Annotated in this window: 113 protein-coding genes, 2 tRNA genes and 5 pseudogenes (2 of these 120 cut by a window edge); 80 read left to right on the top strand and 40 right to left on the bottom strand. The window is 60.1% G+C overall.

The genetic code is table 11. The features are described 5' to 3' along the window. From hutU to hutC, 3 genes are all read right to left on the bottom strand, one after another. Positions 1–428: the beginning of a urocanate hydratase gene (hutU, locus tag REH34_RS17705; protein WP_311968626.1), read on the bottom strand. 1,255 nt of this gene lie to the left of the window's left edge; only the first 428 of its 1,683 coding nucleotides appear in the window; its start codon is at positions 426–428; the stop codon falls past the left edge of the window. 327 nt (positions 429–755) lie between these two features. Then, positions 756–1,343, bottom strand: a complete 588-nt coding sequence (locus tag REH34_RS17700; RefSeq protein WP_226504163.1) for a HutD family protein — start codon at positions 1,341–1,343, stop codon at positions 756–758. Further along, positions 1,340–2,050 carry a histidine utilization repressor gene (gene hutC / locus REH34_RS17695; RefSeq protein WP_226504456.1) on the bottom strand — a complete coding sequence of 237 codons (711 nt, stop codon included), beginning with the start codon at positions 2,048–2,050 and terminating at the stop codon, positions 1,340–1,342. Before hutC ends, REH34_RS17700 begins: the two co-directional genes overlap by 4 nt. Positions 2,051–2,189: 139 nt before the next feature. Here hutC and REH34_RS17690 point away from each other — a divergent pair, with 139 nt between their 5' ends. Continuing rightward, entirely contained in the window at positions 2,190–3,554 is a 1,365-nt protein-coding gene (locus REH34_RS17690; RefSeq protein ID WP_311968625.1) for a formimidoylglutamate deiminase, read from the top strand. A 46-nt stretch (positions 3,555–3,600) separates the two neighbouring features. Here REH34_RS17690 and REH34_RS17685 read toward each other — a convergent pair whose 3' ends face one another. Further along, positions 3,601–4,185 carry a lipocalin family protein gene (locus tag REH34_RS17685; RefSeq protein WP_409373149.1) on the bottom strand — a complete coding sequence of 195 codons (585 nt, stop codon included), beginning with the start codon at positions 4,183–4,185 and terminating at the stop codon, positions 3,601–3,603. Further along, positions 4,182–4,436 carry an outer membrane protein assembly factor BamE gene (locus REH34_RS17680; RefSeq protein WP_226504162.1) on the bottom strand — a complete coding sequence of 85 codons (255 nt, stop codon included), beginning with the start codon at positions 4,434–4,436 and terminating at the stop codon, positions 4,182–4,184. The genes REH34_RS17685 and REH34_RS17680 overlap by 4 nt, the downstream gene beginning before the upstream one ends. Positions 4,437–4,778: 342 nt before the next feature. Between REH34_RS17680 and REH34_RS30235 the strand changes: the two are divergent. Further along, positions 4,779–5,816, top strand: a pseudogene (locus REH34_RS30235) (cache domain-containing protein); the annotation flags it as partial. Positions 5,817–5,906: 90 nt separating this feature from the next. After that, on the top strand, positions 5,907–6,671 hold the full coding sequence (locus REH34_RS30230) for a methyl-accepting chemotaxis protein (RefSeq protein ID WP_409373332.1): 765 nt from the start codon (positions 5,907–5,909) through the stop codon (positions 6,669–6,671). A 52-nt stretch (positions 6,672–6,723) separates the two neighbouring features. Here REH34_RS30230 and REH34_RS17670 read toward each other — a convergent pair whose 3' ends face one another. From REH34_RS17670 to REH34_RS17655, 4 genes are all read right to left on the bottom strand, one after another. Beyond that, positions 6,724–7,737 carry a class 1 fructose-bisphosphatase gene (locus REH34_RS17670; RefSeq protein ID WP_226504160.1) on the bottom strand — a complete coding sequence of 338 codons (1,014 nt, stop codon included), beginning with the start codon at positions 7,735–7,737 and terminating at the stop codon, positions 6,724–6,726. Between the two features lie 142 nt (positions 7,738–7,879). Beyond that, the gene (locus REH34_RS17665) at positions 7,880–9,253 is read right to left on the bottom strand and encodes a DUF3999 domain-containing protein (RefSeq protein ID WP_311968623.1); all 1,374 of its coding nucleotides are present in this window, start codon (positions 9,251–9,253) and stop codon (positions 7,880–7,882) included. 8 nt (positions 9,254–9,261) lie between these two features. Next, a complete protein-coding gene (locus tag REH34_RS17660; RefSeq protein WP_311968622.1) occupies positions 9,262–12,483 on the bottom strand; it encodes a DUF2339 domain-containing protein in 3,222 nt (1,073 codons plus the stop codon). A gap of 172 nt (positions 12,484–12,655) precedes the next feature. After that, the gene (locus tag REH34_RS17655; RefSeq protein ID WP_311968621.1) at positions 12,656–15,106 is read right to left on the bottom strand and encodes a glycogen/starch/alpha-glucan phosphorylase; all 2,451 of its coding nucleotides are present in this window, start codon (positions 15,104–15,106) and stop codon (positions 12,656–12,658) included. A gap of 199 nt (positions 15,107–15,305) precedes the next feature. Here REH34_RS17655 and REH34_RS17650 point away from each other — a divergent pair, with 199 nt between their 5' ends. After that, positions 15,306–15,716 carry a YkgJ family cysteine cluster protein gene (locus REH34_RS17650; protein ID WP_226504156.1) on the top strand — a complete coding sequence of 137 codons (411 nt, stop codon included), beginning with the start codon at positions 15,306–15,308 and terminating at the stop codon, positions 15,714–15,716. Positions 15,717–15,925: 209 nt separating this feature from the next. Here REH34_RS17650 and REH34_RS17645 read toward each other — a convergent pair whose 3' ends face one another. Then, positions 15,926–16,612: a GntR family transcriptional regulator gene (locus tag REH34_RS17645; protein ID WP_311968620.1), complete on the bottom strand. Its 687-nt coding sequence runs from the start codon at positions 16,610–16,612 to the stop codon at positions 15,926–15,928. Positions 16,613–16,922: 310 nt separating this feature from the next. Here REH34_RS17645 and REH34_RS17640 point away from each other — a divergent pair, with 310 nt between their 5' ends. The 3 genes from REH34_RS17640 (at position 16,923) to REH34_RS17630 (ending at position 20,397) form a co-directional block, all read left to right on the top strand. Further along, entirely contained in the window at positions 16,923–17,600 is a 678-nt protein-coding gene (locus tag REH34_RS17640) for a DUF2848 domain-containing protein (protein WP_311968619.1), read from the top strand. Positions 17,601–17,606: 6 nt separating this feature from the next. Continuing rightward, positions 17,607–18,947 (top strand): amidase, encoded by a 1,341-nt coding sequence (locus REH34_RS17635; RefSeq protein ID WP_311968618.1) that lies wholly within the window; start codon positions 17,607–17,609, stop codon positions 18,945–18,947. Between the two features lie 118 nt (positions 18,948–19,065). After that, positions 19,066–20,397, top strand: coding sequence for an MFS transporter (locus tag REH34_RS17630; RefSeq protein WP_311968617.1), 1,332 nt, complete (start codon positions 19,066–19,068; stop codon positions 20,395–20,397). A gap of 168 nt (positions 20,398–20,565) precedes the next feature. Here the strand turns inward: REH34_RS17630 and typA are convergent, their stop codons facing one another. Both typA and thiI read right to left on the bottom strand, forming a co-directional pair. Beyond that, entirely contained in the window at positions 20,566–22,386 is a 1,821-nt protein-coding gene (gene typA, locus REH34_RS17625) for a translational GTPase TypA (protein ID WP_226504151.1), read from the bottom strand. 135 nt (positions 22,387–22,521) lie between these two features. Further along, a complete protein-coding gene (gene thiI, locus REH34_RS17620; RefSeq protein WP_226504150.1) occupies positions 22,522–23,976 on the bottom strand; it encodes a tRNA uracil 4-sulfurtransferase ThiI in 1,455 nt (484 codons plus the stop codon). Positions 23,977–24,307: 331 nt separating this feature from the next. Between thiI and glnA the strand changes: the two genes are divergently transcribed. From glnA to ntrC, 7 genes are all read left to right on the top strand, one after another. Then, positions 24,308–25,714 (top strand): glutamate--ammonia ligase, encoded by a 1,407-nt coding sequence (glnA, locus tag REH34_RS17615; protein WP_226504149.1) that lies wholly within the window; start codon positions 24,308–24,310, stop codon positions 25,712–25,714. A gap of 157 nt (positions 25,715–25,871) precedes the next feature. Further along, on the top strand, positions 25,872–26,423 hold the full coding sequence (locus REH34_RS17610; RefSeq protein ID WP_311968616.1) for a chorismate mutase: 552 nt from the start codon (positions 25,872–25,874) through the stop codon (positions 26,421–26,423). Positions 26,424–26,520: 97 nt separating this feature from the next. Then, complete coding sequence (locus REH34_RS17605; protein ID WP_226504147.1) at positions 26,521–27,057, top strand: DUF4124 domain-containing protein; 537 nt, start codon at positions 26,521–26,523, stop codon at positions 27,055–27,057. Further along, positions 27,054–27,722, top strand: a complete 669-nt coding sequence (locus REH34_RS17600; protein ID WP_311968615.1) for a DUF4124 domain-containing protein — start codon at positions 27,054–27,056, stop codon at positions 27,720–27,722. The genes REH34_RS17605 and REH34_RS17600 overlap by 4 nt, the downstream gene beginning before the upstream one ends. Positions 27,723–27,845: 123 nt before the next feature. Continuing rightward, positions 27,846–28,277 carry a cupin domain-containing protein gene (locus REH34_RS17595; protein ID WP_409373148.1) on the top strand — a complete coding sequence of 144 codons (432 nt, stop codon included), beginning with the start codon at positions 27,846–27,848 and terminating at the stop codon, positions 28,275–28,277. Between the two features lie 344 nt (positions 28,278–28,621). Further along, complete coding sequence (glnL, locus tag REH34_RS17590; RefSeq protein WP_226504145.1) at positions 28,622–29,707, top strand: nitrogen regulation protein NR(II); 1,086 nt, start codon at positions 28,622–28,624, stop codon at positions 29,705–29,707. Then, entirely contained in the window at positions 29,704–31,140 is a 1,437-nt protein-coding gene (ntrC, locus tag REH34_RS17585) for a nitrogen regulation protein NR(I) (RefSeq protein WP_226504144.1), read from the top strand. The genes glnL and ntrC overlap by 4 nt, the downstream gene beginning before the upstream one ends. 936 nt (positions 31,141–32,076) lie before the next feature. Here ntrC and REH34_RS17580 read toward each other — a convergent pair. Next, positions 32,077–32,529 (bottom strand): hypothetical protein, encoded by a 453-nt coding sequence (locus REH34_RS17580; RefSeq protein ID WP_311968614.1) that lies wholly within the window; start codon positions 32,527–32,529, stop codon positions 32,077–32,079. On the opposite strand from REH34_RS17580, the gene trmL reads away from it, so the two are divergent. Continuing rightward, positions 32,528–32,983, top strand: coding sequence for a tRNA (uridine(34)/cytosine(34)/5-carboxymethylaminomethyluridine(34)-2'-O)-methyltransferase TrmL (trmL, locus tag REH34_RS17575; protein WP_311968613.1), 456 nt, complete (start codon positions 32,528–32,530; stop codon positions 32,981–32,983). The two genes, REH34_RS17580 and trmL, sit on opposite strands and share 2 nt — an antisense overlap. 171 nt (positions 32,984–33,154) lie before the next feature. Here trmL and secB read toward each other — a convergent pair whose 3' ends face one another. Genes secB through REH34_RS17560 form a run of 3 tightly spaced genes read right to left on the bottom strand, consistent with a single transcriptional unit; the run spans position 33,155 to position 34,354 of the window. After that, a complete protein-coding gene (gene secB, locus REH34_RS17570; RefSeq protein WP_226504141.1) occupies positions 33,155–33,643 on the bottom strand; it encodes a protein-export chaperone SecB in 489 nt (162 codons plus the stop codon). A 41-nt stretch (positions 33,644–33,684) separates the two neighbouring features. Then, a complete protein-coding gene (gene grxC / locus REH34_RS17565) occupies positions 33,685–33,939 on the bottom strand; it encodes a glutaredoxin 3 (RefSeq protein ID WP_226504140.1) in 255 nt (84 codons plus the stop codon). Position 33,940: 1 nt separating this feature from the next. Beyond that, positions 33,941–34,354: a rhodanese-like domain-containing protein gene (locus REH34_RS17560; RefSeq protein ID WP_226504139.1), complete on the bottom strand. Its 414-nt coding sequence runs from the start codon at positions 34,352–34,354 to the stop codon at positions 33,941–33,943. A 326-nt stretch (positions 34,355–34,680) separates the two neighbouring features. Here REH34_RS17560 and gpmI point away from each other — a divergent pair, with 326 nt between their 5' ends. From gpmI to REH34_RS17540, 4 genes and pseudogenes are all read left to right on the top strand, one after another. Beyond that, positions 34,681–36,216, top strand: coding sequence for a 2,3-bisphosphoglycerate-independent phosphoglycerate mutase (gpmI, locus tag REH34_RS17555; protein WP_311968612.1), 1,536 nt, complete (start codon positions 34,681–34,683; stop codon positions 36,214–36,216). Positions 36,217–36,438: 222 nt separating this feature from the next. Then, positions 36,439–37,752: a murein hydrolase activator EnvC gene (locus REH34_RS17550; protein WP_311968611.1), complete on the top strand. Its 1,314-nt coding sequence runs from the start codon at positions 36,439–36,441 to the stop codon at positions 37,750–37,752. Between the two features lie 91 nt (positions 37,753–37,843). Next, on the top strand, positions 37,844–39,226 hold the full coding sequence (locus REH34_RS17545) for a S41 family peptidase (RefSeq protein ID WP_226504136.1): 1,383 nt from the start codon (positions 37,844–37,846) through the stop codon (positions 39,224–39,226). Positions 39,227–39,228: 2 nt separating this feature from the next. Beyond that, positions 39,229–39,984: pseudogene (locus REH34_RS17540) on the top strand (divergent polysaccharide deacetylase family protein); the annotation flags it as partial. A gap of 324 nt (positions 39,985–40,308) precedes the next feature. Here REH34_RS17540 and REH34_RS17535 read toward each other — a convergent pair. From REH34_RS17535 to REH34_RS17505, 7 genes are all read right to left on the bottom strand, one after another. Then, a complete protein-coding gene (locus tag REH34_RS17535) occupies positions 40,309–41,055 on the bottom strand; it encodes an ABC transporter substrate-binding protein (RefSeq protein ID WP_311968610.1) in 747 nt (248 codons plus the stop codon). 221 nt (positions 41,056–41,276) lie between these two features. Next, positions 41,277–42,047 carry an imidazole glycerol phosphate synthase subunit HisF gene (gene hisF / locus REH34_RS17530; RefSeq protein ID WP_226504134.1) on the bottom strand — a complete coding sequence of 257 codons (771 nt, stop codon included), beginning with the start codon at positions 42,045–42,047 and terminating at the stop codon, positions 41,277–41,279. A 120-nt stretch (positions 42,048–42,167) separates the two neighbouring features. After that, positions 42,168–42,917, bottom strand: coding sequence for a 1-(5-phosphoribosyl)-5-[(5-phosphoribosylamino)methylideneamino]imidazole-4-carboxamide isomerase (gene hisA / locus REH34_RS17525; RefSeq protein ID WP_311968609.1), 750 nt, complete (start codon positions 42,915–42,917; stop codon positions 42,168–42,170). Positions 42,918–43,030: 113 nt separating this feature from the next. Continuing rightward, positions 43,031–43,291: a DUF2164 domain-containing protein gene (locus REH34_RS17520; protein ID WP_226504132.1), complete on the bottom strand. Its 261-nt coding sequence runs from the start codon at positions 43,289–43,291 to the stop codon at positions 43,031–43,033. Next, entirely contained in the window at positions 43,292–43,930 is a 639-nt protein-coding gene (hisH, locus tag REH34_RS17515) for an imidazole glycerol phosphate synthase subunit HisH (RefSeq protein ID WP_226504131.1), read from the bottom strand. It abuts the gene before it with no gap. Next, positions 43,930–44,523 carry an imidazoleglycerol-phosphate dehydratase HisB gene (hisB, locus tag REH34_RS17510; RefSeq protein WP_062379429.1) on the bottom strand — a complete coding sequence of 198 codons (594 nt, stop codon included), beginning with the start codon at positions 44,521–44,523 and terminating at the stop codon, positions 43,930–43,932. The genes hisH and hisB overlap by 1 nt, the downstream gene beginning before the upstream one ends. A 195-nt stretch (positions 44,524–44,718) precedes the next feature. After that, a complete protein-coding gene (locus REH34_RS17505; RefSeq protein WP_226504130.1) occupies positions 44,719–46,374 on the bottom strand; it encodes an OFA family MFS transporter in 1,656 nt (551 codons plus the stop codon). A gap of 306 nt (positions 46,375–46,680) precedes the next feature. Here REH34_RS17505 and REH34_RS17500 point away from each other — a divergent pair, with 306 nt between their 5' ends. From REH34_RS17500 to REH34_RS17475, 6 genes are all read left to right on the top strand, one after another. Continuing rightward, positions 46,681–48,897, top strand: coding sequence for an AsmA family protein (locus tag REH34_RS17500; RefSeq protein WP_311968608.1), 2,217 nt, complete (start codon positions 46,681–46,683; stop codon positions 48,895–48,897). Positions 48,898–48,938: 41 nt separating this feature from the next. Beyond that, positions 48,939–50,003, top strand: a complete 1,065-nt coding sequence (gene mutY / locus REH34_RS17495; protein ID WP_226504452.1) for an A/G-specific adenine glycosylase — start codon at positions 48,939–48,941, stop codon at positions 50,001–50,003. Beyond that, on the top strand, positions 50,000–50,272 hold the full coding sequence (locus REH34_RS17490; RefSeq protein WP_311968607.1) for an oxidative damage protection protein: 273 nt from the start codon (positions 50,000–50,002) through the stop codon (positions 50,270–50,272). Before mutY ends, REH34_RS17490 begins: the two co-directional genes overlap by 4 nt. Before the next feature lie 91 nt (positions 50,273–50,363). Then, positions 50,364–50,439 (top strand) — tRNA-Phe (locus tag REH34_RS17485). Positions 50,440–50,831: 392 nt separating this feature from the next. After that, positions 50,832–52,154, top strand: coding sequence for a hypothetical protein (locus tag REH34_RS17480; protein ID WP_226504127.1), 1,323 nt, complete (start codon positions 50,832–50,834; stop codon positions 52,152–52,154). Positions 52,155–52,187: 33 nt separating this feature from the next. Continuing rightward, on the top strand, positions 52,188–54,074 hold the full coding sequence (locus REH34_RS17475; RefSeq protein ID WP_311968606.1) for an acyltransferase family protein: 1,887 nt from the start codon (positions 52,188–52,190) through the stop codon (positions 54,072–54,074). Between the two features lie 136 nt (positions 54,075–54,210). On the opposite strand, the gene gabP is transcribed toward REH34_RS17475, so the two are convergent. Beyond that, a complete protein-coding gene (gene gabP, locus REH34_RS17470) occupies positions 54,211–55,620 on the bottom strand; it encodes a GABA permease (protein ID WP_311968605.1) in 1,410 nt (469 codons plus the stop codon). Positions 55,621–56,062: 442 nt separating this feature from the next. On the opposite strand from gabP, the gene REH34_RS17465 reads away from it, so the two are divergent. The 6 genes and pseudogenes from REH34_RS17465 (at position 56,063) to REH34_RS17440 (ending at position 62,012) form a co-directional block, all read left to right on the top strand. Next, a complete protein-coding gene (locus REH34_RS17465) occupies positions 56,063–56,848 on the top strand; it encodes a transporter substrate-binding domain-containing protein (RefSeq protein WP_226504124.1) in 786 nt (261 codons plus the stop codon). Positions 56,849–56,857: 9 nt separating this feature from the next. After that, on the top strand, positions 56,858–58,075 hold the full coding sequence (locus REH34_RS17460; RefSeq protein WP_311968604.1) for a methyltransferase: 1,218 nt from the start codon (positions 56,858–56,860) through the stop codon (positions 58,073–58,075). Between the two features lie 267 nt (positions 58,076–58,342). Next, positions 58,343–58,418: transfer RNA gene (locus REH34_RS17455), tRNA-Thr, on the top strand. Between the two features lie 827 nt (positions 58,419–59,245). Then, positions 59,246–60,120: pseudogene (locus tag REH34_RS17450) on the top strand (phage antirepressor N-terminal domain-containing protein). 492 nt (positions 60,121–60,612) lie between these two features. Beyond that, positions 60,613–60,822 carry a hypothetical protein gene (locus tag REH34_RS17445; protein WP_311968603.1) on the top strand — a complete coding sequence of 70 codons (210 nt, stop codon included), beginning with the start codon at positions 60,613–60,615 and terminating at the stop codon, positions 60,820–60,822. 149 nt (positions 60,823–60,971) lie between these two features. Next, entirely contained in the window at positions 60,972–62,012 is a 1,041-nt protein-coding gene (locus REH34_RS17440; RefSeq protein WP_311968602.1) for a DNA cytosine methyltransferase, read from the top strand. Here the strand turns inward: REH34_RS17440 and REH34_RS17435 are convergent. Continuing rightward, entirely contained in the window at positions 61,966–62,403 is a 438-nt protein-coding gene (locus REH34_RS17435) for a DNA mismatch endonuclease Vsr (protein WP_311968601.1), read from the bottom strand. The two genes, REH34_RS17440 and REH34_RS17435, sit on opposite strands and share 47 nt — an antisense overlap. Positions 62,404–62,486: 83 nt before the next feature. On the opposite strand from REH34_RS17435, the gene REH34_RS17430 reads away from it, so the two are divergent. Further along, complete coding sequence (locus tag REH34_RS17430; RefSeq protein WP_311968600.1) at positions 62,487–64,508, top strand: ATP-binding protein; 2,022 nt, start codon at positions 62,487–62,489, stop codon at positions 64,506–64,508. Positions 64,509–64,558: 50 nt separating this feature from the next. Here the strand turns inward: REH34_RS17430 and REH34_RS17425 are convergent, their stop codons facing one another. Continuing rightward, positions 64,559–65,626 carry a phage portal protein gene (locus REH34_RS17425; RefSeq protein ID WP_311968599.1) on the bottom strand — a complete coding sequence of 356 codons (1,068 nt, stop codon included), beginning with the start codon at positions 65,624–65,626 and terminating at the stop codon, positions 64,559–64,561. Next, positions 65,626–67,386, bottom strand: coding sequence for a terminase ATPase subunit family protein (locus REH34_RS17420; RefSeq protein WP_311968598.1), 1,761 nt, complete (start codon positions 67,384–67,386; stop codon positions 65,626–65,628). The genes REH34_RS17425 and REH34_RS17420 overlap by 1 nt, the downstream gene beginning before the upstream one ends. 156 nt (positions 67,387–67,542) lie before the next feature. Between REH34_RS17420 and REH34_RS17415 the strand changes: the two genes are divergently transcribed. The 26 genes and pseudogenes from REH34_RS17415 (at position 67,543) to REH34_RS17290 (ending at position 85,908) form a co-directional block, all read left to right on the top strand. Beyond that, positions 67,543–68,385, top strand: a complete 843-nt coding sequence (locus REH34_RS17415) for a GPO family capsid scaffolding protein (protein WP_311968597.1) — start codon at positions 67,543–67,545, stop codon at positions 68,383–68,385. A 40-nt stretch (positions 68,386–68,425) separates the two neighbouring features. After that, positions 68,426–69,430, top strand: coding sequence for a phage major capsid protein, P2 family (locus REH34_RS17410; protein WP_311968596.1), 1,005 nt, complete (start codon positions 68,426–68,428; stop codon positions 69,428–69,430). Positions 69,431–69,433: 3 nt separating this feature from the next. Then, the gene (locus REH34_RS17405; RefSeq protein ID WP_311968595.1) at positions 69,434–70,138 is read left to right on the top strand and encodes a terminase endonuclease subunit; all 705 of its coding nucleotides are present in this window, start codon (positions 69,434–69,436) and stop codon (positions 70,136–70,138) included. Between the two features lie 109 nt (positions 70,139–70,247). Continuing rightward, a complete protein-coding gene (locus tag REH34_RS17400) occupies positions 70,248–70,712 on the top strand; it encodes a head completion/stabilization protein (RefSeq protein WP_311968594.1) in 465 nt (154 codons plus the stop codon). Then, positions 70,712–70,921, top strand: a complete 210-nt coding sequence (locus REH34_RS17395) for a tail protein X (RefSeq protein WP_311968593.1) — start codon at positions 70,712–70,714, stop codon at positions 70,919–70,921. Before REH34_RS17400 ends, REH34_RS17395 begins: the two co-directional genes overlap by 1 nt. A gap of 69 nt (positions 70,922–70,990) precedes the next feature. After that, entirely contained in the window at positions 70,991–71,305 is a 315-nt protein-coding gene (locus REH34_RS17390; protein WP_311968592.1) for a phage holin, lambda family, read from the top strand. Continuing rightward, positions 71,302–72,141, top strand: a complete 840-nt coding sequence (locus tag REH34_RS17385) for an N-acetylmuramidase family protein (protein ID WP_311968591.1) — start codon at positions 71,302–71,304, stop codon at positions 72,139–72,141. The genes REH34_RS17390 and REH34_RS17385 overlap by 4 nt, the downstream gene beginning before the upstream one ends. After that, positions 72,138–72,344: a hypothetical protein gene (locus REH34_RS17380; protein WP_311968590.1), complete on the top strand. Its 207-nt coding sequence runs from the start codon at positions 72,138–72,140 to the stop codon at positions 72,342–72,344. The genes REH34_RS17385 and REH34_RS17380 overlap by 4 nt, the downstream gene beginning before the upstream one ends. Further along, a pseudogene (locus REH34_RS17375) lies at positions 72,341–72,703 on the top strand (LysB family phage lysis regulatory protein); the annotation flags it as partial. The gene REH34_RS17380 and the pseudogene REH34_RS17375, both read left to right, overlap by 4 nt. Continuing rightward, positions 72,627–72,893, top strand: a complete 267-nt coding sequence (gene lysC, locus REH34_RS17370) for an Rz1-like lysis system protein LysC (RefSeq protein ID WP_311968589.1) — start codon at positions 72,627–72,629, stop codon at positions 72,891–72,893. The pseudogene REH34_RS17375 and the gene lysC, both read left to right, overlap by 77 nt. Then, complete coding sequence (locus tag REH34_RS17365) at positions 72,890–73,372, top strand: phage tail protein (RefSeq protein ID WP_311968588.1); 483 nt, start codon at positions 72,890–72,892, stop codon at positions 73,370–73,372. Before lysC ends, REH34_RS17365 begins: the two co-directional genes overlap by 4 nt. After that, positions 73,369–73,824, top strand: coding sequence for a phage virion morphogenesis protein (locus tag REH34_RS17360; RefSeq protein WP_311968587.1), 456 nt, complete (start codon positions 73,369–73,371; stop codon positions 73,822–73,824). The genes REH34_RS17365 and REH34_RS17360 overlap by 4 nt, the downstream gene beginning before the upstream one ends. A gap of 38 nt (positions 73,825–73,862) precedes the next feature. Next, positions 73,863–74,444, top strand: a complete 582-nt coding sequence (locus REH34_RS17355) for a phage baseplate assembly protein V (protein WP_311968586.1) — start codon at positions 73,863–73,865, stop codon at positions 74,442–74,444. Further along, positions 74,441–74,794: a GPW/gp25 family protein gene (locus REH34_RS17350; protein ID WP_311968585.1), complete on the top strand. Its 354-nt coding sequence runs from the start codon at positions 74,441–74,443 to the stop codon at positions 74,792–74,794. Before REH34_RS17355 ends, REH34_RS17350 begins: the two co-directional genes overlap by 4 nt. Further along, complete coding sequence (locus REH34_RS17345) at positions 74,791–75,705, top strand: baseplate J/gp47 family protein (protein ID WP_311968584.1); 915 nt, start codon at positions 74,791–74,793, stop codon at positions 75,703–75,705. The genes REH34_RS17350 and REH34_RS17345 overlap by 4 nt, the downstream gene beginning before the upstream one ends. Continuing rightward, entirely contained in the window at positions 75,702–76,313 is a 612-nt protein-coding gene (locus REH34_RS17340) for a phage tail protein I (protein ID WP_311968583.1), read from the top strand. Before REH34_RS17345 ends, REH34_RS17340 begins: the two co-directional genes overlap by 4 nt. Further along, the gene (locus REH34_RS17335; protein WP_311968582.1) at positions 76,310–78,292 is read left to right on the top strand and encodes a phage tail protein; all 1,983 of its coding nucleotides are present in this window, start codon (positions 76,310–76,312) and stop codon (positions 78,290–78,292) included. Before REH34_RS17340 ends, REH34_RS17335 begins: the two co-directional genes overlap by 4 nt. An 11-nt stretch (positions 78,293–78,303) precedes the next feature. Then, positions 78,304–78,861: a DUF4376 domain-containing protein gene (locus REH34_RS17330; RefSeq protein ID WP_311968581.1), complete on the top strand. Its 558-nt coding sequence runs from the start codon at positions 78,304–78,306 to the stop codon at positions 78,859–78,861. Next, positions 78,858–79,232, top strand: coding sequence for a DUF1353 domain-containing protein (locus REH34_RS17325; RefSeq protein ID WP_311968580.1), 375 nt, complete (start codon positions 78,858–78,860; stop codon positions 79,230–79,232). The genes REH34_RS17330 and REH34_RS17325 overlap by 4 nt, the downstream gene beginning before the upstream one ends. A 149-nt stretch (positions 79,233–79,381) precedes the next feature. Continuing rightward, positions 79,382–80,554, top strand: coding sequence for a phage tail sheath protein (locus REH34_RS17320; protein WP_311968579.1), 1,173 nt, complete (start codon positions 79,382–79,384; stop codon positions 80,552–80,554). Positions 80,555–80,602: 48 nt separating this feature from the next. Beyond that, positions 80,603–81,118: a phage major tail tube protein gene (locus REH34_RS17315; protein WP_311968578.1), complete on the top strand. Its 516-nt coding sequence runs from the start codon at positions 80,603–80,605 to the stop codon at positions 81,116–81,118. A 63-nt stretch (positions 81,119–81,181) separates the two neighbouring features. Continuing rightward, on the top strand, positions 81,182–81,493 hold the full coding sequence (locus REH34_RS17310; RefSeq protein WP_311968577.1) for a phage tail assembly protein: 312 nt from the start codon (positions 81,182–81,184) through the stop codon (positions 81,491–81,493). A gap of 8 nt (positions 81,494–81,501) precedes the next feature. Continuing rightward, the gene (locus tag REH34_RS17305) at positions 81,502–81,621 is read left to right on the top strand and encodes a GpE family phage tail protein (protein WP_311968576.1); all 120 of its coding nucleotides are present in this window, start codon (positions 81,502–81,504) and stop codon (positions 81,619–81,621) included. Beyond that, positions 81,614–84,202: a phage tail tape measure protein gene (locus REH34_RS17300; protein ID WP_311968575.1), complete on the top strand. Its 2,589-nt coding sequence runs from the start codon at positions 81,614–81,616 to the stop codon at positions 84,200–84,202. Before REH34_RS17305 ends, REH34_RS17300 begins: the two co-directional genes overlap by 8 nt. 6 nt (positions 84,203–84,208) lie before the next feature. Next, a complete protein-coding gene (locus REH34_RS17295) occupies positions 84,209–84,649 on the top strand; it encodes a phage tail protein (protein ID WP_311968574.1) in 441 nt (146 codons plus the stop codon). Then, positions 84,646–85,908, top strand: a complete 1,263-nt coding sequence (locus tag REH34_RS17290; protein ID WP_311968573.1) for a phage late control D family protein — start codon at positions 84,646–84,648, stop codon at positions 85,906–85,908. The genes REH34_RS17295 and REH34_RS17290 overlap by 4 nt, the downstream gene beginning before the upstream one ends. A gap of 10 nt (positions 85,909–85,918) precedes the next feature. On the opposite strand, the gene REH34_RS17285 is transcribed toward REH34_RS17290, so the two are convergent. The 3 genes from REH34_RS17285 to REH34_RS17275 all read right to left on the bottom strand — a co-directional run bounded on the left by REH34_RS17285 (position 85,919) and on the right by REH34_RS17275 (position 87,100). Beyond that, positions 85,919–86,392 carry a DUF2511 domain-containing protein gene (locus tag REH34_RS17285; RefSeq protein ID WP_311968572.1) on the bottom strand — a complete coding sequence of 158 codons (474 nt, stop codon included), beginning with the start codon at positions 86,390–86,392 and terminating at the stop codon, positions 85,919–85,921. Further along, positions 86,358–86,627: a hypothetical protein gene (locus REH34_RS17280; RefSeq protein WP_311968571.1), complete on the bottom strand. Its 270-nt coding sequence runs from the start codon at positions 86,625–86,627 to the stop codon at positions 86,358–86,360. Before REH34_RS17280 ends, REH34_RS17285 begins: the two co-directional genes overlap by 35 nt. A gap of 116 nt (positions 86,628–86,743) precedes the next feature. Next, the gene (locus REH34_RS17275; protein WP_311968570.1) at positions 86,744–87,100 is read right to left on the bottom strand and encodes a helix-turn-helix transcriptional regulator; all 357 of its coding nucleotides are present in this window, start codon (positions 87,098–87,100) and stop codon (positions 86,744–86,746) included. Positions 87,101–87,203: 103 nt separating this feature from the next. Here REH34_RS17275 and REH34_RS17270 point away from each other — a divergent pair, with 103 nt between their 5' ends. The 19 genes and pseudogenes from REH34_RS17270 to REH34_RS17180 all read left to right on the top strand — a co-directional run bounded on the left by REH34_RS17270 (position 87,204) and on the right by REH34_RS17180 (position 102,194). Further along, a complete protein-coding gene (locus REH34_RS17270) occupies positions 87,204–87,404 on the top strand; it encodes a DNA-binding protein (RefSeq protein ID WP_311972110.1) in 201 nt (66 codons plus the stop codon). 29 nt (positions 87,405–87,433) lie between these two features. Further along, the gene (locus tag REH34_RS17265) at positions 87,434–87,898 is read left to right on the top strand and encodes a YmfL family putative regulatory protein (RefSeq protein WP_311972108.1); all 465 of its coding nucleotides are present in this window, start codon (positions 87,434–87,436) and stop codon (positions 87,896–87,898) included. Positions 87,899–87,988: 90 nt separating this feature from the next. Next, positions 87,989–88,270: an ogr/Delta-like zinc finger family protein gene (locus REH34_RS17260; RefSeq protein ID WP_311968569.1), complete on the top strand. Its 282-nt coding sequence runs from the start codon at positions 87,989–87,991 to the stop codon at positions 88,268–88,270. A 44-nt stretch (positions 88,271–88,314) separates the two neighbouring features. After that, complete coding sequence (locus REH34_RS17255) at positions 88,315–88,638, top strand: hypothetical protein (protein WP_311968568.1); 324 nt, start codon at positions 88,315–88,317, stop codon at positions 88,636–88,638. Between the two features lie 66 nt (positions 88,639–88,704). Then, a complete protein-coding gene (locus REH34_RS17250) occupies positions 88,705–88,938 on the top strand; it encodes a hypothetical protein (RefSeq protein WP_311968567.1) in 234 nt (77 codons plus the stop codon). A gap of 2 nt (positions 88,939–88,940) precedes the next feature. Further along, positions 88,941–91,763 (top strand): toprim domain-containing protein, encoded by a 2,823-nt coding sequence (locus REH34_RS17245; protein WP_311968566.1) that lies wholly within the window; start codon positions 88,941–88,943, stop codon positions 91,761–91,763. A gap of 40 nt (positions 91,764–91,803) precedes the next feature. Then, complete coding sequence (locus tag REH34_RS17240) at positions 91,804–91,941, top strand: hypothetical protein (RefSeq protein WP_311968565.1); 138 nt, start codon at positions 91,804–91,806, stop codon at positions 91,939–91,941. Between the two features lie 14 nt (positions 91,942–91,955). Continuing rightward, entirely contained in the window at positions 91,956–92,273 is a 318-nt protein-coding gene (locus REH34_RS17235) for a hypothetical protein (RefSeq protein WP_311968564.1), read from the top strand. Positions 92,274–92,334: 61 nt separating this feature from the next. Next, positions 92,335–92,820 carry a DUF2528 family protein gene (locus REH34_RS17230; RefSeq protein ID WP_311968563.1) on the top strand — a complete coding sequence of 162 codons (486 nt, stop codon included), beginning with the start codon at positions 92,335–92,337 and terminating at the stop codon, positions 92,818–92,820. Beyond that, positions 92,817–93,512 carry an HNH endonuclease signature motif containing protein gene (locus REH34_RS17225; protein WP_311968562.1) on the top strand — a complete coding sequence of 232 codons (696 nt, stop codon included), beginning with the start codon at positions 92,817–92,819 and terminating at the stop codon, positions 93,510–93,512. The genes REH34_RS17230 and REH34_RS17225 overlap by 4 nt, the downstream gene beginning before the upstream one ends. Continuing rightward, complete coding sequence (locus REH34_RS17220) at positions 93,502–93,741, top strand: hypothetical protein (RefSeq protein WP_311968561.1); 240 nt, start codon at positions 93,502–93,504, stop codon at positions 93,739–93,741. The genes REH34_RS17225 and REH34_RS17220 overlap by 11 nt, the downstream gene beginning before the upstream one ends. Further along, positions 93,738–94,379 carry a Lar family restriction alleviation protein gene (locus REH34_RS17215; protein ID WP_311968560.1) on the top strand — a complete coding sequence of 214 codons (642 nt, stop codon included), beginning with the start codon at positions 93,738–93,740 and terminating at the stop codon, positions 94,377–94,379. Before REH34_RS17220 ends, REH34_RS17215 begins: the two co-directional genes overlap by 4 nt. 62 nt (positions 94,380–94,441) lie before the next feature. Further along, entirely contained in the window at positions 94,442–94,654 is a 213-nt protein-coding gene (locus tag REH34_RS17210; RefSeq protein WP_311968559.1) for a DUF4224 domain-containing protein, read from the top strand. Then, positions 94,651–95,796 carry an integrase gene (gene xerC, locus REH34_RS17205; protein WP_311968558.1) on the top strand — a complete coding sequence of 382 codons (1,146 nt, stop codon included), beginning with the start codon at positions 94,651–94,653 and terminating at the stop codon, positions 95,794–95,796. Before REH34_RS17210 ends, xerC begins: the two co-directional genes overlap by 4 nt. Positions 95,797–96,115: 319 nt before the next feature. Continuing rightward, entirely contained in the window at positions 96,116–97,435 is a 1,320-nt protein-coding gene (locus tag REH34_RS17200) for an integrase arm-type DNA-binding domain-containing protein (RefSeq protein ID WP_311968557.1), read from the top strand. Between the two features lie 927 nt (positions 97,436–98,362). Beyond that, positions 98,363–99,343, top strand: a complete 981-nt coding sequence (locus tag REH34_RS17195) for an integrase domain-containing protein (protein WP_311968556.1) — start codon at positions 98,363–98,365, stop codon at positions 99,341–99,343. Then, positions 99,340–99,615 (top strand): annotated as a pseudogene (locus REH34_RS17190) (hypothetical protein). Before REH34_RS17195 ends, REH34_RS17190 begins: the two are co-directional and overlap by 4 nt. A 355-nt stretch (positions 99,616–99,970) precedes the next feature. After that, positions 99,971–101,107: a hypothetical protein gene (locus REH34_RS17185; RefSeq protein WP_311968555.1), complete on the top strand. Its 1,137-nt coding sequence runs from the start codon at positions 99,971–99,973 to the stop codon at positions 101,105–101,107. A gap of 31 nt (positions 101,108–101,138) precedes the next feature. Next, on the top strand, positions 101,139–102,194 hold the full coding sequence (locus tag REH34_RS17180) for a DUF3800 domain-containing protein (RefSeq protein WP_311968554.1): 1,056 nt from the start codon (positions 101,139–101,141) through the stop codon (positions 102,192–102,194). 165 nt (positions 102,195–102,359) lie between these two features. Here the strand turns inward: REH34_RS17180 and REH34_RS17175 are convergent, their stop codons facing one another. The 3 genes from REH34_RS17175 to REH34_RS17165 all read right to left on the bottom strand — a co-directional run bounded on the left by REH34_RS17175 (position 102,360) and on the right by REH34_RS17165 (position 105,508). Then, a complete protein-coding gene (locus REH34_RS17175; protein WP_311968553.1) occupies positions 102,360–103,076 on the bottom strand; it encodes a hypothetical protein in 717 nt (238 codons plus the stop codon). A gap of 109 nt (positions 103,077–103,185) precedes the next feature. After that, the gene (locus tag REH34_RS17170) at positions 103,186–104,418 is read right to left on the bottom strand and encodes a hypothetical protein (RefSeq protein WP_311968552.1); all 1,233 of its coding nucleotides are present in this window, start codon (positions 104,416–104,418) and stop codon (positions 103,186–103,188) included. 919 nt (positions 104,419–105,337) lie between these two features. After that, a complete protein-coding gene (locus REH34_RS17165) occupies positions 105,338–105,508 on the bottom strand; it encodes a type II toxin-antitoxin system RelB/DinJ family antitoxin (protein ID WP_311968551.1) in 171 nt (56 codons plus the stop codon). Positions 105,509–105,732: 224 nt separating this feature from the next. Between REH34_RS17165 and REH34_RS17160 the strand changes: the two genes are divergently transcribed. Next, the gene (locus REH34_RS17160; protein ID WP_311968550.1) at positions 105,733–106,041 is read left to right on the top strand and encodes a DUF1484 family protein; all 309 of its coding nucleotides are present in this window, start codon (positions 105,733–105,735) and stop codon (positions 106,039–106,041) included. A gap of 233 nt (positions 106,042–106,274) precedes the next feature. Continuing rightward, the gene (locus REH34_RS17155; protein WP_226504112.1) at positions 106,275–107,042 is read left to right on the top strand and encodes an EAL domain-containing protein; all 768 of its coding nucleotides are present in this window, start codon (positions 106,275–106,277) and stop codon (positions 107,040–107,042) included. Here the strand turns inward: REH34_RS17155 and REH34_RS17150 are convergent. Then, positions 107,039–107,914: a LysR substrate-binding domain-containing protein gene (locus REH34_RS17150; RefSeq protein ID WP_311968549.1), complete on the bottom strand. Its 876-nt coding sequence runs from the start codon at positions 107,912–107,914 to the stop codon at positions 107,039–107,041. The genes REH34_RS17155 and REH34_RS17150 overlap by 4 nt on opposite strands. A 111-nt stretch (positions 107,915–108,025) precedes the next feature. On the opposite strand from REH34_RS17150, the gene REH34_RS17145 reads away from it, so the two are divergent. Beyond that, complete coding sequence (locus tag REH34_RS17145) at positions 108,026–108,451, top strand: PACE efflux transporter (RefSeq protein WP_311968548.1); 426 nt, start codon at positions 108,026–108,028, stop codon at positions 108,449–108,451. Between the two features lie 6 nt (positions 108,452–108,457). Here the strand turns inward: REH34_RS17145 and REH34_RS17140 are convergent, their stop codons facing one another. From REH34_RS17140 to REH34_RS17115, 6 genes are all read right to left on the bottom strand, one after another. After that, positions 108,458–108,901, bottom strand: a complete 444-nt coding sequence (locus REH34_RS17140) for a DUF3828 domain-containing protein (protein WP_226504109.1) — start codon at positions 108,899–108,901, stop codon at positions 108,458–108,460. A 246-nt stretch (positions 108,902–109,147) separates the two neighbouring features. Continuing rightward, positions 109,148–109,375, bottom strand: a complete 228-nt coding sequence (locus REH34_RS17135; protein WP_311968547.1) for a co-regulatory protein PtrA N-terminal domain-containing protein — start codon at positions 109,373–109,375, stop codon at positions 109,148–109,150. 259 nt (positions 109,376–109,634) lie between these two features. Beyond that, positions 109,635–110,912, bottom strand: coding sequence for an OprD family porin (locus REH34_RS17130; RefSeq protein WP_226504107.1), 1,278 nt, complete (start codon positions 110,910–110,912; stop codon positions 109,635–109,637). A gap of 306 nt (positions 110,913–111,218) precedes the next feature. After that, positions 111,219–111,422 (bottom strand): hypothetical protein, encoded by a 204-nt coding sequence (locus REH34_RS17125; RefSeq protein ID WP_226504106.1) that lies wholly within the window; start codon positions 111,420–111,422, stop codon positions 111,219–111,221. A 184-nt stretch (positions 111,423–111,606) separates the two neighbouring features. Next, positions 111,607–112,713 carry an agmatine deiminase gene (gene aguA / locus REH34_RS17120; protein ID WP_226504105.1) on the bottom strand — a complete coding sequence of 369 codons (1,107 nt, stop codon included), beginning with the start codon at positions 112,711–112,713 and terminating at the stop codon, positions 111,607–111,609. A 164-nt stretch (positions 112,714–112,877) separates the two neighbouring features. Continuing rightward, a protein-coding gene (locus tag REH34_RS17115) for an aminotransferase (RefSeq protein ID WP_311968546.1) crosses the window boundary here: on the bottom strand, positions 112,878–112,977 show its final stretch. It continues 2,834 nt past the right edge of the window; only the last 100 of its 2,934 coding nucleotides appear in the window; its start codon lies off the right edge, out of view; its stop codon occupies positions 112,878–112,880.

The raw sequence follows: 112,977 nt of genomic DNA, 5'->3' as shown, positions 1-112,977 counted from the left end.
ATGTAGATCCAACTGCCGGCGGTCATCTGGCCGTACATGGCCAGGCCCTTGGCATCCAGTTCGTTGAAGTGTTCCCAGTTGGCCCAGTGCGGCACCAGGTTGGAGTTGGCGATCAGTACCCGCGGTGCGTTGGTGTGGGTCTTGAACACGCCGACCGGCTTGCCGGATTGCACCAGCAGGGTCTCGTCGTCATTCAGATGGGTGAGGCTCTCGACGATCTTGTCGTAGCACTCCCAGTTGCGCGCCGCCCGCCCGATGCCGCCGTACACCACCAGCTCCTTGGGGTTTTCAGCCACTTGCGGGTCGAGATTGTTCATCAGCATGCGTAGCGGCGCTTCGGTCAGCCAGCTCTTGGCGGTCAGCGTGGTACCGCGTGCAGCACGGATTTCGACATCGCGAAAACGGGTGGGGCGTTGGGCGTCGGACATGGTGGGCTCCTGCAATTCGAGGGACACATATTTACTTGTATGTACAAGCATATGCAATTGAATTGCCAAGTTTGGATTTTCTGCGCGCGGCGCAGCAGAACCGGGGCTTGGAGAGCGTAGACGGGATTACGGGTGAGCGTTACCGGAGGATGAATACGCCCCAGGATGAGGCGTTGGGTAACATGTTGGGGCATTGGAAACTGGGTTGATTGTACCGGGGTCTTCGCGGGCAAGCGTTGCTCCCACAATGGATCGCCGCAGACCTGTGGGAGCAGGGCTTGCCCGCGAAGACGCCATCATTGCCCATGCAAATTCAGCAGGCAGAACTCAAACCGCAGTCAACTCGATCACACAGCAACGCCCCGCCAGTCCTACCTTCACCAGTTGGCCCTGAATACTCAGTTGCACACTGTCATAGATCCCCAACATCTGCGCCCCATGCCCGGCGATTCGCACTTGCAGGTCGTCGCATGCGCTGAACACCAGCGCCGTATCCGCCGAAGTGAACAGTGTCGCCGGCAGGATGCCGTCGAACCACTGCAACCGCGCCCTGAAGCGCTGCGGCGAATAGATCAGATTGAAATCGCGGATCGTCCCGCCCAGCAGCTCGCTGGACACCTCGCTGTCGCCACTGAACGCAAACGCATCGAAAGGCAGCAACGGGCGACTGTCCTTGCCATCGACGCGCAAGACCATGCCATCGCCCTGCAGCACGGTGATGATCCGCTGGTAGCCGGCAAAGCGCGAAAAATCCCCCGAAGCGCTGATATCGGCGATCGACACCCGCCAGCCGAAACCGTCGAGCGCGGCACCCGCGGCGGCATCGTCGCGGGCGATTTCTTCGGTGCTGCCGCCGCCGTTCTTCCATGGCATGCGCGGATAGTGAGTGGCGCGCAGGATCTTCAAGTCGCTCATTTGCTGAAACGCCCCTCCAGGCGATGACGCGAGCCGGGGTGGATCAAGCGTGCGGCCGTGACGGCCTGGCGCCCCGACCAGGTACGCCGGCGGATCATCAGGCACGGCTCACTGGCCGGAATCTGCAGCAGCTCGCATTCCTGCGGCTCGGCGAGAATCGCCTCGACCACGTGCTCGCCCTCGGTCAGGGGCGCCACCGCATTGAGATAGGCGTAAGGGGTCTGCACGAGGAAATCTTGCTGCAGATAGTTCGGCGCCACCAGGGCGTTGACGTAGCGGTCTTCGATCTGCACAGCGATGTCGTTCTCGTAATGCACGATGATCGAGTGAAAGACCCGCTGCCCTTCACGCAAATCCAGCGCCAAGGCACGCTCGGCACCGGCGGCCTCTTCGTTGAGCAACACCACTTTGCAACTGTGACGATGGCCGCGGGCTGCGATCTCGTCGGCGATGTTGTGCACTTCGAACAGCGCTGACTGGCTCTTCGGCTCGGCAACGAAGGTGCCTACACCCTGCATGCGCACCAGCAGGCCGTCGGCGGTCATCTCGCGCAGAGCGCGGTTGATGGTCATGCGGCTGAAGCCCAACTGGGTGACCAGTTCGCTCTCCGACGGCACGCGGTGATGCGGCGGCCAGGTGCCATTCTGGATCTGCTGGGTGATCATGTGTTTGACCCGCGCGTACAACGGTGCGGGACTGTCGCCCATCTGCGAGGCCAGGTTGGGAACGGCGGGTGGAGTCGGCACAAGAAATCCCTGCTCAGTGAATGTGCGTAGCTTGCCGGAGTTTACCGAGCAGGCAAAGGTCTGTATATGTATAGACAAATACCCCGATGAGCGCCTGACCATGCCGGTTTACTTCGCCGAACGTGCCCTTTTGCCTGACGGCTGGGCGAGCAATGTCCGCTTGCAAGTCGACACCCAAGGCGTGTTGAGCACGGTGCAGGCCGATGCCAGCGCAGAGGGCGCACAGCGCTTGCGCGGGCCGCTGCTGGCGGGCATGCCCAACCTGCACTCCCATGCCTTTCAGCGCGCCATGGCCGGGCTGGCGGAAGTGGCGGGCAACCCCAACGACAGCTTCTGGACCTGGCGCGATTTGATGTATCGCCTGGTCGGGCAGATCAGCCCCGAGCAACTGGGCGTGATCGCGCGGCAGCTGTACATCGAGATGCTCAAGGCGGGCTATACCAGCGTCGCCGAGTTTCACTATGTGCATCACGACACCGATGGCCGCCCCTATGCCGACCCCACCGAGCTGGCCGGGCGCATCAGCCAGGCCGCCAGCGCCGCCGGGATCGGCCTGACCTTGCTGCCGGTGCTGTACAGCCACTCCGGCTTCGGCGGCCAGACACCCAACGACGGCCAACGGCGCTTCATCAACAATACCGAGCAGTACCTGAGCCTGCAGCAACGCTTGGCGCCCTTGCTGGCGCAGCAGCCGGCACAAACCCTCGGGCTGTGCTTTCACTCCTTGCGCGCGGTAACGCCGCAGCAGATCGAACAGGTGCTGGCAGCCAGCGACAAACAGTGCCCGGTGCACATCCACATCGCCGAGCAACAGAAGGAAGTCGACGACTGCCTGGCCTGGAGTGGGCGCCGACCGCTGCAGTGGCTGTACGAGAACGTCGCCGTCGATCCACGCTGGTGCCTGGTGCATGCCACCCACGCCGATGCCGGCGAAGTCAGCCAGATGGCGCGCAGCGGCGCCGTTGCGGGGCTATGCCTGACCACCGAGGCCAACCTGGGCGACGGCATCTTCCCGGCCGTGGACTACCTGGCCCAAGGCGGGCGCATGGGTATCGGCTCGGACAGCCACGTGTCGTTGAGCGTGGTCGAGGAGTTGCGCTGGCTGGAGTACGGGCAGCGCTTGCGCGATCAGCGACGTAATCGCCTGTATGGCGCACAGCAACCGATGGTCGGCCGCACACTGTACGACGCGGCGCTCAAGGGTGGCGCTCAGGCGATGGGGCAGCCTGTCGGTGCCCTGGCACCGGGGCATCGGGCCGACTGGCTGGTGCTGGATGGCGACGATCCTTACCTGGCCACCGCCAGCGGGGATGGCGTGCTCAACCGCTGGCTGTTCGCCGGCGGTGATCGCCAGGTACGGGATGTGATGGTCAACGGCCGCTGGGTGGTGCAGGACGGTCGGCATGCCGACGAGGCCGAGAGCAGCCGGGCGTTCGTCAAGGTGCTGCGCGAGTTGTTGGGGTGAACATCCCACTGTAGCGAGGGGCTTGCCCCCTCGCCACAAGGACGATTCAAGGCTTGCTGGCAATATCCTTGTCCGCCGTACGCCAGATCAGCCGAGTGGTGTCATACCCCTGCTGCTGCGCCTTGGCCAGCAGCTCTTCGCGCACGTGCTCGGACACCGTCGGCGTACGCGACAGCAGCCACAGATACTTGCGATCCGGGTTGCCGACCACTGCGGTCTTGTAGCCGTCGCCCACGTACAGCACCCAGTAATCGCCCTTGGCGACGCCCGGCAGCAGCTTCGAGAACCAGTTATCGAACACGACCCACAGCTTGTCGGTCTTGCCCGGCACTTGCGGCGACGCGGTGCCGGTCGCCTCCTCCCATTCGCCCGAAGCCGTCCGACAACGGTTCACGACGCCAACGTTGCCATCGGCCTTGAGGCTGTAATGCGCTTCGGACTGCGCGCAGTTACGCTGAAAGAACATCGGCAGGCGCGCGATCTCGTACCAGGTGCCCTGATAGCGCTTGAGGTCGAGATTGCCCACGGTATGAGGCTGCAGGTCGGTAGTAGCGGTGTGCGCGCAACCGGCCATGAGCAAGACGGTCAGCGCAGCCAAGGCCGCAGAGCACATCAGCGTCAAACGTTTCATTTCAAGCCCTGCCCCGAATAGATCACTACTTTGTCACCGGCATACTGAACACTGATAAAGGCGTCCTTGTTGCCCCAGGTGCAGCTGGACATGCCCAGTGCACCCGAGCAATCGGTGGCAGTGCCGAGCAACTGTTCGACCTCGGCCTTGCTCATGCCGGCGTGAATCTTCGAGTAATTCTCCTGATTGATCTTGTTGCAGGCCGTCAACAACACGCACAACGACAACAGCGCGAGGGAACGCAAGGACATGGGTAGTGCTCCTGGACAGGGACGATCGCCGAGCGATCAGACTGCTGGTTAGAAGAGCAAAGTATGACCGGGTTCCGGCGTGGTGCGGGTTTCTTTGTGGGACGGGCCTCTGAATCATCGCGAGCCGGGCCGGCCTCTTCGGGCAAGCCTTGCTCCCACAGGGTTGGCAGTTCTTGAGTCGTACACCTGTGGGAGCAAGGCTTGCCCGCGAAGAGGCCAGCGGCCACACCGTTGGGCGACTGACTGCCCAGTCCGATTAATCTTTTGCCCAACGCCGCCGACATCCCGTGCACGGTGTCCGTCCGAGAGACACTTCCGAACAAAACCCTTGCGATTGCACCCATGACCAGAACCCTGAAATTCAGCCACAAAATCCTCATCGCCGCGGCGTTGATCGTTGCCTTGGCATTTGCCGGTTTCATCCTGTTCAACGACTACCGGCAACGCCAGACCCTGCACGCCAACACCGAGTCGTCGATGCAAGAGCTCGGCACCTTGACCACCAGCAACATCCAGACCTGGCTCGAAAGCCGCATTCAGTTGCTGCAGTCCATGGGCCAGCAGGTCGCGGTCGATGGCAACAGTAGCGACAGCCTCAAGCGCATCGTCGGCCTGCCCGCCTATGCCAGCAACTTCCAGCTCAGCTACTTCGGCGGCCAGGATGGCGTGATGTTCTCGGTGCCGGCGGGCAATCGTCCGGCCGACTACGACCCGCGCGCCCGTGGCTGGTACAAGGCCGCCAGCGCTGCCCAACAGACCGTGGTGACCGAACCCTACATCGCTGCCTCGTCGGGCAAGCTGGTAGTCACCATCGCCTCGCCGGTCCAGCACAATGGCGCCTTCCTCGGCGTCGCCGGCGCGGACATCGACCTGACCAGCATCAGCGACATCATCAACTCGCTGAACTTCAATGGTCACGGCCACGCGTTCATCGTCAGCAGTGCCGGCAAGATCCTCGTCCATCCGGACGCCAAGCTGGTGCTCAAGTCCTTGGCCGACGCCTACCCCAACGGCGCCCCCGTGATCAGCACCGGGCTCAAGGAAGTGCAGGCCGACGGCAAGACGCAGTTCATCTCCTTCACGCCGGTCAAGGGCATCCCCTCGGCCAACTGGTACGTGGCGCTGGTACTGGACCGCGACGCCGCCTACTCGATGCTCAGCGATTTTCGCACTTCAGCGTTGGTGGCGACTGTGATCGCCATGGTGATCATCATCGCCCTGCTGGGGCTGCTGATCCGCGTGTTGATGGAACCCCTGCACGTGATGGGCCGCGCCATGCATGACATCGCCGAGGGCCAGGGCGACCTGACCAAGCGCCTGACCATCCACGCCCAGGACGAGTTCGGCACCTTGGGGACCTCGTTCAACCGCTTTGTCGAGCGTATCCATGAATCGATCCGCGAGGTGTCGTCGGCCACCGTGCAGGTCGGCGAAGTCGCGCTACGGGTAGTGAGCGCGTCCAACGCCTCGATGAGCAACTCCGACCAGCAGGCCAACCGCACCAACAGCGTGGCTGCGGCAATCAACGAACTCGGCGCCGCCGCTCAGGAAATCGCGCAAAATGCCGCGCTGGCCTCCCAGCACTCCAGTGATGCGCGCACCCTGGCCACCGAAGGGCAACAGGTGGTCGACAAGACCATCGCGGTGATGGGCCAGCTGTCCAACCGCATCAGCGCTTCGTGCGCCAACATCGAGACACTGAACGCCAGCACCGTGAACATCGGCCAGATTCTCGAAGTGATCAGCGGGATCTCCCAGCAAACCAACCTGCTGGCCCTCAACGCAGCCATCGAGGCCGCCCGAGCCGGTGAAGCCGGGCGCGGCTTTGCCGTGGTGGCCGACGAGGTACGCAATCTGGCGCACCGCACTCAGGATTCGGCGCAGCAGGTGCAAAAGATCATCGAAGAGTTGCAAGTGGGCGCGCGCGAAGCGGTGGGCACCATGAACGAGAGCCAGGTGCAGAGCGAACAGAGCATGACCATCGCCAACCAGGCCGGCGAACGGTTGGGCAGCGTGACGCAACGCATTGGGGAAATCGACGGGATGAATCAGTCGGTGGCCACGGCGACCGAGGAGCAGACCGCGGTGGTGGAGGCGATCAACGTCGACATTACCGAGATCAATACCCTGAACCAGGAAGGTGTGGAAAACCTGCAGTCGACGCTGCGGGCGTGCAATGACCTGGAAAGCCAGGTCACGCGCTTGAAGCATCTGGTGGGCAGCTTCAGGATCTGAAGCAACCTCCCTGTAGCGAGTGGGCGAGCCCCCCTCGCTACAGGGGTATCGCTTAACCTGCTTTGTGGTAACTGGTCACACGCTCGACTTCTTCCTTAGAGCCCAGGTACACCGCCACGCGCTGGTGCAGACCTTCAGGCTGGATATCGAGAATGCGCCGGTGGCCGTCAGTGGACGCGCCGCCGGCCTGCTCGACCAGGAACGACATCGGGTTGGCTTCGTACATCAAGCGCAGCTTGCCCGGTTTGGACGGCTCGCGGCTGTCGCGCGGGTACATGAACAAGCCACCGCGGGTCAGGATGCGGTGCACGTCGGCGACCATCGCGGCCACCCAGCGCATGTTGTAGTTCTTTTTCAGCGGCCCTTCTTCGCCTGCCAGCAATTCGTCGACATAACGCTGCACCGGCGCTTCCCAATGGCGCTGGTTCGACGAGTTGATGGCGAACTCCTGAGTGGACTCGGGAATGGTGATGTCTTCGTGAGTGAGCACGAAGCTGCCCATCTCGCGGTCCAGAGTGAAGCCCTTGACGCCATTGCCCAGCGTCAGCACCAGCATGGTCTGCGGGCCGTAGATCGCGTAACCGGCGGCGACCTGCTCGGTACCCGGCTGCAGGAAGGCCTTTTCGTTGAGGGCTTCGTTCTGGCTCAGGTATTCGTTGGGGCAACGCAGCACCGAGAAAATGGTGCCGACCGGAGCGTTGATGTCGATGTTCGACGAGCCGTCCAGCGGGTCGAACACCAGCAGGTACGCGCCCTTCGGGTATTTGCCCGGGATCTGGTAGGCGTTGTCCATTTCTTCGGACGCCATACCGGCCAGGTGACCGCCCCATTCGTTGGCTTCGAGCAGGATGTCGTTGGACAGCACGTCCAGCTTCTTCTGCACTTCGCCCTGGACGTTTTCAGTGCCCATGCTGCCCAGCACACCACCCAGCGCGCCCTTGGACACGGCGTGGCTGATTTCCTTGCAAGCACGCGCCACCACTTCGATCAGGAAGCGCAGATCGGCAGGGGTATTGTTGCTGCGGGTCTGCTCAATCAAATAGCGACTTAAAGTAACGCGGGACATGGAAGGCTCCGGTGGGTAGGGGTGAAAAACTCGCGCAGTTTACACTGGTGCGCCAAACGCACGCGAGCCGTCGAGAAGGGATACGGCAATGAGACCGGTTACGGGGTGCAAGGTTCACCGGTCACAGCAGTTGTAGTACGTCCTACGACGGCTTTGCAAGCAAGCTGCGGGCCATGGCTGCCAGCATCGCGACGCCCAGCAGCAGCACGGCGATCAGCGCGATCCGTTTCCAGTCGGTTGCAGGCGCTGGCGCCACATCGTTGCCGCCGGCGATCATCGGCGTACCTGCCAGCCGCGCCACGCCCAACTCGCTCAGGGGCTTGGGGTTGGCCGCCAGCAGGATGTTCAACGGCAGACTGGCCGGTTGCGCCAGAGCATTGCCGATCGCCAGGGTAAAGGGCGCCTTGCCCCGTGCCAGGAATACCACTTCGGTGGCGCGCACGGCCACCCTCAGCGTCGGCGTCTCAGTGCCCAGGCCGCCTCCGCGCTCGTCGACCTTGATCTGCACCTCGCGCAACGGCTCACCCGCCATCGGCATTTCGTCCTCGACGCTCTCCTGCGCGCCCTGGCTGAGGCGATAGAACAACCCCGAGCGCAACCGCCGCCAAGGCTCTGTCGGCCCACCGCGCCCCGACACCACCACCGGCGCCAGCGTGTTGGGTTGCACCAGATCCAGCTTCAGCCGTTCCACCGCCAGTTGCGCCGGCAGCCGCCACACATACTCGCCCGTCTGGCCCGTGGCGCTACCTGCCAGCGGCGCGCTCCAATTGAGGGCGGGCGCCAGTGCGCGGACCTCGCTGCTGAGCACCTGCACCACGCTAAGCGTCGGCGCAGTGACCGGGCTCTGCCACAGCAGCCGCAAATAACGCGCCTGGCGCCCCGGCAAGGTCACCTCGTGCTGCTCGACGCGCTCGTTGGCGAACGACAACCGCGCTACCTGACCCTCACCCCAGGGCTGCCAATGCTGCAGATCGTCACTGGCCTCGATACTGAAACGCTGAAAGCCATCCTGCTCGTCCGCCCAGTTCAGGGCCAGACGCGTGAGGGGCTGGGCGATGGCGCTGGTGTCGATCAGCCAACCGCGTAGTACCTGCTTGCCCGCATCTGCCGGCTTGGCCGAGAGCACATCGACCACAGCGCCAGCCTGGCCCAGCTGCACCTTGACGCTAGGGGCGCTGCCGAGCGCCTCGCGGCTGTCGTAGAGAGGAAACCACTGCACGGTGTTTTCCTGGGAGCGCGATTGCGCCGTCGGCTGCTGGCGGAACAGCGCAAAGGCCTGCGGCTCGCCGCCCGCATCGAAAACACGCAGGTCTTCGGTGTCGGACCGCCGCGCACTGAGCTGCAGCGCCAAGGGTAATTCAAGCCGGTACCAAGGCCCCTCGCCACTGAGGCCGAGCGGCACCTGCACGCTGAAATCAGCCGCCTTGGGGCTGTCCTGGCCCACATCCGCAACGGCTTGCAGGCTCATCCAGGCTGCCATCAGGCCGCCCATCAGCCTCCACCACTTCACGCCCATGCCTGCACTCAATTTTGCTGCCCCTTGTGTGCACTCTCACGCGTGACTGGCGGCGCAAAATAACCGATCACCAACAGCAGAGCGCCTACGCCGATAAACGAAATGATCCGCGCCAGGCCGCCCTGGTTGCCCAGCTCGACCAGGAACAATTTGGCCACCACCACGGCGATCAATGCGGCACCGACTAGCCAGATACTGCGCCGCTGCCGTCGCGAGCCATGGACCATCAGCGCGAGCGCGATCACCGTCCACAGAATCGACAGCGCAGCCTGCGCGCGCATCGACTCCAGCAGCGCAGAGGCATCGTAGGGCACCCCGGCCCAATGGTGCACGGCGCGCATGACAGCCGCAGTGGCGAAGGCAAATGCCGAGGCACCCAGCAACCACTGCCAGCGCGGTGCCAAGCGTTGCTGCGCTTGCCCCGCGCGGCTCCAGCGCAGCAGCGCCAGCAACGCAAACAGCAGTGCCAACTCCAGCGGATTGATGATCGGCACATACGGCAACGGTCGCGCCGCGCCATCGCTGAACAGGTTGGCCAGCCAGAACCACACCAGCAGCACCGCGGCCACGGGCCAGGCCGCCAGCCAGCGATAGGTGCGCGGCAACGCCGAAACCGGCCATGGCCATGGGCGCTGCGCCGCCATCGCCAGCAGATACAGGCTCGGCGCCAACGCCCAGCCCAACCAGCGCCAGGCATTGTGTTGATCGGCAAGCACCAGCAGCGCCCCGCGCATTTGCAACGCCACTACCACGATCAGCACCCAGCAACCGAGCACATGGGCGCCCTGCTCGGCCCAGCCGCGCAATAAAGGCTGCAAACGCCGCAAGCTGAAAAAATGCGCCCCGAATACCAACACCCAGACCACCAGCCCCAACATCCCGGTAACGAGGGGGCTTGCCCCCGATGACGACACCCCGTCGACTGCCAGGTAAAGGGCCGCCACCGGCATCAACACCAGACACACATGCGCCAACGCCGGCCAACGCAAGCGCGGCGCCAGCACCGCGCCCAAGGCCACGCTCAGCGCGAGGACCACCAGCGTCAGCGCGCTCTGCCACCAGACCGGCGCAGTGCGCAGGATCTCGCTGCTGAACCCCAGCCACCACCACAGCGCCCCCCAGGCCAGCAGACCGTGGCGCACTCGACGCCAGTCGACGTTGCCAGCCAGTGCCTGGCGATGGACCGCCCAGGCCGCCAGCATCGCGGCCAGTGCCAGGCTCGACGCCGCCCAGAAATCCCCTCGGGCGAACGGTGCCGAGCCATCACTGATCACATCCCCCCACAGGCCTTGGCCGAACAACAGCAACAGGCCGCCGGCAAACATCTGGATCAGGCATCCGCACAGCAATACGCTACCTGTGGCGTAAACGAGGGTGCGTGGGCTGGCATTCGCGGGCAGAGCAAGCTCCCACTGGCTTGTGGAGGGCAGCGGGATTTGGCGCTGCGCCAGATGCAGGGCTGCCAATACCGTCAGCAGGCCGCTGAACGCCCATCCGACCACAGTGCCCTGATAGTCGAAGCTCAACGGCGAGATCAGATAGATAAAGCCCAGCCCCATACAGGCCCACAGGGGCAGAGCGTAACGCTCCCCGTTGCGCACCTGCCCGTCGGCCGCGCGGTGCAAGCGATAGAAATTGAACAGCAGTGCACAACCCAGCAGAAGCGCGCCCAGCACCGAACCGTCGAACAGGCTTCGCCCGCCGAAATCCAGGGTCAGCAAATAGGCGATGGTCGCGCCCAATTGCAGCAACATCGCGAAGCAGCGCATCGACAAACGCTGCTGACGCAAGCCCAACCACAACAGCCCGCCGCCTTCCACCGCCCAAGCCGCAGAGGTCCAGGTGTTATCCACCGCCAAGGGAATGGCCAGGCTGGCGAAGATCACGCCGATCGCCAGGCAGGTGTCGATCAACAGCCGCAGCGTCACGCCGTCACGACGACGCAGGACCCAAGCCAGGCCGAGGTACAAGGCGCCCAGGGCCAAGGCGCTGAATGCGATCGCCAGGTCGAAGTCCTTGACCAATACGCATTGCAAGCCGAATGCGGCCAAGGGCGGCCCGAACAACAGGCTGCCATCGACGTAGTAACCATCGAAACGACTGCCCTGCCGGGTGCCCTCGAGCAGGCGCTGGCGAGCGAACAAAAGGCCAACGGCCAGGTACATGCAGAAGAACAACAGCAGGAAGGCCTCGGTGCTCCAGAACAGCGCCGGTTGATAACTGCGCATGCCCCACGCAAAACCGATGGCGAAGGTGCCGGTGAAACCGATCAGGTTCAACGGCCGCCAGGCCTTGAACCAGGCGATACCGAGAATGCCGCAGTCGAGGATCGCGAAATAGGTGAACAGGCCGACATGGCTGCCGCCGCCGGACGACGCCAGGATCGGCGCGGCAAACCCTCCCAGGGCTGCGACACAGGCCAGCGACATGGCGTTCTGCAGCACCGCCAGGACGCCGGACAGCACGACAATGCCGACCATCAGTGCCATGCCCAGCAACGGCGCGAGCAGATGATCAAGGGTCATCGCAGCGAAGATCGTCAGGTACAGCACCGCCACGCCGGCACCTTGCAGGATCAAGCCGTATTGGGGTCGCGTCGGGAAGAGTCGCCAGCCAAGGATCAGCAACAGCAGCGCGACCAGGGCCACGGCGATGTAGCGCGCTTCGACGGGGATCGAATAAGTTTCGCTGGCATAGCGCAACAGGAAGGCCAGGCCGATGAACAGCAGCACCACGCCGACGCGCAGCACGGTGTTGCCGCCCAGTAGCCATTGGCGCGCGCTGACGATGGCCTTGGCGAACAGGCCTGGAGCCTGGGGAGCGCGAGGCTTGGCGGATTTCGCCGGCTCGGCCGGAGCGCTGGACGCATACCAGCCGCTGTCACTGAGCTCGTCCGGCAGCTCGGCGTCGGTAGGCGACCAGGATGGCGGCGCCTGCGTCGGTGGCGGCGTTACAGTCGCTACCACCGGGGCCACGACCGCTTGCTGCACGGCCTCGCTCGCCGCTTGCGGATGGGCCTCGAGCCGCTGCAGCCGAGTCGTGACATCCTCAAGGGCGGTGCGCATCGACGCCAGCAAGGCCCGCTGCGTGCGCGTTTCATAGCCCAGTTTGACCAAGCGTATGGCCTGCCCCGCCGCCAGCCCGGTCAATGCCCCCAGCAGCGCCGAAGTGAAGGAGGCTTCAACCCCCAAGCCGACCAGCAGCCCGATGAACATCAAGATCAACTGCATACGCTATCCCTGAATGGCCTGCTTGATCTGAATTTCCGAGATGCGCCGCCTGCACCGACCTCTTCGCCGTCAGAGTCACCATCAACATCTGCAGCCCGCGCACAAATCGCCGGGCAGTATACAGACAAGGCCCCGCAATTGCGGGGCCTTGGCAGACTTCTCTTCACTCAGTTCACTTCAACGCTTTCCAGATCTCGGTCGCGTATTCGCGGATCGTGCGGTCCGACGAGAACCAGCCCATGCGCGCGGTGTTGAGTACCGCCGAACGCCACCACTGGGTCGGGTTGTGCCACAGGTCTTCGACCTTCTTCTGCGCATCCCAGTACGAGTCGAAATCGGCGCACAGCAGGAAGCGGTCGTAATTGACCAGCGAGTCCACCAACCCCACATAGCGCTGCGGATCATCCGGCGAGAACACGCCGCCGCGGATCGCTTGCAACACATCGTCCAACCGACGCGAGCCGCTCACCACCGAATGCGCACTGAAGTCGCCATGCTGCTTGTGCTCTTCGACCTGCTGCGAAGTCAGGCCGAAGATGAACATGTGCTCGGCACCCACGTACTCGCACATCTCCACGTTGGCGCCGTCCATGGTGCCGATCGTCAGCGCGCCGTTGAGGCCGAACTTCATGTTGCTGGTACCCGACGCCTCGTAACCGGCGGTAGATATCTGCTCGGACAAGTCAGCTGCAGGAATGATGCTCTCGGCCAGGGTCACGTTGTAGTTGGGCAGGAACACCACCTTGAGCAAGCCGCGCACGGTCGGGTCGTTGTTGACCGTCCGGGCGATGTCGTTGGTGAGTTTGATGATCAGCTTGGCCTGGTGATAGCTGGCCGCCGCCTTGCCGGAGAAGATCTTGACCCGCGGCACCCAGTTGGTGCCCGGCTCGGCACGGATGGCCTGGTACAGCGCCACGGTGTGCAGCAGGTTCAGCAACTGGCGCTTGTACTCATGGATACGCTTGACCTGAACGTCGAACAACGCCTCGGGATTGACGGCGATGCCCAGGCGCTCATGGATGATGCGCGCGAGTTTTTTCTTGCTGACCAGGCGCTGCTCGGCGAAGGCCTTGCGAAACTCGGGCTTCTCGGCGAAGGGTTCCAGGGCGGTCAGGCCGGTCTCGGCGGTGTCCAGAATCTGCGGGCCCAGTGCTTCTATCAGCATGGCCGTCAGTTGCGGGTTGGACTGGTACAGCCAGCGGCGGAAGGTGATGCCGTTGGTCTTGTTGTTGATACGGTCGGGGTACAGCTTGTGGAGTTCGGAGAACACCGTGCTTTTCATCAGCTCGGTGTGCAGCCCGGACACGCCATTGATGCTGTGCGAGCCGAGGAACGCCAGGTTGCCCATGCGCACGCGACGGCCGTTGTCTTCCTGGATCAGCGAGACCTCGCGCAGCACGTCGAAGTCGACGATGCCTTTGGCCCGCAAGTCGTCGATGTGGTAGGCGTTGATCAGGTAGATGATCTGCATATGGCGCGGCAGCAGGCGCTCCATCAGGCCCACCGGCCAGGTTTCCAGCGCTTCGGGCAGCAGCGTGTGGTTGGTGTAGGCCAGGGTGGCGACGGTGATCCGCCAGGCCGCATCCCACGGCACGTTGTGCTGATCGACCAGCAGGCGCATCAGCTCGGCCACCGCGATCGAGGGATGGGTATCGTTGAGCTGGATGGCCGCGGAATCCGCCAGATTGAGCAGCGTGTCATGCATGTTCAGGTGGCGGCGCATCAAGTCCTGCAGCGACGCCGAGACGAAGAAGTACTCCTGACGCAGGCGCAGCTCCTGGCCGGCTTCGGTGCTGTCCGCAGGATAAAGTACGCGGGAGATGCTCTCGGCCCGGGCCACTTCGGCAACGGCGCCCAGGTGGTCACCGGCGTTGAACCGCTCCAGGTGCAACTCCTCCATCGCCCGCGCCCGCCATAGGCGCAGAGTGTTGACGCTGGCGCCCTTCCAACCGACCACCGGGGTGTCGTAGGCAACGGCGCGCACGGTTTCGCCAGGCCACCAGACTTGCTTGGATTGACCGGCCGCATCCGGCACGGTCTCGACGTGGCCGCCAAAGCTGATCGGGTAGATCACCTCAGGACGTTCGAACTCCCAAGGGTTGCCGAAATCCAGCCAGTTTTCGGTCTGCTCTTGCTGCCAGCCGTCAACGATGGCCTGGCGGAACAAACCGTGCTCGTAACGAATACCGTAACCGTGCGCGGCGACGCCCAGGGTCGACATGCTTTCCATGAAGCAGGCCGCCAGGCGCCCGAGGCCGCCGTTGCCCAGGGCCGCATCCGGCTCCAGGCGGCGGATGCGCTCCAGGTCGACGCCGAGTTCGGTCAGCGCTTCACGCGCGATGTCGAGGATGCCCAGGTTGCTGAGGCTGTCGAACAGCAGGCGGCCGATGAGGAATTCGAGGGAGAGGTAATAGACCCGCTTCTGGTTGTTGCGGTAGATCTGCCGGGTGTGGTCCATCCAATGGTCGACCATGTGGTCCCGAGCGGCCAGTGCAATGGCTTCGAACCAGTCGTGGTCGAACGCGTGATCGGGATCCTTGCCCACCGCGTATGTGAGTTTAGCGAGTACAGCAGCCCTAAACTCGGCTACCTCGACCTCTCGTGCGAGCGGTTCCTGAGACATTGGTACGTCCTCGGCAAATGGAAAGTTTTAAACGTGACGATTCCTGAGACTAGACGGTTCGACAGAACACGGGGGTGCCGGTTCGGCTCTTTTTTCAGATTAAAGGTGAAATAATTCGTGGCGCGGTTGTTCACTTTTTCACCAGCGGGCGTATCATCGCGCGCCCGATAGCCTTAGTTACCGACCTGAAGAACCCCTGATGAAATCGAACCTGATCGCCGCCGCCGAGCTGGACCGCCTGGATACCTGGCAGAAATACTCCAGCCATATGTGCGGAGGCTGTATTTCAAGCTGCTGCACCCTGCCGGTGGAAGTCAAGGTCAAGGACCTGGTGCGCCTGGGCCTGGTGGACGAGTTCGAGCTCGGCGACCCGCCGAAGAACATCGCCAAGCGCTTGCAAAAAGATGGGGTGGTGGAGCGCTTCAATCAGAAGTCGGGGATTTTCACCTTGCAGCGCATGAGCAACAACGACTGCTTGTTCCTGGACAAGAAGACGCGTTTTTGCACGGTTTACGAGCAGCGCCCGGATACTTGCCGCAATCACCCGAAGATCGGCCCGCGGCCGGGGTATTGCGCTTATGTTCCCAAGCCGGCGGTTGTGCGCCGCTAAAGGTCAAAAGCTTCGCGGGCAAGCCTTGCTCCCACAGCTGTGCGCCGCGCTTTTGTGGGAGCAAGGCTTGCCCGCGAAGGGGCCCCCTCCGATAACGCATTACTGCAACGGCGACTTGCCGGTTTCCCGCGCCGCGAACAGCGCAACACCAGTCGCGGCCAACGCCACACACAGTCGCTTCCACCGCGCAATCGCTATGCCAGTGGCGCTTAAAGGGTGCGCATGATGGCCCGACGAAAGTCGTCGATATGGTCGTGAATCGCGGTGATGGCAGCGGCGCTGTCGCGCGCCTCCATGGCGTTGAGGATCTGCGTGTGCTCGTGATAGATGCGCTCGCTGTGATGGGCCTCGGACAGGGTCAGGAACCAGAAGCGTGCCTGCTTTTCGTGCAGGTTGCGCAGCAGCTCAGCCAGCACGCGGTTGCGCGCGGCCGCCGAGATCGCCAAGTGGAACTGCAGGTCAAGCTCCATAAGACCGGGTACGTCACGCTTTGCCAGTAGCGCTGGAGTGCGATCGAGAATAGCGCGCATGGCCTTGAAGTCGCTCTCCTGCGCGCGCTCAAGGGCCAGCTTGACGCACAGTTGTTCGTTGCAGACGCGCACCTCAATCATGTCCAGCACGTCATTGAGTGACACGGGCGTCACCATCACGCCTTTGCGCGGCAGAATCGTCACCATGCCGTCGACTTCGAGTCGATGCAGCGCCTGGTGAATCGGCGTGCGGCCCAATCCAAGCAAGTTGATCAGCTGTGTTTCGTTGATCGCTTCGCCCGGTCGCAATTCGCAGGAAATGATCCGCTGTTTGATTTGCCTGTAGGCCAGTTCGCGCAGACTCGCTGCGCTTTTGAGCGGTGCCTCTGCGTAGCCGCCGGCGCCGTCGGTTTCAAATGTAGTCACCCGCAATCACCCTCTTCGATGGCCCTGATATATCACGGTACTACAAACGCCGGAGTTTTTCGTGCCCGGCATTTCGCGCCCTGGGTGCGGGCATTATTTGCACCCTTTCGGCGCATTGGGTAATGAAGTAACGGCTAGATCGCCCCACCAGGACGCACAGATTCTTTTCAACGTATTGAAAATAAACCGGTTTATCCAAGGCATCCGATTATGGCATCCAAAATGCTTGTGAAGAAACAGTGATATATCAGAGTAACTTCAGATAGTTGCTTTCCCCTTTCAGCCACATGTCACGAATCAGGAGCGGAACATGACCACGATGACTTTCCAGGTAGCCGGTCACGGCGAAATGCCGGTCGAGATCGAACAATTGATCATCGCTGGCTGGGCCGGGCGCGACAGTGCCGCGGTCGAGCACCACATCGCTGAACTGGAAGCGATTGGCGTCCGTCGCCCTACACAGATCCCGTGCTTTTATCGGGTGGCCGCCACGTTGTTGAATCCGGCCAGGAGCATTCAGGTGCCCGGCAAGGACTCCTCCGGCGAGACCGAGTTCGTGTTGATCAACAGCCCGGCCGGGTTGTTGGTGGGGCTGGGCTCCGATCACACCGACCGCAAGGTCGAAGCCTATGACGTCACCGTGTCCAAGCAGATGTGCGACAAGCCGATCGCCTCGCAGGCGTGGCGCTATGACGAAGTCGAAGCGCATTGGGATCAACTGGTCATGCGCACCTGGCGGGTGCGAAATGGCGTGCGCGAGCTGTATCAGGAAGGCCCGGTGACCAGCCTGCTGGCGCCCAATACGTTGCTGGGCAAGCTCAACGCTACCGGCGCGCTGCCCCCGGGTACGGCGATGTTCTGCGGCACCCAACCGGTGATCGGCGAGCTGGGCTATGGCGAAGCTTTCGAGATGGAACTCGCCGACCCGGTGCTGCAACGCAGCCTGCGTCACGATTATCACGTTGAGCCCTTGAGCGTCGCGGAGTAGCCCCGGATGAACTCGATCAGTGCATTGGCCGACGATCTGGCCACCGGCAAGACCACCAGTGAACATCTGGTCAGCGAGGCGCTGGAGCGCATCGAACACCATCGCCATCAGGGTGGCTGTGCCTATATCAGCGTCGACGCCGAAGCGGCATTGAAGGCCGCCCGTTCGAGTGACCTGGCCCGCGCTGCCGGCTATGTGCCCTCGCCGCTGGCCGGGCTGCCAGTGTCGATCAAGGACCTGTTCGACGTCAGCGGTCAGATCACCGCTGCGGGCTCCCGGGTACTGGTCCATAGCGCTCCCGCGCGCCAGGATGCCCCCGTGGTCGCGCGCTTGCGGGCTGCCGGGGCAGTGCTGCTGGGCCGCACCAACATGAGCGAGTTCGCCTTCTCGGGGCTTGGCCTCAACCCCCACTACGGAACGCCGGTCAGCCCTGCGGCCCCGGATCGTATCGCCGGAGGCTCGAGCTCGGGCGCGGCGGTGAGTGTCGCACTGGACATGGCCGTGGCGGGCCTGGGCACCGACACCGGTGGTTCGCTGCGTATTCCGGCGGCGTTCTGCGGCCTGGTCGGTTTCAAGCCGAGCGCCTCGCGGGTGCCGTTGGCCGGTGCTCTGCCGCTGGCCGGCAGCCTTGATTCGATCGGCGCCCTGACCCGCAACGTCGATGACTGCGCGCTGCTCGATCAACTGCTGTCCGGCCAACGCCTCGATACCCGCGCGGCGCCGCTGGCCGGTGTGCGCCTGGCCGTGACCCGGGACTTCGTCATGGACGGCATCGACACTCTGGTCGGGAACGCTTTCGAACGCGCGCTCGATCGGCTCAGCGCTGCCGGTGCGACCCTGCGCTGGTTCGACTTTCCAGAGCTGCACGAGCTTCCCGACATCAATGCCGCAGGGGGCCTGACCGCGGCCGAGGCCTGGCATCTGCACAAGACCTGGCTCGAGGGCGAAACCGGTAACCGGTATGACCCCCGAGTCGCCCAGCGCATTCGCCGCGGTGCGCTACTCAGCGCGGCCGAGTATCTGGACTTGCTGGCCCATCGTCGGCGCCTGATTGCAGTGGCAAAAGCGCGGCTCGGTGATGCCGATGCCTGGCTGATGCCCAGCGTCGCCACAGTGGCGCCGCATCTGGCGCCACTTGTGCAGGACGATAGCCAGTTCTTCGCGACCAATGGATTGGTACTGCGCAACACCAGCGTGCTGAATTTTCTCGATGGCTGTGCGCTGAGCCTGCCGTGTCAGGCACCCGGCGAATTGAGCGTAGGCCTGAGCATCGGCGGTTTGAACGGCCAGGATGCACGCGTACTGCAAGTGGCGCGCAGCATCGAGGCGTTGCTGAGCGGTCGCTGATCAAAGACAGGCTGGCACACAGACGGGCCATAGCTCGCCGCCAGCCTGACTGTTTTACTCGGCCCCGGACGGGGTACATCTGCCATCAATGTAACGCTGAAAAACGATGGAGTTGCTCATGAACCACAACACAGCGCTGCCCGCCACGGCGGCACGCTCACGTGAGGCCGGGCTCGATACCCTCGCGACCTACCGCAAGATCGCCTGGCGCCTGCTGCCGTTTCTGGTGTTCCTGTTCATTCTCGCCTGGATCGACCGGGTCAACGTCGGCTTCGCCAAGCTGGCGATGCTCGGCGACCTGGGCTTCAGTGAAGCGGTGTATGGCGTGGGCGCCGGGATCTTCTTCATCGGCTATTTCATCTTCGAAGTACCTAGCAACCTGCTGCTGGAAAAGATCGGTGCGCGCAAGACCCTCGCCCGCATCACCATCCTCTGGGGCCTGACGTCCATGGCCATGGCCTATGTCGAGAGCGCCTGGTCGTTTTATCTGCTGCGCTTTTTGCTGGGCATGTTCGAGGCGGGGTTCTTTCCAGGCATCGTGCTGTACCTGACCTACTGGTTCCCGGCAGCGCAACGGGCAAAGATCAACGGCCTGTTCATGACTTCGTTCGCGATTGCCGGTGTGGTCGGTGGGCCGATCGCAGGCTTGATCATGAGCCGTATGGTCGGCGTCGGCAGCCTGGCCAACTGGCAATGGCTGTTCATTCTGGAGGGTATTCCTTCGGTGTTGGCGGGCTTGGCCATTTTGCGTTACTTGCCGGAAAAACCGATCAATGCGAAGTGGCTGAGCGCCAGCGAACGCGAGCTGGTCAGCAGCACAATCGCCCGCGAAGAGTCGGCGCCGGGCAAACACACGCAGCTGTCGGCGCTGGTGCGCAATCCACGCATCTGGCTGTGCACGGCGGTGTACTTCTGCATCGTCGCCGGCAACGCCACCATCGCGTTCTGGACGCCGTCGGTGATCAAGTCGCTGGGCATCAGCGACACCCTCAACATCGGCCTGCTCTCGGCCATCCCGTTCATCGTCGGCACCTTGGCGATGATCTGGAACGGCCAGCACTCGGACAAGACCGCCGAACGCCGGCTGCACTGTGCCAGTGCCGCGCTGCTGGCGGGGCTGGGATTGATCGCCACGGGCCTGCTGCTCGGCAATGCCACCCTGGCGCTAATGGCCCTGACCGTCGCGGCGGCCGGCATCCTGGCGGCCTTCCCGGTATTCTGGTCGATCCCCAGTGCCTTCCTGGCAGGGACTGCAGCCGCAGGCGGGATTGCGCTGATCAACTGCATCGGCAACCTGGCAGGCTTCGTGGCGCCGTACATGATTGGCTGGTTGCGCACCCTGACCGGCAGCCTGGCGGCTGGCTTGTACTTTGTGGCGGCACTGGAAATCATCGCGGCGCTGCTGGTGTTCTGTTTGCTCAAGGATGGCGGCAAGACGATCCATCGCTAAAAGCTCAACCGCCGAATGCGCACCCTTGCTCCCACAAAAGCACGACGTACCCCTTTGGGCGCAAGGCTTGCACGCGAAGAGGCGCGTAGGACCACCCCAAAACCCGGCCAAAAAAAACGCCCCCCGGCATCGCTGCCGGGGGGCGTTTTCATTCAACCAGACTGCTTATCAGTTCTTGGCTTTCTTGGCAGCGCGGGTACGCTCGCCTTCGTCCAGGATCTTCTTACGCAGACGGATCGACTTAGGCGTGACTTCGCACAGCTCGTCGTCCTGGATGAATTCCAGAGCTTGTTCCAGGGTGAACTTCACCGGTGGAACCAGAGCGATGGTTTCGTCTTTACCCGAAGCACGCATGTTGTCGAGCTTCTTGCCCTTGGTAGGGTTGACGCCCATATCGGTGTCGCGGCTGTTCAAGCCAACGATCTGACCGTTGTAGATCTCCTGACCGTGCTCGACGAACAGCTTGCCGCGCGCCTGCAGGGTTTCCAGGGAGTAGGTCAGAGCCTTGCCGGTCTCTACCGAAACCAGTACGCCGTTCTGACGGCCGGACATGTGGCCCGACTTCATGACGTCGTAGCGATCAAAGATCGAGGTCAGGATGCCAGCACCGTTGGTCAGGGTCAGGAACTGGTTACGGAAACCGATCAGACCACGAGCAGGGATGTTGTATTCCAGACGAACACGGCCTTTGCCATCCGGCACCATGTTGGTCAGGTCGCCCTTACGCAGGCCCATCTCTTCCATGACCTTGCCCTGGGAATCTTCAGGGGTGTCGATGGTGACGTTTTCGAACGGTTCGTGCTTGTTGCCGTCGACGACGCGGATGATCACTTCCGGACGACCGACACCCATTTCGAAGCCTTCGCGACGCATGGTTTCGATCAGTACCGAGAGGTGCAGCTCACCACGGCCCGAGACCTTGAACTTGTCGGCCGAGTCGCCTTCTTCAACGCGCAGAGCAACGTTGTAGAGCAGCTCTTTGTCCAGACGGTCCTTGATGTTACGGCTGGTGACGAACTTGCCTTCTTTACCGCAGAAAGGCGAGTCGTTTACCTGGAAGGTCATGGAAACGGTTGGCTCGTCGACGGTCAACGGCTTCATCGCTTCAACGTTCAGCGGATCGCACAGGGTGTCGGAGATGAACAGCGAGTCCATGCCGCTGATGCAGACGATGTCGCCGGCCGAAGCTTCTTCGACGTCGATACGGTGCAGACCGTGGTGACCCATCAGCTTGAGGATACGACCGTTGCGCTTTTTGCCGTCGGCACCGATGGCCACGACTGGCGTGTTCGGCTTGACGCGGCCACGAGCGATACGGCCAACGCCGATGATGCCCAGGAAGCTGTTGTAGTCCAGTGCCGAGATTTGCATCTGGAACGGACCATCGCGGTCGACTTTCGGCGCTGGTACGTTGTCGACGATCGACTGGTACAGCGGGGTCATGTCTTCAGCCATGTCGGTGTGGTCCAGACCGGCAATGCCGTTCAGGGCCGAGGCGTAGACGACTTTGAAGTCCAGCTGTTCTTCGGTGGCACCGAGGTTGTCGAACAGATCGAAGATCTGGTCCAGAACCCAATCAGGACGCGCGCCTGGACGGTCGACCTTGTTGATGCACACGATCGGACGCAGGCCGGCTTCGAAAGCCTTCTTGGTCACGAAACGGGTTTGCGGCATAGGGCCGTCTTGAGCGTCGACCAGCAGCAGCACGGAGTCGACCATCGACATCACGCGCTCTACTTCACCACCGAAGTCGGCGTGGCCCGGGGTGTCCACGATGTTGATGTGGTAGCCGTTCCAGTTGATGGCGGTGTTTTTCGCCAGAATGGTAATACCGCGCTCTTTTTCCTGGTCGTTGGAGTCCATCACGCGCTCGTCGTTGAGCTCGTTGCGCTCCAGAGTGCCGGACTGACGCAGGAGTTTGTCGACCAGGGTGGTTTTACCATGGTCAACGTGGGCGATGATGGCGATGTTACGTAGATTCTCGATCACTTGTGTGTCTCGTTTAGTGTTCAGTGTGCTGACAGGTCATGGCAGCGATTACAGTAGAGTCCTGACGGCCGTTACAGCCGTAAGGCGGCGTCGGGGGGCCGGTGACGCAGGCCACAGGCAAACAGCCCCGGGCACTTAGCTCGGTCGATAAACGCGCACATTGGCATGCCCCTCACTGAGCAAATGGTGAGCATGCAGGCGACTCATGACGCCTTTGTCGCAATACAGCAGGTACTGGCGAGTGATATCCAGTTCCTTGAAACGGTTGTTCAGGGCATAAAAAGGCAGCGCCTGAACCTCAATGCCGTCCAGCTCGAGCGGCTGGTCTTCCTGGGCATCGGGGTGGCGGATATCGATGACGACCTGGCCCGCCGTGATGTTGGCGACCTCTTCGACATCGATGTCCTGGCCCAACTCGTCGATCACATTATCGATCGACACCAGTCGGGCGCGCTCCAACGCCCGCTCCAGGATGGCCATGTCGAACTTCTGTTCTTCATGAACCACACGCGGCAGCTTGGCGTTGGTGGTGGGGTTGACCGAAATCACCCCACAATATTCCGGCATGTGCCGGGCGAAATCTGCAGTACCAATCTCGACCGCCTGGTCGATGATGTCCTGCTTGTGACTGGCCAGCAGCGGCCGCAACACCAGCATCTCGGTCGCCCGATCGATGGCAGAGAGGTTGGGCAGGGTCTGGCTCGACACCTGGGAAATCGCCTCTCCGGTCACCAGCGCATTGATCTGCAATTGCTCGGCGAAATGCGTGGCTGCGCGCAACATCATACGCTTGAGAATGACGCCCATGTGACTGTTGTCGACTTTTCCGAGAATTTCGCCGACGACTTCCTCGAAAGGAACGCTGATAAAGAGCACCCTATGGGAGCTGCCGTACTTCTTCCAGAGGAAGTGCGCGACCTCCATGACCCCCAATTCGTGGGCCCTGCCGCCCAGATTGAAGAAACAGAAGTGGGTCATCATGCCGCGGCGCATCATCTGATAGGCGGCCACGGTGGAATCGAAGCCGCCGGACATCAGCACCATGGTCTGCTCCAGCGCGCCCAGCGGAAAACCGCCGACGCTATTGTGCTGACCGTGGATGACGAACAGACGCTTGTCGCGAATTTCGAGGCGTACCACCACGTCGGGCTTTTTCAGATCGATACCGGCGGCCCCGCATTCACGGCGCAGCTGGCTGCCGACATGACGCTCGACATCCATCGAGGTGAAACTATGCTTGCCGGCACGCTTGCAGCGGATCGAAAAGATCTTGCCAGGCAGCTGGTCGCCGAAATGGGTCTTGCACTTGGCGACGATGTCGTCGAAATCGCCCAGCGGGTACTCGTTGACATGCAAAAAGTGCGCGATGCCCGGTGTGCAGCTCAGGCGCTCGGTAATTTCACGCAACACCTTCGGGTCTTCCACACGGGTCTCGACTTCGAGATTGTCCCAGACACCGTTGACCACCAGCTGTGGGTCCAGATCGCGGACAACCAGCCGGATGTTGCGCGCCAGCTGGCGAATGAATCGCTTGCGCACAGGCGGGCTTTTGATGGTGATCTCTGGGAAGACTTTTACGATTAGTTTCATGAAAACTGGGCGCGAAGGGTCGGTCTGAAAACAGGGGGGCGGATTATAGCGGAAATTGCTCAAGGTTTAACCAGATATCGTACAAACGGATTTCATCGCACCAAAATAGACCAATCGCAAATTAATGCGCACCATAAAGGTGCCCTGGACTGTATAAAAAACACCCTAAGTACCCTTAAACCTTGAATTTTGGCGTCAAAGCCCATCTCGGGGCACTGGCATGCAAATTGCTCTCTTGTGAGGCAGGTTGCCTTGGCGGACTATTCGCGCCCGGCATCACCAAAATTACAGGGCTAACCACTACCAGCCCTAATCCACCCCGGAGGACAACATGTCGAAGTCGGTTCAACTCATCAAAGATCATGACGTTAAGTGGATTGATCTGCGCTTCACTGACACTAAAGGCAAGCAGCAGCACGTCACCATGCCAGCGCGTGATGCACTGGATGACGACTTCTTCGAAGTCGGCAAGATGTTCGACGGCTCCTCCATTGCTGGCTGGAAAGGCATCGAAGCGTCCGACATGATCCTGCTGCCGGACGACGAAACTGCCGTTCTGGATCCGTTCACCGAAGAACCGACTCTGATCCTCGTCTGCGACGTTATCGAACCGTCGACCATGCAAGGCTACGACCGCGACCCGCGTGCAATCGCTCACCGCGCCGAAGCCTACCTGAAGACCACCGGTATTGGTGACACTGTATTCGTCGGCCCTGAACCAGAATTCTTCATCTTCGACGAAGTGAAATTCAAGTCCGACATCTCCGGCTCCATGTTCAAGATCTTCTCTGAACAAGCCGCCTGGATGACCGACGGCGACGTCGACGGCGGCAACAAAGGCCACCGTCCTGGCATCAAAGGCGGCTACTTCCCGCTGCCACCGGTCGACCACGACCACGAAATCCGTACTGCCATGTGCAACGCACTGGAAGAAATGGGCCAGTTCGTCGAAGTTCACCACCACGAAGTTGCGACCGCCGGCCAGAACGAAATCGGCGTGCGCTTCAACACCCTGGTGAAAAAAGCCGACGAAGTTCAAACCCTGAAGTACTGCGTGCACAACGTTGCCGACGCTTACGGCCGCACCGCTACCTTCATGCCCAAGCCTCTGTACGGCGATAACGGTTCGGGTATGCACGTTCACATGTCCATCTCCAAAGATGGCAAGAACACCTTCGCTGGCGAAGGCTATGCCGGCCTGTCCGACACCGCCCTGTTCTTCATCGGCGGCATCATCAAGCACGGTAAGGCACTGAACGGCTTCACCAACCCGGCTACCAACTCCTACAAGCGTCTGGTACCAGGTTTCGAAGCACCAGTGATGCTGGCCTACTCGGCTCGCAACCGTTCCGCTTCGATCCGCATTCCTTACGTCTCCAGCCCTAAAGGCCGTCGTATCGAAGCACGCTTCCCGGATCCGGCTGCCAACCCGTACCTGGCATTCGCAGCACTGCTGATGGCCGGCCTGGACGGTATCCAGAACAAGATCCACCCTGGCGATGCAGCCGACAAGAACCTGTATGACCTGCCGCCAGAAGAAGCAGCAGAGATCCCACAAGTTTGCGGCAGCCTGAAAGAAGCACTGGAAGAACTGGACAAAGGCCGCGCGTTCCTGACCAAGGGCGGCGTGTTCAGCGACGACTTCATCGATGCCTACATCGAGCTGAAGAGCGAAGAAGAAATCAAGGTCCGCACTTTCGTGCACCCTCTGGAATACGACCTGTACTACAGCGTCTAAACCCAGCTTGATTTGAAAAAGGCCACCTTCGGGTGGCTTTTTTTATGGGCGCCAGCCGCAAACATCCTGCACAAGTCTCGTGCCGATCAGGGCTTGCCGCTCTCCCGCCACTTGCCGACAATGCCCGCCCCCATACCAACAAGATCGAGCCCTGCCCATGCCCAGATTCCACATCCTGCCGCTGCTCCTGTGCGCCATCGCCGCCTGCACCCAAGCCAACGCGGCTCCGGCCCCGGCCAGCCTCGACCCGCTGATGCAGAGCATCCAGCAGCGCCTGGCCATCGCCGATCAAGTGGCCCTGAGCAAATGGGACAGCCGCAAGGCCGTCGAAGATCGCCCTCGCGAGCAGACGGTCATCGCCACTGCTGTAGACCTGGCGCCGCAGTACCAACTGGACGGTGCACTGGTCGGACAATTTTTCGCCGCCCAGATAGAAGCCAACAAACTGCGTCAATACGCGTTGCTGTCGCGCTGGACACTGGCAGGCGCCGCGCCGGATTCGCCTCGCCCTGACCTGGTCGGCACCATTCGTCCGCAACTCGACGTCCTGCAAAAGCGCTTGCTGCAGCAACTCGCGGCATTCGCTGTGTCGCGCGCCGATCCGCAATGCCCGCAGTGGCTGGCGACAGCGACGCACAAGGCCGCTGGCGATGAGCTGCAGCGCCTGGCCCTGATCCGCGCCACCGCCGAGCTTTGCGCGCGGCCCTGAGGGAATTAACGCGGTACCGATGGGGCGCGATGTACTCTATGCTGATGCCGGTCAAGGCTATCCCGCGATCGCGCCTATTCTTGCCATGGAAACCTTCATGCGTTCATGCATTATCTGTCTGCTGCTGGTGGTTGCTGTCCCGGCCTCGGCGCAGATCTACAAGTACACCGATGCCAACGGCAATACGGCCTATAGCAGCCAGAAGCCCGAGGGCATCAAGGCCGAGACCGTCGAGCTACCGCCGCTCAACAGCATCGAGAGCCAGCCGCGCACTGCACCTGGCGCCACCCGACAAACTCTTCCCGTCGTGCCACAGCAACCGCCCTATGCGGTGCTGGAGCTGACCGGCCTGCCCACCGAAGAAGCCCTGCGCGCCAACGGCGGCAGCTTCACGGTGGGCGTGCACCTGGAACCCAAACTGTTCGGCGACGATCTGCTGCAGCTGGTGCTCGACGGGCAGCCCTATGGCCAACCCAGCAATGTCCCCTTCATGCAGTTGGTAGACATCGACCGCGGCGATCACAGCCTTGCGGTGCAGGTGCTCAACAATGGCACGGTCCTGCAGACCAGCGCCACGCAGACCTTCACGGTGCAGCGCATCAGCGTCAACTCGCCGGCTCGGCCCAAGCCATGATGCGCACTGCCCTTTCGGCGCTGCTCTGCCTGTTGCTGACCGTGGCCAGCGGCGTCAGCGCCGAGGTCTACACCTACACCGACGCCCAGGGCAATCAGGTGTTCACCGACCAGCCGCGCAAGAACGCCAAGCGTGTGCCGTTACCGCCCAGCAACAACCTCAACCAGACCCCGCTCACGGTAAAAAAGAGCCCGGCAACGCCTGCCAAAAAAGCCCCATTAAAAGTGGTGACGCACTACGACATGCTGCGCATCCTTGCACCGGAGCCCGATGGAACGGTCAACCAGAGCAGCGGCGAACTGGTAGTGACCGTCACCAGCGATCCGGCGTTGTATGAGGGCGACCAGTACCAGATCCTGCTGGATGGCAATCCTGTCGGCTCACCCGGCACCAGCCCGGTGATCATGATCAAGCCCGTGGACCGCGGCCTGCACCAACTGGCCGCGCAAATCATCGACAGCGACGGCGAGACCGTCGAGCGCACGGCACCTCAGAAGCTCAACATGCAACGCATCTCCCTGGCGCAAAAACGCCGCAACGATCCCTGCGAGGCGGCAGACTGGGGTGTGCGCCCCGAATGCCCGCTGTCGGCCAAGCCGTGCGAGAAGGACGACTATGGCGTCCGGCCGCAATGCCCACTGTCGATGAAGCCAACGGACAGCTGAGTCAAAGCTTGTAACAAAGCGATGGCCGCTGCGCGCACGAAGGGAAATGAAAGGGGGTTAAATGCTCGCCATCCCCCTCCTAAGCTGCGCCGCTCATTACAATGACAATCGAGCAAACAGCCTATGTTGCGTCCCATCACCTGCCTCGCTTCAGCCCTTGCAATGCTTTTCGCGGCTTCTCAAGCCAGCGCCGGTCAACCGGCCGGAGTGCAATCCTCAGTCCTGGTCAAGAGCGAGGCCTCTTGGGAGGGCACGTCCTACGCCGCCTACCCTGCCGGAGCGCCCGAGCTCTCGGTGATCAAAATAACTATTCCTGCTAACACCTCGCTCGCCTGGCACAAGCATCCGATGCCTAATGCAGCGTATGTCCTGTCCGGAGAATTGACCGTCGAAACCCAGGACGGCAAGCAGCGCAAGGTACTGGGCCAAGGCGAAGCACTGGCAGAGATGGTTGAACGCCATCACCGCGGCACTTCAGGCGCGACACCCACCGAGCTGATCGTCTTCTATGCCGGCAGCAAGGATATGCCGCTGTCGGTTCCTGTACCCGAGTAACCCTCTCCTCGCCCGGCGCATCGCACTGATGCTGCCGGGTCGCCTTGGCACCACGCCCTTCGCAAAAAGACTCTCCTCCCGGCCGAACCTGAACGGCAGTGAAACATTTTGGTGCATAATTTTGTGCACCAGATCACCAATTAGCCCATTTTGGTTCGCGATAGGCCATTCCCAGCGATCACGCGGCACCAAATGGACCGTATTTGCACTATTTCGAGAAATAAGCGCTTCTTTTCGGAGCCTTGGTTTGGTTTTTGCAGTTTCAGTGCATCAGCAGACTATTCGCGCACGCAAGCCGGACACGCCGGGCTTTGCAATGGGCCAAAAGGGGTCAACGACAGCTAATGACCATCAGTGATGCACTGCACAGACTGTTACTCGACAACCTCACCACTGCCACTATTCTGCTCAACGCCGATCTGCGCCTTGAGTACATGAACCCGGCAGCCGAAATGCTGCTGGCCATCAGCGGCCAGCGCAGCCATGGGCAATTCATCAGCGAACTGTTCACCGAGTCGGCCGAAGCCCTGAGCTCCTTGCGCCAGGCGGTCGAGAAAGCCCACCCCTTCACCAAGCGCGAAGCGATGCTCACCGCGCTGACCGGCCAGACCCTGACCGTCGACTACGCCGTGACCCCGATCCTCAGCCAAGGCGCGACCTTGCTGCTGCTCGAAGTCCACCCGCGCGACCGGCTGCTGCGCATCACCAAAGAGGAAGCGCAGCTGTCCAAGCAGGAAACCACCAAGATGCTGGTGCGCGGCCTGGCCCACGAAATCAAGAATCCACTGGGCGGCATTCGCGGCGCGGCGCAGTTGCTGGCCCGCGAGCTGCCCGAAGAAAGCCTCAAGGACTACACCAACGTCATCATCGAAGAGGCCGACCGCCTGCGCAATCTGGTCGACCGCATGCTCGGTTCGAACAAGCTGCCGTCGCTGGCGATGACCAACATCCACGAGGTGCTGGAGCGCGTCTGCAGCCTGGTCGACGCCGAAACCCAGGGTGGCATCACCTTGGTGCGCGACTATGATCCCAGCATCCCGGACGTATTGATCGACCGTGAACAGATGATCCAGGCCGTGCTCAACATCGTGCGCAACGCCATGCAAGCCATCAGTGGCCAGAACGAGTTGCGCCTGGGCCGCATCAGCCTGCGCACCCGCGCCATGCGTCAGTTCACCATTGGCCATACGCGCCACCGCCTGGTGAGCAAGATCGAGATCATCGACAACGGTCCCGGCATTCCTGCCGAACTACAGGAAACAATCTTCTATCCAATGGTCAGCGGCAGGCCCGACGGTACCGGTCTCGGGCTGGCCATTACCCAGAACATCATCAGTCAGCATCAAGGGTTGATCGAGTGTGAAAGCCATCCTGGCCACACCACATTTTCGATCTTCCTGCCGCTGGAACAAGGAGCCGCTTCGTCATGAGCCGTAGTGAAACTGTCTGGATCGTCGATGACGACCGTTCCATCCGCTGGGTGCTGGAAAAAGCCTTGCAGCAAGAAGGCATGACCACACAGAGTTTCGACAGTGCCGACGGCGTCATGAGTCGCCTGGCTCGCCAGCAACCTGATGTGATCATCTCCGATATCCGCATGCCTGGCGCCAGTGGCCTGGACTTGCTGGCGCGCATCCGCGAGCAGCATCCGCGCCTGCCGGTGATCATCATGACCGCGCATTCGGACCTCGACAGCGCCGTGGCGTCGTACCAGGGCGGTGCGTTCGAGTATCTGCCCAAGCCGTTCGACGTCGACGAGGCGGTGTCGCTGGTCAAGCGTGCCAACCAGCATGCCCAGGAACAGCAAGGCCTGGCCGAAGTGCCGGCCCTGACGCGCACCCCGGAAATCATCGGCGAAGCGCCGGCGATGCAGGAAGTCTTTCGCGCCATCGGCCGCCTCAGCCACTCCAACATCACCGTGTTGATCAACGGCGAGTCGGGTACTGGTAAAGAGCTGGTGGCGCACGCACTGCACCGCCACAGCCCGCGGGCGGCTTCGCCGTTCATTGCCTTGAACATGGCGGCGATCCCCAAGGACTTGATGGAGTCCGAGCTGTTCGGCCATGAAAAAGGCGCGTTCACGGGGGCAGCCAACCTGCGCCGTGGCCGCTTCGAACAAGCCGATGGCGGCACGCTGTTCCTCGACGAGATCGGCGACATGCCGGCCGACACCCAGACGCGACTGTTGCGCGTGCTGGCCGATGGCGAGTTCTATCGAGTGGGCGGACATACGCCGGTCAAGGTCGATGTGCGCATCATCGCCGCCACGCACCAGAACCTCGAAACCCTGGTGCATGCCGGCAAGTTCCGCGAAGACTTGTTCCACCGCCTCAATGTCATTCGCATTCATATCCCGCGCCTGTCGGACCGTCGCGAAGACATCCCGACGCTGGCCAAGCACTTCCTCAGCCGCGCCGCGCAAGAACTGGCGGTCGAGCCCAAGCTGCTCAAGAGCGAGACCGAGGAATACCTGAAGAACCTGCCGTGGGGCGGCAACGTGCGCCAGCTGGAGAACACGTGCCGCTGGATCACGGTGATGGCGTCTGGCCGTGAAGTGCACGTCAGCGACCTGCCGCCAGAGTTGCTGAGCTTGCCGCAGGACAGCGCGCCGGTGACCAATTGGGAGCAAGCGCTGCGTCAGTGGGCCGATCAGGCCCTGGCGCGTGGGCAGTCGAGCCTGCTGGACAGCGCGGTGCCGAGCTTCGAGCGGATCATGATCGAAACCGCGCTCAAGCACACCGCCGGGCGTCGCCGTGATGCCGCAGTGCTGCTGGGCTGGGGCCGCAACACCTTGACGCGAAAGATCAAGGAGCTGGGCATGAAGATCGATGGTGGCGATGAGGATGATGGCGACGACGCCTAATAAATAACCTCTGACTACACCGCAACTCCCTGTGGGAGCGGGCGTCAACGCTCGCTCCCACAGTTGTTTTTGATACACCGCAAACTCCGCGCTTTGGTGCACACCTGCACCCGAATGCACCGCTGCAAGGCGTTATGAACCAAAACGGACAAAGCTGAAAGTATCAAACGAATACCCCCGCAGGTGGAATTCACCCACTTCGAAAGCGCTGAAGGCCTGTAATCAAGGGCTCGCAGGACATCTGGATAAACTTTTTTACATCCTTGATCGAAACTGGCACGACGCCTGCAATAACCCTTGCAAGACACAGTTTCGGGGGTCTTGGTACAGGCAGGCCGGGAATCCCCTTCTTTACACCGGAACGTACGGGCACCCAGGTAAGACCCGATATTCCACCCAGTTTCAGGGACTTTGGTACAGGCAGGCCGGAGATTCCCTTCTTTACACCGCAGACGCTGGCCCACAACACCAGCGATGCACAGCAGTTCTTGGGGACCTTGGTACAGGCAGGCCGGGGCTTCCCTCTTTTACACCGCAACACCGCAGACGCCGAACCGCAGCACCGGCGATGCACAACAGTTTTTGGGAGCTTTGGTACAGGCAGGCCGGAGATTCCCTCTTTTACACCGCAACACCGCAAACGCCGGACCGCTACATCGGCGATGCACGACAGTTTTTGGGAGCTTTGGTACAGGCAGGCCGGAGATTCCCTCTTTTACACCGCAACACTGCAGCCGCCGGACCGCTACTCCGGTGATGCACAACAGTTTTGGGGGCTTTGGTACAGGCAGGCCGGAGAACCCTTCTTTACATCGACATCGAGTACGCGGCAGCCCAGAGCCCGCGCCGCTCCTCCCGTTTTTCGGGGACCTTGGTACAGGCAGGCCGGGGCTTCCCTCTTTTATCCGTCAACTCCCCCATCGCGACTTTTCCCCCTCAAGGGGCAAGCGCTTCGCGCACCTTCACTTCGAAACGCCACCGCCCGTCGACCTTGGCACCGGACCAATCGCCCTGCAATGCACGAGCGGCGATCACCGTCAGCAACAATCCCTGATCGCCCTGCTGCACCCTCCAGTTGGCTTGCCGTCCGTCTACCGGCAACTGCCCCGCACCGGGCCGCCCGTGGGCATCGAAGACGATCGCCAAGGTGCCGTTGGTGAATTCGGCGTGCAGCTTGGGTTCCTCGTTGAACCACAACACCAGGCCTGCCGGCTGTATTTCGATCCGATCCAGCACCCGCGGCTCGGGCGCAGTGGCTTTGCCGATCATCATCCCCACCAGCAGGCTGAACAAGGCGACGGCGCCGAGGAACTTGGGCCAGAGTTTTGATCGTGGGTCTTGCTCATCAGGGGTAGAATGCTGCCCGTCTTTCAGTTCGGAGCCGTGCATGTTTCACGTCATCCTTTTTCAACCAGAGATTCCGCCGAATACCGGCAACATTATCAGGCTCTGCGCCAACAGCGGCTGCCACCTGCACTTGATCGAGCCGATCGGTTTCGAGCTGGACGACAAGCGCCTGCGCCGCGCCGGGCTCGATTACCACGAATATGCCCCGCTCAAGCGCCATGCCGACCTGGCCAGCTGCCTCGAAAGCCTCGGCCAGCCGCGCCTGTTCGCGTTTACCACCAAGGGCTCGCAGCCCTTCCACGACGTGGCATTCCAGCCGGGCGATGCTTTTCTGTTCGGGCCCGAGAGCCGCGGGCTGCCCAACGAGGTGCTGGATGCCCAGCCCGACGGCCATCGCCTGCGCCTGCCGATGCGCGAAGGCAGCCGCAGCCTGAACCTCTCCAACACCGTGGCGGTGGCGGTGTACGAGGCCTGGCGCCAGCAAGGTTTCGCCTGAGCGGGCCTCTTCGCGAGCAAGCTTTGCTCCCACGGTGCAAGCCGAACCAGCGACGTACGCATGTGGGAGCAAGGCTTGCCCGCGAAGAAGCATTCAGCAGCGCCATCGCAGGCGCGCTGTATCACTACAAAAAAACGCCCCGAGGGGCGTTTTTCATGACCGCAGGCTCGCTTACTGAACCGATGGGGTCTCGCCAGCTTCCTGCATGCGCTGCAGCTCTTGCGCGTACAGGGCGTCGAAGTTGACCGGGGCCAGCATCAGTGCCGGGAACGAACCGCGGGTCACCAGGCTGTCCAGGGTCTCGCGCGCGTACGGGAACAGGATGTTCGGGCAGAACGCGCCCAGGGTGTGGCTCAGCGCTGCGTCGTCGAGGTTCTTGATCAGGAAGATACCAGCCTGCTGGACTTCAGCGATGAAGGCCACTTCGTCACCATTCTTGACGGTAACCGACAGGGTCAGCACGACTTCGTGGAAGTCGGCTTCAAGCGATTTTTGACGGGTGTTGAGGTCCAGCGCAACGCTCGGCTCCCACTGCTGACGGAAGATGGCCGGGCTTTTCGGCGCTTCGAACGACAGGTCGCGTACATAGATACGCTGCAGGGAGAATTGCGGAGCGGTTTCGTCTTCGGTGCTCGCTGCGGTGTTCGGTTGGTCAGTCATTGCGGGATCCTTGTCACTTCAAAGTCTAACGGGAATAGGGTTCAGGCCTTGCCGAGCAACACGTCGAGCTTGCCGGCGCGCTCCAGGGCGTAGAGGTCGTCGCAGCCGCCCACGTGGGTCTCGCCGATCCAGATCTGCGGCACCGAGCTGCGCCCGGCCTTGCTGGTCATCTCGGCACGCACCTGGGGCTTGCCGTCGACCTTGATCTCGGTGAAATCGACACCCTTGCCTTCGAGCAAGGCCTTGGCGCGCATGCAGTAGGGGCACCAGTCACTGGAGTAGACGACGACGCTCATATCACTTCACCAAGGGCAGGTTGTCGGCCTTCCAGCTGGAAACACCGCCGGACAGTTTGGCGGCGGTAAAGCCGGCCTTGAGCAGTTCGCGTGCGGTGGCGCCGGCGTGCTGGCCCATGGCGTCGACGACGATCAGGGTCTTGGCCTTGTGTTTTTCCAGTTCAGCCATGCGTGAGGCCAGTTTGTCCTGGGGAATGTTCAGCGAATCGACGATGTGGCCGGTGCTGAAATCCTTTTTGGCGCGGATGTCGATGACCACGCCCTGGTCACTGTTGACCAGTGCGGTCAGTTCGCGGCAGCTGAGGCTTTTACCACCACGGCTGGTCTCCAGCGACAGCAGCAACGCCAGCAGCACGGCGAAGATGCCGACCAGCAGATAGTGATTTGTGGCGAATTCGATCAGGTGAGCGACCATCAGGAGGTTCCAGGGCGTTAAAATGCCGGCCAGTATACACGGGCACCGGGGTGGGCCAAAGCCTGCAGTATGCCCATGACACCGGTTTAATCGGGAACTGTGATAGGCGGTAGGCTGTCTGCTGAGGCAACAATCGGCACCCTTGCGGGAACGGGCTCTGCCCGCGAAAGCGCCAGTAGTACCAACACCCTGACGCGCCTTGCTGGCCCCTTTGCGGGCAGAGCCTGCTCCCACTGCGGACTGCAGTGTGCAATCAGAACCTCGGCAAACACTGCGCGGATGCCCTAAAATGCCCTTCTTTCCTCTAACAAAATGAGTGGGATCTAATGACTGCCACGCCTAAACCTCTGGTCCTGATCATCCTCGATGGTTTCGGTCACAGCGAAAGCCATGACGACAACGCCGTGTATTCGGCGCGCAAGCCGGTCCTCGATCGCCTGGTCGCGACCCAGGCCAACGGCTTGATTTCGGGCTCAGGCATGGACGTCGGGCTCCCCGATGGCCAGATGGGCAACTCGGAAGTCGGCCATATGAACCTCGGCGCCGGGCGCGTGGTGTACCAGGACTTCACCCGGGTCACCAAGGCCATCCGCGACGGCGAGTTCTTCGAGAACCCGACCATCTGCGCTGCGGTCGACAAGGCCGTGGCCGCCAGCAAGGCAGTGCATGTCATGGGCCTGCTGTCCGAAGGCGGCGTACACAGCCACCAGGATCACCTCGTGGCCATGGTCGAACTGGCCGCCAAGCGAGGCGCCGAAAAAATCTACCTGCACGCCTTCCTCGATGGCCGCGACACGCCGCCGAAAAGCGCGCAGTCGTCCCTCGAACTGATGGATGCCACCTATCAGCGCCTGGGCAAGGGCCGCACGGCCAGTATCATTGGCCGTTACTTCGCCATGGACCGTGACAACCGCTGGGATCGTGTCAGTGCCGCATACAACCTGATCGTCGACGCGAGCGCCGAGTACCACTCAGGCACCGCGGTAGAGGGTCTGCAAGCCGCCTACGAGCGCGGCGAGAGCGACGAGTTCGTCAAGGCCACCGTGATTGGCGAAGCCGTCAAGGTCGAAGACGGCGATGCCGTGGTGTTCATGAACTTTCGCGCCGACCGCGCGCGGGAGATCACCCGCCCGTTCGTCGAAGCCGATTTCAGCGAGTTCGAGCGCAAGCGCCAGCCAAGACTGGCCGGCTATGTGGGCCTGACCCAGTATTCGGCAAACATTCCGGCACCGGCGGCCTTCGCCCCTGGCAGCCTGCACAACGTGCTCGGCGAGTACCTGGCCGATAACGGCAAGACCCAGCTGCGCATTGCCGAAACCGAAAAGTACGCCCACGTGACTTTCTTCTTTTCGGGCGGCCGCGAAGAGCCCTTCCCGGGTGAAGAGCGCATCCTCATCCCGTCGCCCAAAGTCGCCACCTACGACCTGCAGCCGGAAATGAGCGCCCCTGAAGTGACCGACAAGATCGTCGACGCCATTGAAAACCAGCGCTTCGACGTCATCGTGGTCAACTACGCCAACGGCGACATGGTCGGCCACAGCGGCATTCTCGAAGCGGCAGTCAAGGCTGTGGAATGCCTGGACACTTGCGTCGGCCGCATTGTCGAGGCCCTCGAAAAAGTCGGCGGCGAAGCGCTGATCACCGCCGACCACGGCAACTGCGAGCAGATGTCGGACGAATCCACCGGCCAGGCGCACACCGCGCATACCACCGAGCCGGTGCCGTTCATCTACGTCGGCAAGCAACCGCTCAAGGTCCGCGAAGGCGGCGTGCTCGCCGATGTGGCACCGACCATGCTCTACCTGATGGGCATGGACAAGCCGCAGGAAATGACCGGGACTTCGATTCTGGTCAAAGCCTGAAAGCGGTGGTGATCTGCCGATCGCCTTCGCAGGCGAGCCTTGCTTCTGCAGATGTACATCTGCGGGAGCAAGGTTGCGCGTTTGGCGGCCGAGAAGGCTTCGTGCCCTGCACAACGCCAGCCCCGTACACGAAGCCTGAGCAGCATTCATGTTCAGGCGTTTTTTTTTGCCGCTCGCGGCGGGCATACTAGGCCCGTCCCTCTCCCTGGTATCGCCCGCCCCATGCTTCGCGCCCTGATACTCATTGCCTTGACTTGCCTGTTCGGCACGGCCTATGCCGACGAACGCGCACAAACCCAGCAACAGCTCGATGCCACGCGCCAAGACATCACCGAGCTGAAGAAGGCCCTTGCCCAGGTGCAGCAGGAGAAATCCGGCGTGCAAAAAGACCTGCGCACCACCGAGACCAAGATGGGCGAGCTTCAAAAGCAGGTGGAGGCCCTGCAACAGCAACTAAAAAAGACCCAAGCCGAGCTCCAGCGTCTCGATGAAGAGAAGCAGAAGCTCGAAGCGGCCCGCAAGGAACAGCAGCGCTTGATCGCCATCCAGGCGCGCGCGGCCTACCAGAATGGTCGCCAGGAATACCTGAAACTGTTGCTCAACCAGCAGAATCCAGAAAAATTCGCCCGCACGCTTACCTACTACGACTACATGAGCAAGGCGCGGCTGGCGCAGCTGCACGCCTTCAACGAAACCCTCGTGCAACAGGCCGCGGTGCAGAAGGACATCGACCTGCAGCAGGCCCAGTTGCTCGCCCAGCAAGGCAACCTCGACAGCCAGCGCCAGGAGCTCGACGGCGTACGCAAGGAGCGCCAGGCCGCCCTGGCCAAGCTCAACGACCAGTACAAGGCCAGCGACCAGAAACTGCAGGCCCGTCAACAGGATCAAGCCGACCTCGCCAACGTCCTCAAGACCATCGAGGAAACCCTCGCCCGCCAGGCCCGCGAAGCTGAAGAGGCGCGCCAGAAAGCCCTGCTCGCCCAGCAGGAGGCCGACAAGCGCGCCCGTGAGGCCGCCGCGGCAGCAGCTGCCGCGAAGGCCAAGCCAGAGCAGGAAGAAGCCGCTGCCCCGGCGCCGCAACGCCCCAAAGCGACGCCCGGCGCAGTGGTTTCCAGCGGCGGCGCGACCTTCGGCGGCGAGTTTTCTGCGGCCAAGGGCAAACTTCCATGGCCGGTTGATGGTCGACTGCTCGCACGTTTCGGCGAAACCCGCGGCGACGATGCTCGCACCAAGTGGGACGGGGTGATGATCAGCGCCAGCGCCGGCAGTACGGTACGTGCCGTGCATGGTGGCCGCGTGGTGTTCGCGGATTGGTTGCGCGGCGCCGGACTTCTGGTCATTCTCGACCATGGCAACGGCTACCTGAGCCTGTACGGACACAACCAGACCCTGCTCAAGGGGGCTGGTGACGTAGTAAAAGCCGGCGACGTGATTTCGACGGTCGGTACCAGTGGTGGGCAGGATACCCCCGCCTTGTATTTCGCCATACGCCAGCAGGGGCGGCCCGCCGACCCTGAGCAATGGTGTCGTGGTTAAGCGCGAAACCTCAACAAGGGCGTTCTGGCGGTCATTGACTGTCACGCCGATGCCCCGAAAGGCGCAAAACCAGGATTAGGAGTTGTTCGACATGCTGCATCTGTCCCGCCTTACCTCGCTGGCCCTGACGATCGCCGTCGCCATCGGCGCGCCCCTGGCCCATGCCGCCGATCCGGTAGCGCCGTCGCCGACGCCTCCTGCGTCGATCCCGGCCACCACCATCCCCGCCAAGGCGCCGACCGCTTCGCCCGCTCCGGCTGCTGCCAAGCCGCCGTTGCCGCTCGAAGAGCTGCGCACCTTCGCCGAGGTCATGGACCGCATCAAGGCGGCGTATGTCGAACCCGTTGATGACAAGACCCTGCTGGAAAATGCCATCAAGGGCATGCTCAGCAACCTCGACCCGCACTCCGCCTACCTTGGCCCGGAAGACTTCCAGGAGCTGCAGGAGAGCACCAGCGGCGAGTTCGGCGGCCTGGGCATCGAGGTCGGCGTGGACGACGGCTTCGTCAAGGTGGTCTCGCCCATCGACGACACCCCTGCCACCAAGGCGGGCATCCAGGCCGGCGACCTGATCGTCAAGATCAACGGCCAGCCCACCCGCGGCCAGACCATGACCGAAGCCGTCGACAAGATGCGCGGCAAGATCGGCGAAAAGATCACCCTCACGCTGGTGCGCGACGGCGGCAACCCCTTCGACGTAACCCTTGCCCGCGCCACTATTCAGGTCAAGAGCGTGAAGGCGCAGATGCTGGAAAACGGCTACGGCTACATCCGCATTACGCAGTTTCAGGTCAAGACCGGCGAAGAAGTCGCCGCCGCCCTGGCCAAACTGCGCAAGGACAACAACAAGAAGCTCAACGGCCTGGTGCTGGACTTGCGCAACAACCCTGGCGGCGTGCTGCAGGCGGCTGTCGAGGTGGTCGACCACTTCATCAGCAGCGGTCTGATCGTCTACACCAAGGGCCGCATCGCCAACTCCGAACTGCGCTTCTCGGCCACCGGCCACGACCTGAGCGAAGCCGTACCGCTGGTGGTGCTGATCAACGGCGGCAGCGCCTCGGCCTCGGAAATCGTCGCCGGCGCCCTGCAGGATCACAAGCGCGGCATCCTCATGGGCACCGACAGCTTCGGCAAGGGCTCGGTACAGACCGTGCTGCCGCTGGCCAATGACCGCGCACTGAAGATCACCACCGCGCTGTACTACACACCCAACGGCCGCTCGATCCAGGCCCAGGGCATCGTGCCGGATGTCGAGGTGCGCCCTGCCAAGATTACCAACGAGTCCGACCCCGAGAGCTTCAAGGAAGCCGACCTGCAGGGTCACCTGGGCAACGGCAACGGCGGCGCCGAGCGTCCGAGCCCGTCGGGCAAGGCACCGGCCAAGACCAACAAGGCGCGGCCGCAGGATGACGACTTCCAGCTGAGCCAGGCCCTGAGCCTGCTCAAGGGCCTGAGCGTGACTCGCAACAATTGAGTATGCGTACGCTCTGCCTGCTGTTGCTCTGCTGCCTGACCGGCGCGGCCCATGCCGCGTCGGACAGCCCGGCCTACCTGACGCTGGTCATCGATGATCTGGGGCAAACACCCTCGCGCGATAGTCGCGCGCTGGCGCTGCCCGGGCCGGTGACCTTGGCGATCATGCCCGACACACCCCACGCTGCCGACTTTGCTGGCCAGGCTCACAAGGCTGGCAAGACCGTGATCATCCATATGCCCATGGACCCCGCCACCGGGCCTTTCGCCTGGCACCCCGGGCTGCCCATGGCCGAACTGCAGAAGCGCCTCGATGCGGCGTTCAAGGCAGTCCCCTTCGCGTCCGGCATGAACAATCACGAAGGCAGCGGCATGACCGTGCAGCCCGACGCGATGGCCATGCTCATGGGCCAGTTGAAACAGCGCGGGATGTTCTTCCTCGACAGCCGCACCACCGCCAAGACCGTGGCCGCCGCCAAGGCCCAGGAGATCGGTCTGTCGAGTCTGTCCCGGGATGTATTCCTCGACGACGTGCGCACGCCCGAAGCGATCTATGGCCAATTGCAGACGGCAATCAAGTTCGCCCACAAGCATGGCAGCGTGGTGATCATCGGCCATCCTTATCCGCAGACGCTTGACGTTTTGGACCGGGAACTGCCGAAACTGGCGAGCCAGGGGGTGACCTGGATTCCGATCAAGGAAATGGTGACCGTGCGCGGCAATCGGGCGATTGCGGCCCATGGCAAAGATGGCGTTTATCACAATGCGGCGGCCAACACTGTCGCGCCGCCGAAGCCGAAGCCGGAAAAGCCGGGTACTTCCAAGGTCGCCGTGCCGGTAGCGGTGCCTGCCCCCACGCCGATCACGGTGCCGTCGGGTGATCCGAACGAAGTGCCGGAACCTGGGCCGGATCCAGACTTTGGTTCGCCTGACCCGACGCCGATGGATCCTGCGGCGGGACGGCCCGAGCAGGTCGACGGGCAGTGATAGGGGCCTCAAAGGCCCCTTCGCCGGCGAACGCGCGCCCTGGCTCCTACAGGTCTCTGTAGGAGCAAGGCTTGCCCGCGAATGGGCCACCACGCCTTACAAATACCGCCCCATCACCTCATCCACAAACCCTTGGCTGCGCATTTCATCCAGGGCCATCTGCAGCTTGGCGACTACCTCGTCCGGGGTGTTCTTGTTCAGCGCCAAGAACAGCGATGCGCTGTTGAAGCGCAGTACGGTCTTGAGGTCGGTGATGCCCAGCTGCCGCGCCAGATAACGCCCCGCCGGATCACCCGTGGCCCATAGGTCGATTTCCCCGGCCTTGAGCTTGCTGGCGTTGTCCTGGTCGCGCAGGGCGATCACCGGGTTCATACCCTTCTCGGTCAGGCTGAGCTCGATGGCATCGCCTTTGTAGGCACCGATCTTGTACCTGCGAGCTTGGGCTAGGGTCTCCAGCTTGATGGGGCTGTCCGCGCGCGCCAGCAGGATCCAGTCATCCGGCCCCAATGGCCCGACCCACTTGAACGAGTTCTCACGCTCGGGCAAACGCGCCATCACGAAGACCCCGTAACCGGGCTTCTCCAGGCCGAGCTTGTAGATGCGCTCCCAAGGGAAACGCAACGTCAGGCTGTAGGGAATGTCGGCACGCTTGAACATCTCGCGCACCAGATCGGCGGCGATACCGCGGATATGCGTGTCGGTGGCGAAGTTCTTGCCGTCGTCAGCCATGTTGTACGGAGGGAAGTTTTCGGTGAGCAGCACGATGGGCTGGTCGCTCGTGTCCTGCGCACGAACCGCGAATGCACAGCAGCACAACAGAACGAACATCAGACGATTGAACATGAACGCTTACCCCCACAGACACGGCAACTAGCAGAGTGCCGGGGGATGATGCATCTGTCCAGCAGCAATGAGGCTAATTGCCATCACCCGGGAATGATGTGCGTCGTACTTGTGGGCCTCTTCGCGAGCAAGCTTTGCTCCTACCGTGCACACCACTCCGGAGTCATGCACCTGTGGGAGCAAAGCTTGCTTGCGAAGGGGCCGTCACGTCATGCAAAAAATCAGCGAACAACAATCCCCTGCGCCGCCATGAACGCCTTGGCTTCAGGCACCGTGTATTCACCAAAGTGGAAGATACTCGCCGCCAACACCGCGCTCGCGTGCCCTTGCAGCACGCCATCGGCCAAGTGCTGAAGGTTGCCCACACCTCCCGAAGCAATCACCGGAATGCCCAGCGCATCGCTGATGGCCCGGGTCACGCCCAGGTCGAAGCCGTTCTTCATGCCGTCCTGGTCCATGCTGGTCAGCAGAATCTCACCGGCCCCCAGGCCTTCCATCTTCATCGCCCACTGCACTGCATCCAGCCCGGTGGGCTTGCGACCGCCATGGGTGAAGATTTCCCAGCGCGGCTCTTCACCAGGCCCGGAGACCTTCTTGGCGTCGATGGCGACGACGATGCACTGCGAGCCGAAACGCGCTGCTGCCTCGCCGACGAACTCGGGATTGAACACTGCGGCGGTGTTGATCGAAACCTTGTCGGCACCGGCGTTGAGCAGGTTGCGGATATCCGCCACGGTGCGCACACCGCCGCCCACGGTCAGGGGGATGAACACCTGGCTGGCCATGCGCTCGACGGTGTGCAGCGTGGTGTCGCGGCCATCGACACTGGCGGTGATGTCCAGGAAGGTAATCTCGTCCGCGCCCTGCTCGTCGTAGCGGCGGGCGATTTCTACCGGATCGCCCGCGTCACGGATGTTCTCGAACTTGACGCCTTTGACCACCCGACCGTTGTCGACGTCAAGGCAGGGGATGATGCGTTTGGCCAAGGCCATGGGCTTAATCTCCGATTAAGAGCTGCAAGCTGTCAGCTGCAAGCTGATCGCGGGTGGCTGGTGATACGTGGCGCTGCAAGTAAAGGCGATTGCGGACTGCCGTTACTTGCAGCTTGCCGCTTAAAGCTTGCCGCTGCCTTCATAGCTGTCGCAGAAGGCCTGCGCCTCAGCCACATCCAGCGTGCCTTCATAGATCGCGCGCCCCGTAATGGCGCCGATGATGCCCGGTGCCTTGGCGTCCAGCAAAGCCCGGATGTCGCCCAGGTTGTGGATGCCGCCGGAAGCGATCACCGGAATCCGCGTGGCAGCGGCCAGTGCGGCAGTGAACGGCACGTTGCAGCCTTGCATCATGCCGTCCTTGGCGATGTCGGTGTAGACGATCGCCGAGACGCCATCTGCCTCGAAGCGCTTGGCCAGGTCAATGACCTGCACGGTGCTGATTTCAGCCCAGCCGTCGGTGGCGACGAAACCGTCCTTGGCGTCCAGGCCGACGATAATCTTGCCCGGGAAGGCTTTGCAGGCCTCGGCGACGAACTCCGGCTGCTTGACCGCCTTGGTGCCGATGATCACGTAGCTGACGCCGGCCTTGACGTAGTGCTCGATGGTCTCGAGCGAGCGGATGCCGCCGCCGATCTGGATCGGCAGGTGCGGGTAACGCTTGGCGATGGCGGTGACCACCTCGCCGTTGACCGGCTGGCCTTCGAAGGCGCCGTTGAGGTCTACCAGGTGCAGCCGACGGCAGCCGCCATCGACCCACTTGGCCGCCATGCTCACCGGATCATCGGAGAACACCGTGGAATCTTCCATACGGCCCTGGCGCAAGCGCACGCAGGCACCGTCCTTGAGATCGATAGCGGGAATGATAAGCATGCTTTTTCCTTCGTCAAAAGAGCTGCAAGTTGTTAGCTGCAAGCTGCAAGAGGTTTTGCGTCGAGTCGAGATACAGCGTCTGGCTTTTGCTTGAAGCTTGAAGCTGCTCTTCTTCAGCTGTCCTTCTCGAGCGCCCACAGGTCGATTTCGAGGCTCTCGAAGCGCTCTTTGACCAGCGCCTGAGCGTCGAAAATCGCCCTGTTGTAATAGTGCGGAGCAATTTCGCGGGTAAACAGCTCAAGGATCTCGGCCGCTTCGAAGGTACCCAGGTCCAGATCGAAGCGCTCTTGCATCAAGCGCTTGATCTTGTGGTTGGCTTCGCTCTCCTGCTCGGGCGTGAGCGTGAGAATCGGCGGCTTTTTCGGCTTGGCCATTTACCAGCGACCATCCCAGGCGGCGAAGTTCTGCAGCAACTGCAGGCCGTGGGTGTGGCTTTTCTCCGGGTGGAACTGCACGGCGAAGCGTGAGCCTTCAGCCAATGCGGCGGCAAAATCGAGGCCGTAATGGCCGCGGCCGACCACCTGGCCTGCCTTGGCCGCCTCGATGTAGAAGCTGTGCACGAAGTAGAAGCGCGCCAAGTCCGGAATGTTGTGCCACAGCGGGTGATCCACCGCCTGGGCGACTTCGTTCCAGCCCATGTGCGGGACTTTCAGGTGCGCGCCGTCTTCATGCAAGTCCTTGCCGAAGAAGCGTACCTGGCCGGGGAAGACGCCGATGCAATCGACGCCGGCGTTCTCTTCGCTACGGTCCATCAAGGCCTGCATGCCCACGCAGATGCCGAGGAACGGCCGATCGCGGCTGACCTCGCGCACCAAGTCGTCGAAGCCCAGGCGCTTGATTTCGGCCATGCAGTCGCGGATCGCGCCAACGCCGGGGAATACAATGCGGTCGGCTTCACGGATGACGGCCGCGTCGCTGGTGATCAGTACCTTGCCGGCACCGACGTGCTCCAGGGCCTTGGCCACCGAGTGCAGGTTGCCCATGCCATAGTCGATCACGGCTACCGTCTGCATTACAGCACGCCCTTGGTCGACGGCATTTGCCCGGCCATGCGGTCGTCGAGCTCGACGGCCATGCGCAGCGCGCGGCCGAACGCCTTGAACACGGTCTCGATCTGGTGATGGGTGTTGTGCCCACGCAGATTGTCGATGTGCAAGGTGACGTTGGCGTGGTTGACGAAGCCTTGGAAGAATTCCTGGAACAGGTCGACGTCGAAACCACCAACGGTGGCGCGGGTATAGGGGACATGCATCTGCAGGCCGGGGCGGCCGGAGAAGTCGATGACCACACGCGACAGCGCTTCATCGAGCGGCACATAGGCGTGGCCGTAGCGACGGATGCCTTTCTTGTCGCCGATGGCTTTGGAAAAAGCCTGGCCCAGGGTGATACCCACGTCTTCGACCGTGTGGTGGTCGTCGATGTGCAGGTCGCCCTTGCTCTCGATGTCGAGGTCGATCAGCCCGTGGCGGGCGATCTGGTCGAGCATGTGTTCAAGAAAAGGCACGCCGATATCGAATCGGGCCTTTCCGGTGCCATCCAGGTTGATCGAGGCTTTGATCTGGGTTTCCAGGGTATCGCGCTCGACGAACGCCTTACGTTCGGCCATCACCAGCTCCGCAACTCATTTGAGCGAAAAAAGGCGAGCATTATAGGCCGCCGGGCGCCAAACAGAAACAGAACGGTGAAATGGACGAAAAATCGGATAAAAGGCTAAACACCCACCGCAGTCCCAATGTGGCAACGGGCTCTGCCCGCGAAGCGGCAAGGCTTCGCGGGCAGCGCCCCACAGGGACGAGAGTTTTTAGTGGAACAACACCGCAGTCTTCTGCAACGTCACCCACACACCCCACGCCAACGGAATCCCTACCACCAGCCAGGCCACCACGGCCAGGGGCTTGGTGCTCGGATCGGCTTTCCACTCCAGCACGGTCGAACCGCCCGCGCCTTTGTCATGACCAATGGCCTGCTCGGCCTTCAGTTGCTCGTCGGTCATGAAGTACTTGTCGGCCACCGGACGCACCAGGGCGTTGCAGATGAAGCCGAGCACCAGCAGGCCCGAGAGGATGTACAAGGTGATGTCGTACACCGCTGCGCGCGGCACGCCGATGCTCAACTGGTACTCACGCAGGTAGTTGACCAACACCGGGCCCAGCACGCCAGCGGCGGCCCAGGCGGTTAGCAGGCGACCGTGGATAGCGCCGACCATCTGCGTACCGAACAGGTCCGCCAGGTAGGCCGGCACCGTGGCGAAACCACCGCCGTACATCGACAGCACTACACAGAATGCCGCCACGAACAGCGCGATGCTGCCCAGATGACCCAGCGTCGGCACCAGTGCATACAGCGCTACGCCCAGCGCGAAGAACACGAAATAGGTGTTCTTGCGACCGATGTAGTCCGAGAACGACGCCCAGAAGAACCGCCCACCAATGTTGAACAGGCTCAGCAAGCCCGTGAAGCCGGCGGCGATGGCAGCGATCTGCGCCAGTTGCCCGGCGTCCAGCTCGCTGAAGGTCAGGGTGTTGCCCAGCAGCTTGCCGGCGAACACTTCCTGCAGCAGCGGCGAAGCCATGCCGAGGATGCCGATACCAGCGGAAACGTTCAGGCACAGCACCAGCCAGACCAGCCTGAACTGCGGGGTTTTCCAGGCCACGCTGACGTGCACGTGACGGTTGGTGATCATCGCCTTGGTGCTCTTGGCCGGCGCGGTCCAGCCTTCAGGCTTCCAGCCGGTCGGTGGCACGCGATACAGCAGTGCGCCCGCCATCATGAACACGAAGTAGATAACGGCCATGACCGCGAAGCTCTGCCATACGCCAACACTGGTCGGGGTCGCGAAGTGGCCCATCAGCGCTGCCGCCAAGGGTGCACCCACCATCGCGCCGCCGCCGAAACCCATGATCGCCATGCCGGTCGCCATGCCGCGCTTGTCCGGGAACCACTTGATCAGGGTCGACACCGGCGAGATATAGCCCAGCCCCAGGCCGATACCGCCAATCACCCCGGAGCCCAGCCACATCAGCACGATCTGGTGCGTGTACACACCCAGTGCCGAGAGCCCCAGGCCACCGCACCAGCACAGTGCCGAGACCACACCGGCCTTGCGCGGGCCGGCGTGTTCCAGCCAACCACCCCAGATGGCTGCCGAGCAACCGAGAAAGATGAAGAACAGCGTGTAGATCCAGCCGAGCATGGAGATCGGCCAGTCGCAGGTGGACGAGAACACCTGGCTGATGAACGACATGTCCGCCGGGCAGGCTACCGCTTTGGTAACGCCCAGCGCCTTGGACAGTGGAATCCAGAACACCGAGAAGCCATAGGCCATGCCGATGCACAGGTGGATGGCCAACGCGGCCGGTGGTACCAGCCAGCGGTTGAAACCGGGCTTGGCGATGATCCGCTCCTTGGACAGGAAAGCCGGCGCAGACTCCGCGCCGCCCGCAAGTGTCGTGCTCATTTGTATTACCCCTTCAAGTGTTTTTTATACGACGCATGAAGCATCCACTGCCCAGCGATCTCCGTTGCACGCAAGCAATCGATCGTCTTATCGGCAGGCCTGCGGAAAAACTGACACTTTATGCGACAGTTAGTCGCACGAATGCACAATCAGGCGGAAGATTACCACCTGGCCTGCCAAGTGAAAGCACATTGCCAGTGCATTTTGTCTTATTCGTGACGCGGCGCTCTACACTGCCCTGAAAAGCCGGCAGGGACGTTATACTCCCGGGCTGAATTCTGAACTTCGAACTACAAGGACTCGCCTATGAAAGCGTTCGGCAAAATCCTGGGGCTCATCGTACTCGGGCTGTTGCTGATCATTGTGGCGGCGGGCTTCGCCCTCACGCATTTCTTCGATCCCAACGACTACAAGGACGAGATCCGCCAGCTGGCCCGCAACAAGGCGCACGTGGAGCTCGACCTCAAGGGCGACATCGGCTGGAGCCTGTTCCCCTGGCTGGGCCTCGAACTGCACGACGCCAGCGTCGCCACCTTGAGCAACCCCAAGACCCCGTTCGCCACCTTGCAGATGCTCGGCCTCTCGGTGCGCGTCCTGCCCCTACTGCGCCGTGAAGTGCAGATGAGCGACATCCGCGTCGAAGGCCTCAACCTGAGCCTCGACCGCGACGCCAATGGCCACGGCAACTGGGAAGACATCGGCAAGCCCGCGCCCACCCCGGCCAGCACCGACCCGAACGCGCCCGCCAGTGCTCCCGCGACCTCGTCCGGCGACAACAATTCGCGCCCGGTCAGGCTCGACATCGACAGCCTGACCGTCAACAACGCCACCGTGCGCTACGTCGACGAGCAGACCGGCCGGCAATACAGCGCCGAAAGCATCCAGCTGAGCACCGGTGCCGTGCATGACAACACCGACATCCCGATCAACTTCACCGCCTTCCTGGGCACCAACATGCCGCAGTTCCGGGCACGCACCGAGATCACCGGCCAACTGCGCTTCGACCGCGCCCTGAAGCGCTACCAGTTCGGCGACTTCAAGCTCAGCGGCGAAGCCTCGGGCGATCCGATGCAAGGCAAAACATTGACCTTCGGCGCCCAGGGCCAGTTGCTGCTGGACAAGGCCGCCAATGTCGCCGACTGGACCGGCCTCAAGCTGTCCGCCAACCAGCTGCGCGCCCTGGGCGAGCTGCACCTGCGCGACCTGTCCGGCAACCCGCAACTGAGCGGCGGCCTGTCCATCGCCCAGTTCAACCTGCGCACCTTTCTCGACAGCATCGGCGTCGACCTGCCCGCCATGGCCGACCCCAGCACCCTCAACAAGGTCGAACTGGTCACCCGCCTGAGCGGCTCGAAAACCTCGCTGGCGCTGGAAGACCTCAACCTGCAGCTCGATGGCGGCACCTACACTGGCCGCCTGGCGGTGGACGACTTCGCCAAGCAGTCGCTGCGGGTGCAGCTCAAGGGCGACAAGCTCGACGCTGACCGCTACCTGCCTGCCAAAGGCCAGAACAGCGCCAGTGTCAGCGCTGCGCGCCAGTCCGAGGTCAATGACAGCGAAGCGGCGATCACCGCCTCCGGGGATTCGCCGCTGCCAGATGCCCCCAGCAAGGGCGCCTGGAGCGACGATCGCCTGCTACCGATCGAACGCCTGCGCGGCCTCGATCTGCAGGCTGACCTGAGCTTCGGCCAGTTGACCCTCGACAAGCTGCCCATCGCCAACGCCACGCTCAAGGCCCAGGCGCAAGACGGCCTGCTGACCCTGCAGACCCTCGGTGGCGGCCTGTTCGACGGCAGCTTCGAAACCCACGGCAGCCTCGACGTGCGCCCTGAAGCCCCCGCGCTGGCCTTGCAGACCAAGGTCAATCGCGTGCCGGTCGAGCAGTTCATCAAGACCCAGAGCCCCAAGGCGACCATCACCGGCCTGTTGACCCTGGACAGCAACCTCACCAGTACCGGCAACAGCCAGAAGGCCTTGATCGAAGGCCTCAACGGCAATGCGCGGTTCGCCATCAATAACGGTGTGCTGGTCAACGCCAACCTCGAGCAGCAAGTCTGCCAGGGCATCGCCACCCTCAATCGCAAGACGCTGAACGGCACGCCGCGCGGGCGCGATACGCCGTTCCAGCAACTGGGCGGCAGCCTGGCGATCCGCAACGGTGTGGCCAGCAACCAGGACCTCAAGGTCGCCATCCCGGGCCTGAGCGTCAGCGGCAACGGCACCATCGACCTGCGCGTGCTGGGCATGGACTACCACGTCGGCGTGCTGGTCGAAGGCGACAAGAGCGACATGCCCGACCCGGCCTGCGAAGTGAACCAGAACTTCGCCAACCTCGAATTCCCGCTGCTGTGCCGCGGCCCGCTGGAGCTGGGCGCCAAGGCCTGCCGCATCGACCGCGAAGGCCTGGCCAAGGTCGCCGCCAAGGCTGCCGGTGACCGCATCGGCGACAAGATCGAAGAGAAACTCGGGGACAAAGTGACGCCCCAACTCAAAGACGCCCTGCGCGGGTTGTTCAAACGATGAACGCACTGCCCCTTGATGGAAAGCCGCACACCGGGCAGCGCATGAGCCCCGAACAGTTCTCCAGCGCCGTGCTGGAGTGGTTCGACCGCCATGGCCGCCACGACCTGCCCTGGCAGCAGGGCATCAACCCGTACCGGGTGTGGGTCTCGGAGATCATGCTGCAGCAGACGCAAGTCAGCACCGTGCTCCAGTACTTCGACCGCTTCATGGAGGCATTGCCCACCGTCGAAGCCTTGGCAGCGGCGCCGGAAGACGAAGTACTGCACCTGTGGACCGGACTGGGCTACTACACCCGCGCGCGCAACCTGCAACGGACCGCGCAGATGGTGGTGGCCCTGTACGGCGGCGAATTCCCCCGAGACGTGGAAAAACTCGTCGAACTGCCCGGCATCGGGCTGTCGACCGCAGGCGCCATCGCCAGCATCAGCATGGGCCTGCGCGCGCCGATCCTCGATGGCAACGTCAAGCGCGTGCTGGCCCGCTACACCGCGCAGGAGGGCTACCCCGGCGAGCCGAAGGTGGCCAAGGCGCTGTGGGCCAATGCCGAGCTCTACACGCCCCACAGCCGCGTCAACGACTACACTCAGGCGATGATGGACCTGGGCGCCACGCTCTGCACCCGCAGCAAGCCCAGCTGCCTGCTGTGCCCGCTGGAGCGCAGCTGCGAGGCGCACATGCTCGGCCTCGAGATCCGCTACCCGATCCCCAAGCCGCGCAAGAGCATCCCGCAAAAGCGCACGCTGATGCCGCTGCTAGCCCGCGACGGCGCCATCCTCCTGTACCGGCGCCCGTCCACCGGCCTATGGGGCGGTTTATGGAGCCTGCCGGAACTGGACGACTTTGCCGACATCGAGCACCTGGCCGCCCAGCACGCACTGCACATGGCCACCCCCAAGGCCCTGCCCGCGCTCACCCACACCTTCAGCCACTTTCAGCTGGCCATCGAACCCTGGCTGGTGGAAGTGCAAGCCGACGCCAGCCACGTGGCCGAGGCCGACTGGCTCTGGTATAACCTCGCCACCCCGCCGCGCCTGGGCCTAGCCGCCCCCGTGAAGAAACTGCTCAAACGCGCGGCCGAAGTCTTGAATTCAGGAGAGTCGCAATGACCCGCACCGTTAACTGCCGCAAATACAAAGAAGAACTGCCTGGCCTGGAGCGCCCCCCATACCCAGGCGCCAAGGGCGAAGACATCTTCAATCACGTCTCGGCCAAGGCCTGGGCCGACTGGCAGAAGCACCAGACCCTGCTGATCAACGAACGCCGGTTGAACATGATGAACACCGAGGACCGCAAATTCCTTCAGGGCGAGATGGACAAGTACCTGTCCGGCGAGGAATACGCCCAGGCCGACGGCTACGTTCCGCCCGCTGAATAAAGGGGAATTTCGTAAGCGACGGTATTAATTGCAATTTTTTTTGATCTCGCGCTTGACGACTCCTCGAAAAACCAGTTTAATGCGCCCCGTTGCCCAGATAGCTCAGTCGGTAGAGCAGGGGATTGAAAATCCCCGTGTCGGCGGTTCGATTCCGTCTCTGGGCACCACTCTTCAGTTTTCAGGTGGTGTTCGCAGTATCTGAAAACATTAAAAGGCCCGCCTAGTGCGGGTTTTTTATTGCCTGGGATTTGGCAGTGGCTGCACTGGCCTCTTCTCGGGTAAGCCTCGCTCGCGCAAGTCGTCCGGCGGGAAGTTTTACAAAATGTTTGACACCCCGCCCGATTGGCGGTGAACTGTCCGCTCGGTTGCCCATGGCCATCCCAGGCCCCAACCGCTGTCAGCCGCGACGCCTCGCCGCCGACACCCCCTCTCCAAACATCGAACCACCGATTGACGGCCACCCGCTCAATGGGCGGTAGCATGGCGTCTCGCCTGCACGTAGCACCCTCCTCCGCCTATTCACGACTCTCGCCAAATTCACGCCCAGGAGGGCTGGCCTATGCTGTCGACTCCCGTTTACCCCAGCCGCCCCAAGGCCTCGGTGCTGAGCTTCAACAAATCCACCGTGGTGGTCTGGGTCGCCATCAGCCTGATCGTGGTCGAAACCTTTTCCGGCGCCCTGCGCTTCTATTTCGACCAGGCCGGGCTGTCGGCCTTGATGTACATGCCCAAGGCCGCCTGCGTGGCGATGTTTGCCCTTGAGCTGCACTCCATGAAGAGCTCGCGTGGTTTGTGGCTGGGCCTGTTGCTGCTGGTGCTTTCGGCGTTGCTGGCGATGCTGCATGGCGCGGCGCCCAACAACGTCGCCTTCACCCTGTTCAACTTCGGCCCGCTGCTGTTCGGCCTGGTGTGCAGCGATCACCTGCTGCATCGGCGGCGGCTGTTCTGCTGGGCGGTAAGCTTGTGCCTGTTGTTTTCGCTGATCGGCGTGCTGGCGGATAAATTCACCACCCTGCCGTGGAAGGGCTACAGCTACTTCCTCAACGGCCAGGAGCTCTCGGCCAACACCACCTGGGCGGCGGACGAGGTCGATCGGCTGGCTGGCTTCGCCCGGGTGTCCAACGTGCTGTCGATCATCATCGCCGTGCACACCCTGTACCTGGTGATGTTCGTGCGCTCGAAAATTCTCCTGTTCATCATCGGCATGATTTCGCTGTACGGCATCGTGCTGACGACCAGCAAGGCGCCGGCCATGGCATTCCTGCTGACCCTGGTACTGCTGATGGTGCTCAACCTGCACTGGACCAGCCGCATCCTGATGATCATCACCGTGCTGATCGGGCTGGCGCTGCCGATCGTAAGCCTGCTGTACGACTTCGACCCCAATGCCGTGAGCCATCCCGGCGGCTTCGCTTCGTTCTACGATCGCCTGGTCAACACTTGGCCCAACGCCTTCAATGCCGTGAACGATGCCCACTGGAGTGTCACCGGCGCCGGCTTCGGCCTGTTCGGCAGCAGCGTGGCGCTGTTTCCGGTGGTGGGCGCCGAACGCCTGATCGGCTCCGACAGCAGCGCCGTGTACCTGTGGGCGCTGTTCGGGCTGGGCGGCCTAGCGCTGTACGTGATGCAGATCCCGATGCTGTTCAAGCTGATCCGCAGCCCGGACCCGATGAGCCGCGCACTGCTGGCGATCAGCTTCTGCATCATCATGATCGGCTGGACCACGGACATGTTCGAAGTGGCCACCTCCAACCTGTTCCTCGGCCTGGCAGTCGGCCGCGCGCTATCGGCCAAGCTGCTGGCGACCCCCGCCCGCGCTCAGGACCTGCGGGACAATCGCGATGCGCCGACCACCACTGACCATCTGCCCGACCTGACCTGAACGCCCCCAGCGGGGCGAATCCGGAGCTGCACCATGGACTTCAGAAAAGACATCAACGGCTTGCGCGCCATCGCTGTGGTGGCCGTGGTGCTGTTCCACTTCAACCCCGGCTGGCTGCCGGGCGGCTTTGCCGGGGTCGATATCTTTTTCGTGATCTCGGGCTTTTTGATCACCGGCATCATCTTCCGCAAACTGGACAGCGGCAGCTTCGGCCTGCTGGCCTTCTACAAATCGCGGGCGCAACGGATCATCCCGGCGCTGGCAGTCTTGTGCGCGGTACTGCTGGGCGCTGGCTGGTTCTACCTGCTGCCGCTGGAGTACAGCCAACTGGGCAAGCACATCGCCAGCAGCCTGGGTTTCTTCTCCAACTTCACCTACTGGAACGAGGCCGGTTATTTCACCGCCTCGGCCCACGAAAAATGGCTGCTGCACACCTGGTCGCTGTCGGTAGAGTGGCAGTTCTACATGGTCTACCCCATCGCGTTGCTGGCACTCAGCAAACTGATGCCGCTGCGCTCTCTGCGTCGCGTGGTGCTGGCGGCCTGTGTGGCCGGCTTTGGCTTCTGTGTGGCCAGTTCGCTGTGGTGGCCGCAACCAGCGTTCTATCTGCTGCCCTCGCGCGCCTGGGAGCTGCTGGCGGGGGGTGTGGCCTGCCTGTACCCGCTCAAGCTCGGCGTGCGCCACCAGCGCCTGCTCGAAGGCGCCGGGCTGCTGATGCTGGTGGCCAGCTTCGGGCTGCTGAGTGAGGACGACATCTGGCCCGGCTACCTGGCCCTGTTGCCGGTGCTCGGGACCCTGGCGATGATCGTCGCGGCGCGACAGGACAGCGTGGCCACCAACAACCGCTTTTCGCAGTGGACCGGTAAAGTTTCCTACTCGCTGTATCTCTGGCACTGGCCCGTGGTGGTGCTGCTCAGCTACGCGGGCTCGCTGCACAGCACGCCGCACATCATCGGCGGAATCGCCTGCGCCTTTGCCGTGGCGGCGGCCTCGTACCGGTTCATCGAAAGCCCGTCGTCGCGCAAGGCCAGCCCGAAGCGGCGCTGGGCCTTCGCGCAGGTCAGCGCCTTGATCGCCTCGGTGTTCGTCGGCGCCGCCGCAGTGAATGCCACCGAGGGCGCTGTCACGCCATTACGCACCGTCAGCGTGTCGGACCGCGCGCGCTTCGTGCAGGACTACGCCACACGGCAGAAGAACCTCTACGAGTCCTACTGGCTCAAGTGCGATGCCTTCTCGGCCTTCACCGAGCGCCATCAACAGGCGATCGACCCGGCCTGCACCCGCAAGCAGGGCGACGGCGGCGTATTCCTGTGGGGCGATTCCCACGCCCAGGCCTTGTCGCTGGGGCTGCGCACCGAGCTGGCGAAAGGTACGCCGTTCTACCAGGTGGCATCGGCCAGCTGCAAACCGAGCCTCACGGACGACACCGGGCGCAGCACCGACAAGCGCATCGCCTGCAACTACTCCAACCGTCTGGCCCTGAGCAGCATCCAGGCGTTGCGCCCGGACGTGGTGGTGATGGCGCAGAAGAGCGACCACGACAAGACCCAATGGGGCGAAATTGCTGCGCGCCTGAAGAGCTACGGGGTCAAACATATCGTGCTGATGGGGCCGTTACCGCAATGGGCACCGTCGCTGCCGAGCGTGATCGCCAACCGCCACTGGGGCGGCAACGACGCCTATATCACCGATGCGGCGCTGGACCAGTCGATCATGGCCGCCAACCGCGCCATGCCCAAGCTCATCGATGCGCGCAGCGTGGATTTCGTCTCGCTGATCGACAAGCTGTGCATCGCCAACTCGTGCCTGGTACGGCTGGGGGACGACAACTCGCTGCTGCAGATCGATGACGGGCACCTGAGCGAAAAGGGCTCGATCTACATCGTGAAGAATTATGTGATGCCGGAGTTGTATAAATAATTTGATAGCTGCCACCGTGCAGCAGCGCCTTACCCTGTGGGAGCAAGGCTTGCCCGCGAAGAGGCCCGCCCAGACAACCCTGCGCCCATAAAAAAACCGCCGTCATCGCTGACGGCGGTTTTTTTTCGCCTGCTGCTTAACGCTCAGGCGTCCAGCTCTGCGCGGTAGTCTGAGCGGATGGCTGCAGCGCCTTGCGGCGACGCGACACCAGCAGCCCAGCGGCCACCACCAGAATGGTCAGCAGACCGGTAGCGAAAATCTCTACCTGGTTGGCCGGGCGGATGGCCATGGTGGTCAACACGCCGATGATGAACAGGATGACCACATAGGTCAGGCCCGGGAACAGCCACATCTTGAAGGCAATCTTCTCGCCCGCAGCCACACGCTTCTGACGCATGCGCAGTTGCGACACGGCGATCACCAGGTACACCAACAGGGCGATGGCACCGGAGCTGGCCAGCAGGAAATCGAACACGGCTGCCGGCGCCACGTAGTTGGCGAACACCGCGACGAACGCCGCTGCAGTCGACATCCACACCGCTACATACGGCGTACCGGCACTGCTGGTGCGCTGGGCGGCGGACGGGGCATCACCACGCTTGCTCAGCGAGTAGAGCATGCGCGAAGAGGTGTACAGCGCCGAGTTCAGGCAGCTGGTCACCGCGACCAGCACGACCAGATCGACGATCAACTTGGCGTTGGGGATACCGATCAGGTCGAGCACGGTCTGGTACGAGCCAACGGCCGCCAGGCGCGGATCGTTCCACGGCACCAAGGCCACGACCATGAAGATCGACACAAGGTAGAACAGGAAGATCCGCCAGATCACCGAGTTGGTGGCCTTGGTGATTTGCGTGCCTGGGTCCTTGGATTCTGCCGCCGCGATGGTGACGATTTCGGTCCCCATGAACGAGAACATGGTGGTCAGCATCGCTGCCACGACCGCGCCCATGCCGTTAGGCAGGAAGCCCTGAGTGTCGTAGATGTGGCTCGCACCACTGACCTGGCTGCCCGGAATCAAACCGAACAACGCCGCCGCACCCAGCACGATGAAGGCGATGATCGCCAGCACCTTGACCAGCGCGAACCAGAACTCGAACTCGCCGTAGTTCTTGACGCTGAACAGGTTGGTCAGGGTCAGCAGAATGGTGATCACCAGCGTGAACACCCACACCGCGATACCTGGGAACCAGGCGTGCAGAATGCCGGCGGCCGCATTGGCCTCCAGGGGGATCACCAGTACCCAGAACCACCAGTACAGCCAGCCGATGGTGAAACCGGCCCAGTGACCGATAGCACGGTCGGCATAGATGGAGAACGAACCAGTGTCGGGCGACGCCACGGCCATCTCGGCCAGCATGCGCATGACCAGCACCACCAGCGTCCCTGCCGCCGCATAGGCCAGCAGCACCGCCGGCCCCGCCTGCGCGATCGCATGCCCGGAGCCCACGAACAGACCAGCGCCAATCACGCCAGCAATGGACAGCATGGTGACATGGCGCTGCTTGAGCCCCTGCCCCAGATTGTTGGATTTTGTACCGCTCATTGAGACTACCTTTGCAAAAATAGGCGAATAGTCCGGCGACCCCGTGCCCCGTTAAAGGAAAGCAACATGCCGTTGCAGATTATTTACGCAAGAAATGCGCCAAAATGTTTCAGCACCAGATGAAAGTTGCACCACCCTAGCGCTAGAGCCCGCAAAACAAGCACATGATATTGCTAGCATTTATGGAAAGAGGTGCAACCCATTACGGAACTACCCACTGGCGCACGAAGAAAGCGCACCAAAAAGAGCAACTCAGTAACACTTTGGTGCACTCACGGTAATACCGGAGCAAATTCAGAACGCTCGTGCCACTACTGAAGAATTGATTCAGCCACCCGACCCATCAGGGAACCGATACACTGCCGTTCGATCCAAATTCCGCTTTCCGCTCATATCGCAAAGCTGGCAACATCGCCGGATCGCCACACGGAGCGTCATCCCCATGCACAGCGTCATCAAACTGCTACTGGCCGCCGTCGCCAGCCTGGCTTTCAGCTTCAGTGCGATGGCCGACGAAACCGCAGATACCCCAGACACGCCACCGACTGCAACGCTGCGCATGGGCGTCGAAGCCGGTCACCCGCCGTTCAACGGCCGCGACCCCGGCGGCCAGGTGGTGGGCTTCGACGTCGACATCGGCAACGCCCTGTGCGCCAAGATGAAAGTCGAATGCACAGTGGTCACCTCCGACTGGGACCTGATCATCCCCGCGCTCAACAACAATGCTTTCGATTTCCTGATCTCGTCGATGTCGATCACCCCCGATCGCCTCGAAGCCGTCGACTTCACCACGCCCTACTACACCAACAAGCTGCAGTTCCTGGCGCCCATCACCACCGACCTGCCGACCGACCTGCCCTCGCTGGCCGGCAAGAACCTCGGCGCCCAGCGCGACACGTTCGCCGGCGGCTGGCTGCAGGACAACCTCGGCGCCAGCGCCAATATCCTGTTGTACGACACCCAGCAAGAGCTCTACGACGAACTCGCCGCCGGCAACCTCGACGCGATCCTGGCCGACAAATACTCCACGTTCGAATGGCTGAAGACCGACGCCGGCAAAAACTACGAGTTCAAGGACAAACCCATCGACGCCGCCGACAAGATCGGCATCGCCGTGCGCAAAGGCGATCCCCTGCGCGAACGCCTCAATCAGGCGCTGCAGGAAATCATCCGCGACGGCACCTACCAGAAAATCAACGACCGCTACTTTCCGTTCAGCATTCAATAACGAACGGTCATGACCGATCTTTACCTGCACGGCGCCGAGCTGCTGGCGCGGTTTGCAGCGCTGGATGCGTTTCTAGTCAAGCATCAGGAGCTATGGCGGCCGCGGCCGTTTACGTCGTTGGTGCTGCCCTGGGAAGCTGAGCATCCCGAATTGGCACGCTGGCTGCGCGGGCGCAGCCTCGAGCAGGCTGAGGCCGCGCACAATCATCCCGAACAGCTAGAGGCGCCCGGGATCTTTTATGCACTGGCGTCTTGCAGTGCTTCGCTCAGCCACGTAGGGGAATTGCCTTTAACGCCGCTGCCCGCAGCAACGCCTCGCCTGAACGTCGACGTGCCTGGGCGCAAATGGCAACAGATCGAAGCCTTCGGCAGCCATCTGGGCTTTCGCCAGCCCGTGCAGCACTGGCTCGACTGGTGCGCCGGTAAAGGCCACCTCGGGAGGCGGTTGCTACAGGCCGATCAGCGCCTGACCTGTTTCGAACACGATCCGTTGCTGGTGCGGGCGGGTCAGGCACTGAGTGACCATCATCGGCTTGCGGTCGACCATGTCGAGCAGGATGTCCTCACTCGGGGGCCGTTGTTATCTCCTATCCACACCCCGGTGGCGCTGCATGCCTGCGGCGACCTGCATGTGCGCTTGCTGCAACGGGCCTCTGCTGTGGGCTGCCCCTCGCTGGCGGTCGCGCCCTGCTGCTACAACCGCACTACAGCGGATATCTACAGCGGTCTGTCGCTTCCTGCTGCGGCCTCCAGCCTGCGCCTGGACCGCGACGACCTCGGCCTGCCCCTCAGCGAAACCGTCACCGCCGGCGCCCGCGTACGCCGCCAGCGCGACCGCTCCATGGCTCGGCGCCTGGGCTTCGACCTATGGCAGCGCCAGGTACGAGGCGTGGACGAGTACTTATCCACACCCTCGCTGCCCGTAACCTGGCTCGAGAAACCTTTCGAGGATTACTGCCGGCACCTCGCTTCGCTCAAGGGCCTGACATGCGCCTCTGCCGACTGGGATGCACTTGCGCGCGCAGGCGAAGCGCGCCTGGCCGTGGTGCGCAACCTCGAATTGGTCCGCAACCTGTTCAGACGGCCGCTTGAGCTGTGGCTGGTGCTCGATCGCGCGCTGTACCTGCAAGAGCGCGGCTACTCGGTACGGGTCGGCACTTTTTGCCCCTACGCGATGACCCCACGCAACCTGATGATTGCCGCTGAAACCCTCAGCAGCTGTGGATAACTCTGTTGACAGAAATCCGTGCTGCCCTTTTGTTACCGGGGTTTTAGGGCAAATGATGGCATGGTCATTTTTTGTTCAAAAATAAATGAGAGAGAAAACAGCAGGTTGCGGTGATTGTTTTGGCAAATGTAAACCGATGGAGGTGGCCAGGCCAGCGCACCGCGATTGTGCATAAGGTTTTCGCCTGAATCGCGTAAGTCTTTGAAAAAATTGTGCTCAAGGGGGTTTACTCCCGAGAGCGTATGGCTATAATCAGCGCCCTAACACGCCGGTATAGCTCAGTTGGTAGAGCAACTGACTTGTAATCAGTAGGTCCCGGGTTCGACTCCTGGTGCCGGCACCATATAAATCAAGGGCTTGCAGCGATGCAGGCCCTTGTTTTTTGACCTACACGTAACAATGCACGTAACAACGAGCGGTTCCTGGTTGCGTTTGTGCCTGCGTGAGTAAGCGCGCGTCAGAGTGCATGCGTGTGGTGGTGAGTGGATGCGCAGAGGCGTGTGTGACTTCCCGCAGCCGCCCCGCCTATAGGGCCTTTGGTTTTCATGTTGAGGGCTGGGGAAAAGGTAATTTAGGTATTTTTTCATCTATATCCTCTGAAAGCCTCTATCGATAAGGCCTCCAGCGTTTCCCATGAAGTCAGAAAAAAGTAAGTGAAAGTAAGCACATTACTTTTACAGTAGGTGAGAAAAGGAAAATAAAAAATCCTTTAAAATCAACAACCTAACTTTTTTTTGAGTTTCTCATTACCCAGAAATACCTCCAAATTACTCGGCCAAACCCCCGTTTTATGGGGCTTCCAGCTCTTTTTTCCTATTCCATACCTAAATTACCTTTCCCCCAGCCCTCAATTCAAAAGAGAGGCTCTGAAACGCTCCTGACGTCGCCATAAAATAACGCCCCTGGTGCAGGGTTCTGCAGGGTTTTGCCCCCCGTTCCTGGCTGCGGGAGAGGCCCAGCGGGCGGCCAGCGCAGAGGCGTGCAGGTCTGCAGAAAACAAGACCCATTTAGCCCGCAGGCGTGGCGGGGGGACGACGGCGCGCGCCAGGTGCCGACCCAGACAACCGGGCCTCGACGCACCAGATCGGTGCGATTCCTTGCGCCCTCCCCCGCCCCTAGGCGGCGCGATTTAGCCGGGGCACAGTGCAGGGTTCCGCTGTGCCACCGCCGATGCTGCCCCGTAGGCGCAGCCAAAGGCCCGGAAACATTGGGCTTCGCGCCCATTTGTGCTGGTGCTTGCATGTTCCGGATGGTATGTTCGACTGGGGCTTTTTAGGCTGCAGTCGGACCGATCTTCATCTTGCCGGCGCTCTAGTTTTTACGTTGGACTCTCCAACCCGGGAGGATCAAACCTTGGATGAGTGGGGACGCTCAATGAATGCGCAGTTGATGCCAGTGCCGTTTCACGGCGATACCGTCGTGCTGCTGGGCCAAGACAACGAGCCATATGTGGCGATGCGGTCGATTGTAGAAAACATGGGCCTCGCCTGGCAGGTGCAGCACCAGAAGATCTACGAACGCTTTAGTTCAGTGTTACCGAAATGGTGACAACTGGAGCCGACGGCGAGCAATACGGTATGACCTGCCTACCGCTACGCAAGCTCGCCGCCTGGCTCTATACGATCAACCCCTAGAAAGTGGCGCCCGAACTTCGCGACAAGATCGTCCAGTACCAAGAGGACTGCGACAAGGTCCTATGGGACTACTGGGCGAAGGACCACAGGCAATACATCGCGATGTTGGGAGAGCGCGCCGCGCGGATCCTCCCTCTGCCAGGCGTCAAGTGCAGCGCACGCAAAGGTATCAACTTCAGGCAGATGCTCATCCTCCAGGAGCAAGCGCGCGGCCTCGAGAAGTTGCCAAATGTGGCGTTGAGCAACCTTGAGCGCCAGGGCTTATACAGTCGGCTGCGCCAGGTCAACGGTGCCCTAAGCCTACCTACCCCCGCTCGAGCCCGGGCCGGTGGCGATATCGCAAAGCTAGCTAGCCAATACTCAACCGTGTCGATTTCCGACACAGTTGCGGCGCAAACACCGCAACTGTGACGATAATCGTCACGGTTGGTCAGTGACAACGTGCAGTAATACAAAACATTGTCCGGGGACTCTTGATCCTCGGACCTTTACGGGCGTAAAGTGCGCCCGTCGCTGCAAATTCAGCGACCGACCTTGGCGGGTCGATTGATTTCAGGCGCAATAGCGCCCCCATTACGTTTGCAGGCGCTTTTTTTGTGTCCGCATTCTCGTGTTATGGCGGGTTGCGCAGGAGCACCCTAGGGTGCGCCGGGTTCCTGAATCACCGGTCCGCCAATCCTGTGTAACTCGCCACCCTTCTCTGCTTGGCGGCAGAACGCGGTGGCTCTATTGATTCGGGAGCTTCACTATGACCGCCCTCATTCCGTCCGTAATACGCGTTATCGCCCATCGCCGCATGGCCCTGGCCGCCCTCCACGCGGACTCCTCCCTGGCCACACGCCTCAAGCGCTACAACCATCACATGAACCAAGTCCGCGCCCTAGAAGCGCCAGGCGGTGCCGTATGAGGCGCATGTTTGGTTTGACGGACGAGGATCTGTTCAAATTGCAGCGCGCCGATGAGGCGATCGCCTTGGTGCAAGCGCTGGCGCAGCAAACCAACGAGATCGGTGTATATCAGCCGAAGATGCTTGCGGGGTTCCTCGACCTGGTGCGCGAAGACCTGGGCCGGGTCATCTGCTCGGCCACCGGCAAGAACTCAATCTCTCAATGATCCAGGAAGGACGATTTGCATGAATTTGCAACGCTCACCAGCTACAGGTGGAGCAGGCGCAGCAGGTGCAGGGTTCTTATTTTCTAAGGCCGAGCTCAATAAGGGTGCAAAAAACCGCTAGAATGCGCGGATTAGGAGAAATATTGATCATGCATCAGATTGACGCTGTTGACCTCTTCTGTGGGGCAGGGGGACTTACCGCTGGTTTGTTGAAAACTGGTATCAGCGTCCGCGCAGGTTACGACATCGACCGTAATTGCGAGTACGCCTACCGGGAGAACAATGGCGCGGAGTTCATCGCAGAAAGTGTCGAAATCACGAAGGTTGAAGACGTTGTCGCTTGGTACCGCCCTGGCAGGATCAAGCTGCTTGCTGGTTGCGCGCCATGCCAGCCCTTCTCCACCTACAATCAAGGGCGCGATACCAGTTCGGATCGGAAATGGCCCCTTCTTTATTCTTTCGAGAAGTTGATTAAGGGCGTCAACCCAGAGCTGGTCACGATGGAAAACGTACCTGACGTGACCAAACATAAGGTCTATCACGACTTCGTGAAAAGCCTGGAGCTTGCCGATTACCATATCTGGGCAGGGACGATACATTGCATTGACTACGGACTCCCCCAGCAACGCAAACGCCACGTCCTTCTGGCGTCAAGGCTGGGCCCCATATCCATGATCCCCAAAACTCATAGCAAACCGGTAACGGTCGCCGATGCCATTGGCCACTTCCCGAAGCTCGCGGCCGGTGAGCGTGACCCTAGCGACGACCTCCACCGTGCAGCGACTCTCAGCCCGACAAACCTGAAGCGCATCATGATCTCCAAACCGGGAGGCACCTGGAAAGATTGGCCAGATGCACTTAGAGCTGAATGTCATCGAAAATCCAGCGGCAAAACGTATGCAAGCGTATATGGCCGCATGCGGGGAGACACGCCAGCTCCAACCATGACCACGTTGTGCTATGGGTTTGGAAACGGACGGTTTGGTCACTATGACCCAACGCAAAATCGAGCCATTTCTCTTAGAGAGGCAGCAACCCTGCAAACTTTTCCGCCGGATTACAAATTTATGCCTAGTGAACAAATCACGTTCAAGGCGGTAGGCCGGATGATTGGAAACGCGGTCCCGGTGCGATTGGGCGAAATCATCGGTCTGAGTATCCAGCGGCATCTGGAGGGGCTGGTTCAATAGAAAACTCGTTCCTAAGCCGGGCATCCAAGGACGCAACGTCCTTGGTCTCACACTCCCAAACCACCAGCACCCGCCAGCCCAGATCGCGTAGCTGTGCGGCTTTCCTACCGTCGCGCTCCACGTTCGACGCAAATTTCGGCAGCCAAAAGTCTTCGCGAGTTTTGGGCGTTGAGGCGTAACGACATCCCGGATGCCGATGCCAATAACATCCGTGGACGAAAATCACCGTCCTTCGTTTGGGGAGGACGACATCAGGACTGCCAGGCAGCGACCTGGCGTGAAGCCGGAATCGAAGCCCACAGCGGTGGAGCAGACGTCTTACAATTATCTCCGGTGCCGTGTGCTCTCGCTTGACCATGCGCATCCGATCGGACGCCGTGAACTGATTCATAGTGACTTTTCTCTGCTGAATTGCGGATCCGTTTGTGTAACCATGCAGCCAAAGCCAAACGAACACAACGGGGCCAAACAGCAATGGACGCATTAGTCAAAGCGGAAGACGAGCAGGAGTTTTTTTTGGAAATTGACCTCAACGTGCTGAATCACCTAGGGATAGGTCTCTACAGCAGCACGCCTGCAGTCGTCACGGAGATCGTCGCTAACGCATGGGATGCCGACGCCCACGCTGTTACGGTTGACATTCAACAAGACAAAATCATCGTTCAAGACGATGGCCACGGTATGGGGCCAGGAGAGCTACAGGCACGATTCCTGCGCGTTGGGTATGCCCGCAGGGACCAACCGAAGGGCAACAGGAGCGAAACTCTTGATCGGCCAGTTATGGGCCGAAAAGGAATCGGGAAATTGGCCATGTTCTCTTTGGCGGACCAAATCGACATATGGTCTAAAAAGGAAGGTCTTCCTTCAGTGTCAGCCCGGATCAACGTCGAGCAACTCAGAAAAGACATCCAGTCAGCAAAAAAATATTCACTGGAAAAGCTGGATACTGAGTATGAATGGGGTAACGAGACGGGAACACGTATTGTCCTTTCGAAACTGACAGCAGGAACTGATAAGACAGAGAGTTTCCTTCGCCCCCGCATAGCAAGAAGGTTTAGTGTGCTTGGGGGCGTCCATAATTTTAAAGTAATCATCGACGATAAAGAGATCACAACCCAGGATCGCGGGTATCATGCAGATGTTCAATTTTGGTGGGATCTTGAAGATGAAACCAGGTCAGATCAGAAACCACTACTTAAGAACCTTGCGACCGACGAAGAAGGGAATGAGTGCATCAAACGTATAAATAACGTGGTAGTCGTCGAAAATCGTGCTTACAACCTCCGAGGTTTCATCGCTACAGTTGCGAAGCCAAAGAGCCTCAAAAAGACCGATGACAACATTAATCAAATTTCTTTGTTCGCCAATGGCAGAGTATTTCAGGAGGATATGCTAAAAGACATCGGTAACGCTAAAGTCTTTAATAGCTACATCGTGGGGGAGATTCATGCAGACTTTCTTGACGCGGACTCAATTGACCGGGCAACAGCAAATAGGGAATCGGTCAAAACCGGAGATCCGCTCGTAAGTGCTGTTCGCATGTGGTTGAAAAACACTCTTGACAACATTGCTGACCAGTGGGACGACTGGCGGCGCCAGCAAAATGTCGATAGCGATGATGAGCGTACCAAACTGGCACTTGAAAAATGGTACGCCTCATTAACGGATGCTCGAGACCGGAAGCTAGCTCAGAAACTAATTACCCCCATTCTATCGGCGGAACACTCTAACGACGAAGCCAAAAACCAGGACATAAAGCGAGACTTGGTTCGCAGTGCGATTGTCGGCTTCGAAAAATTGCGAATCCGAAAACAGCTAGACAAGCTCGAAAAGATAACTGACGTACTATCAGTCGAGTTTCAAAAGCTTTTTCTGAATCTTGATAGCGTCGAGGCGACTCACTACCACGAAATCACTCGATCCAGATTACAAGTGATTGAAAAATTCGAAAAAGAGATCGCAAATACAGACGCGCTTGAAAAAGTTGCTCAAAACTATCTGTTCGACCACTTATGGCTACTTGATCCAACTTGGGGACCGGTAGGTGAGAGCAAGGTCATGGAGCAGACCCTCACAAAAGAGCTAAAGGAAATTGCACCAGATACTGCCACCGGGGCGCGGATCGATATCGCTTACAGGACTTCGACTGGCCGCCATGTGATCGTTGAGTTGAAGAGACCTGAAAAAAAGGCGGTAGACGTTGATGACCTTATGAAACAGGGACGGAAATATCGAGGGGCAATCACTGAATACCTACGAAAACAGAGCGATATAGGAAGTTTAAATGGCCGAAAACCTGCCATTGACGTCGTATTTGTCACCGCCGAACTTCCTAGGACCCCTGATGGTGACGCTGTGGAAATCCTCAGAGGAAGCCAGATGCAATCATTCACGTATGAAGGAATGATAGTAAATGCGCGGAGAGCGTATCAAGAGTACTTAGACGCATCTCCGAATATTTCGGTCATCGATGACATCGTGTCTAATATTACCTAACCACGATGCCCTGTCTCACCAGCTAATATGTGAGGCAGGGCAGAATTATTTCAAATAACCTGCGATGTGTTGGGCTCGGCCTCCAATGGTTTGAATCGCACCACCTCTTCTCCCAGCCATTCATTTAACTGCTGTAAACGTGCCTGCAGAGGCTCAAGCTCGTTCATCGCCCAAATCTGCGCAGCCTCCTTGATAGAACCGAAACCGCCGGCGTTCTGCGGAACGATGCCCATCAGCTGTGGTGGTATCCGTAGAGCAGCAAGCATGTCATCGCGGCTGATGTTCTTGATTGAGCCGAACTCGTCTTTCGCCGCGACCTCGCTGACAGGGATCAGCTGAATGCCGTCCTTCTTGCCACCAGGTGCGTACATGAACAGGTTGCGGAAGTTGCCGGGGCCTTTCGCGGACTTGAGCGCCGAGCGCAGCGCACCGACGTCGGCCTCGTTCTGGGCGGTGTCGGTCATGTACATGATGAAACCGGCGTGGCTGCCGTTGTTGTAGTACTTGCGGCGGAACAGCGTTGCGGACTCGTTCAGCAACGCGCTCTGCAGTGCTGGCAGCCACTCAGGCAACCCGTAAATCTCCTGATTGATATCGGCCTCGCGCAACTGGAAAACGGACCCGGGCGCAAACTCGTGTTCCTCTCCCCATGCACGCACCTGAAAAAAGGTGTCCAGGTCGACGCCGCGACGCATGTATTTGCCCAAGGCAGGCAGCAGGCCAGATGCCTGGCGCAGCATGTTCTGGCGCTTCTCCAGGTAACCATTGCCGCACCATAGGAAATCCAGGGCGAACTGCTCGAACGTGGCGCGCGAAAGGAGCCGGTGTGGAATGAAAGTGCGCGAAAGCATGTTGCGCTTGAAGATCAACCCCGACTGCAAGTAGACGCTGGCCCGGGATGACTTGGCCAACCCATCGAAGGACATCGGCGGCTCATACCATCGGCCATTCATCCAGCATTCCAGGTAGTCGAGGATCCCGCGCTCATCAAGGACCGGCGTCGGATCGCCAAATGTGAAGGCCTCCATGCGGCCGGCGCCGCCGGCTGGCATCAGCTCGCCCTCGATCGCTGGCGCAGAAAGGTGCTGGGGCAGTTGCTTGTTGCGGCGTCTGGTCATCAGTAAATCTCCATGAAACTCGTGTTGGTGGCGGTCTGCCCCTCGAGCGGTTCGTTCTGAAACGCATGGAACAGCGCCCAGGCGAGGTCGGCATGGCCGGTTTCCTCGTTGCGCCCTGCGGTGTAAGTGAATTGCCGGCCGCTGGCCGTTACGGTTTTGCGGATCGCCATCAGCGACTGCGCGAGGTCAGTCCAGCCAGCGTCGAACTCCAGGCGGCCCTTGTGGATCACGTCATAGGCCTTGAGCACCAGGCGCGTTTTCACTTCGGGCGAATAGCTAAAGGTGGTGAGGTTCGGGAAAAACTGGCGCACCAGCTGCGCGACGCCCGACCCCATGCCGGTGGTGTCGATGCCGATGTAGGTCACCCAGTAGCGCTGCGTCACCCGGCGGATGGCCTCGGCCTGGGCAGCGAAGTCCATCCCGCGGAACTGGTGGCGCTCGAGCACACGGAACTTGCCACCCGGTACCAGCGGCGGCGCGACGACCACCAGCCCCGAGCTGTCGCCGGTTTCGGCCGGGTCGTAGCCGACCCATACCGCGCGGTCGGCGAAAGGTCGGGCAGCAAATGGTTTGTAGTCCTCCGACCACTCGACCCAGCTGTCCACCATGCACGGCTGCAGGACGTTGAGCGGAAAAATGCTCGCGCCATCGTCGACGAACTGGCACATGAGCAGGTTGGCGAACGCGTCGGCGTTGTACTCGAGGCGCAGCTCCTCGAGGTCGAACAGATCGCAGCCGCGCTGCTCGGCATCCAGGATGGTGACGATCTGGCGCCAGATCCTGTCCTCGCACAGCCGGCCCTGCTGCAGCGACTCGTGCGACACGTCGATTTTCATGCGCTGCGCCGCGGGCTTGCCCTTGTTGAAGCGCTCACCTGTCCAGAACGTATAGGCCTCATGAGCCATGCTGGATGGTGTGGAAAAGTAGGTTCGGCGATATTGCTTCTGCATCGCCATGCCACTGGCGACCTTGTTCAATTCGTTGAACTTGAAGGTCCAGAAGAATTCGTCGAAGTAAAAATTGCCGTGGTAGCCCTGGGCGGTGCGTGCATTGGTACCGAGGAAGTGCAGTTCGGCGCCATTGGCCAGAATGATCGGATCACCAGTGAGCTCGACCCCGCAGACCTCACGCGCAAACCCTTGGATGTAGGCCTTGAAGATGTGGGCCTGATTTTTTGAGGCCGACAGGAAGATCTGATTGCGGCCAGTGACCAGCGCATCGATCAGCGCCTCGCGAGCAAAATAGTACGTCGCGCCGATCTGCCGGCTCTTGAGAATCGCCCGGGTCCGCTGATTGCTGGCCCGGTACCAGTCCAGCTGGTAGCCGAAACAGCCATCGCGGAATGCCTCCGTGAGCAGCTCGATCTGGGACTCGTCAAACTCGTTGCGGGCAGCTTTTTTCTTCGGGCCTTCGTTGCGCTTGGCCAAGTTGGGGTTGAGTTCTGTTTCGGTACCGCCGGACTTGAACCGCTCGATTCGCGCCTGGCGCTCGAGCTGGCGGTGCAACAGGTCAATTTCTTTGAAGTCCCCGCCTGTCTTGCCATCCTTGAGGATCAGCTGTACCAGGCGCGCCTCAAGGGCCCCGCCAATTCGCTCCACATTGTCGGCCCGATCCCACTCATCACGATTCTTCCAGGCGTGGACCGTCTTTTCGTTCTCGCTGAGCATTTCAGCGATCGCGCAGATCCGCAGGCCGGTCCAGTAAAGGAATTTGGCCTGGCGGCGGTTATCTCGAACGGGAGTCAATTCTGCTGTCGTCATGGCGGCGATGCTGACGCCGCGCGCGCGTAGACACGTAGTGGCCTCGGATGTAGCGAAACCCGCTACAAACGGGCTCGATTGCTGCAATAGCGGCCAGAATCGACGATGCACCTCAACGCACTGCACCCAGCAGCCCACGCTTTGAGGACTTCACGCATGAAAAAGAAATTCCGCTCCCAGTGGTTCCGCATCGCCACTGCCGGCGCAACCTCTGACGGCCGGAAGATCGAGCCAGCCTGGATTTCGGAAATGGCGGCGAGCTACAGCCCCTCGGTCTACGGTGCCCGGATCTGGATGGAACACATTCGCGGCACCCTGGCCGACAGCCCCTTCCGTGCCTATGGCGACGTGCTGGCCGTGAAGGCAGAAGAAGTCGATATCGACGGCGAGAAGCGCCTGGCATTGTTCGCCCAGATCGAGCCGACCCCCGACCTGGTCGCGATGGTGAAGGCAAAGCAGAAGATCTACACCAGCATCGAGGTTTCGGAAAAGTTTGCCGACAGCGGCAAGGCATACCTGGTGGGCTTAGGCGTCACCGATAGCCCGGCAAGCCTGGGCACCGATGTCCTGTCGTTCGCCGCGCAGCACCCGGAATCCAACCCCTACAAGTCGCGCAAACAGCACCCGGACAACCTGTTCACTGCCTCCATTGAGGTAGAGCTCGCGTTCGAGGAAGTCGACGATACCCCGAGCAAGACTGAAGGCCTGTTCGCTCGCGTCACCGAGCTGCTGAACCGGACCAAGTCGAAGGGCAAGAAGGATGACGCCCAGTTCTCCGAGCTGACCGAAGCGGTGGGCGCGTTGGCAACCCACGCGGCAGAGCAAACCGAAGCCTACAGCGGCACCGCGGCCGCACTCGAGGCGCTTCAGGGTAAGCATGACCAACTGAGCACCGCCTTCGCAGACCTGGTGAAACGCCTGGGCGAAACCCAGGACCACAGCCAGACCACCCGCCCACCAGCTACCGGCGGCGCCGGCGGCGTCCTGACCGACTACTGATTCAGGCGATCGCCCAATACCGTTTCACTAGGAGAACACCATGCGTAACGAAACTCGAGTCGCTTTCAACGGCTTTACCAAGCAGATCGCTCTGCTCAACTCCATCTCGGCCGCGTCGGAGAAATTCACCGTCACGCCGAGCGTACAGCAGAAGCTGGAGACCGCTATCCAGGAATCGAGCAGCTTTCTCAGGCTGATCAACGTCATCGGCGTGGACGAAAAGGACGGTGAGTCGATCCTTCTTGGCGTGGGCGGCACCGTTGCCGGGCGCACCAACACCACCGCCACGGCGCGCAGCCCGCGTGACGTCAGCTCTTTGAACAGCGATACCTACAGCTGTAAAAAGACTGACTTCGACACCGCCATCCCTTATGCGCTGCTGGATTCGTGGGCCAAGTTTCCTGACTTCCAGACGCGTCTGTCGGGCGCCATCATCGAGCGCCAAGCGCTGGACCGCATCATGATCGGCTGGAACGGCACCAGTGCGGCTGCCACGACTGACCGGGTGGCCAACCCGTTGCTGCAGGACGTGAATATCGGCTGGCTACAGAAGTACCGCACCAAAGCACCCGCCCGTGTCATGAGCAGCGGCAAGGTTGCCGGCAAGGTAACCATCGGTCCGACCGGCGATTACAAGACCCTGGACGGCCTGGTCTATGACGCCATCCAGCTGCTGGATCCGTGGCACCGCAAACGCCCCGACCTGGTCGTCATCGTTGATCGCAACCTGCTGCACTCCAAGTTTCTGGCCAACATAGAAAAGGCTGCGGACAACGAGAACGAGCTAGCAGCTGCGCGCATCATCGCGAACGGCACCTTGGGTGGTCTGAAGATCGTAGACGCGCCTTTCTTCATCGATGGCGCGGTGATGGTGACCACCCTGTCGAACCTGTCGATCTACTTCCAGACCGGCGCGCGCCGTCGCATGACCAAGGACGAGCCGGAGCGCGATCGTATCGCCGATTACCAGTCCTCGAACGAAGACTACGTGATCGAGGACTTCGGTCTCGGCGCCCTGATCGAAAACATTCAAGAGGCGGCATAAGCCATGGGCCTGTCACTCACCCAGCGTCACCAGCGCCGAGTGCTGGCCAGTCTGGAGGCTGCCGCCGCTTCGCCGGCGGTCCCCATGGCGGGTGGAAACGCGTACGAGCTCCAATTGGCGCAGCTGCTGCAGGATCGGCTACGCCTCAAGCAGGTGCAGTCCAACGAAGGCAAGGCCGCCCTAAAGCTGCAAATGCTGCCAGCGTACGAGCCCTACATTCAGGGTGTGCTCGAAGCCGGGAACGGCGCCCAGGACGAAGTCGTCACCACCATCATGGTCTGGCGCATCGACGCTGCGGACTATGTCGGCGCTCTCGATATCGCTGCGTACGTCCTGCAGCACGGTTTGCTGATGCCTGATCGCTTCGAGCGCTCGACTGGATGCCTGATCGCTGAAGAAGTCGCGGAAGCGGCGCTCAAGGCGCAGAAAACCAATGGTGGGTTCGAGCTGAGCACCCTGCACCGAACCATGGAACTCACCGCCGAGCAGGATATGCCCGACGAAGCCCGGGCGAAGCTGTACCTCGCCACTGGCCGCGCCACCGTCGCCGGATTGACCCTGGAGAACCCAGGCCAGCCCGGCCAGGTCGCCGCCGGCATCGAACTGCTCAAGCGTGCCATCGAGCTGAACAGCAGCTGCGGTGGCAAAAAGGATCTGGACGGCGCCGAGCGCCTGCTGAAAAAGATTGCTCCCCCCGAAGGGAGCTGACCGAGCGTACCCCGCAACCCCGGCGGCCCGGGGCTGATCAGCAGGTAACTTGTTGTCCTTGCTGAGACGCCCCGGCCACCGCCGACTAATTCGACCAGGCGGCCAGACCATGAGCGGCTTCATAGCCACAGGGACCCCGACGGGGAGTTACCCCATCACCAATAACGGGTTCTGGCCCGATATCGACGGCATCCAGATGCGCGCCTCCATTCGCCTCGATGGGACTGTCAGCGACGCGCGCCTCGAGGTCGCCGCCGTGAATGCACTGATCCAGGTTAACCAAGAGTTGTCCCGGGTCATGGCGGAGCACAAGGCCGCAGGCTTCAACACCTTGGCGGATGTGCCTGCGGACCAGATCGCAGGGAAAAGCCAGCTGGTATTGCTCTATCTGCGGGCGATCTATTGCACTGCGGCATCGGAACTGTTCGAGCGGTACCGCAGCTTCGACAGCAGCGCGGAAGGTAACCGCAACGCAGACGAAATCACTCCCTCGATCGACGAATATCGCCGCGATGCGCGCTTTGCCATCCGCGATCTGCTCGGCATCGGGCATTCGACAGTGGAGTTGATCTGATGGCCGCCGTCTACGCCCAGCAGGGCGACACCGTCGATGCCATCTGCTGGAGAGTCTATGGCCGGACCGCCAGCGTGACGGAGGCCGTGCTCGATGCGAACCCCGGACTTGCTGATCTGGGCCCCATCTTGCCGCACGGTACGTTGGTGACGCTTCCAGACGAGCCGCCGCAGGCCGAAGAGCAGCAGGTTGTGAACCTATGGGATTGATTTACCACGACAACACCACCGGCCGGGATTGGCCAACAAACATCTACCTTGGATTCTGGAGTCACGCCCATGCCTGACAAACCCGACACCTGGGCCTGGTTTGCGAGCTGGCTCGAGCAAAACTGGCCTGGCATCTACGCCGGCGGCTTAGCCGCATTCATCGCCATGCTGCGCGTGATGTACGGCGGCGGTAACTGGCGCCGATTCGCCTTGGAGGCTCCCCTGTGCGGCGCCCTGGCCATGGCGGCCTGCAGCGGCCTCTCGCTCTTGGGCATTCCCAGCACCACTGGCCCGTTCTTCGGGGGGGTTATCGGCCTGCTCGGTGTCGAGGGCACCCGAGCGCTGGCCAGTCAATTTTTCAATCGCAAGGTGGACCAGCTATGAATTCGCTTCAGCACGGTGACCGCAACCAGGACGTGTGCGACCTACAGCGCGCACTGACCAAGGCAGGATTCAAGGTGGCCGATGATGGCTACTTCGGCGATTCAACCGAATCCGCAGTGCGCGCCTATCAGGCCCGAAAGGGATTGGTCGCAGACGGTATCGCCGGACCCAAGACCATCGCCACCATCAACGGCGTCGAGGCGCCAGGACTTCTTTCCCAGGCAGCGCTCGCCGTTGGCGCCCAACGCCTGGGCGTCGAGCTTGCCGCGATTCTCGCCGTCAACGAGGTGGAGAGCCAAGGCGCGGGCTTCTTGCCCAATGGCAAACCGAAGATCCTGTACGAACGCCACATCATGTATCGTCAGTTGCAGGTCACCCGCTCCACTCAGGACGATGCGAGCGAGCTCAAAGCCAGGGCCGACAAGCTGTGCGTTGCACAACCGAACCTGGTCAACACCGCACCTGGTGGCTACAGCGGCGGTACCGCCGAACACCAGCGCCTGGCCAACGCCAAGTTGATCGATGAAACCAGTGCGCTGGAGTCGGCCAGCTGGGGCGCCTTCCAGATCATGGGTTTTCACGCCGTGCGATTGGGCTATCCCAGCGTGCAGGCCTTCGCCGGGCTGATGGCCCAGGACGAGAACGAGCAGTTCGAAGCTTTCATCCGCTTCATTGAAGCCGATCCGGCGCTGCTGAAGGCCCTGCGCGGAAAAAAATGGGCAGCTTTTGCCAAGGCCTACAATGGCCCCGACTACCTGCGCAACCTTTACGACACCAAGCTCGAGCGCGCCTATGACCGGCACGCCTCTGCGAGCGCCGTGGAGGTGGCCGCATGATCGATATCGACGCCATCCGCAAATTGTCCCCGCAGGACGGTGACATATTCCAGCTGCCCGAAGACGCGCCGCAGGCGTTGGCCCACGAACTTATCGAGGCGCTGACCATCGCCAAGCCCGGACTCCGGGCTGTCGTGATCCGCGGTGATATTCGCCGCTTGGACACCGGTGCCATGAACGCTGCCGGCTGGTACCGGGCATGAGCACGCTCCGCCAGGCCCTCTACGGCCTCGCCCTACTGACCGCCCTTGCTCTGCTGCTCTGGGCGCAGGCGCAGCGGATCGAGGTCGCGGATAAGAACACCGAGCTCGCGCAGAAGGACGCCGACACCGCCCTGGACCGAGCAAACCGCGCCGAAGCTGCCCAATTGCATTTAGCCGCTGAGCTCAAAGACGAACGAATGAGCCAGGCCAGCCTGATGCGGTTGCATCAGGACCTCAAGCTGGGCGTAGCCAAACGGAACAAGCAGATTGAGGACTTGAAGCGTGAAAACGAAGAATTGCAGAAATGGGCTGACCAGCCTTTGCCTGATGTTGCTCGCCGCCTGCGCGAGCGCCCCGCCATCACCGGCGCAGCTGCTTATCGAGACTGGCTGTCCAGCGGTGATCCCATGCACGCTGGGAGCGACGGGGCCGCGAAATAACGGCGCGTTGCTCACCGACGCCGAGGCTGTCGAAGCGGACTGGGCCGCCTGCGCTGCCCAAGTCGATATGATTTACGAGCACCAGGTCAAACAGGCGAAGGCGAAATGAACAAACCCGAGTCCCTGCGCGCTCATCTGATGGCGACCATTCCCGAGCTGCGCCACAACCCCGATCGCATGATCGTCTTCGTGGACAACGGCACAATGCGCAGCACCGCAGCGCCAGGCCTGTCCTTCGAGTACTCCTACACGCTGAACCTAATCCTCACCGATTACGCCGGGCACCCCGACGCCGTAGCCATTCCCCTGTTCGCCTGGGTGCTGGTCAACCAGCGCGAGCTCATGGAAAACCTGGACAAAGGCAAAGAGGCCATCAGCTTCGAGGCCGATGTCCTAGACAACAGTAAGGTAGATCTGTCCATCAAACTGCCACTGACCGAACGAGTGATCGTCAAAAGGATGGACGATGGATCGCTCCAAGTGTCGCACCCCGCAGAGCCGATCGTGGACGAAGAGCTGTTCCTGGCCCCAGGCATAACGGTTCGCAACAGCGCCGGCGATACGCTCTGGGTTTGGGGGGAGCCATGACGGATGACTTGCGCGCGGTTGAACATTGGGCCGGAGCCCTGCTTGAGCGCCTGAATGGTCCCGAGCGCCGCAAATTGATGGGTACCCTGGCCCGTGACATTCGTCGCAGCCAAGCCCAGCGCATTGCTTCTCAGCGCAACCCAGACGGCAGCTCGTTCGTCCCCCGGAAGCCAAAAAAGGACCTGCGTGGCAAAAAGGGCCGGATCAAAAGTAAGATGTTCACCAAGCTACGGACCGCCAAGTACTTCCGCACCCAGACCACCATGTCAGGCTTCACCGTTGGTTTCGCTGGTAGGGTCGGGCGGATCGCTAGGGTGCACCAATACGGTTTGAATGATCGGCCGGCCTTTGGCCAGGCGGATGTGCGCTACGACCCGCGGGAGCTGCTGGGCTTTACCCAGGCAGAGCTCGAAGCCATCCGTAATGCGGTGATCGACCACATCAGAATCTGATCACCCCTTGTAACGCCCCTTTCTACATCGCCAGCTGGATGATCCTCGCACGCGCGAGCGCCACCATCGGCGGCATGGACAAACTCTCCGATCTGACCCGACGCCTTGAAAACCTGATCCGTGGCGGCACCATTGCCGAAATCGATCAGAACGCGCCCCTGTGCCGGGTCAAAAGCGGTGGCCTGGTATCGGCCTGGCTTCCCTTTTTCGCGCCACGCGCCGGTACCGACAGCGAATGGGATCCGCCCAGCATTGGCGAGCAGTGCGTGATTCTCTCGCCTTCGGGCGACCCGGCAACCGGCTTCGTGCTGGTGGGCATCTACAGCAACCAGTTTCCTGCACCTGACACCAGTCTGACCCGCCATCGCCGCAAGTATCGCGACGGGGCCGTCATCGACTATGACACCGACACCCACACCCTCACCGCCACGCTACCAAGCGGCGGCAAGGTGGATGTCGTCGCACCTGGTGGTATGTCGATCGTGGGAAACCTTGACGTTGATGGGTTGATCAACTCGACCCAGGACGTGACCGCCGGACCTCAGAAAATCAGCCTGATCAACCACAGGACCAGCGGCGTCCAGCGTGGCGGCGGCGTCTCCGACGGGCCGGTCCCATGATTGGCATGAACGCGGCCACGGGCCGAACCATCACCGACAACGAGCACCTGGTGCAGTCGATCGGCGACATCCTGACCACGCCTCTCGGATCTCGGGTGATGCGCCGCGAATACGGCAGCCAGCTCGCAGACCTTGTGGACTGGCCCTTGAACGATGCCACACGCCTGCAGGCCTACGCCGCAATCGCTACAGCGTTGATGCGCTGGGAACCGAGGATCCGTTTGAGCCAGATCCAACTGACCCTGGGCGACAGCCCTGGGCAAGCATTCCTCGATATCAGCGCTACCCGGGTAGACACCAATTCCTCGACCAGCCTGCGCGTACCGCTGAACATGGGAGCCACCGCATGACTACCTTTACGCCGATCGACCTCGCAGCCCTGCCGGATCCCGCCGTGGTCGAGCAGATCGACTACGAAATCATCCTCGCAGAGCGCAAGGCCTACGCGGTCAGTCTTTGGCCAACGGCACAGCAGGCCGAGGTGGCCGCGACGCTGGCCCTCGAGTCGGAGCCACTGACAAAACTCATCCAGGAGAACGCATATCGTGAGACGCTCTGGCGCCAACGGGTGAACGAGGCGGCCCTTGCGACCATGCTCGCCAAGGCAAAGGGCGATGACTTGGTGCAGCTCGCGGCGAATTGCAACGTCTCTCGCCTAGTGGTCACTCCGGCCGATCCAACCGCGGTACCCCCTGTCGCAGCAGTTATGGAGTCCGATGACAGCCTCCGCGAACGCGCCCAGATGGCTTGGGAAGGCCTTTCCACTGCGGGCCCCCGTAACAGCTATATCTTGCACGCGCGCAGTGCCCACGGGACCATCGCCGACGCGACAGCGGATAGCCCCTCCCCAGCGGAAGTGGTGGTCACCGTGCAATCGCTCCTGGCCGACGGTACGGTATCGGACGATGTGGTTGCGACCGTCGCGGCGTACCTAAGCGACGATGATCGGCGCCCAGTCGCCGATCGCCTGACGGTCCAGTCCGCCCAGGTAATGCCATACAGCGTGGACGCGACCATCTACCTGCCTTCGACTGGGCCCGAGGCCGAGCCGATCCGCGCAGCCTCCGAAGCGAAGCTGACGGCGTTCGTAAACCAACGCCGCCGGCTAGGTGTGGAAATTGCCCGATCCGCGATCGACGCCGCGCTGCATGTCGAAGGCGTGCGCAAGGTGGTTCTTGCGAACTGGGTGGACATCACTCCCACTTCCAGCCAAGCCGCGTACTGCACCAGCGTCCGCGTCGTGGTCGGAGCCCAGACATGACTGCCCTACTTCCGCCAAACGCGAAGCAGCTGGAGAGCCTGACGGCCGAAGCCATCGCTTTGATTTACCAAGTCCCGATTCCTATCAAGGACCTGGTGAGCCCGGACCGCTGCCCCGTCGACCTGCTGCCGTACCTTGCCTGGGCTTTTTCGGTAGATCGCTGGGACTCGACCTGGTCAGAAGTGACCAAGCGACAGGTCATCAAATCGTCCTACTACGTCCACTCCCACAAGGGGACGATCGGCGCGCTGCGGCGTGTCGTCGAGCCACTGGGTTATCTGCTCGAGGTTGTGGAGTGGTGGCAGACGGTACCGCCCGGCGTGCCTGGCACGTTCGCGATCAAGGTCGGTGTCCTCGACACCGGGATCACCGAGGAGATGTATGACCTGCTCACCTGGCTCATCGACGACGCCAAACCCCTAAGCAGGCAGCTGACTGGCCTCGCCATCAGCCTGGGCACCGATGGCCGCACCTATCGCGGCGCCGCTGCATACGACGGCGATGAAATCGACGTTTACCCACCTGAACCCCGAGACATCGAGGTCTCGGGCGTCATCGGCCGCGTGGCCCGTGAAACAACTATTGATACCTTGGACATCTACCCATGACCGACCAGACCTCGCAGTTTTACGCCATCCTCACAAACATCGGCCTGGCCAAGCAGGCGAACGCCGATGCCCTCGGCATTGGATGGAAAATCACTCAAATGGGTGTGGGTGATGCGAACGGCACTGAGCCAATGCCTGCAGCGACCCAGACCAAGCTCATCAATGAAGTTCGCCGCGCACCGCTCAACCAGCTGAAGGTGGACCCGAATAACTCAGCGATCATAGTTGCCGAGCAGGTCATCCCGGCCGAGGTCGGCGGGTTCTGGATCCGCGAGCTAGCGCTATACGACGATGCCGGCGATATGGTTGCTGTGGCCAACTGCCCGCCATCCTTCAAGCCGCTGCTCACTCAGGGCTCGGGGCGCACCCAGACTGTGCGCATGAACCTGATCGTCAGCAATACCAGCAGTGTTGAGTTGAAAATCGACCCTTCGGTGGTATTGGCTACCAGGGCCTATGTAGATCAGGCCGTTGCTACGGAACTGAGCAAGCAGGACTACAAGCAATCAGTACGAGCTGTCGCAACTGCAAACATCGTCCTGAGCGGGCTACAAACCGTCGATGGCGTCGTGGTGGTCGCAGGAGATCGCGTCCTGGTACCGACGCAGAACACCGGGAAAGACAACGGTTTGTACGTCGCGGCCGCCGGCCCTTGGTCCCGGGCAACGGACGCTGATATATCTGCCGAGGTTACCCCTGGCGTCCTGGTGGTCGTAGAGGAAGGCGATGCGTACGCGGATAGCATCTGGCAGTTGACGACCAACGCACCCATCACGCTTGGCGCCACTGCGCTGGTGTTCGAACTGCTGGTCGGCAAGCAGGCCTCCCAGTCCGAAGCTATCGCCGGCATCAACGCGAGCAAGACCATGACGGCACTTCGCGTGGCGCAGGCAATTCAGGTTTCCGCGGGAATTCTGGCCGTCGATACCGGCGCGGCTGGTGCCTACGTTGGACTGTATTCCCCGGCGATAACCGAGCTGAAAGATCAAATGGTAGTCCGGCTAAAAGCTTCGAATCCAAACCCCGGGGCAGCGACATTCAAGGTCAATGCCTTGGCGCCCGCTCCGATCGTGGACCTGACGCACTCTGTCTTGCAAGGCGGCGAGATCGCTGCCAATGGCGAGTTGGTTCTGCAGTGGAACAGCGCGATAGGTACTGGGTCGTGGGTGCTGTTGAGCAACGCTGGCGGCGCGCCGCTATCTGCGCCAGCGGGCATCGGGCCATCGGCACGTATTCGAAATATCACCATCGTCGGCGCGACAATTTCTGGATGGGTCGACGACTGGGTCATCGTAGGCGTGGCGAACTCCAGCAAGACGTGGAAGATCCCCAACTTTTCAGCGCAGCTCAGTTTGAGCAAAACAGGTATAGGCGGATTGGATACGGGTTCTGCCACGGCAAACGGGTTCTTGCTGGTTTACGCTGCTTACAACCCGGTAACCAAGGCTTATGGCGTTTTTGGGCAGATGGAGTCGGCCGGGACAGTTGGGACGGTAGGCGCTCCTGCAACGTATCAAGGCGCAAACCTTCCAGCGGGCTATACCGCTACAGCTCTGATCGGGATTGCTCCGGTGGGCAGCACTCCGACCACCTTTGGTGCGTTCACCCAGGTAGGTCGAAGGGTAAGACTGGCTCAGTCTGCAATTGTGAGTCTTTCGGCCATACCAACGTCGCAATCCTGGCAAACGGTGGCATCTGCGAGCATTCCTTTTGGCGCGCTGTCCGTAGATGGTTTTTTGAGCATGACCTCAAACTATAGCAGCGGCCCAATGACGCTTCAGGGCGGGATTGCGGCTGTCGCCGGCGGTTCGGCTACACAAATTCTTCTGACTAGCTCGTCTGGGCTCTGCTCGAATAACAACTCGTTTGCTGACTTGCCCATTCACACGCCAAGGACGATCGCCTACTTCTTCTTCAACTCCGTGTCGACAACGGCGGCAATTTTGGCGGCCGCTATTTTGACTGGATTTACTTTTTAACAGGAGCGCGCATGAGCATTTATGTGACCTTGGACCCAGACAACGTAGTAATTAGCGTTGTCACGGTTCCAAATCCGAGTGGGACTACGGTGGACGAAGTATTTCCTGGCAATCCCGAGTACACCGCATCACTTATTCAGGTTGATGATCATCCGAATATTGCGGTGGGCTGGAACGGTACGAGAAAAGGTAACAGTTGGTCCTTCGTCTCGTTCGAGGAATCGGCCGACTACATCGCCAAAGACCGCATCCAGAAAATTGCAGATGAGCGCTTCTTGCGGGAGACAGCCGGAACGGCCGTAAGCGGCGTAGCTGTTCTTACTGATCGAACGACGCAGATGAAGCTGACTGCTGCCGCCGTGCGAGCTCAGAGGGATGCGAGTTATTCGGTGAACTGGAAGCAATCTGACGGAAAATACATCGAGCTCAGTGCTACGCAGCTAGTCGCGATCGCCGATGCCGTCGGTGACTATGTCCAGGCTTGCTATGACCGCGAGGCCGTCTTACTCAGCGCCCTGACTGATGGCACTTACGCTGATGCGATGCTGGTCGAGGGGTGGCCAACATGAGCAAGTTCTTGAACACTCTTAAAACTGAGCAAGTTGGAAAATGGAATCACACTTTGCTGGGCCGCCTGGACCTCGAAGATGAAATAGAAGGCAATATTTCAGTGCCTTCGGGTTTCCAAACAAACTTCGCCAGCATTGGCTCGCTGCATAACATTTTTTTGTTTCTTCTCTTCGCGTTGGTAGCGGGATACGGAAACTATGCAGCGACTGTGCATGACTTTCTCTACACCACTGGTGTGATGAGCCGCGACCGCGCCGACGCAGTGTTCTACCGTGCGCTGCGCGCTGAGGGCATAGCGAAGTGGCGTGCCTGGCTGTTTTGGGTGGGAGTGCGCATTGGGGGAGCTTCGCATTACAGGACCGCTGCGTAATAGTTTCACCTGGGGAGGATTCGCCTCGCACATGCGGGGCTTTTTTTCGTCTGCGATGTAGGAAGCCTCGTTACATCCCGCCTCGCTCGTCGCTCAGTCGCGCGCGCGTCACTCTGCGCTTTATCGCCAATCACGCGCAGGACACCCCAATGGCTACCGATTACCACCACGGCGTACGGGTCGTAGAGATCAACGAGGGCAGCCGCCCCATCCGTACCATTTCCACCGCAATCATCGGCATGGTCTGCACCGCCAGCGATGCCGACGCGGCCACTTTTCCCCTGAACAAGCCGGTACTGCTGACCGATGTGCTGACCGCCAGCGGTAAGGCCGGCGAACTGGGCACCTTGGCGGCGAGCCTTGATGCCATTTCCGACCAGGCCAGCCCGGTCACCGTGGTGGTGCGCGTAGAGGAAGGCGGCACCGACGCTCTCACGACCTCAAACGTGATCGGCGGGGTCAACGCCAATGGACAATACACCGGCATGCAGGCGCTGCTCGCTGCCGAGGTCCAGTTGGGCGTGCGGCCTCGCATTCTGGGCGCACCAGGGCTCGACTCGTTGCCAGTGACCACCGCCATGGTGACCATTGCCCAGAAGCTGCGCGGCTTTGCCTATGCCAATGCATGGGAATGCCAGACCGCGTCGGAGGCGATCGCCTATCGCGAAAACTTTTCTGCTCGCGAGTTGATGCTGGCCTGGCCGGATTTCGTCAGCTGGGACACCGTCACCAGCGCGGACGTTACCGCGTCGGCCGTCGCACGGGCCTTGGGCCTTCGCGCTCAGATCGATGAGCAGGTGGGCTGGCACAAGACCCTGTCGAACGTCGGGGTCAACGGTGTCACTGGTTTGAGCAAGGACATCTATTGGGACCTGCAGAACCCCGCTACCGACGCCGGGCTGCTCAACGCTGCTGATGTCACCACGCTGATTCGCCGTGACGGCTTCCGCTTTTGGGGTTCGCGTACCTGCAGCGACGATCCGCTATTCGCCTTCGAGAACTACACCCGCACGGCCCAGGTGCTGGCAGACACTATGGCCGAGGGCCAATTCTGGGCTGTGGACAAGCCCATGCACCCGAGCCTGGTGCGCGACATCGTCGAGGGCATCAACGCGAAGTTCCGCGAGATGACTCGTTTGGGCTACCTGATTGGCGGCGAGTGCTGGTACGACGAGGCCGCAAACGACAAGGACACCCTCAAGGCCGGCAAGCTTTACCTGGACTACGACTACACCCCGGTCCCGCCGCTCGAGAACCTCAACCTTCGCCAGCGCATCACCGACCGATACCTGGTGGACTTCGCCAGCCGCGTCAATTCCTGATAACCCGATCATTCGCGCGGCCTTGGCCGCGCCGTAGGAGAGCCCCAAATGGCGCTGCCCAAAAAGCTCAAGAACATGAACCTGTTCAACGACGGTACCAGCTACGTCGGCCAATCCAAGAGCGTGACCCTGCCCAAACTCGCGCGCAAATTTGAGGCATGGCGCGGCGGCGGCATGGACGGCCCGGTCAAGGTCGACCTGGGCCACGGCGACGACGGGATCCAGATCGAATGGACTTTGGGCGGCTGGGATCTGACCGCCCTCCGTCAATTCGGCGCCATCTCGGCCAGCGGCGTGATGCTGCGCTGGGCAGGTTCAGTCCAACGCGATGACACAGGCGACGTCAGCGCGGTTGAGGTAGTAGTTCGCGGCCGCCACGAGGAAATCGACATGGGTGACGCGCAGCCTGGTGAAGATACCGAGCACAAATTCACCACGACCTGCAGCTATTACAAGCTGACCATCGATTCGAATGTCGAGATCGAGATCGACCTGTTGAACTTCATCTTCAACGTCAACGGTACCGACATGTACGCCGCGCACCGCAAGGCGATCGGCCTTTAACCCAATACGCCGGCCGCCCGCAAAGCAGCCGGCACGCATTCCCCCTCCCAAGGAACAGACGTTATGACCACCGAAAAAACCCCCTACGAAGAAACCGTCGAGCTGGATACGCCGATCGTGCGCGGCGAAGCTCCTATCGACAGCGTTGTGATCCGCAAGCCGCGCTCCGGCGAGCTGCGCGGCTTGTCGCTGATCGATGTGATGCAGATGGATGTCCTGGCGTTGCGCAAGTTGCTGCCCCGCATTACCACTCCAGCACTCACCGATCACGAGATCGGCAACATGGATCCGGCTGACCTGGTGCAGATGGGGACGGTAATCACCAATTTTTTGCTACCGAAATCGGCGAAGGCGGAAGCGTCCCTCGTTGCGTAGATGACGCGATGGCGGACATAGCGGTGATTTTTCACTGGGGGCCAGCGGCGATGGATCCGCTGTCCCTATCGGAGCTGATGGAATGGCGCGAGCGCGCGCGAGTAAGGAGCGGGGTCAAAGATGACTGACAAGTTGAAGCTGGAAATGCTGTGGTCGGCTATCGACAAGGTCACAGGTCCGCTCCGAAACATTACCGCCGGTTCCAACAAGACCGTCAGGGCGTTGAAGGAAGCAAGAGACGCCGTAAAAGAGCTCAACGCCCAGCAGGCCAACGTGACCGGCTACGCCCGGCAGCGCGAGGCGGTGCGCCAAAGCTCCGAGGAACTGGCAAAAGCCCAGGACAAGCTGCGCCAGTACCGCGAGCAGCTAAAATCCATGGACGCCCCTTCTGCCAAGTTCCAGAAAACGTTTGCGAACGCCAGTGCGGCGGTCGATCGGCTGTCGGCCAAGCACGGTGAGCAAAGAGCCGAGCTGCAGCGGCTGATCCCCCTGGTCAAAGCCACAGGCGCCGATACCGGGAACCTCGGTGCCACCCAGCAGCGTCTCGCTGCCGATATCCAGGCCGCCAATGCCGCGCTGCAGACCCAAAAGGACCGGCTCGCAGCAGTCAGCCGCCAGCAAGCGCGCGTGGCGAAGGTCAAGGAAAGCTATAACAAGGGTCGAGAACTCCAGGACAAGGCGGCCGTCGCCGGCGCGAGCAGCGTCGCCACGGGCGCTGCTGCTGGCATGCCCGTCCTGGGCATGATCAAAAACTACTCCGCCTTCGAGGATGCCATGGCCGGGGTAGCGAAGCAGGTCGACGGCGCCCGTGACGCCAACGGCAAGCTGACCCCGACCTATTACGCAATGGGCGCGGCCATCAAGACCATGGCCGAGCATATCCCCATGGCCACCACGGACATCGCAGCACTGGTCGAGGGCGGCGCGCGGATGGGGATCCAGGGCAAAGACGACCTACTCGAATTCGCTCGGGTGGCTGCCACTGCGGCCACCGCGTTCGACCTTCCTGCTGATCAGATTGGGGAGAGCCTCGCGCGGATCGCAGAGATGTACAAAATCCCCATCAAGGATGTCAGCAAGCTGGGTGATGCGATCAACTACCTGGACGATAACGCCATGTCCAAGGGCGCCGACATCATCGATGTAATGCAGCGCACCGCGGGTATCACTGCGTCGGTGGGCATGTCGTTTAAGGATGCCGCTGCACTGGGCTCCACGTTCCTGACCCTCGGGTCATCTGCCGAAATCGCGGGTACCGCGACCAACGCGATGATCCGTGAGCTGGCCATCGCGACCCAGCAACCTAAGCGCTTCCAGCTCGGGCTGAAGGCCATCGGGCTTGAGGCGAAAAAGGTGCAAGAAGGGATGACCAAGGATGCCACCGGCACCATCGAGGCGGTGCTCGATGCGGTCAATAAGCTGCCCAAGGGCGACCAGCTGGGGGTCATGACTCAGCTTTTCGGCAAGGAATACGGCGACGACGCTGCGAAACTGGCCGCCAACATGGGTGAATACCGTCGCCAGCTGGATCTGGTTCGCACCGATAAGGGCAATGGCTCGATGCAGCGCGAAGGCGACATCAAAGGCGACTTGTTGTCCGCGCGGCTGGAAATGACCAAGAACCGGCTGTTCAACCTCAGCAGCGCCATGGGGGAAACCCTGCGTCCCGCCCTTGTCGAGTTCGGCGAGGGGGTCGACAGGGTGCTGACCAAGATAAACGCATGGGTGCAAGCCAACCCTGGACTGGTACAAGGCGCTTTGAAAGCGGCACTCGGCATCGCAGCTGTATCAACCGGCTTTGGCGCAGCAGCGCTGGCCGTCGCGGGCGCCATGGGGCCGTTCCTCGCAGTCCGATTCGCCCTGTCCATGATCGGCATCAAAATCCCAGGGCTAGTTGGTTCTCTTATGTGGCTGGCTCAGAAAGCATTGCCCATGGTCGGCCAGGCGCTGCTGTGGGTCGGGCGCCTGGCAATGGCAAACCCGATCACCGCCACTATCGCGGCGATCGCGGTGGCGGCTTACCTGATCTACAAGAACTGGGACGCGGTGAAGAGCTACTTCGGCTCGCTGTGGGCCGAGATCACCCAGGACGCCCAGGGCGGAATCGCCGGCGTGCTTCGGATCCTCACCAACTTCAGCCCGCTTGGCATTTTTTACCGCGCCTTCGCCGGGGTCATGAGCTATTTCGGCGTCGAGCTGCCTGCCAAGTTCACAGACTTCGGCGGCATGATCCTGAGTGGCCTGGCCACCGGGATCAGCAACGGCCTGGGCGCGGTCAAGAGCGCGATCACTAACGCCGGCGAAAGCACCATCTCCTGGTTCAAGGAAAAGCTCGGGATCCACAGCCCCTCGAGGGTGTTTGCCCAACTGGGCGGGTTCACCATGGAAGGACTTGCTCAAGGGCTGAATCGTGGCCAAAGCGAGCCGTTGCAAGCGCTCGCCTCAATGAGCAAGCGGTTCACCCAGGCCGGCGCACTCGCGCTGGGCGTCGGGGCATCGAGCGGCGCGCTGGCGATCGACAACAGAGCCCCCATCTCAGCAGCTGCACCGACCACCGTCCAAAGGGCTGGCGACAGCATCAAGATCGAGATCAATGCGGCGCCAGGCATGGACCCTGCGGCGATCGCCCGAGCAGTCTCTGCCGAGCTGGACCGGCGCCAATCAGCCAAACAGGCGAGGGGACGTAGCTCCCTGTTCGACCAGGAGTAACCGACCATGATGATGGCCTTGGGCATGTTCATCTTCACCCTTGAAACCCTGGTCTACCAGGAGCTGCAGCGGCAGACGGAATGGCGACATGGAAGTACTTCCCGCATCGGTACCAATCCTGCGCGGCAGTTCCTCGGCCGTGGCGAGGATTCCATCACTCTGCCGGGGGTGGTGCTCCCCGGGCTCGCCGGCACGCCATTGAGCCTCGACGCGCTTAGGTCGATGGCCGATACCGGTAAGGCTTGGCCACTCATCGAGGGCACTGGGCGCGTACTCGGGATATGGATCATCGAAAGCATCAGCGAGACCCGCACCCTGTTTTTCAGGGATGGCGCCGCGCGCCGGGTGGAATTCACTGTCAGCCTCAAGCGCATCGATGACGGCCGCGTCGATCTACTCGGTACCGGGATCAGCACGGCGGGCAACATCCTTCGGAGCTTGCTGTGATTGATACCCTACTCAGCGCAGCCAGCGGGCAGGTCAGCAAAGCAGCCGATGCCTATCGCGAGCTCACAAGCTATCCCAAACCCATTTGCCGGGTGGTGGTCGACGGCAACGACATCACCTCTGCTGTGGTCGATCGCCTGGTCGGCCTGGATCTCGACGACAACCGTGGCCTGGTATCCGATCAGCTGCAGATTACTCTTTCCGACCACGACGGCAAGTTGGCCATCCCCCGTCGAGGCGCGGTGATTCGGCTGTGGCTCGGCTGGAGTGATACCGGTTTGGTCGATAAGGGCACCTATACCGTGGATGAAACAGAGCACAGCGGAGCGCCCGACATACTGAATATCAGAGCCCGCGGCGCTGATCTGCGCGCCGGATTCAAGGTGAAACGCGAGCGCAGCTGGCACGGCCAATCGATACGCGACATCGTCCAGGCGATCGCCTCTACTTATGGTCTGGGCGCCGTGGTCGGCGCAGCGTTCCAGATGCTCAAGATCGATCACCTGGACCAAGCGAACGAGTCTGACGCCAACGTGCTCACTCGCTTGGGCATCGAGCACGATGCAATCGCCACCGTAAAGGCAGGCAAACTGCTGTTCATGGCTGTCGGTGGCTCCACTTCAGCCAGCGGACTGGCCTTGCCATATGTGAACCTGACGCGTACAGACGGGGATCAGCACCGGTTTCTGCAGGCCGATCGGGATAGCTACACTGGCGTACGCGCGTTCTACTACGAAGTGAATAGCGCGGCGAAAAAGGAGGCGGTCGCCGGCGCCGGCGAGGCGCTGAAGGATCTCCGGCATGTCTATTCAGATCGCAGAAGCGCGCTGAATGCCGCCCGGGCAGAATTTCGCCGCCTGCAGCGTGGTAGCGCGACGCTGAGCTACACCCTGGCGAAAGGTAGGCCTGACCTCATTCCGGAGCTGAGCTATGTGCTTTCTGGGATCAAGGAGCAGATTACGGAAATTGTCTGGCTGGGCGGGAACGTCAAACACAGCTTCACCACTGAGGCGTTTACCACCAGCCTTGAGCTCGAATCGAAGCTTCCGGAAGAAGAGGACGTGACGGATCTGGCGGACTCCACTGTGAAATACACGGGGATCGCAGCGATGTACCGGGACGAGAAAACCGGCAAGGAGAAAAAGATCACGCTCGGAGACCAGGCCCAGCCGCGGCGGCTACCGCACCTCTATGCCAGCCATGCCAGCGCCAAGCGGGCAGTCCAACGAGAATTCAAGCGGCTGAACGCCGCCGCTTGAATATAGGGTGTCAGCCGTGCTTACAAAGAGCCAGGCCACGGTCGATCAGTGGCGTGACGGTGGCTTTCCACATCGCCCCATTGGCAACTACGTCCCGCTGAACCTCGGAGATATCGTGCCAATTGAATTGCTTCATGCGGCTGCGGGCTGAACCGTTGACCGCATAGGTGACATCGTTCGACTTGAACAGCACCCACGAAGGTGATTGGCACGAGAGGGAGCCGTTGGCCAAGGTCAATGGCCATTGCTCGCCATATTCTGACGCCGATATCGAAACAGCTGGTACATCCGGTGCGACTTGGTGCTCGCTCGGGCTGAAAAAGCCCCAAACCTTGAACCCAACCCAAACGACCAAGGCGACCAGGCTTAATCCCAGGACTGCCTGAGTAGCGGTAGTGCCTGGATCGCTGACACCGCAACTAGGGCACACCTTCGCCGTCGTTGATACTTCATGCTTGCACTCTTTGCAGGCTGTAAGACTCATTCCTACTCCCCTCTTCCATCCAATTATCTTCAATCTCCCGCCCTCCATCGGAAAGGCTGGTCACTGTATCGGTAGCCATCCCCATAGCTTCAGCCAGTCGGCGCAGATAGTACTGATCCTGCTCGGAAAGCTGCCTGTATAGGCCCAGTAGGCGGACCTCAATAGGGGACAGCTGCCCATTGCCCGCCTCGTTAATAGGCAGTTGGTTGTCACCAAGTTTTCGCGAATCGTGCATGTGTAGAGCTCCTTGAAATGCACGACGAAATCGACCTGATGGGGAAATGCTAAAGGCCCCGCGAGGCTCTGGCTCGGGGGCTTGAGGATTTTCGGGGGAGGGATTGCAGCGGGCCGTCAGCCAGTTTTTTGTTCCTGGTCTTCGGCTCGCGTCTTCATAGCGAGAAGGCTGGTGGCCATGCGGGTGACCATGAATTTGTCACCTGGGGTCAAGGCTCGGTACGTTTCCAATATCTTCGACTCATCGGACGAAAGATCTCCGGCACCCAAATTCCGCTCACCAAACAGAACGTAATGAATGTCCGCGCCAATAGCTGCGATCGCCAATAAATATGCGGTGTCGGGGTTCTGTCTACCTCGCTCGTAATTGCCTTGGGAATTACGTTTTACGCCTCCCGAATCAGCCATCTGCTCTTGATTAAGCGAAAGCCTTTCGCGCTCCTCCCGGAGCCGTTCGCCCAATGTTTTTTCCAAGGAATCTCCAGGCACACAATTTTTTGGCAGCACGAGCTTTACACAGCCAAAATCTTGGGCATAATGGTGGCACATGCAACACGAAAGTACACGAATGAACACTATGCCTAGCCCCCTCACATTAGAGCAAGCCCGCGCAGAACTTGATCGTCGCGGCGTAACCATTGTCGATTTCTGCCGGGAGCATGGGCTGAACAAAAATTTGGTCAGCGATCTACTACACGGCAGGAAGAAGGGCCGTAGAGGGGAGTCACATCGCGCTGCGGTGCTGCTCGGGATCAAAGACGGCGTGATATCAAACTAACGGCAGCGGCCTACATGAAAAACCAGAAAATGAAGCGGTCAACTCTGGAAACACGGCGCCAAGTGGTGAGCGCTTTGATCGGAGCCTATCCCGGTGGTCGCGAATGCGCCGCCCCACGCCTCGGCCTGGATCTGAAGAAGTTCGACAACCACGCCTACGAAAACAAAGGCGCCCGGCCGCTGAGCGATAGCCAGATCCACCAGCTTGAGCAGGACGCCGGCACGGCGTTTTTGCCTGAGTACGTATGCGGCCTCTACGGGGGTGTCTTCGTTCCGCTCGCCAACCCGGAACAGATGGACAACCTCGACCTATATGCCCGCGCAGTAAACACCGCAGTGAAGCGCGGTGCTGTGGACCTAATTATCGCCGAGGCGTTGAAAGACGGCGTCATCAACGCCCTGGAAGTTGAGCAAATCCTCGCAGCTCACCGCGCCCATGTAGCAGCGCGTCACGAGGAAATTGCCGCAGTGATCATTCTGCACCGGGAAAAATAACCCGGGCAGGCAGGAATCGAAGTAGGTGCAGGAAGCACCGCCAATTCTCGGCTAAGGCCGAAGGTCGCGATTAGCGACGGGGAGAACATAGTGAGCACGTACAAGCTGGTGTGTCCGCACTGCGGCGGGTCACTGCGCATTCGCACGAGCGTTGGTCAGCATATTTTCCTGCGGACTGCGTACTTGCAATGTTGCAACGAGGCATGCGGCGCAACGTATCGCGGCCAGTTCGAAATCACCCATGAAATGAGTCCCTCCGGCATGCCGAATCCAGGCGTCCAACTTCCGGTGGCACCCGTTTCTATCCGACGCGATGCCATGCGATCGGACTCAGACCAACAGATGGACCTACTCGAACTGGAGGCGGTGTGATGCATACCCCTACAAGCAGGATAGAAACCGAATACCGAGCGTCAATGCAGCAAGCTGCGCTTACCTTCATGCACCGGCATCAGAGTGAACATCTGGGCGATGACCAACAGCTATTCACTCGGGCTGTCACTCACCTGCAGGCCTTCCATGAGGTGCCTGTTTATCTCGCCGAAACCTTGGCGAGCCTTGCCTACAGCGAGTTGCGCGTCGCCGGCACACAGCGGCACCTGGATATCTCCTCCAGCAGCAGCTCGGTAGCCATCCTCTCCGATCCGGCGAGCGGCAAGAGCTTTGCCGTCCCGGTAGCAATGATCTTCCAAGTGTTGATCGATCCTCCTGACATACGGCCCAACCGCCCCGTCGACTGACCTAAACAACGACTGACCCGCTGCCGTGGGTTTGGGCAAATTGCGCCCGAAATCAGGGGACATACCGTGAACACATTGCTTTCGATCCGTATGGATTTGCCTCGAGGCACCGCCTCCGCGTTCCAGACGCACCTGCGCGAGCAGCTGCGTCTCGGAATCCAGGAGCACTGGTACTCGGACGAATTCCGGCTTATCGCTGATGGTTTGCGTACCGGGGCGATCCTGGCGAAGTACCCAGCACTGGCAGCACAGAAGAAAACCCTCGGCGCGCTTCAAGCCGCTATGAATGAGCAGGCGTAACCATGCAAAAGCACCTCTCGGTTGAGCAAGAGAAAGTCAGGACTGAGGTTCTTCTCCGGCTCGAACGTGACTACGGCCTACGTCACCGCGCTGGCACCGACTATATGCGCGGCGGCGAATGCCCTGCGTGCGCCAAAAAAGAGCTGTACACCAACTTCAATACGCCTTGGTTTATCAAATGCGGCCGGGAGAGCAAGTGCGGTCAGCAGTGGCACGTCAAGGAGCTTTATAGCGACCTGTTCGACGATTGGAGCAAGCGCGCCCCTTCGACGGAGTCGCAGCCAACCGCCAGTGCTCGGGCCTACTTGGAGTTCGGGCGAGGCTTTCACCTCGAACACTTGGATGGCCTGTTCACCCAGGAGAACTACTTCGACCGCGACCTTGGCATCGGCTCCGCGACCGTACGATTTCCGCTTGAAAAAGGAGGCTACTGGGAGCGTCTGATAGATCAGCCGCAACGCTTTGGTAAGAAGAAGGCCCGCTTCAAACCAGGCGAGAGCTACAAGGGCGTGTGGTGGACATCGCCCCACGTCGACCTACTCGAGGCGAGCGAGGTATGGATCGTCGAGGGCATCTTTGATGCGATCGCCTTGCAGCATCACGGCATCGCGGCCGTAGCTGCCATGTCATCGAACGCATTCCCTGAGCAATCTCTGCGGGATCTGGCACGCGATCGGGACGGCAATCTGCCGACTTTGGTTTGGGCCTTGGACAACGAACCGGGTGCACATCGTTACACCCGCAAGTGGGTCACCATGGCTCGTTCAATGGGCTACAAATGTACGGCAGCGCAGATCCCGCAGATGGACAAGCGCAAGGTCGACTGGAACGACTTGCACCAGCGGTGGGCCTTTGTCGACGAGGACGCCCGCCAACGCCGCATTGACAGCGACCTAGGCCAAGCCCGCCATCACGGCGCACTGCTGATAGCCGAAAGCGCCAGTGAGAAAGCGCACCTGATGTACACCTGGAAGGAACGGGAGGAGTTCCACTTCGGTTACGACTCGCGCCTTTACTGGTTCAAGCTGGATATCTCCAAGTTCAACAGCGCCATGCAGGCCCTCGAGTCCAGCGAGGGCCACGAAGACCAACTGCTCGACGAAAAAGGTCGCCGCGAAAAGGCCCTCCGGATGTCGGGTTGCGTGGTGGAGATTGCGAACTGCTACCCAAAGGCCCTGTATTTCCAGCGGAACGAGATCACCGACGAGTCCTGGTACTTCTTCCAGGTGGACTTTCCCCACGACGGTGGTTCCGTGAAAAACACCTTTACCGGGGGCCAGGTCGCGGCCGCAAGCGAGTTCAAAAAGCGCCTGCTCGGCATGGGCGCCGGCGCAGTGTTCACCGGCAGCGGTCAGCAGCTCGACAAGATCATGAAGGATCAGTTGTTCGGCATCAAAACCGTCCAGACCATCGACTACATCGGCTACAGCAAGGAATACAGCTGCTACGTCTACGGCGACGTGGCGGTGCGCGCTGGGCAGATCATCGACATCAACGACGAAGACTTCTTCGAGATGGGCAAGCTCAAGCTCAAGAGCTTGCAGAAGGCCGTGCCGGTTAAACCACAGCGGGACGTCAAGCTCTATAGCGACGAATGGATCAAGCTGCTGTGGACTTGCTTCGGTGCTCAGGGCGTCGTCGCGCTGACTTTCTGGTTTGGATCCCTCTTCGCCGAGCAGATCCGCGCCCGGTATCAGTCGTTCCCGTTCCTTGAGGCCACTGGTGAAGCCGGCGCTGGCAAGACCACCCTGCTCAACTTGCTATGGAAACTGCTCGGCCGGGCCGGGTATGAAGGCTTCGACCCGTCGAAATCAACCAAGGCCGGGCGTAGCCGCCTGATGGGCCAGGTTTCGGGCATGCCAATCGTGCTGCTGGAGTCCGATCGCAGTGGCGACGACAAGTCCCACGCAAAGAACTTCGAATGGGATGAGCTCAAGGATTTCTTCGGCGGCGGCACGCTGGCCACCAAAGGTGTGAAAACGGCCGGCAACGAAACCTATGAGCCGCCTTTCCGCGGAACGATCGCCATCAGCCAGAACGCCCCGGTGGTCGCCTCCGAAGCGATCATGACCCGGATCGTGAAGCTGCACTTCGTCCGCCCCAACGTAACGCCGGAAAGCCGCGCCGCAGCCGACAAGCTCACCGCGCTGGATGGCGACCGACTCAGCCATTTCCTGCTCGCCGCAGTGAAGCTGGAAGACGCCGTCATGACGCTGTTCGCCGATCGCATGCCCATCTACGAAACGATGCTGCGCAGGCTCCATTCCCATTGCTTTGTGTGCGCAACCGAATATCCGCAGCACCAGGACTCCCAGTCGTGCCAGGCGTGCGGCAACCGACTTAAGGGCTACATCCGGGTCGAGCGGATCATCAAGAACCACGCACAGCTGCTGGCACTGCTGGATTGCTTGCTCCATGTCGTGCCCCTGGGCGAGCACCAGGTGAAGACCGTCCAGCGCTGCCTCATCGGAATGGCGATCGAGCGGCAGAACGCGATCAGTGCTGATCACCCTGTCGTCGCGGAATTTTGGGAAGTGTACGAGTACCTGCAAAGCCTCGATGCCGAAGGCCCCGTGGTCAACCACGCCAAGAAGGACGGCCTCATCGCGATCAACCTCAACGAGTTCGCCGAGCGCGCTGCAGAGCACCGCCAGAAGCTGGCCGACGTCGGCGAATTGCGCGATCGCCTGACGGAATCCCGCTCCCACAAGTTCCTTGAGAAGAACAAGGCCGTCGACAGCGCCGTACGTGCGCACCAGGCCATGCGTGCAAATCATACGGTCGCGAAGTCCGCAACCGTGAAGTGCTGGATTTTCCAGGCGTAGGGCTGCAACCCCGCGCCAATTACCCCGAAAGGAGAGACTCATGCAACCTACGAACCAAATCAATGAGCAGCACCGGAGCCACGTTGCCGGTCAGCTACTAGGCGTAGTGATTTCCATCTTGCTGATGGTCGGTGCCGCCTCCCAAGTACCCGACCTGATCATCTGGCTGATCCGCTGACTCGAGAAAACAACATGTTGATTCAAGTGATTCTTCGGCATAGCTCAGACGGTTTGGCCACGCAAAGGCAAGCCGACGCCCTCGCCTGCGCCATGGGCAAGAAGGCTCCTATGGTGTACGCCGAGGCCTACGACCCGCAGGGGTTGCTCGGGATCTTGGAAGTTCGGGCCGCCGGCGGCAACCGCGAAATGCTGGTGCTGAACTGCAGCGCGGAGCAAGTCCTGGCAGCTCTGGAATGGCAATCGTGCACAGAAGAGAACGTCGAGTTCGAGGACCTGGTGTTGCACCTGGTGCGAGTCGAGCCGCGAGGCGCTGTTGCCCGCGCGGAATAAAACAAGCGGTGCCGAGGAGCTGCAACTCCCTGGCACCTACCACTTCGAAAGGATAGACCTCATGCAAGAGACAACCAACAACGGCGGCGTGGATCAGGCTACCACCGCTGCGAACTTGAAGCGATATCGCGTTACGGAATCGTGGAAGGACTACGAGGTGACGCTCGAGGTCAACCTCGACGTACTGACCGTAGAGCGTGCCAGCCTGATCAACGACTATTTGTCTGATAACAAAACCAGATTGGCCGATGAAAATGGAGACATCATTCGTGTCGCAATCCGTATGGCCGGCACCACCATGATCCGGATCATGCTCGAGCAAGGCGGTGCAGAATTTGGCCCGGAACTCACAAATTTGTTCGGTGATAGTCCTGGTGTTGCCCGGACCTACGACTTGCATAGCACGGAAGGTTTCGGCGGATGTGAAGCTGCTGAAATGCCCTACGGCTGGTGCGGGATCCGCGTACTCGGCGCAGCCGTCGATGTGCCGACGTTTTTTGAGGTCGAGCTGTCAGAAATCAGCGCATTAAGCGGGCCAGTAAAATGAACCCACTAGCACTTCAAGCCCTTGAAAATGCCCGCCAACGCCTGGCGCACCAGCGCCCCAGGCAACCCATGCCGCGCAAATTTTGGACGACAGGTGAAGAGCGCGCTCTGGCTGAGCTTTATCCGGAGACGCCAATGTGTGAGTTGATCCAGCTATTGGGACGCGATGCGAGAGCTATCTATGCGAAAGCCCAAGCCCTTGGGCTCCATCGCAGCGGCTCGTTCTTGGCAAGCGAACATAGCGGACGATTGAGCACCAGCAACGACCCTGGCACCGCAACCAGGTTTCAGAAAGGAAACACGGCCTGGAATAAGAACAAACCTTTCCGTGCCGGCGGTCGATCGGAGCAAACACAGTTTGCCCAGGGCGCCATGCCTCACAACCATGTCGACGTAGGTACCGAGGTCTTGGCCACCGATGGCTATATGAAAATCAAGGTGGAAGAACCGAACGTTTGGGAGTGGTCACACCGACGAAACTGGGAAGCCGTAAACGGCCCAATCCCCAAGGGGCATGCGCTAGTGTTCAAAGATGGAAATCGACTCAACTGTGAAGTCGAGAACCTTGAGTTGCTGACACGCAGCCAGCTGATGTTGCGAAATACCATCCACCGGTATCCGCCGGAACTGAAGGGTACGATCCGCCAATTGGGCAAACTGAAACGTGCTATCGAGGCCGCTGATGAAAAATAAAATGACCGATCTTCGCGACCATTTGTTCGCGACCTTGGAAGCACTGCAGGACCCTGAGAAGCCGATGGATATCGACCGTGCTAAAGCGATTGCAGACGTTGGCAAAGTCCTAGTCGACTCAGCCAAAGTAGAGGTTATGTTCATCAATGCGGTCGGCGCCGGCGTCAAGACCACCGGGTTCATCGAATCTGAGCGTGAAGCATTGCCCGCTCCGGGGTGCAAAAGATGAGTGACGAACTAAAGTCATGCCCGTTTTGCAATGGCAAAGCAGGCCATTCAATGTGGAGCATCCACAACTATCACCGCATCCTCTGTAATGAATGCGGTGTGGAAATGGACTACTTCCAGACAAAGCAACGTGCATATGACTGGTGGAACACGCGGGCCAAGACCCCAGACGAGTCCATTGTCCAAGAACTCGCCACAGTAAAAACCGATCATCGCGTATTGATGCTCAAGCACGTTGACTTGCAACGGCGGCAGTTGGCAAGTCTAAGCGGCGAGGAAAGGGCAGTTGCAGAGGTTCTACAGTGTCAAATCGATGCGCTACAAGGGCAGCTTGCATCACTCAACACTGCGTGCTCCTGTCCTTCTGGGGACGGGTCGCTACGCTGGCCGTGCGCGATTCATCCGCCTGAATCAGCATCGGCCGCCCTAGCCGAATGGATCAGTGTTGCTGATCGCCGGCCAGAAGATCGAAAAGGTGACTACCTGATCACCTCCTACCGGGGGGAGGTGGCACTGTCAGAATGGATTTATGACGACCAAATTGGCTGGTGTTTTTGGTACGACCCGGAGGCCACCCACTGGATGCCCCTTTCCAACGCCGCCAGGAATAAACCCAGCAATTCCATGACCATATTCTGATCAACAGCTCCCAGGTACGTCGCTAGACTGCCTTGGGAGCTCCACCTGATTGAAGGCAAGCCATGAACTCCCAACCAACCAATATTCTGGTGTTCGAGGATCTGCAACGCATCACGGGCTATCAACGCAGGTCCGATGTTGAGCGCACGCTCGTAGAGCAAGGTATTCGCATGTTCCGGGGCCGGACAGGGCCGTGGACTACGCTGGATCTCATTAACCAAGCGGCCGGTTTTAGGCCAGCCACAGCAGACCGGTACGACGCCGAAATCCTATGAGGAAAGCACGGAAGCGGAAGCATAATCCGCATATTCCCCCCCACATCGATCAGGCCGCTCTCCCTGCGGCCGTTTACTTCGACCAGCGTGGATCAGGGGTCTGGTACACGTTGCACTATGACGAGACGGGCAAACAGCGCAGGCGAAACATCGCTCCAGCCGAGGTGTCGCTGGCGGATCTACACCAGATCATGGACGACTGCTCGAACGTCGACCGTGGGACCCTGCGGTACCTTTGCAAAGAGTTCCACGGGAGTGCCAAATACAAAACCCTGGCCCCGAAGACTCACGAGGATTATTGCTATTCACGGGACGTCCTTCTCGAGTTGCCCACGAAACTGGGCAAACTTGGGGACCTAACCGTCAAGAAATTCACGCCCGCCCTGGTGCAAAGGATCGTCGATAGGCTCGCCGATGACGGCACACCCTCAAAAGCTGCACACGCGCTTCGATATCTACGGCGAGTTATGCAGTGGGGCAGAAACAGAGGCTTCGTCGATGTAAATCCGGCTTTAGGGATCGAGGCGCCCGTGGAACGTAAGCGCCGCAGGCTGCCAACGCACCTGGTGATGGACGCTCTTATCGATCGGGCCCGAGCATTTGGTCGCCTGGCCAGAAACGAGCCAGGCGGGTGCCCGGAGTACTTAAGCTACGTGATGGAGCTTGCGTACTTGTGCCGACTGCGAGGCATCGAGGTCATTACCCTCACAGACGCACACGAGCTGGATGAAGGCGTGATGACAAACCGAAGGAAGGGCAGCCGGGACAACGTGGTGCGTTGGACGCCGCGGTTGCGGGCAGCATGGGACGGGGCAAAGGCCTATCGCGCTGAGATCTGGACCAAGAAGAAAACCGCTATCCACATCAGGGCCGATCGTCGCTACATCATCGTCGCAAGCCACGGAGGCGCGCTCCGTAAATCCAGCCTGGATAGTGCTTGGCAACGTTTCATGATTTCCGCCATTGGAGACGGAACAATTGACCAGGAGCAACGGTTTGGCCTGCATGATCTGAAGCGCCGCGGGATCACTGACACCACTGGCACCAGGGCAGACAAGCAAGAGGCCAGCGGCCACCGGGATGAGTCAATGATGGATATTTACGACCTGAGCGTTCCGCTGGTGAATCCTTCTGCCGATTGAAAATCCCTTGCGTAACAAGCACATCGGAGCCCGCATAAACAGCGGGCTTCGCCGTTTTTGCACGTAACAGAAAAATTTACAACTGACTGATTTATAAGGAAAACAGAGGTTCCTTGTAATCAGTAGGTCCCGGGTTCGACTCCTGGTGCCGGCACCATTTGAGGTTCCAGAGAAGGCTTTCAAAATCTCTGGAACCCTTGAAAAACCCGCCTTCTGGCGGGTTTTTTCGTTTTGGCGTTCCGTCGGATTCCGGTGGCAGCCAGCGCTTTTAAGGGTAAAGATTAGGGTAGGTTTCAATTCGATAATAGGGAGTACCCTTATGTCGCGTACAACCGCACCTCTTACCGACACTGCTTGCCGCTCGGCAAAGCCTACAGACCGCGCCTACAAGCTCTTCGATGGCGACGGGCTCTACCTCCTCGTTCAACCGAATGGTCGCAAAGGCTGGCGTCTTCGCTATGTAAAGCCAGACGGGCGGGAGGGCCTGACCTCTTTCGGCAACTACCCGGTGATAACCCTCGCCGATGCACGACGGAAACGGCTCGAGGCGAAAAGGCAGCTGGCGAATGGCATTGATCCCATTGAGTCAAAGCGTGACGCCAAGACCACGGCTGCTATCAACGGCCGCACATTCGAAGAAGTAGCGTTGGACTGGCACAAGGAAATGTCTGCCAAGTGGGCGCCCGGGCACTCCAAAACCGTACTGAGCCGGCTCAAGACTCACGTCTTCCCCTTGATTGGCGCCCGAGCCATCGTCGAACTGGATACCCATGACTTGATGACGCCGCTTGAGGCCATCAAGAAGCGCGGCACGATCGACGTTGCCTTAAGGGTACAAAACTACCTCCAGAGCATCATGCGGGAAGCCAAACGGCTCCGGCTGATCATCCAGAACCCAGCGCACGATCTCGAAGGGTCAATAAAGGCCCCCCGCGTGAAACACAGGCCCGCACTGCCACTGGCTCGCCTGCCAGAACTGCTGGAACTGATAGACACCTATCGCGGCAGGGCCCTCACGCGGCTGACGGTGATGCTCTCCTTGCACGTGTTCGTGCGCTCCAGTGAATTGCGCTTCGCTCGCTGGAACGAGTTTGACCTCAAGCGCGGTATCTGGGAGATACCCGACACCCGCCCCGCGTTGGACGGCGTACCCTTTTCCACACGGGGTACAAAAATGGCCGGAGACATTCACCTCGTACCCTTATCCCCGCACGCGGTGACCCTGCTGGAGCAGATCCACAAGATCACCGGCAAATTCGACCTGGTGTTTGCCGGAGACGCCAAGCCGTGGAAACCGATGTCCGAAAACACGGTGAATGCTGCATTGAGGACGATGGGCTATGACACCAGGGCGGACATCTGCGGCCACGGCTTTCGCGCCATGGCGTGTAGCGCACTGATCGAGTCCGGGTTGTGGTCAGAGACGGCAATCGAGCGGCAGATGAGCCACAAGGAACGCAACAACGTGCGCGCCGCGTATATCCACAAGGCCGAGTTTCTTGAGGAGCGCCGGATGATCATGACTTGGTGGAGTCGGTTTCTGGAGGCAAACCGCGGGGATCATGTGACGCCGCATGAATTTGCCAAGCAGGCGGGTGAGAACGTCACGCGCATTCGCAGTGCCAGGTGGGCCGAGTAGCCCGCCGCCCCACCGCTGCAAACCCGCTGTGTAGTTACACGCCGCACCGCATGAAGCTCCTCCGCGCGGGTCCTTTTAAACGGGGCTGCAAAGCCGCCCCGTTTAAAAGGACCGAACGTTGAAAAAAACGGCTGGCACAACTGAGCGTCTGTGGAAAACCACCATTGTCCACCGGAGGATAATTTTATCCACAGGCGCTAATTGTCTGAAATCTCGCCGCTTGACGTCTTTTGTCCACAGGCGTAAACCAGGCATTGCAAGTGCTGCCGAGGCAGCAAAATGTGGCCAGAAACCTGAAAGGTCACGCCCCTCGTGAGGCGGTTCATCCCAAGTACGATTCGCGTCCGGTAGCTCGTACGGTCACTACCCATGTGATGGATGCCTACTCAATATCGTTGCCACTGCGGCAACCACCCTACCCTTCTGCCCAGCAGCAACCTACCCGCTTGGCCATTTCGTGTGCGCCAACCCTTTGCCCGTCTCTTTCTCCAGGAAAGAGACGGGCGCTCAAACCACCGCTGCAGCCCATATAAAACGTGGCTTTGCCGCAATCCTCCTCGTGACAATCGGCGTGACAAACACCGAAGTCACCAGCAACAGCGATGTAGATGATGGTGCCGCAGACCATGGATTGGACTGCACCTGGCTGACAGCGAGGCATGCCCCGGTCACCGCATAGCTGCCTTCACCCGACTCAGGATCTCGCGGCGCTGGTTTCGTCAGTCAATGCAGCCTCCACCCGCCCACCGGTAACGGTGCTCAGGGGGCTAGATCCTGAGATGCCCTTGCTCCCGGTCGTAAGGAGCTGCCAGTCCAGCGTTAAGGACATCCCCACAGGCCGCAGGGGCCTTGATCCCTGATAACACTCAACATTCTTGGCGGGATGACGTGGGGCAGAACTGGAGAAACGGGTAGGAGGTGTGCGACATGGCATTAGTGGGTGGACGCGATGGTCGTAATTTCGGCTACGGCAGACAATTGAGCTACGCAGGACCGCAAGCGCTGAAAGATATGTTCGGCGGCGGGCACTACGGTACGGTCAAGGCGAACAGTGATCGGTGGCGGGACTTCGTGAAGTGGTGCCGGTCCGAAGCGGGACCCGGGATCAATGATGCGCGGCAGATTGACCGCGAGGTGTTGTCAAACTATGTGGCATACCTTCGCGGCCTGGTTGAGCACGGCCACCTAGCTATCAGCACTGCGCAAAACCGGCTATCCAGCGTTAATAGGACAATGGCTGCGCTTCGCGGTGATCAGTATGTGAAAGTGCCAAGTCCGAGCAAGGCGTTGGGTATGCAACGAACCGGAGTTCGTCAATCCGTGCCACAGGGCCAGGATCGCGAACACATACAGCGAATAGTCGAGGCGCTTTGCAGCCGTCACCATCTAAGGGCTGCGGCTATCGTGCAGCTGGCACGAGCCACCGGTATGCGTTTGCGTGAGGCCATCTTGGCTGACCTGCCCCGGTTGAGCCGCGAGGCTGAAAGCTTAGCCAAGATCAACGTTCAGGACGGCACCAAAGGCGGCCGCGCCGGTGCATCAGCACATCGCTGGATTACGGTGGACGACCATATTCGTGCCGCGCTTGAGTTTGCGAAGCAGGTATCGCCTGCTGGTAGCCGCAACCTCATTGCTTCGAACGAAAGCTACTTGAGCATTCTTCAGGAAATCGTCCGCCCTGCGCGCGACACCATTCATGCACACAACCTCAAAGGCTTCCATGAGCTACGAGCCGCGTATGCGTGTGAGCGCTACGAGGAAATTACCCAACATCGCGCACCTATCAACGGTGGTGAATGTTGCCAGATGAATCCGCGCCTCGATCATGAAGCGCGGAAGCAAGTCAGCTATGAGCTAGGGCACGGTCGGATCGATGTGGTCGCTGCCTACATCGGAGGACGGACGTGAGTAAGTCATTCGATATGGAACTGTTTTTGGCTGGCGTGCTGATTGGATCGCACGCAACGCGGCAACGTCATGTGCGCCAGGCAAAAATCATTCAGGTTGCAATCGCAAAGCGCTGGCAGCGGGAAAACCCTTGGACTTGGCAAAAGAAGCATGTGGTGTGGTTTCTTGAGAATCGCTAGAGCGAACACAGTCAGGCAACGCAGTACTACTACGTGCTGACCGCCCGACTGCTAGCTCGACGTCTAGGAACGTCATGGCTTTTCAAGCTCTGAAGGGGATGTGATCCCGATAATCACGACCGACTGCAATCGGCCAGCAACTGCCGTTCAGAATCAGCTACTCGGCCCGTCTGCCAGTAAAGGACAACATGCGTTGCTCGCACGGCTATTGCCGCGCGCCACCGCAGCACAATTTTGTGCCTCCGGCAGTTTCCGGCAAGGCGGTGTAGAGTTTTTTTAAGCTCGATTGGAGCCAAGTACTGGACTAAAACTCCCGTTTTTACGGAAGGTCTAGCTCGGCAGGCCTGCGTCCGATTCCGAAAGTTGCGCCCGATTTGGGGGATGGAGTCACGATGAGTCGTGTAAGATTTCGATAATGATATTTTAACGATCACATGGCCGCGACCCGATGACTGACAAGAAAAAACCGAGCTTAAAAGACCTCATCAGAGCTAGTTCCAAGCGCGAAGTATCCACATCTTTGGGTCCTCTGTACATACGCCATCTGGTCTACAAGGATTACAAAACAATAGTCGAATCGGGCGCTTTCGAAGAAGCTAACGAGCGTGAGATCGGCCTACAAGCGATACGAGCTACGACGTCCACCTTGCAGGATCCTGGTGGATGGGATGGGCTCAACGATGAAGTTTTTTCGATGCTAACAACATCTGACTTAGATGCACTGGCGACCGTGGCCCTTGAGGAGGCCGAGTATCCAGCAACCGAAGATTTAATCGCTGGTTTGGGTCGAGGTGTCCTTGACCAATACGCTGACCTTGATCAGGCGAGCAAGAAAATTTTCGATCAGTTTCGAAACAGCCTTTCGTTCCTTCAACCTAGCACCTTGGAATCCCTGACCGCTTCGGTAACAGCGATCGATCAGTCGAACCAAAAGTGGAAATCACTCGTTTCGAATATTTATAGAGATCCGTCAGTTGCACATGTGGCAAACGGCATGGAAAGCCTCAAATCGCCATATCAGGACCGCCCTCCTTACACGAAAAGTGAGATTATTTTACCGAAATTGGATTTCTCCAATACGAACGACGCACGGGCGGCCAGGGCCTCAGAAAAGGCCGTAGACGTCCTTAACCAGCTGGCCGCACACATGGGGGAGGTTCAGGCGCATACCGCTTCGATGTATTCGACGCTGGTCCTTGAAGCCATACCACAATGGATGGCCCAACAAGAAAGCAACAAGGAGCAATCCGAGCTCTCTCTACGAAGCGCTGCGAGCAGCCTGCGTTGGACGAAATGGGCCGTTATCACAAGCATTATCACGTCAATTGGGATTGCTGCTTACCAGCAGCAAAGCGGCTACGTAGATGCCGATACGACTCTGCGGCAGGCTAACGAACGCCAGGCCTACTGGGAGAAGCAATCGGCGACACAACAGGCGCTCCTGAGCACGCAAATTCAAGCGACTCAGAATCTCCAGGCGGAGCTGAAATCGCTAAATTCGCTATTGGGAAAGTCATTGACCTCGAATGCGCCTGCTACCAAGCTGACCAATTCAAAAACTAGCAAAAAACAATCGCAACGGTGATCGTGCTGTCTACGACCTCGGGGAGTTGCATATGGAGAGCTTCAGCGTCGACGAAAGTGGCTATACCGGATATGACCTGCTAAATATCGAGCAGAGGTTTCAAGGGGCCGCAGCCATTGCCATTGATGATAATCAGGCCAGACGCTTGATTCAAGAGCACTTTCCTAAGCTACAAGCGGAAGAGCTCAAGTACCGGGCTCTGTCACGCCGGCCAGCCAATCACCCACGGCTTCTGGCGTTAATGCGTGATGTCCTGAACCATCACAAGTGCGTTACCTACGTCTGTGATAAGCGCTTTCTGCTGCTGCTGATGTTTCTGGATTACGCAGTTGAACCGTACTACCACGAGCGCGGATGCGACTTTTATAAGGATGGGCAGAACTACGCGCTTGGGTCGCTGCTTTATGTGGCGGGTCCCCCCCTTCTTGGAGAGGCAGCCTTTGAGCAGTTGCTTGTTTGTTTCCAGCGAGCAGTAAAGGAAAAAAGCCCTGTAGCACTTACCGACCTCGTGGCTGCTGCTGCTCGGGCCACACGCTGGCAGGAACTACCGGAAGCTTTGGGGCCTTTGGCACAGTATGCCGCGCCGGAATGCCTTCAAGCGATCGCCACATCAGGTGTCACCACTGACGCCGCTTTTGTGGTGTTGCAATCGCTGATAAGCCGGATGGAAGTCATGGCTGATGGCCCCTACTTGGTTGAGCATGATCAGTCCAAGAACCTGCTCACTTACCATGACTTGCTGCTGCGCTTTATTAATCACAAGGACGAGGTCACATTTCGCCAATCAGAGATCGCGAGCCTCACCTTTCCACTCAAGCTCCAGTCAGTGACACAAGTCGACTCGAGGACCAGTCCTGCAGTACAGCTGGCGGACGTTATGATTGGTGCTGCCATTGAGGTGACTAACACGCTTACGGGGCAGCGCGCCGGAGGGTTGAATCCTCATGATGTTATGTCCCTCTATGCGGATCATCAGATAATCCACATGCTGCCCTCGACTGACTTCGAAGGGCAGAAACGTTTCCGCCAGGATACGCAGGCCAGTGAGGTCATAGATTATTTCGGCAAAAACTTCAGTAATCCCTAGGTGATATTCCGCTTCGAGTGGAAAGCTGTCTTCGTCAGGCGGCCGCTTCTGGCCGTTTTCGGCCGATCACCACAGACAAAAAACGGCCAAAAGTGCTCATTTCCTGACGTTGGCATTCAGCCGCCCGCTTTAGCGGGTCGACTTGAACGAATGGTAAGCCGTTTTCTACCAAACTTTGATATTGAGATTGGCCGCAGAAACAGACTTTATTTCCCAGGCTATCGCTTGAAAATCCACGGTACCGCCAGCTGTTTGAAGCGGGTGTATTCCGTGTGATTGGCAAACAAACGACTCCGGAATAGTAAAGCCTGCAGAGGACAATTTCTTAATTGGTTCAGAGAAGCAATTTCGATGATCCATGTTTGTATGACTAGGTTTCAGTCTTCTCTCGTTACCGGATGAGCCTACCCCGGTATTTGTGTTGCCCGACGTAGCAAAGGGCATCCCACTCAGGAGTTTAGATACCTGCAGATGCGATCCTGCTAGTACGAAAATACAAACAGTATCGGGATCTCCTCGTTTGATTTCAGAGAGTCGCAAAAAATCCTGAATGATATTCGATGGAGTGCAATGCGAAGAACCTGCCCACTTTGCTTCTACGGCAATTTGGGCATTTCGTTTTGGCAGCCCCCTACCCGCAAGAACAAGTGCAAAGTCGAGCTCTCTCTTACGGCCGGATTGAGCAGTAGGATTCAAGAGTGCGTGAGGAAAATCTGCATGAACGCGCTCACCTTTCACTAGGATTGGGAATGAGCTAAGAACCTGGCCCACTGCGGCCTTCAACGAACTTTCGGAAAGCAATCCAGCTCTATAACAGCAAAATTCCATGTGCAGCCAACTACCAATGGCTTCGGATATGCGTCGGGCTATATGCATCTGCATAATGTAATCTCATTCGTGAGTGCAAGTAATTGGTTAGGGGGATGCAATTGTCACAACTTGCAGCCGTGTTTCATACAACATCAACGCTACCGTGAGCTTCAATTGCCGACTAACCTTGAGATTCAGGTGACCTATAAAACTCACCACCTTCCAAAACAGGCTTGAAAAATTTATCATAAATAGCCTGATTGTTAAAATCGTGTGGTTCGTAACCTAACATACGCGCAGGAGACATAAGAGGTTGAACTAGAGCCTCATCCCTCGCATATGTTGATGTGAAAAATATTGAATTTCTGACCAGCTGTTTATTTTTCACCGAGCTGATCAGTGCGGAAGCGGGCATTATGGCCTGACCAGACTTAAAAGAATGGTAGAACATCAGGTCCTCCCGCAATGTTATCTGATAAATCCCCGCTACACCTACAGACTCAGCTATATCAACCGTGACGGTGCCGGTGCACTTTCTGCTTGGTATTTCCTTCCTGATTTTCACACGTAACAAAAAGTCCCCTGGAGTAACCGGCGGCCCTCTATTGATAGAAACTCCGTAATTGCTTCTCATTACGAGGTTTTGAAACTCGTCGCCATCATCCTCCGAAGGTTCTTCACCGAGAATATCAGTGAAATCGATGTCCCCAGACCCAAGCGTCGCATCCACGGCAATCGGTAGAGTACTCTCACCAAAGCAAAGCTCAGCTTGCACTCCATGCCAGGGCTGGTCATAGGGTAGCAGCAGTGAATCATTGACAACGATTATGTAATGGGCACCTTCTGGTACGTGTCCGGCCGACTTATGAGCTTCGAATTTCTCCAATTTGTCTTTGATAGCTGATGTGACTGACAACAAACGCTCACGAAACACTAAATCTCGCTCCTCAGGCGCTAACTTGCTTCGCCCAATAAGCTCTCTGATAGAATCTTGCGGGGTTGGCGTAACCACTTCAAAACAAAAAGTCTCACCATTTTTCGAGGCAACAAAGTCTGGCCCAGAATCCTTGCTTTTAATGTCGCCGAAGCCCATCCCCAAAAGCCTGTAGTAAAACAGCATCTCCGCCATTCGCTGGGAATATGCACCTGAATCAGGCAGCATGACTTGCGTATTGAACTGAGTATCCTTTAAGTTCGAAAACCTCAAGAAGAGGGACTCTAGACCTTTTATCATACAGTCCATTATCAGCTCCATGCGCTGACCACTTTGGGGAGACTTATCATAAAAATAGGCAAATCTCGTGGTTAATATAGTCCGCCACTTAGTTTGAAGATAGGCCATACACAAATCATTTGTTCTGTTCTTCTTTGTCGTTCCTGGCTTTGCGGAGTTTTGCGTTTCACTATTTGGCATGACGATCAGGCTTCCAGATTCATATCGCTGTTATAGCACAGAAGCCTGCAAGGAATGGTTACTTACTTAGAATAGGCTCGCATTGAGCTAATCACCATAAACAGTGGCAGGTGTCGCGACGCTGGGCGGCTCTTCACCTAGCAATTTCGTGCTGGCTGAAAATGGCCTTGGGTACCAACAGGTTGCTCCTCAGATGGTTCTGGAGCGCCTCGCTCACCCATTGTTCCATCTCAAGCTCGTCACGCTCCGTGAACATTCCGTTCTTTTGCTGCAGTTAGCTGGGGGTGAGGCCAGTGTGCAGACTGAGTCTTGGCCTCTGTGCCACTGGCCCTGATGTAGCCCCCAGACCAATGGGGACCGCTTGATACCGGCGCTCAATGAGTGGTGGCCGAAGTTCGATGAGTACCCTGCCCCTTGGCAGCTCGCAGTGCTCTCCAGTATTGCGCCCCCCCGCAGTCGTCCTATGGCATAGCCGAAACAAAACTAAAAAGTAGCCTCTGGGCAAATCACGGCTAAATGTTCGGCTAACACATCTCTTAACCAATGGCAGGTATTGGCCGATAGCGGCCGTCTAGCAACGGTAGCCTTTAGTCGTTGGTTGTCGCTTACCGTAGTTGGAGAACGAGCCCCCAGACTCAGGAAAGCATGAGAGACAGCCACGCACTGATGGCAATCGGTCCCACTCTGGCTTTCCCCTCTCGATCAATGCTTAGCAAGCCCGGGTGCCGGGATAGTTTTAGAGATAGGAGGATCATCACATATAAATAAAAGTCTTACGGATCATATAGTTAATAACTTTTTCGACTCTTGGTGCCCCCCTGGAATTCCATTGACGACCATGGAGCTCCTGTCCTCCACCTGCTGGCGCACGGTATCTCCTAATTAGTGCCACCCCTCTAACGCTCGCACATCATCGAAGCTATAGGTGATCTAGCGAAACCTTGACCCGCTGGGGATTGGCCAGCCGCTCGCGCACTGTCGAGATCAAGGCTTCATCGTCCTCGGTCATCATCCCGTCGGCGAACTGCTCAAGCAGCTCTGCAGGGATTTTCGGTAGCTTTCGTAGTTCGGGTTTCTTTTTGGTTGGCATACATGCACCTCTTGCTCATGTTATGCCCGAACACAAAAAAACTGACAGTCCCGTCGTAACCACTCCATCAGCCGTCCATCCAGAACCAATAAACCCTAAGTAACTCTTAGGATGCGTTTAATCAGAGTCTTATACCCTTGGTCGCCACTATATTGTGTTGATCTGGTTATCGGCGCGAGGCTCAGCTCTCTACGTCCGATGGCCCACTCCCAAGGACAAGCACCATGACCGCCCTATCAACCCCAAAAAACATCCACACCCAACTCTCCACCTACGCCACCGCCGCCAACTCCGTGCCCCACGAAGCCCTGGGCCCAATCCTGCACCAGCTCGCCGCCTTGGACACCGACCTGCAAACACTGGACAACGCCATCCAGACCACCGCCGACGTCAACGGCGCCCTGACCCTGGTCATTCAAATGATGGAAGCCGCGTACGATCGCAAGCTGGATGCAGACTGCCTGCGCTGCCTGCTTGAACCCTTGCGCGAGAAGCTCGGCAAGGCGGTAGATGAAATGCGCTGGGTGCTGTAAGCCCAAGTCCATCACCAACCCGGCCGGCATTAGCGATCTGATGGTATTCCTGAGCGCTTCAACCCCCCGGCCAAACTAATAGCGAATGCCCGCAGCGGTTACGCCACATCTGCGAGCGCTACCACCTCAACACACCGTCCATCCGCTCCGGGTTGCAGCTTCGGGCGCCCTGGCCGATACACTGTCAAAGGTGTCCGCCATCGACAGTGGCGCCCGACTTTGTGGAGTGTGACGTGACCGATTTCCCCCCTTCATTGACATCGCCCGGCGGTTGCCAGGGCTGCAGAAGCAATCCGGAACTGGAGTTGGATTTCGACTTCGCCTACCAGCCGATCGTCGATGTGCGCGATCACTCGGTCTTTGCCCACGAAGCGCTGGTGCGCGGCCCCAATGGCGAGGGCGCGCTGTCGGTGTTGGAGCAGGTAAACGATCAGAACCGCTATCGATTCGACCAGATGTGCCGCACGCGGGCGATCGCTACGGCGGCGCAGTTGGGCATGGCCGAGCACCTGTCGATCAACTTTCTGCCCAACGCGGTGTATCGCCCCGAGCTGTGCATCCGCAGTACGCTGGAGGCGGCTCGCGCGCACAACTTCCCGCTTGATCGGCTGATTTTCGAGACAGTCGAGAGCGAGCATGTGGGGGACAATGGCCATCTGACCAATATCCTGCGTGAATACCGCCAGTTCGGTTTCAAGACGGCCATCGACGACTTCGGAGCGGGTTATTCGGGGCTGACGTTGCTGGCGGATTTTCAGCCGGACTTGATCAAGCTCGATATGGCGTTGGTGCGTGACATCCACCGTGATCGTGTGCGTCAGTCGATCGTGCGCGCGGTGGTGTCGATGTGTAGCGAGTTGGGCGTGAGCATCATCGCCGAAGGGATCGAGCAGGCCGAAGAGCGGGCCTTTCTCAGCGATTGCGGGATCTACCTGATGCAGGGTTACTGGTTTGCCAAGCCGGCGTTCAAGGCGCTGGCGCAGGTAAGGTTCAGCGACTAGATAACGCCTGCCTCAGCGGCGATCCAGTCCAGAAAACAGCGGATGGCGGGTTGGCGTTCGTGGCCTGGGCGGCACAGTGCGACGTAGTCGTACCCCGTCAGCATCACGTCCGCTCGATAGCGCTTCAACAGTCCGCGCTGCACGCTGTCTTGTGCCAGTACATCACTGGCCAGCAGATAGCCCTGCCCCGCCACAGCGGCCTGCAAGGCGTAGTGCTCGTCCTCGTAGTGGCGGACTTTGTAATTCGTCAGCCAATGCGGGCAGTCGGCTTTCTCGCACCATTGTTGCCAGTGCACCACGGCCATTTGCGGGGCGTTCCACGCTACGTCGATCAACTCCTCCACCGCGCACGCCGCCTGAGAAGCCATGAACACGCCAAACCGCTCTTGAATGAATGGCCGCTGATATAGGCCCGTCCATGGTTTGTCTGTATTACGCACGGCTACATCCACACTCCCGTCACGAAGCAGATCGACCACATCGTTAGTGGCTTCCACCTTGACGTTGATACCAGGATGAATGGAATAAAAACTGCCCAACCGTGGAATCAGCCAAAGTGCGGCGAACGCCTGAGTGGTGGTGACGACGATATCGACTTTATCCACTGCGGGCCGATACTGTTCGAGGGCTCGGTCAAGCCCCAGGAAGTAATCATGCACCTGGCTAAATAGCGCTGAGCCAGTCGGCGTCAATTGCGTGCCCTTGGCGATGCGCTCGAACAACCGCTGCCCCAGCCATTGCTCCAGCGCCTTTATCTGATGAGAAATCGCCGACGGGCTCACTGCCAGTTCGGCGGCCGCGAGCTTGAAGCTCGATAGCCTGGCCGCAGCTTCGAACGTCTTGAGCGCAGTGAGTGGCAACTTGGAAAACACGAAATACCTCTCGGATGAAATCAATTCAACCGAACTGAATTTATCTGAATTGCTTGGGGCCGGGAAGCGCAGCAATAGTGGCGGCCAGACAACACGCCACGGAGAGTTGCAATGCAAGGCCCGGTCAGAAAAGTCTTTCAAGCCGTCACTTACGAAGCCATTGCCTGGGTGTTCATCGCCCCCGCGATCGCCTATGTCTATAACAGCGATCTGCGGTATTCGGGGGTGTTCTCACTGTTGCTGTCGGCATTCGCGCTGGTGTGGAACGTGGCCTATAACGCGATGTTCGAGTATTGGGAGGCCCGCCAGCGCCAGCGCACTCGCAACTTCATGCGCCGCGCTATGCACGCAACGGGATTCGAAGGCGGACTGGCGCTGTTGCTGATTCCATTTATTGCCTGGTGGCTGGATATTTCAGTGCAGCAAGCAGTGTTGACCGACGTGGCATTGCTGGGGTTTTTCCTGGTCTATTCGTTTGTCTTCCAGTACTGCTTCGACAAACTCTTCGATGTCCCGGCGTCGGCCAAAAGCGCTTAGTGCTGATCAGTCTTCCGGCACGATCTCTACAGAAGTGATCCGCCAGCCGTCCTTGCCTTTGCTCAGCGCTACGGTCAAGCGCTGGGCGTTGTCTTCGGTGGTGCCCAGTACCACGCTTTCTTTGGCGGTGGCGCCTTTGGTGCCGAGGTCCGCGGCCTTGACGCTGGTCAGCCAGGAGTCATCGTAGTCCTGGGACTTGATGAAGTAGTCTTCTTCGAGCCCGTCTTCGCTCTTGGCCTGTTTATCGAGGTCCTTGATCAAGCTCTCGGCGACGAAGCCTTTGAGATGCTCGACATCATCGTCCAGCGGCACTTTATTATCGGCCAGGCTCTTCACGTACCACTTGTAGAAGGCCTCAGTGATCTGTTTCGGCGAGCCTTGTTCATCGGCAATAGCGGGGGCAAGGTGCAGGCCGGCGGCAAGGGCCAGCAGGGCGATCAAACGCTTCATCGATGGGCTTCCAGACAAAATAAAAATAATTAAAAAACAACTCCGTTGCGACATCGGCCTTCCGTGGCGTCAATCCGCAAAGATTCCATGCAATTGCCCCACGCGTCAACGCCCGCGCGCCAAACCTGATGATGCTGGCGATCCGAAGTGGGTCGGCGCCAAGTGAAGCTTGTTTTACCCTGCCCCCTCCATGAAAAAAGGGCCCGTCAGTGATGACGGGCCCTTTTGTGTGCAAACGACGCTCGATCAGCCTTGCTGGTTCTCCACCTGGGTGGCTTTATCGCTCTGGGGCGGCTGAACGTGAGGGTCCTGATGCGCGACTTGGGAGGCGTCGTGGGTGGCGTCGTAGTGCTGCATGGCAAGCGTGCGAGCATCGTCCATCTGCTTGTCGACACGCGAAGCACCGTCTTCAGCCATGGCGCCTGCAGAGGCGCCCAGCAGGGCAAGGGCAAAAAAGACATGTGAAGTTTTCATGGTGGATCTCCTGGTGAGAGTGTCCGTAGCCGAGAAAGTCCGACATGGACGGTTGCGGGTCTGATGAGGCAGCCGCAAACCTGGCCCCTAGTTCACCCCAGGCTCGGCAATCTGACAAAACAACAAATCCTCACGTACCTGAGCAAAGCGGGCATTTTTTACAAATTCTTTAAAGTCATGCCGGTCCTGCATGAACTCTTCGAGCATGAAAAAGGCGCCAGCCCGGTAAGGGGTGGCGCCTTTGCATACCGCGACAGCCTTAGAAGATGCTGATCGGGTATTCCACGAACAGACGGTATTCATTACCGCCGTGGTTGTAATCCTGAACGCTGTTGTCGACCCGCAGGAACGAGCTGCGCGCACGCAGTTTCAGGTTTTTGGCAACACCGCTCTGCACGACGTATTGCAGCTGGTTGAAGATTTCGCGTTCGGAACCATTGCCATTGTCGGTGTGAATGTTGTCACCGCGCACGTAGGCGACTTTGTAGGTCAGGCCAGGCACGCCGAAGGTGTTGAAGTCCAGACCGTAACCCAACTGCCAGGAGCGCTCGTCTTCACCGTTGAAGTCCGACCAGTAGGAGTTGCTCAGGTAGATGGAGTTGCCACCGTTACCGACGCCGCCGTTGTTCTGGTAGCCACCGTACGGGTAGCCAGCGTTGCCGCTGCTGCGCTGGTGAGCCAGGGTGAACGAGTGCGGGCCCGTGGTGTAAGTGGCCGCCAGGCTCCAGATACGGTTGGTGTCGCCACCTTGAGTCGCGGCGAAGTCGCGATACAGGTCAGTCCGATAGCCGTTGAAGTCCAGTGTCAGGGATTGATCCTTGGACAGCGGCTGTACGTAGGTCAGGCCCAGGTACTGCTGCTTGTAGATGTCCTGGACGTTCATGCCATACAGCGAACCCTTGAGCTGGTCGTTGAAAGTATAGCTGCCGCCCAATACGTCGATCTGCTTCAGGCCACCGCTGTCACGACCGGTCGCGCTCTTGCGCGCTTCTTCGGTGAAGTGACCGGCGTTGATTTCCAGACCCTTGATCTCCTTGGAGGTGATCATGGTGCCGGTGTAGCTCTCTGGCAGCAGACGCGAGTCGTCATATTGCAGCAGCGGCAGGGACGGCATCATGTCGCCGTATTTCAGCACGGTGTTGGATACCCGGAACTTGATCGCGGCACCGGCGCGCGACAGGTCGCGAGCGGCATCGCCGTTGCTGTCCTGCTTGAAGAAGTCGATGCCACCGGCACCGCTTTTGCCCTTGCCGCCGTCCAGACGCAGCGCATACAAGCCGAAAGCATCGACACCAACGCCCACAGTGCCCTGGGTGAAGCCCGAGCTGAAGGTACCGATGAAGGCCTGGCCCCATTCAGCCTTGTCCTTCTCGTCGCTCGGCCGGTTCTTGTAATCACGATTGATGTAGGCGTTACGCAGCAGTACGTTCAGGCTGCTGTCGGCAACGAATCCTTTCGAGTCGGATTGCTCGCTGGCGACGGCCTGAGTGGCCGCCATGATGCCCAGTGCAACCAGGCAGATCCTTGTGTTGAACATGTGTGTGTCCCTATTTTGATATTTTTTTATACGTCTGCGGCGACCTCGTGGGTCTGTCCTGCCGCGCCACCTTTTACCGCTGCCCTCCCAGGCACGCCGCCGTATCGAAAACGACGAAGCTCGCCGATGGGCGAGCTGAAAAGTGAAGCGCAGATTGCCAGGACCGCAGGCGAGGCGGGAATCCTAGCGGCGGGTCAGGGGGGTGTCAATTTGCTGCGGGGCTGGCAGCGAAGGGATGAATTACCTGATGTAACAGTCAACATTGACCGAAGGTCGCCAGGGAAAGCCTGCGCGCATCCTGCGGTTTCAGCGGCAAGCGGCGCCCAGCAAGGCGTCCAGCTCATCGTCAGTGAGCAGACCGACTGGATACCGCGCTGCCATTTGCTGGCGCAGGTTATGGCCGCTCGTTTGGTGCTCATGACTATTACGTCTTAGCCAATGCGCCAGAAGCTGCATCGACACGCCATTGATTACCGAGGACCGTGCCACGCTCATGTTGCTTGGGTTCATAAAGTCACTCTCCCAGATAGAGTGGCCAAAATACGGAGACTTCATGACAGAACCGCGACGCGTTCGAACATGAACCTTGAATCAAAGACAATACAAGAGCTATGCCAGCGCGCCGCCGGGTAACACCACGCATACAAAAAAGCCCGCGACGGCGAACCGTGGCGGGCTGATCGACTCGTCAGCTTCAGGCCCGGGCGGGGGCCGGCTGCTGCTGGGTCAGGCAGTGAATGTTGCCGCCCCCCAGGAGGAGCTCGCGGCCAGGCACCATGACCACTTCATGCTCTGGAAACAGCTGCTGCAACAGGGCCCTAGCGGTCTCGTCGAGCGGGTCGTCGAAGCTCGGGGCGATGATCGCGCCATTGATGATCAGGAAGTTCACATAGGACCCGGCGAGCCTGACACTGGGGTTGCGCTCCTGAGAACCTGCGACCAGATCGACCCCCGCGCACTCCTCTTCAGTGGCATACAGCGGGCCCGGGATCGGCATCTTGTGCACTATAAAAGAGCGGCCTTTGGCATCCTTGCTTGCTTGCAGCACCTTCATCGCCGCCTGGCAGCGCGGGTAGTTGGGGTCCTGGGGATCATCGGTCCAGGCCAGTAACACTTCGCCAGGGCGCACGTAACAGCAGAAGTTATCCACATGGCCATCGGTTTCGTCGTTGAACAGGCCGTCGGGCAGCCAGATGATCTTGTCCACCGCCAGGTGCTCGGACAACACCGCTTCGATCTGCTCGCGCGTCAAATGCGGGTTGCGATTGCGGTTGAGCAGGCACTCCTGCGTAGTCACCAGAGTGCCTTCGCCATCGACATGGATCGAGCCGCCCTCGAGCACGAAGCCTTCGGTGACATACCGCGGGCAACGCTCGATTTCCATGACCTTGCTGGCCAGTTGCTCATCGCGGTTCCACGGGCTGTACAAGCCACCGTCGAACCCGCCCCAGGCGTTGAACCCCCAGTCCACACCGCGCACTTCGCCGCTGTCATTGATGACGAAGGTCGGCCCGGTATCGCGCATCCAGGCGTCGTCGTTGCTGATTTCGACTACGCGGATATTCGGCACGTCGAGGCGAGCGCGGGCGTTGTCGTACTGCGCTGCGCTGACGGCCACGGTCACCGGCTCAAAACGGGCGATCGCTTTGGCCAGCGTCACATGGGCGGCCTGTACCGGCTTGCCGCCCAGGCGCCAGTTGTCCGGACGCTCGGGCCAGATCATCCAGATCTGGGTCTGCGGTGCCCATTCGGCGGGCATGTGAAAGCCATCGGCGCGGGGCGTGCTGGTAAGCGTGGTCATGGCAGGCGAGATCTCCAGCGAAGGGTTGAGCAAATAATAGCCACCTTATAACCGATAAATATCGGCTTTAAAACAGCCGTGTGCGAGGGGGGTTGCCCCCGAAAGATCCATGGCCCTTCACAAGTTTCGAGGTGAGTCCGAGGACTTCGGGCGCAAGCCTCCTGCTACAGGCCTTCTGACAACACCCGGGCCACGCTGTCCACAAAGAAATCGACGCTTTGTCGGGTGGTGCACATCGGCGGTTTGATCTTAAGGATATTCAGA

Origin of the sequence: Pseudomonas baltica (assembly GCF_031880315.1) — a bacterium.
GTDB lineage: Bacteria > Pseudomonadota > Gammaproteobacteria > Pseudomonadales > Pseudomonadaceae > Aquipseudomonas.
This window is presented reverse-complemented; position numbering and strand designations above follow the sequence as displayed.

What these genes read in the sequence shown, in the direction of transcription:
- REH34_RS17265 (WP_311972108.1), top strand. Translation starts at nt 87,434, where the DNA reads ATGAAGCGGTCAACTCTGGAAACACGGCGCCAAGTGGTGAGCGCTTTG.
- ntrC (WP_226504144.1), top strand. Translation starts at nt 29,704, where the DNA reads ATGAGCCGTAGTGAAACTGTCTGGATCGTCGATGACGACCGTTCCATC.
- REH34_RS17405 (WP_311968595.1), top strand. Translation starts at nt 69,434, where the DNA reads ATGGGCCTGTCACTCACCCAGCGTCACCAGCGCCGAGTGCTGGCCAGT.
- REH34_RS17650 (WP_226504156.1), top strand. Translation starts at nt 15,306, where the DNA reads ATGAAATCGAACCTGATCGCCGCCGCCGAGCTGGACCGCCTGGATACC.
- hisA (WP_311968609.1), bottom strand. Translation starts at nt 42,917, where the DNA reads ATGCTTATCATTCCCGCTATCGATCTCAAGGACGGTGCCTGCGTGCGC.
- hutC (WP_226504456.1), bottom strand. Translation starts at nt 2,050, where the DNA reads ATGGGCGACAGTCCCGCACCGTTGTACGCGCGGGTCAAACACATGATC.
- aguA (WP_226504105.1), bottom strand. Translation starts at nt 112,713, where the DNA reads ATGACCACGCTTACCAGCACGCCCCGCGCCGATGGCTTTCACATGCCC.
- REH34_RS17295 (WP_311968574.1), top strand. Translation starts at nt 84,209, where the DNA reads ATGATGATGGCCTTGGGCATGTTCATCTTCACCCTTGAAACCCTGGTC.
- REH34_RS17195 (WP_311968556.1), top strand. Translation starts at nt 98,363, where the DNA reads ATGGCATTAGTGGGTGGACGCGATGGTCGTAATTTCGGCTACGGCAGA.
- REH34_RS17280 (WP_311968571.1), bottom strand. Translation starts at nt 86,627, where the DNA reads ATGCACGATTCGCGAAAACTTGGTGACAACCAACTGCCTATTAACGAG.
- REH34_RS17690 (WP_311968625.1), top strand. Translation starts at nt 2,190, where the DNA reads ATGCCGGTTTACTTCGCCGAACGTGCCCTTTTGCCTGACGGCTGGGCG.
- REH34_RS17550 (WP_311968611.1), top strand. Translation starts at nt 36,439, where the DNA reads ATGCTTCGCGCCCTGATACTCATTGCCTTGACTTGCCTGTTCGGCACG.
- REH34_RS17435 (WP_311968601.1), bottom strand. Translation starts at nt 62,403, where the DNA reads ATGAATCAGTTCACGGCGTCCGATCGGATGCGCATGGTCAAGCGAGAG.
- REH34_RS17185 (WP_311968555.1), top strand. Translation starts at nt 99,971, where the DNA reads ATGACTGACAAGAAAAAACCGAGCTTAAAAGACCTCATCAGAGCTAGT.
- REH34_RS17610 (WP_311968616.1), top strand. Translation starts at nt 25,872, where the DNA reads ATGCCCAGATTCCACATCCTGCCGCTGCTCCTGTGCGCCATCGCCGCC.
- gabP (WP_311968605.1), bottom strand. Translation starts at nt 55,620, where the DNA reads ATGAGCGGTACAAAATCCAACAATCTGGGGCAGGGGCTCAAGCAGCGC.
- REH34_RS17355 (WP_311968586.1), top strand. Translation starts at nt 73,863, where the DNA reads ATGATCCTCGCACGCGCGAGCGCCACCATCGGCGGCATGGACAAACTC.
- REH34_RS17360 (WP_311968587.1), top strand. Translation starts at nt 73,369, where the DNA reads ATGACGGATGACTTGCGCGCGGTTGAACATTGGGCCGGAGCCCTGCTT.
- REH34_RS17420 (WP_311968598.1), bottom strand. Translation starts at nt 67,386, where the DNA reads ATGACGACAGCAGAATTGACTCCCGTTCGAGATAACCGCCGCCAGGCC.
- REH34_RS17390 (WP_311968592.1), top strand. Translation starts at nt 70,991, where the DNA reads ATGCCTGACAAACCCGACACCTGGGCCTGGTTTGCGAGCTGGCTCGAG.
- REH34_RS17225 (WP_311968562.1), top strand. Translation starts at nt 92,817, where the DNA reads ATGAACCCACTAGCACTTCAAGCCCTTGAAAATGCCCGCCAACGCCTG.
- glnL (WP_226504145.1), top strand. Translation starts at nt 28,622, where the DNA reads ATGACCATCAGTGATGCACTGCACAGACTGTTACTCGACAACCTCACC.
- gpmI (WP_311968612.1), top strand. Translation starts at nt 34,681, where the DNA reads ATGACTGCCACGCCTAAACCTCTGGTCCTGATCATCCTCGATGGTTTC.
- mutY (WP_226504452.1), top strand. Translation starts at nt 48,939, where the DNA reads ATGAGCCCCGAACAGTTCTCCAGCGCCGTGCTGGAGTGGTTCGACCGC.
- REH34_RS17245 (WP_311968566.1), top strand. Translation starts at nt 88,941, where the DNA reads ATGCAAAAGCACCTCTCGGTTGAGCAAGAGAAAGTCAGGACTGAGGTT.
- REH34_RS17300 (WP_311968575.1), top strand. Translation starts at nt 81,614, where the DNA reads ATGACTGACAAGTTGAAGCTGGAAATGCTGTGGTCGGCTATCGACAAG.
- REH34_RS17660 (WP_311968622.1), bottom strand. Translation starts at nt 12,483, where the DNA reads ATGCAGTTGATCTTGATGTTCATCGGGCTGCTGGTCGGCTTGGGGGTT.
- REH34_RS17410 (WP_311968596.1), top strand. Translation starts at nt 68,426, where the DNA reads ATGCGTAACGAAACTCGAGTCGCTTTCAACGGCTTTACCAAGCAGATC.
- REH34_RS17335 (WP_311968582.1), top strand. Translation starts at nt 76,310, where the DNA reads ATGACCGACCAGACCTCGCAGTTTTACGCCATCCTCACAAACATCGGC.
- REH34_RS17140 (WP_226504109.1), bottom strand. Translation starts at nt 108,901, where the DNA reads ATGAAGCGTTTGATCGCCCTGCTGGCCCTTGCCGCCGGCCTGCACCTT.
- trmL (WP_311968613.1), top strand. Translation starts at nt 32,528, where the DNA reads ATGTTTCACGTCATCCTTTTTCAACCAGAGATTCCGCCGAATACCGGC.
- REH34_RS17490 (WP_311968607.1), top strand. Translation starts at nt 50,000, where the DNA reads ATGACCCGCACCGTTAACTGCCGCAAATACAAAGAAGAACTGCCTGGC.
- REH34_RS17310 (WP_311968577.1), top strand. Translation starts at nt 81,182, where the DNA reads ATGACCACCGAAAAAACCCCCTACGAAGAAACCGTCGAGCTGGATACG.
- REH34_RS17340 (WP_311968583.1), top strand. Translation starts at nt 75,702, where the DNA reads ATGACTGCCCTACTTCCGCCAAACGCGAAGCAGCTGGAGAGCCTGACG.
- thiI (WP_226504150.1), bottom strand. Translation starts at nt 23,976, where the DNA reads ATGAAACTAATCGTAAAAGTCTTCCCAGAGATCACCATCAAAAGCCCG.
- secB (WP_226504141.1), bottom strand. Translation starts at nt 33,643, where the DNA reads ATGACTGACCAACCGAACACCGCAGCGAGCACCGAAGACGAAACCGCT.
- REH34_RS17600 (WP_311968615.1), top strand. Translation starts at nt 27,054, where the DNA reads ATGATGCGCACTGCCCTTTCGGCGCTGCTCTGCCTGTTGCTGACCGTG.
- REH34_RS17595 (WP_409373148.1), top strand. Translation starts at nt 27,846, where the DNA reads ATGTTGCGTCCCATCACCTGCCTCGCTTCAGCCCTTGCAATGCTTTTC.
- REH34_RS17460 (WP_311968604.1), top strand. Translation starts at nt 56,858, where the DNA reads ATGACCGATCTTTACCTGCACGGCGCCGAGCTGCTGGCGCGGTTTGCA.
- REH34_RS17145 (WP_311968548.1), top strand. Translation starts at nt 108,026, where the DNA reads ATGCAAGGCCCGGTCAGAAAAGTCTTTCAAGCCGTCACTTACGAAGCC.
- REH34_RS17350 (WP_311968585.1), top strand. Translation starts at nt 74,441, where the DNA reads ATGATTGGCATGAACGCGGCCACGGGCCGAACCATCACCGACAACGAG.
- REH34_RS17325 (WP_311968580.1), top strand. Translation starts at nt 78,858, where the DNA reads ATGAGCAAGTTCTTGAACACTCTTAAAACTGAGCAAGTTGGAAAATGG.
- REH34_RS17680 (WP_226504162.1), bottom strand. Translation starts at nt 4,436, where the DNA reads ATGTCCTTGCGTTCCCTCGCGCTGTTGTCGTTGTGCGTGTTGTTGACG.
- REH34_RS17270 (WP_311972110.1), top strand. Translation starts at nt 87,204, where the DNA reads ATGCCTAGCCCCCTCACATTAGAGCAAGCCCGCGCAGAACTTGATCGT.
- REH34_RS17165 (WP_311968551.1), bottom strand. Translation starts at nt 105,508, where the DNA reads ATGCCAACCAAAAAGAAACCCGAACTACGAAAGCTACCGAAAATCCCT.
- REH34_RS17200 (WP_311968557.1), top strand. Translation starts at nt 96,116, where the DNA reads ATGTCGCGTACAACCGCACCTCTTACCGACACTGCTTGCCGCTCGGCA.
- REH34_RS17365 (WP_311968588.1), top strand. Translation starts at nt 72,890, where the DNA reads ATGAACAAACCCGAGTCCCTGCGCGCTCATCTGATGGCGACCATTCCC.
- REH34_RS17670 (WP_226504160.1), bottom strand. Translation starts at nt 7,737, where the DNA reads ATGTCCCGCGTTACTTTAAGTCGCTATTTGATTGAGCAGACCCGCAGC.
- REH34_RS17500 (WP_311968608.1), top strand. Translation starts at nt 46,681, where the DNA reads ATGAAAGCGTTCGGCAAAATCCTGGGGCTCATCGTACTCGGGCTGTTG.
- REH34_RS17380 (WP_311968590.1), top strand. Translation starts at nt 72,138, where the DNA reads ATGATCGATATCGACGCCATCCGCAAATTGTCCCCGCAGGACGGTGAC.
- REH34_RS17700 (WP_226504163.1), bottom strand. Translation starts at nt 1,343, where the DNA reads ATGAGCGACTTGAAGATCCTGCGCGCCACTCACTATCCGCGCATGCCA.
- REH34_RS17465 (WP_226504124.1), top strand. Translation starts at nt 56,063, where the DNA reads ATGCACAGCGTCATCAAACTGCTACTGGCCGCCGTCGCCAGCCTGGCT.
- REH34_RS17235 (WP_311968564.1), top strand. Translation starts at nt 91,956, where the DNA reads ATGTTGATTCAAGTGATTCTTCGGCATAGCTCAGACGGTTTGGCCACG.
- REH34_RS17175 (WP_311968553.1), bottom strand. Translation starts at nt 103,076, where the DNA reads ATGCAGATGCATATAGCCCGACGCATATCCGAAGCCATTGGTAGTTGG.
- glnA (WP_226504149.1), top strand. Translation starts at nt 24,308, where the DNA reads ATGTCGAAGTCGGTTCAACTCATCAAAGATCATGACGTTAAGTGGATT.
- REH34_RS17320 (WP_311968579.1), top strand. Translation starts at nt 79,382, where the DNA reads ATGGCTACCGATTACCACCACGGCGTACGGGTCGTAGAGATCAACGAG.
- REH34_RS17285 (WP_311968572.1), bottom strand. Translation starts at nt 86,392, where the DNA reads ATGAGTCTTACAGCCTGCAAAGAGTGCAAGCATGAAGTATCAACGACG.
- REH34_RS17475 (WP_311968606.1), top strand. Translation starts at nt 52,188, where the DNA reads ATGGACTTCAGAAAAGACATCAACGGCTTGCGCGCCATCGCTGTGGTG.
- REH34_RS17535 (WP_311968610.1), bottom strand. Translation starts at nt 41,055, where the DNA reads ATGTTCAATCGTCTGATGTTCGTTCTGTTGTGCTGCTGTGCATTCGCG.
- REH34_RS17400 (WP_311968594.1), top strand. Translation starts at nt 70,248, where the DNA reads ATGAGCGGCTTCATAGCCACAGGGACCCCGACGGGGAGTTACCCCATC.
- REH34_RS17230 (WP_311968563.1), top strand. Translation starts at nt 92,335, where the DNA reads ATGCAAGAGACAACCAACAACGGCGGCGTGGATCAGGCTACCACCGCT.
- REH34_RS17430 (WP_311968600.1), top strand. Translation starts at nt 62,487, where the DNA reads ATGGACGCATTAGTCAAAGCGGAAGACGAGCAGGAGTTTTTTTTGGAA.
- REH34_RS17630 (WP_311968617.1), top strand. Translation starts at nt 19,066, where the DNA reads ATGAACCACAACACAGCGCTGCCCGCCACGGCGGCACGCTCACGTGAG.
- REH34_RS17215 (WP_311968560.1), top strand. Translation starts at nt 93,738, where the DNA reads ATGAGTGACGAACTAAAGTCATGCCCGTTTTGCAATGGCAAAGCAGGC.
- REH34_RS17640 (WP_311968619.1), top strand. Translation starts at nt 16,923, where the DNA reads ATGACCACGATGACTTTCCAGGTAGCCGGTCACGGCGAAATGCCGGTC.
- REH34_RS17385 (WP_311968591.1), top strand. Translation starts at nt 71,302, where the DNA reads ATGAATTCGCTTCAGCACGGTGACCGCAACCAGGACGTGTGCGACCTA.
- REH34_RS30230 (WP_409373332.1), top strand. Translation starts at nt 5,907, where the DNA reads ATGAGCAACTCCGACCAGCAGGCCAACCGCACCAACAGCGTGGCTGCG.
- REH34_RS17505 (WP_226504130.1), bottom strand. Translation starts at nt 46,374, where the DNA reads ATGAGCACGACACTTGCGGGCGGCGCGGAGTCTGCGCCGGCTTTCCTG.
- xerC (WP_311968558.1), top strand. Translation starts at nt 94,651, where the DNA reads ATGAGGAAAGCACGGAAGCGGAAGCATAATCCGCATATTCCCCCCCAC.
- REH34_RS17135 (WP_311968547.1), bottom strand. Translation starts at nt 109,375, where the DNA reads ATGAAAACTTCACATGTCTTTTTTGCCCTTGCCCTGCTGGGCGCCTCT.
- REH34_RS17580 (WP_311968614.1), bottom strand. Translation starts at nt 32,529, where the DNA reads ATGCACGGCTCCGAACTGAAAGACGGGCAGCATTCTACCCCTGATGAG.
- REH34_RS17240 (WP_311968565.1), top strand. Translation starts at nt 91,804, where the DNA reads ATGCAACCTACGAACCAAATCAATGAGCAGCACCGGAGCCACGTTGCC.
- REH34_RS17210 (WP_311968559.1), top strand. Translation starts at nt 94,442, where the DNA reads ATGAACTCCCAACCAACCAATATTCTGGTGTTCGAGGATCTGCAACGC.
- REH34_RS17545 (WP_226504136.1), top strand. Translation starts at nt 37,844, where the DNA reads ATGCTGCATCTGTCCCGCCTTACCTCGCTGGCCCTGACGATCGCCGTC.
- REH34_RS17560 (WP_226504139.1), bottom strand. Translation starts at nt 34,354, where the DNA reads ATGGTCGCTCACCTGATCGAATTCGCCACAAATCACTATCTGCTGGTC.
- REH34_RS17665 (WP_311968623.1), bottom strand. Translation starts at nt 9,253, where the DNA reads ATGGGCGTGAAGTGGTGGAGGCTGATGGGCGGCCTGATGGCAGCCTGG.
- hisB (WP_062379429.1), bottom strand. Translation starts at nt 44,523, where the DNA reads ATGGCCGAACGTAAGGCGTTCGTCGAGCGCGATACCCTGGAAACCCAG.
- REH34_RS17330 (WP_311968581.1), top strand. Translation starts at nt 78,304, where the DNA reads ATGAGCATTTATGTGACCTTGGACCCAGACAACGTAGTAATTAGCGTT.
- hisF (WP_226504134.1), bottom strand. Translation starts at nt 42,047, where the DNA reads ATGGCCTTGGCCAAACGCATCATCCCCTGCCTTGACGTCGACAACGGT.
- REH34_RS17520 (WP_226504132.1), bottom strand. Translation starts at nt 43,291, where the DNA reads ATGGCCAAGCCGAAAAAGCCGCCGATTCTCACGCTCACGCCCGAGCAG.
- REH34_RS17160 (WP_311968550.1), top strand. Translation starts at nt 105,733, where the DNA reads ATGACCGCCCTATCAACCCCAAAAAACATCCACACCCAACTCTCCACC.
- REH34_RS17685 (WP_409373149.1), bottom strand. Translation starts at nt 4,185, where the DNA reads ATGAAACGTTTGACGCTGATGTGCTCTGCGGCCTTGGCTGCGCTGACC.
- REH34_RS17445 (WP_311968603.1), top strand. Translation starts at nt 60,613, where the DNA reads ATGAGGCGCATGTTTGGTTTGACGGACGAGGATCTGTTCAAATTGCAG.
- REH34_RS17130 (WP_226504107.1), bottom strand. Translation starts at nt 110,912, where the DNA reads ATGTTCAACACAAGGATCTGCCTGGTTGCACTGGGCATCATGGCGGCC.
- REH34_RS17480 (WP_226504127.1), top strand. Translation starts at nt 50,832, where the DNA reads ATGCTGTCGACTCCCGTTTACCCCAGCCGCCCCAAGGCCTCGGTGCTG.
- REH34_RS17440 (WP_311968602.1), top strand. Translation starts at nt 60,972, where the DNA reads ATGCATCAGATTGACGCTGTTGACCTCTTCTGTGGGGCAGGGGGACTT.
- REH34_RS17170 (WP_311968552.1), bottom strand. Translation starts at nt 104,418, where the DNA reads ATGCCAAATAGTGAAACGCAAAACTCCGCAAAGCCAGGAACGACAAAG.
- REH34_RS17315 (WP_311968578.1), top strand. Translation starts at nt 80,603, where the DNA reads ATGGCGCTGCCCAAAAAGCTCAAGAACATGAACCTGTTCAACGACGGT.
- hisH (WP_226504131.1), bottom strand. Translation starts at nt 43,930, where the DNA reads ATGCAGACGGTAGCCGTGATCGACTATGGCATGGGCAACCTGCACTCG.
- grxC (WP_226504140.1), bottom strand. Translation starts at nt 33,939, where the DNA reads ATGAGCGTCGTCGTCTACTCCAGTGACTGGTGCCCCTACTGCATGCGC.
- REH34_RS17655 (WP_311968621.1), bottom strand. Translation starts at nt 15,106, where the DNA reads ATGTCTCAGGAACCGCTCGCACGAGAGGTCGAGGTAGCCGAGTTTAGG.
- REH34_RS17255 (WP_311968568.1), top strand. Translation starts at nt 88,315, where the DNA reads ATGCAGCAAGCTGCGCTTACCTTCATGCACCGGCATCAGAGTGAACAT.
- REH34_RS17220 (WP_311968561.1), top strand. Translation starts at nt 93,502, where the DNA reads ATGAAAAATAAAATGACCGATCTTCGCGACCATTTGTTCGCGACCTTG.
- REH34_RS17605 (WP_226504147.1), top strand. Translation starts at nt 26,521, where the DNA reads ATGCGTTCATGCATTATCTGTCTGCTGCTGGTGGTTGCTGTCCCGGCC.
- REH34_RS17180 (WP_311968554.1), top strand. Translation starts at nt 101,139, where the DNA reads ATGGAGAGCTTCAGCGTCGACGAAAGTGGCTATACCGGATATGACCTG.
- REH34_RS17415 (WP_311968597.1), top strand. Translation starts at nt 67,543, where the DNA reads ATGAAAAAGAAATTCCGCTCCCAGTGGTTCCGCATCGCCACTGCCGGC.
- REH34_RS17425 (WP_311968599.1), bottom strand. Translation starts at nt 65,626, where the DNA reads ATGACCAGACGCCGCAACAAGCAACTGCCCCAGCACCTTTCTGCGCCA.
- REH34_RS17305 (WP_311968576.1), top strand. Translation starts at nt 81,502, where the DNA reads ATGGCGGACATAGCGGTGATTTTTCACTGGGGGCCAGCGGCGATGGAT.
- REH34_RS17395 (WP_311968593.1), top strand. Translation starts at nt 70,712, where the DNA reads ATGGCCGCCGTCTACGCCCAGCAGGGCGACACCGTCGATGCCATCTGC.
- REH34_RS17345 (WP_311968584.1), top strand. Translation starts at nt 74,791, where the DNA reads ATGACTACCTTTACGCCGATCGACCTCGCAGCCCTGCCGGATCCCGCC.
- REH34_RS17635 (WP_311968618.1), top strand. Translation starts at nt 17,607, where the DNA reads ATGAACTCGATCAGTGCATTGGCCGACGATCTGGCCACCGGCAAGACC.
- REH34_RS17125 (WP_226504106.1), bottom strand. Translation starts at nt 111,422, where the DNA reads ATGAACCCAAGCAACATGAGCGTGGCACGGTCCTCGGTAATCAATGGC.